This window comes from Cobetia sp. PS-4MA (assembly GCF_057670765.1).
In genome coordinates this window covers 1267536-1382370 of the sequence record NZ_CM173107.1, presented here as the reverse complement: position 1 = coordinate 1382370, position 114835 = coordinate 1267536, and the positions used below count along the sequence as shown (strand labels likewise).

Sequence of the window (114835 nt, the reverse complement as noted above, 5' to 3'; positions counted from 1 at the left end):
GTGGGTCTGCTGGCACTGGGCAACTTCGCGACGGCGATCATCACCTTCCTCTTCGCCTACCTGTTCGGCTTCCTGCTGACCGTCGGCCCGATGCTTCAGGCCGGCAGCGATGACAAGCGCAAGGTCATCCAGGATGCGTTCAGAAGCGAGACCGCCTCGATCTTCGTCATGGAGCTGGTGGCCATCTCGGTCGACCTGTGGCTGGGAGGCAGATCAGGCATGCATGACGCCCTGTTCTGGAATTCGATGGTCATCTCGCTGAGCCTTGGCCTGCTCGCCGCCTGGCCCGTCAATGTCTGGCTGGTGAAGCGTGGCATCAAGGGAGGCATGGCCGACCCACGCGAGACGGACCCGCATGCCCAGCATCACGCGCACTGCTGAGCCAGTCGCCGTGATGGTGGCTTGGTCTGCACTGCCCTCACGCTTTCCTCGTGCTGCTCTTGCGACGATCTCGCCTCGCTTTCTTGAACGTACCGCTTCCTTGAACGTACCGCCTTCTTGAAAGAGCAGACAGGAAAAGGCCCCGCCGGGGAAACCGGCGGGGCCTTGCGGGCTATCGTCTCAATGGCTCATGCCACGGGACCTGCCTTGATGCACAGCTCGATCAGACGAACTCGCCATTGTGATGGACCTGCTGCACGTCTTCGCAATCGTCCAGCATCTCGAGCATCTTGTTGAGCAGCTCGGCGTCGTCACCGCTGACCTCGGTGTGGATCTGCGGGATGAAGCTGATCTCGTCGACTTCGAAATCAAGGTCTTCCCCGAAGAGATCGGTCAGTGCGCCCTTGGCCTTGAAGTGCTCGGTGGTCGGCGTCAACACGGTGATGATGCCGTCATCCAGCTCGATGTCGCTGACATCGACGTCAGCTTCCATCAGTGCCTCGAGCACCTTCTCCTCGTCGTCTTCCGCACCCTTGAAGGACAGGATGGCGCGGTGATCGAACATGTGCGAGACCGAACCCTGGGCGCCCAGCTTGCCCTTGCCCTTGTTGAAGCAGGTACGCACTTCACCGAAGGTACGGTTGTTGTTGTCGGTCAGGCAATCGACGATGACCATGACATTGCCCGGACCGAAACCTTCATAGCGGGCCAGCGCGAAATCTTCACCGCCGGCGCCCTTGGCCTTGTCGATGGCCTTGTCGATGACGTGAGTCGGCACCTGATCCTTCTTGGCCTTCTCGATCAGACGACGCAGGCTCAGGTTACCGTTGGGGTCGACACCACCGCTCTTGGCCGAGACGTAGATCTCGCGTCCGTAGCGTGAATATACGCGCGCCTTGTTGAGTGAAGTACGCGCCATTGACTCTTTACGGTTCTGGAATGCTCTTCCCATGCAAGTCGACTCTTGTCCGCCTGAATTCAAATGCCCTTGCGATCGTGTCGCGGGACCTGATGCACCGCCGCCACCTGGCCGCGATGCATTGCTGCAGGGAATAGTAACGCAGACCGCGCTCTGCGTCGCCATCGCGCCGCCCTGCTCGGCGCGGACTTGAGGGTTGTGTGCATGTGCCCGGCGCGATTGTCGGCGCGGCAAGGCACTGCCTCACAGGCAGTTGGTCGGCTTGGGCAGTCCTGCCAGGCGCGCGCCCACCTTGGGAGGACTGTCAGGAAACAGGCGCATCAGATGCAGCGAGCGCCCCTTTTCCGGCCCGAAGCGCTGGGTCATCGCCTTGGTCAGCGGCCGCATGGCCGGGGAAAGCGAGAAACGCTGATAGAAATCCCGCAATACCTCGATGACCTCCCAGTGTTCGGGGGTCAACTCACGGCCTTCTTCCGCCGCCAGCCGCTCGGCAAGCGCAGGGCTCCAGTCCTCGAGATCCACCAGATACCCCTCGGCATCCAGACCGATCTCACGTCCGTCGAGAGAAAGCGTACGTACCGTTTCACTGCTGGCCATTGCTCATCCTGATGTTTCGTTCCACTCAAGAAATGACATGCGACATGCCTGTCCGGCTGGTGTGACACCTCGCGCCGCTCAGAACCAGGAGATCGTCTTGTCCGCGGCCTCGGTCAGCGCGACGAAGCCATCCACGTCCACCACGATCACGCTCGCGCTGCAACGGCCCGACAGGCCACGTGACTCGAGATCCTCACGCAAGGCGAACAGACGCCCCTCCAGGCCGACGAAATAGTGCTCCGCGCCAGCCAATGCGCCGTTGACACCATCCTCGATCAGCAGCAGCTGGTCCTCGGGCCCCATGGCATTGAGCGCATCATCCAGAGTGCGACTGGAAAATGGCGAGCGATTGAGAAGATGAAGATTCATGCAATTATCCAGTCAAGGGAGGCAGGAGTGCGCGGGACAGAGACGCGCCTGCGAAAGGCGTGAGCCGCACGCCCGCCAGTGCGATCTTGCGCCCGAAGCGAGAGCGCGAGGGTGATGATGGCGGAGCATACCAGCCGCACGCCCGAGCGTCAGGCAGGCCTCAGAAGCTCAAGACCCGCGAGAAGGCGCCGGTCAGCGCCACGATATCGTCGTGCTCCATCAGGGTCACCGGCAACAAGGCGATATCCTCGACGCTCAGGCCCCGTGCGCGCAGGGCGGCGGCATCCACATAACAGCGCTGGACATCGTACATGTCCAGCGCTGCCAGGAGATTGTCACTGCCCTTCTGCCCCAGCGCGCCCGGTTGCTGGCCTTCCATCAGGGCCAATACGCCATCCCCACTGAACAGCAACCCGACCTCGCGCCCGAAGGCCGCCGCGACCATCGCCGCCTCCAGCCCCTCGCGCAGCCAGCTGCTGCCATGCGGCGCGTGACGCAACAGGATCAACAGATCGCCCGGCGCGAGGTCATCGCTCACCTGCCCATGGTCGGCAGCGTGCGTCGCTGTCTGTGACATCGCATCACTCATGGTGCTCTCCTCAGGCGAAGGTGATCAGGTGGTCATTCTCGAGCGTGGCTTCCACCAGCTGCCCGAGTCCGGTCAACTCGAAGGGCGCCTCGAGGGTCGCCCCCTGCTTGCCGTGTCGCGCGGCTTCACGCTCATCGAGCATGCCACGCCTGAGCCCTGCTGCCACGCACACCTGCAGACGGGTCTCGCCCTGCTCCGCCAGCGCGATCCAGCGGTCCCGCAGATGTGGCTCATCCTGAGGAGGTGCCATCATCGTCGCCGCGTTGTAGACGCCGTCGTGATAGAAGAACACCGTGCTCAGACGATGCCCGCGGGCCAGCAACGCCTCGGCGAAGCGCAGGGCCGAATGACTGGCCTGCTGACTGTAGGGACCGCCGTAGACGGCCAGAGCGTAACGCATGTGAACCTCGAGTCGGCTGCGCATTGAGGGCGACATTCTAGCGCGAGTGGTGGCGTCTGTCAGAGCCCCGCATCGCCACCACCGCCGCCGCGACGTACCGCCGTTCCCTGCCGCCGCGCCGTGTCCATGCCCCACAACGCAACGACCCCGCCGAGGCGGGGTCGTTGCGTTGTGGGGTAGCGTCTGACGATCAATCGTCGGATGCAAAGCCCAACAGCGCCAGCAGGCTGACGAACATGTTGTAGATGGAGACGTACAGGCTGACCGTCGCCAGCAGATAGTTGGTCTGCCCGCCATGGATGATCTGGCTGGTCTCGAACAGGATCGCCGCGGAGGCGAACAGCACGAAGCCGGCCGATACTGCCAGCGCCAGACCACTGATGTTGAAGATCATCGCCGCCAGCATCGCCAGAATCAGCACGATGGCACCCGCGAACAGGAAGTTGCCAAGGAACGAGAAGTCCTTGCGCGTCACCAGTGCGACCGCGGACAGACCGGCGAAGGTGATGCCTGTCATGCCGAGTGCCGTCATCACCAGCTGAGCGCCGTTGGGCATGCTCAGGTAGGCATTGAGCACCGGGCCGAGCGTGAAGCCCATGAAGCCGGTGAAGGCGAAGGTGGCGAAGATGCCGGCGGTGGAATTCGCGGTCTTGTGGACCAGGAACATCAGACCGTAGGCACCGATCAGCAGCACGAAGATGTTCATGCGGCCCACGCCCATGCTCATCGCCACGCCAGCGGTGAGCGCAGAGAACAGCAGCGTCATCGCCAGCATCATGTAAGTGTTGCGCAGTACCCGGTGGGTACTGAGTGAGCGGCTCGCGGTATCCTGCGAGACCTGCCAGGAGCTGTTAGCCATGGTGTCTATCCTCAGGTTGCTACGATGGATGCATCGAATTGACCCCAGCATGCCCGTCGGGGTTTCCCTAATCAAGAGACAGGACGATGAAAAGCCCGTTTCATGCAACTATCCAGCGCGCAAAAGGCAACCTCATCCTCGCTCTCCCTGCACAGTGTGGCACTCGCTACCTTTCAAGCATCTGAACGGAAAGGAAATTTACCCCAAGTCCTTGACGCGGCCAGAGAAATCCGTAGTATTTCATCCCGTGAGTCGGAGGGATGGCAGAGCGGTTGAATGCACCGGTCTTGAAAACCGGCGTAGGTTAATAGCCTACCCAGGGTTCGAATCCCTGTCCCTCCACCACCTTGATTCCGAAAGCCCCGTCTACTTCAGGTAGGCGGGGCTTTTTCGTGCTCGCCCTGTCGCCTAGCAGCCGGCAGCGCTCAAGGGCGTTTGATGATCACCGCAAGTGATTGTCCGCGATGGCTTTTCCGAAGATTTTTCTTCGCCCACCTCTTGCTATTCTCATCAGTTTCGGTAGTATTTCGCTCCGTGAGTCGGAGGGATGGCAGAGCGGTTGAATGCACCGGTCTTGAAAACCGGCGTAGGTTAATAGCCTACCCAGGGTTCGAATCCCTGTCCCTCCACCACCTTGAATTCCGAAAGCCCCGTCTACTTCAGGTAGACGGGGCTTTTTCATTGCACACCTGCCTGCAGTGGCCATTCCTCATGGCATCCTCCCGGGGAGGTACAATGGATCACTCAACGCCTTGCGACACCCCGTGGTCGTACAATCCCTCCTCCCCTTGAAAAATCGAGACACCATGCCATTTTCCGCCCTTGGATTGAGCGACCCCATCGTCAAGGCCGTTACCGAGCAGGGTTATCAGACCCCGACCCCGATTCAGGCGCAGGCGATTCCCATCGTGCTGGCCGGCGACAACCTGATCGCCGCCGCGCAGACCGGCACCGGCAAGACGGCAAGCTTCGTGCTGCCCCTGCTGCAACAACTGATAGACGCCCCCGAGGTCCGCGCCAAGCGAGTGCATGCCGTCATCCTGACGCCGACGCGTGAGCTGGCCATCCAGGTGGAAGACAACATCCGCCAATATGCCGCACATCTCACGCTCAGCTCCATGGCGATGTATGGCGGCGTGGACATCGCCCCGCAGCAACAGCGCCTGATCGAAGGCGTGGACATTCTGGTCGCGACGCCAGGGCGTCTTCTCGACATGTTGACCCGACGCGCGATCCATCTCGACGAGACACGCACCCTCGTCATCGATGAAGCTGACCGCATGCTCGACATGGGCTTCATCGCCGACATCAACAAGATCGTCGAGAAACTGCCCAGCCAACGTCAGAATCTGCTGTTCTCCGCCACTCTGTCGACCCAGGTACGCATGCTGGCCAGAACGGCGGTGACGGACGCCGTGGAGATTTCCATCGCGCCGGAAAACACCAGCGCTCCCGAGATCACCCAGAGCCTGATCACGGTCGACAAGGAATTCAAATCCGCGCTGCTCAGCCACCTGATCCAGAGTGGCGAGTGGCAGCAGGCGCTGATCTTCATCGAGACCAAGCGCGGTGCGGCCAAGCTGGTCAGCCAGCTGGAGAAGCGCGGCATTGGCGCCGAATCCTTCCACAGCGGACGCAGCCAGGCGGTCCGCGAGCAGCTGCTGGCAGACTTCAAGGCAGGCAAGGTGCCATTTCTGGTGGCGACGGGCGTCGCGGCGCGCGGCATCGACATCGATGACCTGCAGCGGGTGGTCAACTATGACCTGCCGGATGAGGCAGAGAACTATGTGCACCGTATCGGACGCACCGGACGCGCCGGGGCAAGCGGTGAAGCCATCTCACTGGTATCGCGTGATGATTTCCGCAACCTGTGCGCCATCGAGCAGCATCTGGGCAGCTTCATCGAGCGTGTGGTGATCGAAGGGTTCGAGCCCGGACTCGCCGTGCCCGCCTCGACGATGGACCCGCTGCCACGCAAGCCGGCCCGCGCTCGCCGCCGACCTGCCGGCAAGCGCTGAGCCATTCGCGCACCGTACGCGACACCGCGACAGTGGAACCTCCTCCACTGTCGCTCTCACTGCTGATCACCGCCTCACGACCTGCTGCCGTGAGATTCGCTGCTGCGCGATACCGGCCCCAGCTGGTTGTCGCTGACGAAACGATTGCAGCCTTCGCGCTTGGCGCGGAACAGGTTGACGTCCGCCTTGGCGATCAGGCTTTCCAGATCCTTGTCCCCGGACTGGCGTTGGGCGACGCCGATCGAGAGACTGACATCGAGACTGTTGATGCCGTCATTGATGACGAAGGGCAATGCCGAGGCCCCCTTGCACAGACGCTCCGCCACCTGGTCGGCGCGCTCACCATGCAGCCGCGGACTCAGCAGCACGAACTCCTCCCCGCCATAGCGACAGATCAGATCCTCTCCGCGCAGGATACTGCGCATGCGCTTCACCAACTCCTTGAGCACCTGGTCGCCCGCCGCGCGCCCCCAGGTCTCGTTGATCAGCCCCAGGTGGTCGACATCCACCATCATCACGCTGATGGGCTGTGTCCCCATCAACATCTCACGCCCCTTGTCGATCAGTTCCGCGCGACTCAGCGCCCCGGTCAACTCATCGAACCGCTCGCGTGACTCGAAACGCTGGCGCAAGCGATCCGCCGACCACCCCATCTGTACCAGCACGAGGGTGAAGAACACGGTCAGAACGCAGAGATTGATCAGTCGGAACGCGAATGCCCACCCGGGCGGCAGCGGATTGGCCACCCCCTGGAACATCAGCACGACATAGGCCAGCAGCGGCATGCTCAGGCAGATGAGACACAGCAGCAGACGTCGCGTGAAGGGCATGCGAATGCAGTAGATGCACAGCAGCGCACCGAAATAGAAATAATCGAAACCGGGGGCTGGACCGAAATAGCCCAGGGACAGACTTATCTGGGCACAGGTACCCAATGCCAGCAGGTTGGCGGCCAGTACCTCTCGGCGCGCGCGATGCAGCTGCAGACAGACAAGGTCCACCACCAGCATGCCCAGATCCAGCGCCAGAATGCCCATCTCTCCCAGCCAGAGCATCAGACCGGCATACAGCAGGTGACTCGCTATCGCGAGCACATACACCACATTGAAGGTGGCGTGGAAGGTCTTCTCGTCCTCGGTGAGGCCTGGTGGGAAATCCTCGAATCGCAACAGCCAGCGCGCAAGGTGTGGATGTGGACTGCCCATGAGACTATCTCCTTGGCTGCTGACCACCATTCGTGGCCAGCCAGACCAGGCGGGTAAAGGCCTGACGAGCCAAGGGTACGTCATCCCTCAGTCGAAAGGAGATCAGCACATTACACGCAATGCATAAACCCGCCACCAAGCGCCGAGCCAGCCTGGCGTCACGACAGGCAGAACCGGGTCACGACGCAAAGAACCGCGTCAATGCAGGCGCAGCCCCACCTTGGTGATGCGATTGCCTTCGACCTCATTCACCACCCAGTGAATGCCATGCCAGTCGACATCATCCCCGACCACCGGCACCCCGCCGACTCTGCGGGTGATGAACTCGGCGATGGTCAGGTGCTGCTCGCCCTGAGAGAGCGTCAGTCCGTAGACATCGGCGATATCCTGCATGTTGGCATCCCCTTCCAGGGTGAAGGTGCCGAAGAAGGCGCGCTGTTCATGCTGCAGACTCTCGCCATTGAACATGCGATTGAGGCTTGGCACATCGCAGGAGCGCCCGACGACGCACAGCACGTCCTTCTGATGCAGACAGGTGCTGCCCTTGGGATGGATCAGCACCTTGTTGCGGAACAGTGCCCCGACCTTGGCCCCGGAGGGGAAGCGCAGCATGCGCAATGCCACGCCTTCCAGCGCCGTGTTGTCGACCCGGTAGACCAGCATCTCGTAATCGTTGACGGGCATGATGCCCAGCAGATTGCGGCGGCTGGGCTGCGCGCCCGGCGGCACCACCACCCTGAGCTTGCGCGCCATGGGAGCCAGCGACGAGCCCTGCACCAGCAGCGAGATGATCACCACGAAGAAGGCGACATTGAAGTAGACGCCGGCATTCTCGACCCCGGTGATCACCGGGAAGATCGCCAGCACGATCGGCACCGCCCCCCTCAACCCGACCCAGCTGATGAACCACAGCTCTCGCCAGCGGAAGCGGAAGAAAGGCTTGAGACACAGGATCACGGCCAGGGGGCGCACGAACAGGATCAGCGCCACGCTCAGAATGGCGGCTGGCAGCGCGAACTGCAGCATCGTGGAGGGTGAGACCAGCAGACCCAGCATCAGGAACAGCACGATCTGGGACAGGTGGGCCAGTCCATCATGCACCGGCAGGATGTGTTCGAGGTGGCGCCCCGGATGATTGCCGATCATCAGGCCACACAGATAGATGGCCAGGAAGCCACTGCCACCGAGCTCATTGGTCGTCGCGAACAGGCTCAGGCCCAGCGCCAGCGCCAGCAGGGAATAGAGGCCGGGCGCCAGATCCAGATAGCGCATCAGACGGGCGATCAACCAGCCACCGGCGATCCCCATGCCCGCGCCGACCCCGAACTGCAGCGCGAAGCTCATGAGTCCGGCGGCGACCCCCGTCAGCTGTCCGGTCAGTATCTCGGCCAGGGTGATGGTGAGGAAGATGGCCATCGGGTCGTTGGTACCGGACTCGATCTCCAGCGTCGCCCCGACCCGCTCGTTGAGGTGCACCCCCTGCCCGCCCAGCAGCGAGAACACGGCGGCGGCATCGGTGGAGCCGACGATGGCCCCGACCAGCAGGCCTTCGATCAAGGTCAGGTCAAACAGCCACATGGCCAGCAGCCCCACCAGCCCGCTGGTCATGAAGACCCCGACGGTCGCCAGCACCAATGCCGGCTTGAGACCCGCACGGAAGGTCGAGAGGCGGGTGCGCAGACCGCCATCGAGCAGAATGAGTGCCAACGCCAGATTGCCGATCAGGTACGCGGTAGAGGCATCATCGAACTGGATGCCGAGCACGCCATCCTCCCCCGCCAGCATGCCGAGTCCCAGGAACAGCAACAGCAGGGGCATGCCGAGACGAGCCGAGACCCGACTTGCCAGCACGCTCAAGGCGATGAGCATGCCCGCCAGCAAGAAGTAATAGTTCAGATTCTCTACCACGTGTGCTCCCCCGCCATTCCCGGCACCAAGTCTCGAATCACGTCTGCGACGGCCCAGAGACAGTATTCCATGTCAGCGACGAGGCTGCAGAGAAATTTCTCAAATATTCATGGACTTGCGATCAACATGTCAGGCTTCTCGGCGACACCCAGGCCGGGGCTGCCGCCAGCTCGGCGTAGCGGGTCGGACCGAAGGCTTCCATCGCCCACAACAGGGCTCGGCACAGCTCACGCTGACCGTCGATATCGACCATGCGCCCATGACGCGAATAACCGGCGAGGAAGGCCTCACGCTGACTCGGCGTCTCCAGCAACAACTCGATCAGTGCCCAGTCGAACTCGATCGGAGCCCACACCAGTGCCTCCCAGTCGCTCCATACCCAGCCGGTGGCGGCGCACAGATATTGGTCCGCGCGCAGGTCCGGCAGACTCCAGACGGCGCGAGCGGGATGCGAGAAGGTGCGTGATGGCAGGTCCCCCAGCTCGTGGGACAGGGGATGGCGCGCGAGAAAACGCGTCACGCGGGCATTCCAATGCAGCAGCGGCATGGGCTGGGCAAGGGGCTGGCCAAAGCCGGACACGGTGTCCTGATGCAGCCGCCCGACCTGATCTCCCAGCAACTCACAGAAGGTGTCACTGAGATCACTGGGCTGACCGCTGGACCACGGCAGGTGCCAGACGGGCGCGCCATCGAGACGTCCCAGATAGGTCAGCGGCAGCGGAGGGATGGGCAAACGCGCCGGCAACGCGCCCGCCAGCCGTGTCAGGGCCTCAGGTTGCGCCCAGCGATCGGCGCCGAAGACACCGCGCATCGCTCGCCAGAAGGGGTCGTGATCCGGGCCGGTCCGCGCCAGCTTGATCAGGCCGGGGGTGCCGCCACGCTGTCGCCACAACCAGTTGGCACTATCCGGCCAGGCAAGTGCCAGCGGCTCCAGCGCATGCCCCAGATAGGTGGAAAGACGGCGAGTCAGCGCATCCTCCGGCCAGCCATTGGGCACGGATGTCGCGTCTGGCATCACGGGTCGCCGCGGTGGCACGGGATAACCGCTGGAGCAGGTCGAGAGATCCGGGGTATCAGGCATGTTGATCTCCTTGAGGCTGCGATACCTCGATAGCATACCCAACACCGGGCCATGCAGCATAGCCACACGACAGCCACCCCGACGATGGCAGGGATGCAACCGGCGGGCAGGTGACGGTACACTGTCGGCCTGGATGGGGGTGCCCGAAAGTGGGCTGAGAGCCGATGCGTCACGTCGCATGGCAACCCCTGGAACCTGATCCGGTTGATACCGGCGGAGGGAATTCCGGTCACCTGCCCAAGCGTCAGGCGCCCTGCGTGCTTCCTCCCCTCGGCATGCCGCCTGACCACGGATGACACTGTGTCGCTGGGACTCTCCCTCAACAACGCCCGCATCGATTACGCCAGCCATACGCTGTTTCGTGATCTGTCGGCGCGTCTGGATGCCGGAAGCTGGACGGCCCTGCTGGGCCGCTCGGGCTGTGGCAAGAGCTCACTGCTGCGCCTGCTGGCCGGCCTCGAGATGCCCGACCATCACACGCTGGAACTCACCACCGATGACGGCAAGCCACTGGCGGGTCGCGTCGCCTGGATGGCGCAGCAGGACCTGCTGCTGCCCTGGCGCCGGGTGCTGGACAATCTGTGTCTGGGAGATGACCTCCATCGTCGCCCTCGCGATACCGAGCGGGCCCGCGAACTGCTGGCAGCGGTGGGTCTGGAGGGGCGCGAGCAGGCCTGGCCAGACGCCCTCTCCGGCGGCCAACGCCAACGCGTTGCATTGGCGCGGACGCTCTACCAGCAGGCTCCAGTGGTGATGATGGATGAGCCCTTCTCCGCAGTGGACGCCATCACGCGACTCGAACTGCATGATCTCGCCAGCCGGCTGCTGGACGGACGCACCGTGCTGATGGTCACGCATGACCCGCTCGAGGCGCTGCGCCTGGCCGACCAACTGCTGGTACTGCGTCCGGGCCGCGACAGCCAGCAGGGGGCAGTGCTCGACCGCTTGCCGGGGCTCTCGCCGCCTCGCCCGGTGCCGCTGGACCTGCCCGCCCTGCAGCAGGCCCAGTCCGAATTGATCACACGCCTGCGCGACGGCGAGGAGACGCCATGAAACGCCTGCATGCCCTGCGTCATCTCGCCATCAGCGCCGCCGTCCTGCTGGGACTCTGGCAACTGGTGATCATCACCACGGCCGTGCCGCCCTACATCCTGCCAGCGCCACTGGCAGTCGCGGAGGTGCTGGTCCGTCAGGCTCCGATGCTGGCACACCACGCCGGCATCACCTTCGCCGAGATTCTTGGCGGGCTGGTACTGGGGGTCCTTCTCGGACTGAGCACCGCGCTGGCACTGGCGTTCATCCCTCGTCTGCGGCGCACCCTGCTGCCATTGCTGCTGATCAGCCAGGTGATTCCGCTGTTCGCCATCGCCCCACTGCTGGTGCTGTGGCTGGGCTATGACATGCTCTCCAAGGTCGTGATGGCCACGCTGATCATCTATTTCCCCGTGGCCTCCACCGGCTACGACGGCTTGCGCCAGACTCCTCAGGGCTGGCTGGATCTCGCCCATACCCTGGGTGCCAGCCCGTGGCGACTGCTGCTGCATGTCCAATTGCCCGCCGCGCTGCCGGCATTGGCCTCCGGCGTGCGCATGGCAGCGACAGCCGCCCCCATCGGGGCCGTCATCGGTGAGTGGGCCGGCGCAAGCCAGGGCCTCGGCTATCTGATGCTCAATGCCAATGCCCGCATGGAAATCGACCTGATGTTCGCGGCCCTGCTGGTGCTGGTCGCCTTTTCGCTGCTGCTGTATTTCACGCTGGATGCCCTGCTGCGTCGCCTGATGCCCTGGCATCGGGATCGCCTGACCCGTTTGAACTGAGCGCTTCCGGCTGTCAGGCGATGCCCTGACGGCCTCACATTCTCGACACCACAAGGAATACCGCCATGCCATTCTCGCCATCGGCGATCCGCCGTTCCGGCAAGCTGTCCTGCCTCTTCGCGACGCTGCTGACAACCCTCAGCCTGAGCACCTTCGCCCTGTCAGCCGAGACTGGCGCCAGCGCCGAGCCCCAGGCCCCGACCGCCAGTGACAGTGCAGCGGCAGCGGTCACCAAGACCGGGCAGGACGGTGCCACCCTCGAGCCAGACGCTTCTGCCAAGCAGGCTGCCGAGACCGAGCAACAGACCCGCCCCGCCGCTGGCGATGTGCAGGACCCGCAAGCGGCCGCCACCGATGCCAAGCCCCTCACGCACCTCAAGATCATGCTCGACTGGTACACCAATCCCGGCCACGGGCCGCTGGTGCTGGCTCAGGAACTGGGCCTGTTCAAGCAACATGGTCTGGACGTCGAGCTGATCGCTCCGGCAGACCCCAGCGTCCCCCCCAAGCTTGCCGCAGCGGAGCGCGTCGACATCGCCATCAGCTATCAGCCCCAGCTGCACCTGCAGGTGGATCAAGGGCTGCCGCTGGTGCGCATCGGCACGCTGGTGGCCACCCCGCTCAACGTGGTGGTCGTGCGCGCGGACAGTGACATCCAGTCGATGGCCGACCTCAAGGGCAAGCGTGTCGGCTATTCCGTCGGTGGCGTGGAGGAAGTCCTGCTGTCCACCATGCTCCAGAACAGCGGCCTGACACTGGATGACATCACCCTGACCAACGTCAACTTCTCGCTGACGCCGTCACTGCTGACCCGCAAGGTCGACGCCGTCACTGGGGCATTCCGCAACTTCGAACTCGCCCAGATGGCACAGGAAGGCGTCAAGGGCCGCGCCTTCTACATCGAGGAAGAAGGCGTGCCGACGTATGACGAACTGATCTTCGTCGCCAACAGCGACAGCTATTCTCGCAAGCACGAGCAGTACGCCGCCTTCCTGTCCGCCGTCGGTGAAGCCACCGCCTGGATGATCAACCACCCTGACAAGGGCTGGAAGCTGTTCCGCGAGTCCGACCCGGCACTCGATACCGCGCTCAACAAGAAAGCCTGGTATGCCACCTTGCCGCGCTTCGCCCTGCGTCCGGCCGCACTGGATGCCGGCCGCTACCGTGACTTCGAGAACTTCCTCTACGAGCGCGGCATGATCAAGCAGCGCCAGTCACTCGACCACCTAGCCATCGACGTCAACGCGCCCTGAATAGGCGGCCGATGACAGACACGACGACGCCCTGCCGGTTTCCCGACAGGGCGTCGTTTGCTTTCTGCCAGATGACGCGAGGATGCCCCCGCCCCTTGCCTCCCGAGACCTTCCTGTCAGCGCCTGCCATCCACCGGGCTGCCGGCTGACGCCCGCCTGGCCAGACGCCGCGCCAGCCACGCCATCAACACAGGCTGGATCACCAGCGCGACCACCAGCACCGCCACGAGCAGTGGCATGCCCTCAAGGGCGCCACCCGGCGAGCTGACCAGCAGCGCCGCCCCGAGATAACTGCCCGCGGCAGAACTCAGATGCTGAACGGCACTCTGGGTGCTGGTGAAGGCGGCCCGCTCGTGCTCGGCAGGAATGAAGCTGTTGAGCGTGTTCTGCGCCACCCGCCGCGCCGAGGAGAACAGCATGTAGGCACCAAACCCCACCCACACCAGCGACGGCCCGGGCGAATGAAGCAGGAAGGCCCAGCCCACCAGCGCCGTCAGCAGACAGGTGATGGTGCCGGGCCAGACACTGCCGAAGCGATCACACAGCCGCCCGGTCAGCTGCATGCCCACCAGCGACAGTCCGCCTCCGATCATGTAGAGCCCGCCGAGATCCTCGCGAGGCAGATCGAGATTGAACAGCAGATAGCTGGAGAGATTGGGAATCACCAGGAAGTTGCTGAACATCGCGGTGGCGATCAGCGCCAGCCCGAGCCGGTGATTCGGCTGCGCGAGAATGGTGGCGATGGAGGTACCGGCGCGACTGCGAGGATTGTCCAGATGCCCCCGGATCGGCGGCAGCACCCAGGCCAGCAACCCGCAGACCAGCAACGCCAGCAGCGCGACGGCCCGGAATGGCGCCTGCCAGCCAAAGCCTTCGGATAACCACAGCGCGAAGGGCAGCCCCAGCACCGAGGCCACCGAGAAGGCCCCCATCACCATCCCCATGGCGCGCCCACGCCGGATTCCCGGCACGACATCGATCACGATGGCCAGTGCCGTGGCCGCCGCCGGCCCACCGAACAGCCCGCCCAGCATGCGCGCGGCCAGCAGCGTCTCGAATCCGGTGGCGAAGCTCGCGATCAGATGACACAGCGCAGCACCGAACAGAAAACCCAGCACGGCCCAGCGACGATCGAAACGATCCGCATGCCGCGTCCACAGCAAGGTACCCACCGCCGCCGCCAGCGGGTAGCTGCCGACGATGTAGCCCAGGTGGTCCAGCGGAATGCCCAGCGACTGCGCGAAATCCGGCCCCAATGCCATCACCATGGTGAAACCCATGATGACGGCGAACTGCAGCAGCGTGACCAGCGCGATCACCAGACGCTCGTGACGCGTCACCGGTATCGTGCCGTCTTCGTCAGGCACACGGGGCGCCGCCAGCGACGCAGGCGCATGACGTGAGCCGCTCAAGCGCGTGCGACGCGTTCAAGAAACGTCTCGACGGCCTGCTGGAACTCGCTTGCTCGCTCGGCATGCAGCCAGTGGCCGGCATCCAGCGAGGCATCTTCCAGGCGCGGGAAGTGCTCGCGCATTGCCTGGAGCCCGTCGGCCTGCACGTAATTGGAACGTTCGCCCCACAGCAGCAGGGCCGGCAGTTCCACCTCGCCGTGTGCCTGAGGCGCCTCGACGATCTGGGGGTAACCCGCCGCGATGTGATCGAGCCCGACTCGCCAGCCCATGCTGCCGTCCTCATCGCGCACCAGGTTGGTGGCGAGGAACTGACGGATAGCCGGCGTTTCCACATGGCGCGCCATCACGTTGTCAGCGTCCTTGCGCGAGGCAGGACGCGCCTCACGCACGGCCTCGAAGGCCGCGAATATCTCATCGTGCCCGTGTCCGTAGGCGATGGGCGCGATATCCGCCACCATGAGACTGCGCAGTCGTTCAGGTGCCTGCAGTGCGACCTGCATGGCCACCTTGCCCCCCATGGAGTGCCCCATGAGATCACAGGTGGGGATATCGAGCTGATCGAGCAGAGCGATCACGTCAGCGGCCTGTTCCGGGTAGCTCATGCCCGCCACATGCGGGCTGCGACCATGATTGCGCAGATCCACCGCGATGACGCGACGCGACTGAGACCAGAACTTGATATGCGAGCGCCAGTTGTCCGCGCTCCCGAACAGACCATGCAGAATCACCAGCGGCGTCGCATCCTGCTCACCCGCCTCATTGCCCTGTGTGGCTTCACGGGCATCACTCTCGTTATAGAAAAGCTCGACCGTCGTGCTTGTCGCAGTGCTCATCATCATCTCCATGGACGCTAGACAGACCCTCAGACGCTCCCGACCCTCACGCATCGCCCGCGATGGCACGCGCCAGTGCGAAGCGGCAACCACGTGGCCGAGTGTCAGAAAACGCTCATGTTAGCAGACTATCAAGCTACCGCGCGGCTCACCGCGGACTGGCTTCCAGATAGACCTTGACCGCTTGCCACAGGGGGCTTCGATAGCGCTCCGGATGCCAGAGCATGGAAAAATGCCGCTTGAGGTTGAGCTGGGGCGTCTCCAGCACGACCAGCTCCCCGCGCGACAGCTCCGCATCCACAGACAGGCGCGAAAGGCAGCCCAACCCGAGGCCGGCAAACACAGCCTGCTTGATGGCCTCATGCTGCCCCAGCTCCATGCGCACCTTGAGACGCTCGATTCGCCCGTGCAGTGCACGTTCGAAGACCGCCCGCGTGCCCGACCCTCCCTCGCGCAGAATCCAGTCGGCATTGGCCAGATCCTCGTCATCGAGTGCCGTTGCACGTATCGCCAGCGGGTGGGACGGCGGCGCCACCACCACCAGTTCATCCTCGCGCCAGGTCTGGCTCATCAGGCGTGGCGCGTGACAATCCCCTTCGATCAGCCCCAGCTCGGCATCGTAGTTGAGCACCGCCTCCACCACCTGATGGGTATTGCGCAGGCGCAGGTTGAGCTCGGTCCCGGGGTTTTCACGCATGAAGGCCCCTGCCAGGCCGGGCAACAGCCAGGTCCCGATGGTCGCGCTGGCGGCGATTTCCAGCTCGCCTCGCAGGAACCCCTCCTCCAGCCCGGGCTCACGGGCCTCCAGCTCCAGTGCATGGGTCTGTTCCAGCAGCTGTTCGGCACGCGCCAGCAGACGACGGCCATTGGCATTGAGGGCCAACCGGCGCCCGAGTCGCTCGAACAGCGCGACGTCAAGATGGCGTTCCAGCTCTGAGAGCGCCTGGCTCGCCGCCGATTGCGAAAGCCCTATCTCTCGGGCGGCACCACTGACCGAGCCCTGGCGAGTCACGGCGACGAAGACCTGTAATTGGCGCAGGGTGATATGGATCTGCATATCGGTTTTTCCGGTAAGTGGTAAAGGAATAATCGACTAACTACCCAATGATATTCCTGCATAAACTATTCATCAAACCAGAAGCACTAAGCATGCAACGCTCTCACAAGCACTCAAGACCTTCACACGACAAGACCTGACCTGACACGCCCACCAAGGAGAAAGCCAATGGACGCACAGACGCTGACTGCCCCCCCTGTCACGGAACGGCTGCGCCGAATGGTGCCGGGACTCGCGCTGTGCGGCGGGCTGACACTGGCGGGGCTGGGGCTGCACGCCATTCCGACCCTCGCCGCGACCGGCGTCAGTCCACTGGTCTTCGCGCTGCTGTGCGGCATCGTGGTCGGCAACCTGCCCGTCACCAGCCGCCATGCCCGGGCACTGGCACCAGGGCTGCATGTCGCGACCAAGAAGCTGCTGCGACTCGGCATCATCCTGTTCGGACTGTCGATCACCTTGCAGCAGATTCTCGGCCTGGGGTGGAGCGTGGTCGTGCTGGATGTCATCGTCATCGCCGCCGTGTTGAGCTGCGGCTATTTCCTGGGCACGCGCTGGCTGGGTCTGGATCGCGATACCGCCTTGCTGACCAGTGCCGGCTCTGCCATCTGCGGCGCCGCGGCCGTGCTGGCGACGGAATCCATGATCAAGGCACGCCCGGCAGCCACCGCCATGGCCGTGGCCACGGTGGTACTGTTCGGCTCGCTGGCCATGCTGGCCTACCCCTTGCTCTACCCGCTGACCGGCATGCATGAGGGGCTGTTCGGCATCTACATCGGCTCGACCATTCACGAGGTCGCTCAGGTCGTGGCGGCAGGTGAGGCGGTAGGTCCGGACGCCCTGGCCAATGCCCTGATCGTCAAGCTGATGCGCGTGATGATGCTGGTCCCCTTCCTGCTCCTGCTGCCCAAGCTGTGGGCCATGCGCAGCCGCAGCGAGGGGGATGACCGTGATGCCGGCGGCAGCATGACCATTCCCTGGTTCGCCCTCGGTTTCATCGCCATGGCCGGGATCAACAGCACCGGCGAGATTCCTGCCGCCCTGCACGCCAACCTGTCCGTGCTGGGGAGCGTCGCCCTGACCATGGCGATGGCGGGACTCGGGGTCGAGACACGCATGGATCGCCTGCGCTCACTGGGCATGAAGCCCTTCCTGCTGGCACTGATCCTGTTCGTGTTGCTCATGGTCGGTGGTTTCGGGGCCAACCTGCTGTTGATGGGGTGATACACGCCGGCAATGATTGAGTGTCGCAATCACCCAATTAGTGCCGCTCAATTGGCAAACCCGGTGAGGCTCAAGCACAATGGCATCCATCCATTGACTCACCGGTTCTGCCGGAAGCCCACGAACATCACGTCACGGTGGGCTTGACGAGTATCACGTACCCTCCAAGGAGAATCTCATGCTGGCAGTCATCTTCGGTCGTCCGGGTTGCCCGTTCTGCGTCCGCGCCAAGGAACTCGCGGAAGAACTTACCGCCAAGCGCGATGATTTCGATTTCCGTTACATCGACATCCACGCCGAGGGCATCACCAAGGCCGACATGGAAAAGACCATCGGCAAGCCGGTGGAAACCGTGCCGCAGATCTTCGTCGATCAGACCCACATCGGTGGCTTCACCGAGTTCAACCAATACGTCCAGGACGAGGCACTGATGCCGCAGGCCTGATCATCGCCTCGACTTCTGTCTGATCCTGAAAAGCCCTCGCCCATGGCGGGGGCTTTTTTTTGCAGCCGGCATGCCAGTTGCTCAGCTGATGCCCCTGCCACGCGCGCCGTCAATCAAGGGGCCAGCTTCCCACCTCTCGCCAGTGCCTTGACTCGTGCCTCCCTCAGGGCAGCCACTCACGGCAACGGAAAAGTGCGCAGCGGAGCGCTTGCGGCGCTTGCAAGCTGCGGCGACAATTCGCCTTTCTCCGCACGTAGCTGGACAAGGAAGCAAACATGAACATGTTGATGGAAGGCGCCGTGCTGCTGGGCTGCGCCGTGGTTGCCGTGCCGCTCTTTCAGCGCCTGGGGCTGGGGTCCATCCTGGGGTATCTGGCGATCGGGGTGCTGCTGGGGCCGTCATTGATCGGCTTCATCTCGGAACCGACCGAGGTGCTGCACTTCGCGGAGTTCGGCGTGGTCATGCTGCTGTTCATGATCGGACTGGAACTCGAACCCAAGCGCCTGTGGGACATGCGCCTCAAGCTTGCCGGGCTTGGCAGCGCACAGATGCTGCTATGCGGAGCGCTGCTGACGCCCGTCGGGTTATGGCTGGGCCTTGAACTGCCGGCCGCCGCCTTGCTGGGCCTGATTCTGGCGCTGTCCTCTACCGCCTTTGCGCTTCAGGTACTCAGCGAGAATCAACAACTGGCGACACCCCATGGCCAGTCAACCTTCGCCATCCTGCTGTTCCAGGACCTGGCCGTGATTCCGCTGCTGGCGCTGCTGCCGCTGTTCGCCGACAACTTCGACGCTTCCACCGGCTCCGGCTGGGCCGGTGTCGCCAAGGGCATCGGCATGGTGGCGGCGGTCATCATCGTTGGCCGCTTCGTCGTTCCGCGCCTGTTGAAGATGGTGGCACGCAGCGAGATCCACGAGATCTTCACTGCCGCGGCACTGTTCGTGGTGATCAGTACCGCTCTGCTGATGGAATGGGTCGGGCTTTCCATGGCACTGGGGGCCTTCCTCGCCGGGGTGCTGCTGGCGGATACCGTCTATCGCCACGAGCTCGAAGCCAACATCGACCCCTTCAAGGGCCTGCTGCTGGGGCTGTTCTTCATGGCGGTCGGGATGTCGGTGGACGTCTCGCTGGTCATGGAACGCCCGCTGACGGTGCTGGGCCTGACACTGGCGCTGATGGTCGGCAAGGTGCTGGTCATCACGCTGGTGGGCCGCGTCGCACGCCTGAAGCTTGCCGAGGCACTGCCACTGGCCGCCGTACTGGCTCAGGGCGGAGAATTCGACTTCGTGTTGCTGACCGCCGGCATGGCCGCCGGCATCTTCGATCAGACGCTTACCAGTCTGGTCATCAGTGCCGTGACGCTGTCCATGGCCGCCACGCCCTTCCTGTATCGCTATGCGCGCAAGTTCGGTGCCGCGCGCGAAGCCAAGCGCCCCTACGATGAAGACTTCGGTCAGGAAGCCCCGCCGGTACTGATTGCCGGTTTCGGACGTTTCGGTCAGATGAGCGCGCGCATTCTCAAGACCCAGGGCATCAACTTCACCGCCCTCGACCCCAACATCACCCAGGTCGAGTTCGTGCGTCAGTTCGGCTCGCGCATCTTCTACGCCGACGCCAGCCGATCGGAGCTGCTGCGAGCGGCTGGCGCCGAGCACGCACAGATCATGCTGGTGGCGGTCGATGACGCCAGGATGACCACCCAGATCGTGCGTACCGTTCGACAACAGTTCCCGCATCTCAAGCTGTTCGTGCGGGCCCGCAATCGCCACCATGCCTGGGAGCTGATGGAGCTGGGCGTGGAACACGTGATCCGCGAGACCTACGCCAGCAGCCTGGAAATGGGCAACGAACTGCTGGTTGCCATGGGCTATCCAAGCGCACGTGCCGCCGAAGTGGTCCGCGCCTTCCGCGAGATGGATGACACCATGCTCAAGAGCGATTTCGAGAACCGCCATGACCCCGAGGCGCTGGTCACCAGCGCCAAGAGCGCCATGGAAGAGCTCAAGCGCCTGTTCCAGACCAAGGGCTGATGTCCACTCTCGCCAGCTGCTGTCGCTCCAGAACCGAAAACGCCGCCCTCTCGGGGCGGCGTTTTCGGTTCTGGCATCCACTGGCGTGCCATTCAGCTGCGAGTCACGGCTCCCCCGCGCAGGCGAGCGCGCCACTGCGGCCCGAAGAGATAGGCACACAGGCCCACGACGATGAAGAGCGCCCCCGCCAGCACGCGGCTGGAGACTATCTCGCCATTCAGGGCAGCGCCGAGACTCATGGCGAATATCGGCGTGATCAGGGTGGCCAATGCCACGGTACTGGCGGACAGGCGTGCCAGCACGAAGTAATAGCACAGATACCCGATCAACGAGCCGAAGATACCCAGGTAGACGATCGCCCCCAGCGGGCGCTGTGTCGGCCATGCCTGCGGCACACCATCGACCAGCAGGGCCGCGAGAAGATAGAGCGGAAGCGAGACGAGCAGCGCGCCCTCGGTCTGCACCAGCGGATGAAGCCCTGCTCGCTCTCGCTGGACCAATACGCCGGAAGCGGCAAAGCAGTTGACCGCCAGCAACATGGTCACCACCCCCTTCCAGCTGCCCGGTGGTAGCGCCAGCGAGTCCGAGACGGCGATGGCCAGTCCGCCCAATGCCAATGCGAAACCTAACCATTGCAGCTTGTCAAGAGGCGCACTTTTCAACCACCAGCGCGCGTAAAGTCCTGATAGCAGAGGAGCTAAGCCGAAAAGTAACGACATGATACCGCTTGGTAACCAACCGGCAGCAATATAGGCGAAGTACATCCCACCCCATATCCCCAGTGCAGCCGCCACGTAGCTGCGAATTGCCACGCGACCGAAATCCATTTTCAGCCCGAGCATGCGTAACAATGGGTAACCGATACATGCGGCAATTAACATTCTCCCCATGGCAGACCAGGCCGGCAGCCATCCGGAAGCACTCCATGAAATCGCCAGCGGTGTGGTTGACCACACCATGAGAACCACGCAATACGCCACCAGCACTGGCATTTTCACACTCCGAACAGTCGGTCAGAAAAAAAGGACAATGTCGTTGAATGGCCTTATCTGGCAGGTACCTATAATCGCTCCAGCACAGGGTGCCGATATCCCGTCAAGGAGGCTTCATGCAACGCGAGGAATTTCTACAACAGCTATGGCTGGACTTCGTTCACCGCCATCCGGATATCGGAGCGCTGGACATCTGGCCGGATGGCATCAGGCCCGAATATCTGATGTTCGTGACACTGGATCAGGGGCCATTTCGCAGCGAGAAACTGCGTCCCAGCCTCTATCATCAGGGCTATCGACGCGTGAAGCAGTACGCCATGGCCGACCGTGGCCTACTGGTGGATCTGCTGCTGCCGCCGGATGGCGGCTCGGCTGTCATGCTGGCCGAACTTCAGGCCAATAGCCTGCCTCCCCTTCACCGAGACCTGCTGAAGACGCTCATCAGCCAGAGTCACCGTGACGACTGCAAGGGACAGAACCTGCTGGCGCCGTGCCGCCCATGGGACATGCCGGACTGGCCCACCTTCGAGCGTCTGCTGGAAGCCAACCCGCTGGCGGCATGGCTATCGGTGATGGGCCCGCGCCTGCATCACGTGGGCTTCAACGCCGACGAGCTGGGAGAAACGCTTGAAGCTGTCTGCGAAGGCATGCTGATGCACGGCATGTCGCCGCAGAGCGGGCGCCACCATGCCGTACTCCCCATCAACCCCAAGCTGCAATACCACTACTATCCCGCGCACGCACAACGCATGGTATTCGCCGAAGGTGATGAGCACATGGTGGTGCTGGGAGGGCTGGCCCTGCTGGCAACGGCCGACAGTGGCCAGCATCAGCGCGCCGCCGAGCAACTGCTGCCAGAGCACACGCTCTGCCAGCTGAGTGCCTGACGGACAAGATTCACGAGCCAGATTCGCAAGCAGTAGTGCCGCAACGCCCCTGACGCCTCTGGCGCCAGGGGCGTTTTCATTGGCAAGCCATGTCATGACTCACCGCCATGGGCTCCCCTCGCGAGCCACTGGCTGTCGTGCGCCATGCTCGGGTGCCCCATGAGGTCTGCTGGTGGCTCAGAGCCGTAATACGTTGGTCGCAAGCAGGTTATCAACAGAAGCTGTGGAAAAAGCTGTGAAGAATCTCTGTACATCCACTCATCGGCTTCGCGATCTGGCGACCAATGTCAGATTGATCAAAAATTCACCACTTCACCGCTGAGCGCCTGACTGTCACGAAAAAAGCCTCCGAAACCACCTCGCCTAGCGCAGCAATGAGCCCAGTGACGTGAGCGCCACTCCCAGGTCCATCGGCGTGTCGGTGACCTGCCCCCCCAGCCAGTAGGCGCCGACGTATCCGACGCTGTACGCCAGCAGCAGCGCCGGGAAGAAGCGCAGGTAGCTCATGAAGGTCACCTCGCGCACCTTGGAGAGCGCAATCACTCCAGCGGCCGACCCGATGATCAGCAGTGATCCGCCCACGCCAGCGGCGTAGGTCAGCGCCAACCACTCAGCATCATTCATGACGACATCCGCCTTGAGCACCGCAGCCGTCAACGGCACGTTGTCGACCAATGCCGACAACAGGCCGATCAGATAATTGGCCTGCATGGCAGGCATCACGTCATAGAGCTGTGCCAGCCCTTCCAGCAGGCGGGCTTCCTTGAGCGCTCCCACCATCAGCAGGATACCGAGGAAGAATAGCAGAGTGTCGAATTCAATTATCCTGATGTAATCAAGAATTCTGCGCTCTTCGCTGTCACTGCGTCGCTCGGCCACATGCCCGAGCAGGAACATGATCGACATCCCGAACAGGAAGGTCAGCAAGGGCGGGATACCGAACAGCACGTTCAGGCCCAGCGTGGAGAGGATGGTGGCGAGAAACAGCCAGGCCACGAAGCGGTCCAGACGCCGGGTGGGACGGCGTTCACGCGACAGATGGACTTCTCCCCCAAGCCCGGGCAGCAGCAGCGTCGCCAGCAGCATCACGCTGACGAAGGCCGGGATGGCCAGCAGCATCAGCTCACTGATACGCACCTTGTCGGCGAGGAAGATCATCAGTGTGGTCACATCACCGGTGATCAACGCCACCCCGCCGGAATTGACGGCAAACACCGCCAGCACCGCGAAACGCAGCGTCTTCTTCGGCGGCAATCCCAGAGACAGCACCAGCGTCAACGACACCAGCGTAGCGGTGATGTTGTCGGCCAGAGAGGAGAAGGCAAAGGCGAAGGTGCCGGTCAGATACAGCAGGCCTCGCTCACCGATGCGGCCCGGCAGCAATCGATAGATGAGATTGGCGATCAGTCCCTTGGCATTGAGAAACGCCACGAAGGTCATCGCCGCCATCAGAAACAGCCACAAGGTGGCGATTTCCAGCAGATTCTCGTTGAGCGACTCACCGACGTCATCGACTCCCAACGCACCGGGGCCGAAGATGAACAGCAGCAACCAGCTGAACGTCCCCAGCAACAAGGTCGTCTTGGCCTTGTTGAGATGAATCACGTCCTCGATGGCGATCAACACGAAGGCCCCGATCGCCAGCCCCACCAACACTCCCTGCAACCACATGTCGCTCTGCTCCCTGAAAGGGCGTCCATCTCGTGAGAGGACGTCGAGTGGCGGTGCATGCTCACGACGATGGCCGAGTGCCATGTCAGGCCTTCCCTTGCACCGGCCGACAGGAAAGTCGGCGCGCGAATGACACCACAGCTCACGAACCGCCACCATTCGACATCAGATGCGTACGGTTTGCGCAACGTCGAGTTGCTGTCCTCCACGCAAGCGGGGTGGGTTTCCTGTCACGGGTGAATTAGGATGGCGCGATCTGCTGAAGGAGTCGTTCATGTCGAGTATCAGAGGCGTCATCAGCCTGTTGTTTCTGATCACCAATACCCTGTTCTGGTCGGTACCGCTGTACCTGCTGGCATTGCTCAAGCTGCTCAGCCCGTCCCGTCGTCTGCAGCTTCATCTTCTCGAAGGGCTGAACCGTCTCGCCATGGGGTGGATCGGCACCAACAATCTGTGGATTCGCGCCTGGATACGCCCCCATTGGCAGGTCAACGTGCCGGACGCCCTGAAGGATGGCTCCGCCAGGCGACGCTGGTGGCTGGTGATCTCCAACCACCGCAGCTGGACGGATATCTTCGTGCTGCAGTATGCATTGCATCATCGCACGCCCATGCCCAAGTTCTTTCTCAAGCGCGAGTTGATCTGGGTCCCCGTCATCGGCCTGGCCTGGTGGGCGCTGGAATTCCCCTTCATGCGCCGCTACAGCCGTGAACGACTGGCCAATGACCCGCGCCTGGCGGAACGCGACCGTGCCGCGACACGCCGCATCTGTGAGCGAGCGGGCCAGTCGCCCATGTCGATCTTCAACTTCGTGGAAGGCACGCGCTTCACGTCAGGCAAGCATGATCAACAGCAAAGCCCGTACACTCATCTGCTCAGGCCGCGCGCCGGCGGCAGCGCTCAGGTGATCAGCATTCTCGGCGACCGCCTGTCAGGCATACTCGACGCCACGCTGGACTATCGTCACGCCAGCGCGAGCTTCTGGGAGTTTCTGTGTGGCAAGGGGGGAGATATCCATCTGGATATCGTGCAACGCCCGGTGGAACCCTGGATGCTGAACGGGGATTATCATGCGGACGCTGCCTACCGCGAACGGTTTCAGCAATGGCTCAATCAGGTCTGGAAGGACAAGGATGCCCGACTGTCACGTGCAGGACACGACATTGAACAACTCTGACATGCCTCACGAGCCGCTGGGCGCTGTGCGCCTGGCCGTGGGCGCCATCTCGACATTTCTCCACAGGACATCTCGCGCGCCGCTGCGGCGACTGGCGTGGCTGAGCCTGGCACTGTGGCTGACAGGCTGCGCCACCGGCAGCTACTCCGGCTCACCGGCAGGCCAATGGATCACGATCCAGAAAGGCGACACCCTGGGGCAGATCGCACGCGACGCTGACATTCCCCTGTTGCGCCTCACCCGCTTCAACCCCGGCGTCAAGATCCGTGACCTCAAGGTCGGGCAGCGCATCCTGGTGCCCACCGCGCGTGAGCGTGCCCCCTCCGGTGGCCCCTATCGCTATCAGCTGCGCCCCGGGGACACCTACTCGAAGATAGGCCGTTACTTCGGAGCCAATCCTCAGCGCATCCAGACCGCCAACCCGGGGCTTCCCCCCAATGACCTGAAAGTCGGCACCCTGATCTCGGTTCCCCTCAATGGTGGCCCCAGCCGAAGCGCTTCCAATGCGCGTGCCAGCGGCGGCAGTCTCGTGGCACGCCCGGATCCGGGTCCGCTGAAGAAACCGCGTCAATCGTGGCGCTGGCCTGCCGCCGGCGAAGTCATCAGCGAATTCGGCACCAACCGCAATGGCCAACTGGCCCCGATGCGGATTCGCACGGCCAGCAATGGGGTCGCCAGCGCGCCGGCCAGCGGGGAAGTCCGCTTTGCCGACAACATGCGGCAATTGGGCAATGTGGTCATCCTTCACCATTCAGGCAATCTGCAGAGTGTATTGGCGCAGTGCGGAGAGATTCTGGTCAAGGTCGGTCAGCAGGTCACGCCGGGCACCCCGCTGTGTCGCGTGGCACGTCGCAATGACGGTCAGCCTGAACTGCTCTTCGACGTGCGCCATGGCGGCAAGCCGATCAATCCACGCGAGCTGCTCGAGAAACGCTGAAACTGGGGCTGCCGGCCTCACTGGCGAGCCCTTCAGGGGCTCGCCTTGCCAAACGAGCGTCGGGCATGCCTCGCCCACGGCGTCCTTCATGCCGCGCCTGTCGCCCCCGCGTCAGTCTCGGCCAGCGTGATTGATCTTTGAGCTGTGAACTGTGACCTGTGACCGCTTTAATCCGCTGCCTCCTGGCAGCATTGCCTGCTGGAGATTGCCCGCGGGAGATTGCCCGCTGGAGTGACCGCGGCTGCAACGACACCTGCGTGGGGTGTCATCACTTCGTCACCTCGCTGTTATGCAGGCGTCACTCCCATGGCCAATACTTCGTTCAAAGGTCATCAGGAGCCGTCATGGAGCGTATCGCCTTTGTCAGTGAAACCTGGCACCCGGAAATCAATGGCGTGGCTCACACGCTGAGCCATCTGTGCGATCAACTCATCACGCGGGGCTGCGAGCTGCAGCTCGTGCGGCCCGCACCCCGCGACGGCAGCCATGAACCACGAGTCGCGCAGGAGCTTCAGGTACGCGGCTTCCGTCTTCCGGGCTATGACACCGTTCAGATCGGCGCCCCTGCCCTGAGACGGCTGACGGCGCTGTGGCGCCAGCATCCGCCCTCCGTCATCTACATCGCCACCGAAGGACCGCTGGGGGTCAGTGCCCTGATGGTCGCGCGTCGCCTCGGCGTGCCCGTGGTGGCAGGCTTTCATACCAATTTCGACCAGTACAGCACCCACTATCATCTCAGGGCATTACGCCCCCTGGTACGTCAGGGGCTGAAGCACTTCCACAATGCCGCCAACCTGACACTGGTCCCGACACGCACCCAGGCCGCCACTCTCGCGCAACAGGGTTTCAAGCATGTCCGGGTCGTGGGACGCGGGCTGGATTGTCAGCGCTTCTCGCCCGTTCATCGCAGTGAAGCGCTGCGTCGCCAGTGGGGCGTCGGCCCTCAGCAGCCCGTCGCGCTGCATGTCGGCCGCCTGGCGGCGGAAAAGAACATCGAGCTGTTGATTCGCAGCTACGAGGCCATGCAGGCCGTGCAGCCGGATATCGCGCTGGTACTGGTGGGCGATGGCCCGCTGCGCGAACGCCTTGAGCAACGCCTGCCGGAGGCGATCTTCGCCGGCTTCCAGACCGGCGAGGCGCTGGCTGCCCATTACGCCAGTGCCGACCTGTTCCTGTTCCCCTCGCTGTCGGAGACCTTCGGCAACGTGGTGCTGGAAGCCATGGCCAGTGGATTGGCCGTGGTGGCCTTCGACTACGCGGCCGCTGCGGAAGTGATCCGCGATGACCACCAGGGGTTGCTGGCCCCCTGCACCCAGCCGGACAGATTCATCGAACAGGCAGTGGAAGTCTGCCAGCGACCAGCGCGTATCGCACGTCTCGGAAGAGCAGCCCGTGTACGCGTCGAGCCCATGGCCTGGAGCCAGGTCGCCGAGCATTTTCTTGCCTGTCTACGCCTCGCCGAGGAGAAGCCCGATGCACGATCGCAGCCTTCCCGTCTTTGAGCGACTCGACCTGCTGGAGTGGCGGCTGTGTCGCCAGGTGGCACGTCTGGCGCTGTATCGGCCGATCCTGACCCTCTTTCGCGTGGTCTCGCGCCTCGGCGACTGGCCCGTCTGGTTGCTGCTGACACTCAGCCTGCCCTTCCATCACGTGCAAGGTGGCTGGTTGATGCTGGAATTCGGACTGGCGGCGGGGGCCGGCGCCCTTTTGTATCGCGCCCTCAAGACCCGGCTGTGCCGTGAGCGCCCCTTCATCACCTTCACGACCATCCAATGCACCATGCCACCGCTGGATCGCTACAGCTTTCCAAGTGGCCATACACTGCATGCGGTGCTGTTTGCCAGCCTGACGGCTCAGCAGCTACCGGAACTGGCCATTCTCGTCACGCCGCTTGCCATGTTGATCGCGCTTTCCCGCGTGATCCTGGGACTGCACTACGTCAGTGACGTGCTGGCGGGGGCGCTGCTGGGACTCGGGCTGGCTGAAGTGGCCATCCTGAGTCTTGAGTCCCTGACAGGACTCTGAGCCCAGTGCACGCTCTGTCGGCGGCAGGCCACCTTCGACTTGCCGACAGTCAATTCGCTCTGGCAAGCTCGCCTCATGACGATATCCTCCGAGGCCGGCGACCTGTTCGCCACGCATCCTCAACACGCCCCTTCCCGCACCCCGCCAAGCGGACAGCGACCGGCCGGCCTGCCGGACGACTGGCAGACACTGGCCCATGGCTGGTATCGCCATCCGCTGCACCCGCTCTATCTCAAGCCAACCGCTCTGACTCCCCTGCAGGCCGACCAGGCACTGGTCACGCTGGATACCACGCTCGACTGGCAGCGGCCGAGCTTGAGCGTGCATGGCAAGACGCATCCCATCCCTCGCCGTCAGGTATGGATGGGGGACGCCGGGGCTCGCTATCGCTATTCCGGCAGCCTGTTCGAGCCAGCACCCTGGCGTCCGATGGCCTGGCATCTGGGGGAGCTTGCCCGTCACGCCATCAACCGCGAGCTGAGCGCGCAGCCGGGGCAGGAACGCCATATCGACCAGCACTTCAACAGCCTGCTGGCCAATCGCTACGCCGATGGCAATGACCGCATGGGCTGGCATAGTGACAATGAACTGGAGCTTGGCGACCGCCCCATCGTGCTGGCCCTGTCACTGGGACGAGAGCGGCCCCTGCGCTTCAAGGGACACCCCCGCAGCCCCTACGCACAGGACCCTGCATTCAACCTGTGGCTGCCCCATGGCTCATTGCTGGTGATGGGGCGCGGCTGTCAGGACCGACTGCATCACGCCCTGCCGCCACGCAAGCTCGAGGGCGTGCGCATCAGCCTGACCTACCGACAGCTATTGACGGCGTCACGCTAGATCCTCATCAGGCACGGGCGGCGGCGAGACGGGATAGCGGGCCCGCAGGGTGTCCAGCATCGCCTGGACCGCGACCGACAGCTCATGACGGCCGCGGCGAATCACGCCGACCCGTTGCTCGATGACCGGCCCTTCCAGCCCCAGGCACCGACATCCCAGCGCTGACATCTGATCGGCGCTCATCGCCGGTACCGCGCTGACGCCAAGTCCCTCTGCCACCATGCGTCCGCAGGTCACCAGCTGATGGGTCTCGAAGGCGACGGTGAGCTTGAGTCCCGCCTCTGCCAGGCGCCGCTCCAGCATGTGTCGCACGCCCGAGGGACGTTGCAGGGTGATGAAATCCTCTTCCAGCAGCTGATCCCAATGGATGGTCGCGGGAGCGCCCTGCAACAGGGCGTGCCCCTCGGGAATGATCGCGATGTAGCGATCCTCGAAGAGTGATTCGAAGACAAGGTCCTCGCGGACCCCGGGATCAAAACAGATCCCCAGTTCCACGCGCCCATCGGTGACACGCTCCACGACTTCCTCGGCGATCACGTCATTGACCTCGATGGTGATCTCCGGGAACTGCCGTCGAAAATCCGCCAGTACTCCTGGCAGCAGATTCCCGGCGAAGGTCGGCATGGCAGCCAATGCCACACGCCCGCGTCCGAGACTGAATCGCTGGCGCATCTCGTCCTCAGCATGCTCCCAATCCGACAGTATCCTGCGAGCCAGCGGGAAGAAGGCCCGTCCTTCCGGCGTCAGGCTGACCTGTCGAGTGGAACGCTGGAACAGACGCCCACCCAACGACTCCTCCAGATTCTTGACGGCCAGCGACAATGCCGGCTGGGAAAGATGCACCAACGTGCCCGCTTCCACGAAAGACAGGGTTCTGGCCACTGCGACAAAGGCTTTCAACTGTTTCAAGGTCATGCGGCTTCCTTCCTGTGGGGTCCCTGGGGGACGCGCCTTGAGATGACATTCGGGGAAACAGGCTCAACCCGTCGCCGGGAGACCCGTCGGCCTTTACACCATTGGTCCAAGGTGGCCAGAGCCGCTTGCGCAGCCTTGCACCGCGAGTCGTCCAGCCCTGTCGTGCATATCCGCCGCTGACCCGCACCACAGGCGGATCTGTGCAGGAAACCAGCGGGCAAGGCGATATCGTACTGCCCAAGACTCTTCATGAAAACTTATCAATGGATAGAAAAAACAAACTTATCAAATATATACAGCCACCAGATTGTCGGCAATGATGCACTCAAGCCTTTGCCAGACGCCTGCCCCAGGCGCCGGCCACGGAAGATGAGCAGCGACTCATCACCGTCAAAACGACAACACAAGATGCTCAAGGAGAACTTCATGGCAGGATTCAACAAGGTAGTGACCCGCTACGCCGATGCCATGGCGGGCCTGGAAGACGGCATGACGGTAATCGCCGGCGGATTCGGACTCTGCGGTATTCCCGAGAACCTGATCCAGGAGATCAAGCGTCGTGGCGTGAAGGACCTGACCGTCGTCTCCAACAACTGCGGCGTGGACGGCTTCGGGTTGGGCATCTTGCTGGAAGATCGCCAGATCAAGACCATGATCGCCTCCTACGTCGGCGAGAACGCCCTGTTCGAGCGCCAGCTGCTGGACGGAGAGCTCGAGGTCATCCTGACCCCCCAGGGCACGCTGGCCGAGAAGATGCGCGCCGCCGGGGCCGGCATCCCCGCCTTCTTCACCGCGACCGGCTACGGAACGCCCATCGGAGAAGGCAAGGAAGTCCGCGAATTCGACGGTCGCCCTTATATTCTCGAGGAAGCCATCAAGGGTGACTTCGCGATCGTCAAGGCGTGGAAGGCCGACCGCTACGGCAATGTCGTCTACCGTCACACGGCACGCAACTTCAACCCGCTGGCCGCAACCGCAGGCAAGATCACCGTGGTCGAAGTCGAAGAGCTGGTGGAACCCGGCGAGCTGGACCCGGCCGAGATCCACACTCCGGGCATCTATGTCGACCGCGTCATCAAGGGCAGCTTCGAGAAGCGCATCGAGAAACGGACCGTTCGCTCGCGTTGAGCCTAGGCTCTGCCTGCATCCGTTTTCTCGCGACGACACTCCCCGACACGGCAAGGCGTCACCTCGATGGCGCTTCAGACAAGGAATACATCATGGCTTTGACACGCGAACAGATGGCCCAACGAGTGGCACAGGAAATCCAGGACGGCTCCTACGTCAATCTGGGCATCGGCATCCCGACCCTGGTCGCCAACTACATCCCGGATGGCATCGACGTGATGCTGCAGTCCGAGAACGGCCTGCTTGGCATGGGACGCTATCCCTATGACGACGAGGTCGACGCCGACATGATCAATGCCGGCAAGGAAACCGTGACCGCCATCGATGGCGCCGCCATCTTCGACTCCGCCGAATCCTTCGCGATGATTCGCGGCGGGCACGTCGATCTGACGGTACTCGGCGCCTTCGAGGTGGACGTGAACGGCAACATAGCCAGCTGGATGATCCCCGGCAAGCTGGTGAAAGGCATGGGCGGCGCCATGGATCTGGTGGCGGGTGCCGAGAACATCATCTGCACCATGACCCACGCCTCCAAGCATGGTGAGTCCAAGCTGCTCAGCCAGTGTGAGCTGCCACTGACCGGTGCCGGCTGCATTCGCCGTGTCCTGACCGACCTGGCCTTCCTCGAGATCAAGGACGGTGCCTTCCACCTGCTGGAACGCGCGCCAGGCGTCAGTGTCGAGGAGATACAGCGCCTGACCGCAGGCAAGCTCATCGTGCCCGACAATGTCCCCGAGATGCAGCTGGACACCTGAGACGGCCCAGATGCATCGCTTGACACTCCATCTCTCCGGCGATGATGGGCGCATCATCGCCGCTCTCCGAGAGTCTTGATGGTTGCAAGACCATCCACCGGCAGCGCTGCCATCGCTGCCGGTTTTTTTATCTCTTTCCCTCACCAAGCATGACGACCTGGCGGATCCTTCGCGAGGAGCTGCCCACTGCCTTGAAAGCCCGCACGCACGCCCCATCCCCACGACGATGACTCACCTTGGCAACCTCTCAAGCGGAACAATATACGGCGAGGTTTTATACCGACCAGAAACCAGGATAACGGGATAAAAGCAAGTCACTGTCAATCCTTGCGAAATCTGGAAAACTGACTGGCGCAATGCCGTCCATTCGAGAAGAATCTGCTCACGAGACACCCGACCAAAGGCGAAGTTTTTGATATTTCATTTGACCTTGGAGGCGCGGCAGCGCAGTATTGATCTCGTTGGTTAGCAAGTCGTATATCGTCAGTCGTGATCGAAACACTTCGGTACCTGGTGCATATCCTCCTTGTTTTACCCACGTATATCGGGTAACTCCCGGCAATATCATCAGTAAGGAATTACGATCATGGCAACTGGTACAGTCAAGTGGTTCAACGACACCAAAGGTTTCGGCTTCATTTCTCCGGACGACAACGGTGACGACCTGTTCGCACACTTCTCCGAAATCCAGGCTGAAGGCTTCAAGTCTCTGCAAGACGGTCAGAAGGTTTCCTTCGACGTCACCCAGGGCAAGAAAGGCCTCCAGGCCGCTAACATCAAGATCATCGACTGATCATGAGTTAGCTGAAAGAGACTAACCTCTCTTTCCACGGAAAAGCCCGCTTCGGCGGGCTTTTCTGCGTCTGGAGATTGCCTCGAAAGCCGTGACGGCCCCTCCCCTGCCAGCCAGTTCCGTCGTGCCTCAGCGCCACTTGCCTGCAACCCACGACACGATCCAGATCTCCCGGACCAGAGCCGAGCCTGCTGCCTGACGCCTGACGCCTGTCACAGGCAACGAAAAAGGGACCGCCGAAGCAGCCCCTTTCCCGTCCAGCCTTGCCTGTCTTCAGCCCATCATCAGCCGCGGTAATAGCGCTGCTCGACGAAGGGCATCTTCGTCACGGTCATCGGCAGTCGCTTGCCGCGTACATCCGCGAAGACCTGAGTGTCCAGCACGCTGTGCGCGATCGCCACATAGCCCATGGCGACCGGCTTGCCGTAGCTCGGGCCGAAGCTGCCCGAAGTCACGACACCGATGCGGTTGCCCTCGCCGTCGAAGAGCTCGGCACCTTCGCGAATCGGAGCACGCCCTTCAGCCACCAGACCGACTCGCTTGCGGGTGTGATCCTTGTTGGCAATCTGGGTCAGGATGACGTCCGCCCCCGGGAAGCCGCCTTCACGTGCACCGCCCTGACGACGCACCTTGCCCAGCGCCCAGATCAGGCTGGCTTCCACCGGCGACGTCGTGGTGTCCAGATCATGACCATACAGGCACAGGCCAGCCTCGAGACGCAGTGAATCCCGCGCCCCGAGACCGATGAACTCCACCTCTTCCGCCGCCAGCAGCAGACGCGCGAAGCGCTCCGCCTCAGCATCGGGGACGGAGATCTCGAAACCATCTTCACCGGTATACCCGCTGCGACTGACCCAACACTCGATGCCATCGATGGTGACATGGGAATGATGCATGAAGGTCAGCTCGCAGGCCTCGGGCGACAGACGCTGCATGACCGCGTGAGCCAGCGGCCCCTGCAGGGCGAGCAGTGCCCGGTCCTCCAGCACCTCAAGCTCGATCTCCATCGGCAGCCCCACACGCAGATGCGCGACGTCCTGATCCTTGCAGGCAGCATTCACCACCACATAGAGGTGATCGCCACCATTGACGATCATCAGGTCATCGAGGATACCGCCGGTATCACTGGTAAAGAGTCCGTAACGCTGCATGCCCACCGGAAGATCGACGATGTCCGTCGGTACCAGCGTCTCCAGCGCCGCCTGCACGTTCTCTCCGCGCAGGATCAGCTGCCCCATGTGCGAGACATCGAACAGCCCCGCCTTGGCACGCGTATGCTCGTGCTCCTTCTTGACGCCCAGCGGATACTGGACGGGCATGGAATAGCCTGCAAACTCGACCATCTTCGCTCCCTGCTCGACGTGCAGGTCATGAAGCGCGGTCTGCTTGAGACCGGTGACAGCGGCGGAATCGGACATCATCATTCTCCAGAGTGGCATGCAACATCTCTCCGACAGCCAGGTGAATCTGGCCCTGTGCTGCCGGAGGCTAGTGATCGAGATAGGACAATCTGAGGGGGCTCACCCCGCCGCGCCTGCCAGCGACGGGGGGCTCCTGATGCGATCAGCGGTCTTCGCCCGCCAGCACTTCCTTGCCGTCAAAGTAGTCGCGGGTCAGCTTGAAGACCACGGGCGACAGCAGCGCCAGACCAATCAGGTTCGGAATCGCCATCAAGGCATTGAAGGTATCCGCCATCAGCCAGATGAGATCCAGCTTGGCCATCGCGCCCACCGGAATCGCGATCACGAACACGATGCGATACAGCATGATGGCGCGCGTACCGAACAGGTACTGGAAGCACTTCTCGCCATAGAAGGACCAGCCAAGGATGGTGGTGAAGGCAAACACGGCCAGCGCGATCGCGACCAGATGGTTGCCGACACCCGGCAAGGCCTGATCAAAGGACATGGAGGTCAGCGCCGCCCCCGTCTCACCAGAAGACCACAGGCCGGAGGTGATGATGGCCAACGCGGTGATGGTGCAGATGACGATGGTATCGATGAAGGTGCCCAGCATGGCGACCAGCCCCTGACGTACCGGGTTCTTGGTCTGCGCGGCAGCGTGGGCGATGGGCGCACTGCCCAGGCCGGCTTCATTGGAGAAGATACCGCGCGCCACACCGAAACGGATGGCCGCCATCACCGCCGCACCGGCAAAGCCGCCAGTCGCCGCGACTGGATTGAAGGCGTAAGTGAAGATGAGGCCGAAGGCGTGACCGATCTGGTCAGCATTGATCACCAGAATGACGATGCCCGACAGGAAGTAGGCAATCGCCATGAACGGCACCAGCTTGCCCGCCACGCTGGAGATGCGCTTGATGCCACCCAGGATGACCGCACCTGCCAGCACCATCATCACGACACCGGAGGCCCAGTGCGGAATGGCAAACGAGGTTTCCAGGGCATCCGCCACGGAGTTGGACTGCACGGTATTGCCGATGCCAAAGGCCGCGAAGCAGCCGAAGAAGGCAAAGGCGCCCCCCAGCCAACCCCACTTGGCCCCCAGTCCGTTGCGGATGTAGTACATCGGACCACCGACGTGGTTGCCATTGTCATCCACTTCGCGATAACGCACCGCACAGACGGCCTCGGCGTACTTGGTCGCCATGCCGACCAGCGCCGTGATCCACATCCAGAAGATCGCCCCCGGTCCACCCAGCGCGATCGCCGTCGCCACACCCGCGATGTTGCCGGTACCGATGGTAGCGGAGAGTGATGTCATGAGGGCATTGAACGGCGACATTTCACCATCGCCATCCTTGCCGGGCGCGCGCCCGCTCCACAGCAGCTTGAAGCCGGTACCCAACTTGCGGATCGGCATGCCCTTGAGGCCCGCCTGAAGATAGAAGCCGACCCCGAGCAGCAGGATCAACATCACCGGGCCCCACACCACGCCATTGATGGCGGTAAAGAGAGAACTGATCATTTCCACGCAGATTTCCTCCGCTGAATTGTTGTTATGACTCGATGCGAGGAGAGACACATCGGAAATCCCGTCTGGCCAGCCGGTCAACCGGCCAGCACGCCAAACGGACAGCTCACATTAGCGGAAGCTTCCAGTCTTCACTACCCCAACAGGGCTTTACGCTGGAATGTGAGCAAAACGTCACGCAAAAATCATGAAAATGTGTCAATCGCCTGAGGGATTCAGCCCGTTGATGGGCGTCACTCAGTGGATATCTCTTTCCCTTGTGCCGGCAACCTGAGCCTCTCCCGGGTCTTCCCCCACACCTCTCGCGGGCAGTCCCGTGACGACAGGCACGCTCCGGCGGGCTCTCCTCGGGGATACCTGCCATCAGGACACGCCTGATGATCAGAGCGTGAAGGAGCTTCCCTCAGCGAATATGGGTGTCGCTGCCTGCGACACCATTGACAGCACGTGAATCTGGACACAACATGGGAAACAAGTTTCCAATACGAAACAGGCGACACTCTACCTCGACTCAACAGGGCTCGCAAGCGCAGGAAAGTGGCATCAGATTCTCGCTGGAAACCCACCTCCCGTCAGAGAATGAGGACCTGGAGAACTGACTTCCAGCGGAGAAAAAACGGTCTGCACCCTGCACTCATGGGCCTTGTGCGCTGATACCTTCGCGCCATGGCGCAGATAGACCGGGCGTGGCAAGGCGAGACACTGGACGCCCGGAGCACGACGGACCACGATTAAGAGGGCAACTCGCTTGCCACTCGCCAAAAGTCGTAGAGGCACGCCGCGCTCAGCTACTGCCACGTGTCGAGACCTTCGTGCATAATGGCGCAACGATTCCCTGAATCAGAAAATCTTTTCACATAGGAAAACACTCATGAGCAACATTCCTGCCACGCTTAAGTACACCGAGAGTCACGAGTGGGTTCAGGACAACGGTGACGGTACCGTGACCATCGGCATCACCGACCACGCTCAGGAAGCGCTGGGCGACGTCGTCTTCGTCGAATTGCCGGAAATCGGTCGCGAACTGGCGCTGGAAGAAGAGTTCGGTGTCATCGAGTCCGTCAAGGCGGCCTCTGATCTGTACGCGCCGCTGGCCGGCGAAGTCATCGCCGTCAACGAGAGCCTCGAAGACGCGCCGGAATCCGTCAATGAAAGCCCCTATGACGATGCCTGGATTCTGAAGATGAAGGTCGCTGACAGCGCCGAGCTGGAAAAGCTGCTCGACGCGGACGCCTACACCCAGCTGGTGGAAAGCGAAGCCTGATCACGGTTGGCCTCCAGCCGCTGTCCGAGACAGCGCTGTCACATGGCTGGAGGCCGCTTGCCCGTCTCACCCGGTAGTACGCTGGCTCGGCGCCCCCAGCCGAGGCTTCACGATTCCCGACGCCCTGCCCGCCCTCCTGCGCCGGCAAGGCGATGTTCCTCCCGCGGACTGTCACTTGCAGTTCCCGTTGCAGCACAGGATTCCTTGCATGGCTCACGAGACGCTTACCCTGGCCCAGCTGGCCGGGCACGATGATTTCATTTCCCGTCACAATGGCCCGACTGCCGCCAATGTCACGCGCATGCTGGCGACACTGGGTGAAGACAGCATCGAGACGCTGATTGACCGCACCGTGCCGGCGGCCATTCGTCTGGGACGCGAGCTGGACCTCGAAGGGCCGCGCACGGAATCCGAGGCACTGGACTATCTCAAGCGCCTGGCGCGTCAGAACAAGGTATTCAAGACCTATATCGGCCAGGGATATCACAACACCCACCTGCCGGCGGTCATCCAGCGCAACGTGCTGGAGAATCCGGGCTGGTATACCGCGTATACGCCGTACCAGCCGGAAATCGCCCAGGGCCGTCTCGAAGGGCTGCTCAACTTCCAGCAGGCGGTGATGGACCTGACCGGCATGGAACTGGCCAATGCCAGCCTGCTGGATGAGGCCACCGCCGCGGCCGAAGCCATGGCGCTGTGTCAGCGTGGCAACAAGAAGAACAAGAGCAATCGCTTCTTCATCGCCGACGATGTCCTGCCCCAGACGCTGGACGTCATGCGCACGCGTGCCGATTACTTCGGCTTCGAGCTGGTCATCGATGCTGCCGAGAAGGTCGGTGAGCACGACATCTTCGGCGCCCTGTTCCAGTATCCGGGCAATACCGGTCAGGTACGCGATCTCGCACCGCTGCTGGACGCGGCACGCGCCAATGGCGCGATGACCGTGGTGGCCGCCGACCTGCTGAGCCTGGTGCTGCTCAAGTCGCCGGGCAGCCTCGGCGCCGATATCGTCGTCGGCACCTCCCAGCGCTTCGGCGTGCCGATGGGCTTCGGCGGCCCGCACGCCGCCTTCTTCGCCACCACCGACAAGCTCAAGCGCTCGATTCCGGGCCGCATCATCGGGGTCTCCAAGGACTCGCGCGGCAACCCGGCACTGCGCATGGCGATGCAGACCCGCGAGCAGCACATCCGCCGCGAGAAGGCGACCTCCAACATCTGCACCGCCCAGGCGCTGCTGGCCAACATCGCCGGCTTCTACGCCGTCTATCACGGTGCCGAGGGCCTCAAGCGCATCGCCACCCGCGTGCACCGCCTGACCAGCATTCTCGCCGAGGGCGTCAGCCGTTGCGGCATGGCACTGGCCCACGACAGCTGGTTCGATGCCATCACCGTCACCGGCGTGGATGCCGGCAAGATCCATGGTCGCGAGCTGACCCACGAGATCAACCTGCGCCACCACGGCGACGGCCGCATCACCATCAATCTCGACGAGACCACCACCGCCGCTGACGTCGGCGTGCTGTTCGACGTGCTGCTCGGCGAGGAGCACGGCCTGTCCGTCGCCGCGCTGGACCAGGACCTGCTGGCCAAGGGCGCAAGCGCGATCCCGGCGGCCTGTCAGCGTGACAGCGACTTCCTGACCCACCCGACCTTCAGCCGCTACCACTCGGAAACCGAGATGCTGCGCTACCTGAAGCGCCTGGAGAACAAGGACCTGTCGCTGACCCACGCGATGATTCCACTGGGCAGCTGCACCATGAAGCTCAACGCCACCACCGAGATGATTCCGGTCACCTGGCCCGAATTCGCCAACGTCCACCCCTTCGCGCCCTCGGATCAGGTGGTCGGCTACAAGCAGATGATCGATGAGCTGTCGGCCTTCCTGGTCGAGATCACCGGCTACGACGCCATCTCCATGCAGCCGAACTCCGGCGCCCAGGGGGAATATGCGGGACTGGTCGCGATCCGTCGCTACCAGGCCTCCATCGGCGAGGGCGCGCGCGACATCTGCCTGATTCCCAGCTCCGCCCACGGCACCAATCCGGCCTCCGCCGCGATGGCCGCCATGAAGGTGGTGGTGGTCGAGTGTGATGCCAGCGGCAACATCGACATCAATGACCTGCGCGCCAAGGCCGAGCAGCACAGCGACAAGCTGTCCGCGATCATGATCACCTACCCGTCCACCCACGGCGTGTTCGAGGAAACCGTGCGCGAGGCCTGTCAGGTCGTTCACGATCACGGCGGTCAGGTCTACATCGACGGCGCCAACATGAACGCCCAGGTCGGCATCTGCCGTCCGGGTGACTTCGGCGGCGATGTCTCGCACCTCAACCTGCACAAGACCTTCTGCATTCCCCACGGTGGCGGCGGTCCGGGCATGGGGCCCATCGGCGTCAAGTCACACCTGGCACCCTTCGTCTCCAACCACGTGGTCACCCCGCTGGAAGGCGTGAAGCCGGAATGCACCGCCGTCTCCGCCGCCGCCTTCGGTTCCGCGGCGATCCTGCCGATCTCCTGGGCCTACATCAAGATGATGGGTGCGCAGGGGCTGCGTGAGGCCACCGAGCTTGCGATCCTCAACGCCAACTACATCGCCACGCGTCTCGATGGGCACTATCCGGTGCTCTATCGCGGCAAGAGCGGCACCGTGGCGCATGAGTGCATCATCGATATCCGCCCGCTGAAGGCCGCTTCCGGCATCAGCGAGGAAGACATCGCCAAGCGCCTGATCGACTACGGCTTCCACGCCCCGACCATGTCGTTCCCGGTGGCGGGCACGCTGATGGTCGAGCCCACCGAGTCCGAGTCGCTCTACGAGATCGACCGTTTCTGTGAGGCGATGATCGCGATTCGCGCCGAGATCGCCCGTGTCGAGCAAGGCGAATGGACCCTGGAAGACAACCCGCTGGTGCACGCGCCGCACACCCAGGCGGACCTGATGGACGCCGAATGGAACCGTGGTTATTCCCGCGAGATCGGTGCCTTCCCCAGCGAGCACGTCAAGGCGGCCAAGCAGTGGCCGGCCGTCAACCGGGTCGACAACGTGCATGGCGATCGCCAGTTGATCTGCTCCTGCCCGAGCATCGACCTCTACCGTGATTGAGAGTCTCGATTGAGAGCCAGCAATGAGGCAGTGTTGAAACGCTGTCGCTGATCGCTCTGGCAAAAAAACGCCCCTGCCGGGTAACCGGCAGGGGCGTTGTCGTTGCAGCTGTCCGTCAAGCGCTTGCTCAGTGGCGCAATGACGCGCCAGCCGAGATCACTCCTTCCAGCTCTTGAGCAGCTCGTCGTAGGCGATGGTCTCGCCCTTGGGCTTCTCGTTGTCCAGCTTGGCCTTCGGCGCACCCGGCTGGGCGAACCAGTACTCCGCATCACGTTCCTCGTTGAGCTTCGGCCCACAGTTGTCCATCACCTTGGCGCGCTCGAGACGCTCGAGAATGCGGTCCTGCGCCTTGGCCAGGCCATCAAGCGCTTCCTGCGGCGTGGCTTCACCACTGGCGGCCTGGGAGATGTACTGCCACCACAGCTGGGCCAGTTTCGGATAATCCGGCACGTTGGTGCCGGTCGGCGACCACTGCACCCGCGCCGGGCTGCGATAGAACTCGACCAGACCGCCCAGCTTCGGCGCGGCATCGGTCATCGCCTGGGACTGGATATCCGACTCGCGGATCGGCGTCAGGCCTTCCAGGGTCTTCTTGAGCGAGACGGTCTTGGCGGTCACGAACTGCGCATACAGCCAGGCGGCGTGACGATTCTTCTCCGGCGTGGAGTCGAAGAAGGTCCAGGCACCCACGTCCTGATAGCCAAGCTTCATGCCCTCTTCCCAGTACGGGCCATGCGGTGACGGCGCCATGCGCCACTTGGGCGTGCCGTCGTCGTTGACCACCGGCAGGCCATCCCGCGTCATGTCAGCCGTGAAGGCGGTGTACCAGAAGATCTGCTGGGCGATGTTGCCCTGGGACGGCACCGGGCCGGACTCGGAGAAGGTCATGCCCTGAGCTTCCGGCGGTGCGTACTTGCCCAGCCAGTCGACGTACTTGGTGGTGGCATAGACGGCCGCCGGGCCATTGGCCGCGCCGCCACGCGTCACCGAGGAACCCACCGGCTGACATTCCTCGACACGAATGCCCCACTCATCTACCGGCAGGCCGTTGGGCAGGCCCTTGTCGCCGGCACCCGCCATGGAGAACCAGGCATCGGTGAAGCGCCAGCCGAGTGACGGGTCCTTCTTGCCGTAATCCATGTGGCCATAGACCCGCTTGCCGTCGATTTCCTTGACGTCATTGGTGAAGAAATCGGCGATGTCTTCATAGGCTGACCAGTTGACCGGTACGCCCAGCTCGTAGCCGTACTTGTCCTTGAACTGCTTCTTCAAGTCTTCACGCTCGAACCAGTCGGCGCGGAACCAGTACAGGTTGGCAAACTGCTGGTCCGGCAGCTGATAGAGCTTGTCATCCGGGCCGGTGGTGAAATCCAGCCCGATGAAGTCATCCAGATCCAGGGTCGGCGAGGTGAAGGCCTTGCCGTCGCCTTCCATCATGTCGCTGATCGGCACGACCTTGCCATAGCGGAAGTGCGTGCCGATCAGGTCGGAGTCATTGACGTAGCCATCGTAGATGTTGCGCCCGGACTGCATCTGGGTCTGCAGTTTCTCGATGACGTCGCCTTCCTGGATCAAGTCGTGGGTCAGCTTGATGCCGGTGATCTCGCTGAAGGCCTTGGCCAGCACCTTGGACTCGTATTCATGGGTGGTCAGGGTTTCCGAGGCCACCTTGATTTCCATGCCGCGCAGCGGCTCGGCGGCCTTGATGAACCACTCGAGCTCGGACATCTGCTCGTCCTTGCTCAGCGTGGAGGGTGAGAATTCCTGGTCGATCCACTTCCTTGCCGCATCCTGATACTGATCGGCCATGGCCTGACTGGAAAGACCTGCGAGCCCCGCCGCCGTGGCGAAGGCGATGGCGTAACGCAGGCGTGCGGGTCGAATGATGTGCTGACTCATGGGATGTCCCTTCATTGGCGTTATTGTTGTGTCGCGTCGTCCAACAACCACTTCCGTCAATCACGTATCACGCGGCGCGAGATGCCGCGCGAGTCTCCTGCCGGTACTGCTTGTCCTCCTGTCGTTCCGGGTACGCTGTCTTGCCTTTGCTGCGTTGCTGCTCGGCTGGCCGGGCATCTGACTGTCAGTCCGTCTGCCAGATACCCGACGGATTCAAGCTTTCCGGGTCACGGGTGCGTCTCGCGAAGCAGCGCACGTTGAGCACGATAGAGCGAAGCTGGCTCAACGGCCTCGCCGGGGGATTCCACTCGCGCCTGCAGCTTGTCCAGCGCCTCAAGCTGCGGGTAGTCCGTCACGCCCTTGGCGTTCATCACCCGCTCGTAATCATGGCGACTGGCAATGCCCAGCGCGCGGCCGGTGGCGCCCACTACCGTCGGCATGATCACCTTGCCGAAGTGTGAGTCGGCGCGCATGAAGGGCCAGGCATCGTGCGGCTTGCCGGTATTGACCGGATTCCACAGCACCAGCCCGCGCAGATGATTGGGCTGATGGCCGACACTGGCGCCCCAGCGGTCACGTACATGGCCGCCTCGCTTGCGGTCGAAGAGATTGTCCCGCGGCTGCTGACCATGCAGTTCGATCCCACTGTCACCGCCATGCTCCAGTTCAAGGTAGACGTTATGGGTCGCGTAGCGGGCCACGCCGGGCGCATGCCAGGCATGACTTTGGTCGACCACCTGCCTTGCCAGCACCTGATTGCTGTCACTGATCGTCATCGCGATATGCCCCGGCTTGCCGGTCATCCTCACGTCCTCGAGCGTCACCTGGGAGCTGTGGCGCACCTTCACTCCCTGATTGAAACTGTCGAGCCGGACATCACGCACCCAGCCATCGGTGATGCCATCGAGATCCAGCAGGCCGAAGCCGCTGTCGTCCTCGGCGCTGCGATGATGCTTGAAGTACCCTCGCCAGTTGCCCTTGAGCGTGATGCCTTCGACCCCGACCTCATGCGCCGGATGGATGCGCGCGATACGCCACTGCTCACCGGGGAAGCGCTCGTGCACCACGGGCAACGACAGCGTCAGCCGATTGCCTTCTCGTGCCAGCACACGGTAGCGAGCGCGCTTGACCACCCCATCCCGCTCGATCAGCCAGCGCGACTTGCCGGTCCTGGCCTCCTTTTCCATCTGATAGGGTGCCAGAGCACGCGCTACCGCTTGCGGACGCTTGTCGATGCTCTCCAGCAATACCTCATCCCCCGCCTTGAGCGATGACGCCTGTGCCACGCCCGCCAGTGTCACCGTGTCCTGCGTATCGGCAGGCTGCACGCGAGCCGTCGCGGCGATCGGCTGCCAGGCTTCCTGACTCCCGCCCTCGGCCAGCGTCCTGCCCTCCTCCAGATTGCCAAGATGCAGCAACCAGGGCGTGCTCCAGTACCAGCTGGCGTGCAACGGCAGCATCGGTCGGGTCTGCTTGAGACGGGTCCTGTCGCTTCCGTCTCCCGCCAGTGTCCAATGACTGCCGGCCAGGCTCAGCCCCTGCATCTTGAGCAATGCCTCGCGCAGCGTCTGCTGGCGCGCCTCATCCGGGACTGCCGCCTTGAGCGCGATCATCCGTGCATAGAACCAGTCGCGCTCCGCGGGGCCGAACAATACATAGTCACCGGCAGGGAAATAGAGCACCCCGTGCCGCTGAGGGCTGTCCGCATCATGCTCCCCCTGCTGCTGCCAACGACGCATCGCGGCATGGGCGCGCAGTACCGCATCTCGGTCACTCACGTCGTCCGTGCCATCAGCGCCATAATCCGTGACATCGAAGCGCCTGACGCTGCGAGACTCTGATTCCCGCTTCCGCGCCTCTTGTGCATTGGCTCCCGTCGCCAACGTCGCCGGGAGAGCCTCTCCCTGGTGGTAGCCGGCGTGCGAGAAGTCCGGCAATGGCAGTGGCTCACGCTTGTCTGCCGGCAGCGCCTGATTGGCCTGCCACACCCGCTGATACGCCTGCCACAGGGGGGATTGAGTCTCGTCCTGCGCTTGCCCCGCTGCAGGATGCTTCCCGCCAGCCCCGCCCTGCTGATCCTCTACCAACACGGGAGTCGTGACCCACCAGCCAATGGCGACGACACAGACAAGACCCAGTCCTGTCAGCCCGGCACGAATGACACGACGGCTTTTCCTGTCGGAAGAAACAGAGTCAGTGATGGACGAATGACGCGAGGATTCGGTAGACGACATGCAACAGGGTTCCAGAGCGATGACAGATGACACTGGCTTGGCCAGTCAGAACCGCTTGGGACTCCTGTCAGCACCTCGGGTTCCCTGTTGCCACCGGGCGACGCTGCCCGTCGTCAACGCTCACACCCCATTCCCACATCTCACTTCACCTCTCGTTTCTTCACTTCTCGTTTCTTCTCATCCCCACATCCCCCTCACTTCACCCTCACCTCATCCCCACTTCATCAACACCAGCATCCAGACGACACAGACGATGCTGATCATCCACAGCACCTGATCAGTGAAGCCCAGCCACAGCAGATGCAGCCAGCCGCTGGAGAGCAGGCCGATGAACAGTCTGTCGCCCCGCGTGGTCGCGATGGGCAGAAAGCCCTGACGACTCAGCGTCGGGGTCACGAACTGCCAGGCGGTCATGCCCAGCAGCAGGGTGCCGATACCGGCAAAGAAGAGTGACGTGGGCAGTGTCCAGGCCATCCATTCCATCATCATGTCCTCTTGTAGGCCGTCAGCAGCGACTCGCTGGCGGCAATGACAGCGGCGCTCGTCTGGCCGCCGCTCACACCCGACCCAGGGCGAAGCCCTTGGCGACGTGATTGCGCACGAAGTAGATCACCAGAATGCCGGGAATCAGCGTCAGGGCGCCGGCGGCGGCCAGCACGCCCCAGTCGATGCCCGAGGCCGAGACCGTTCGCGTCATTACCGCCGCGATCGGCTTCGCCTCCGTCGAGGTCAGGGTTCGCGCCAGCAACAGCTCCACCCACGAGAACATGAAGCAGAAGAAGGCGGTCACCCCGATGCCCGGGCGAATCATCGGAATGAACAGCGTCAGGAAGAAGCGCGGAAAACTGTAGCCATCGATATAGGCCGTCTCATCGATCTCCTTGGGCACGCCGGACATGAAGCCTTCCAGAATCCAGACCGCCAGCGGCACGTTGAACAGACAGTGCGCGAGTGCCACCGCCAGCGGAGTATCGAACAGTCCCACCGAGGAGTAGAGCTGGAAGAACGGCAGCAGGAAGACCGCCGGCGGTGCCATGCGATTGGTCAAGAGCCAGAAGAACAGATGCTTGTCACCCAGGAAGCGATAGCGCGAGAAGGCATAGGCCGCCGGCAGTGCCACCGTCAGCGAGATGGCCATGTTGAGCACCACATAGCTCATCGAGTTCACATAGCCCATGTACCAGCTGGGGTCAGTGAAGATCACCCGGTAGTTGTCGAAGGTGAAGTTCTCGGGCCACAGGGTCAGGCCGCCGAGAATCTCCTGATTCGACTTGAACGACATGATCAGCAACCAGTAGATCGGCACCAGCAGGAACAGCAGGTAGATCGTCATTACCAGACGCTTGCGTGTTTTCATCACTCGTCTCCTCAGGCGTCGTCACTGTCCTGATGGGTCATGGCGGTATAGAACAGCCACGAGACCAGCAGGATGATGAGGAAGTAGATCAGCGAGAAGGCAGCGGCGCGTCCGAGATCGAACTGGCCGATCGCCATCTGGGTCAAGGTCTGGGACAGGAAGGTCGTGGTGGTACCCGGCCCGCCACCGGTGAGGACGAAGGGCTCGGTGTAGATCATGAAGCTGTCCATGAAGCGCAGCATGATGCCGATCAGCAGCACGCTCTTGAGCTTGGGCAGCTGGATGTAGCGGAACACGGCCCAGGGTGAGGCACGGTCGATGCGCGCGGCCTGATAGTAGACATCGGGAATGGCGCGCAGCCCCGAGTAGCACAGCAGTGCCACCAGCGACGTCCAGTGCCAGACATCCATCACCAGCACCGTCACCCAGGCGTCGGCCGGGTTGGAGGCGTAGTTGTAATCGATGCCCAGTTGCCCCAGCGCCCAGCCATAGAGTCCTATGTCCTCACGCCCGATGATCTGCCAGATGGTGCCGACCACGTTCCAGGGAATCAGCAGCGGCAGGGCCAGCAGGATCATGCACAGCGAGACCATGAAGCCCTTGCGCGGCATCGAGAGCGCCACGGCGATCCCCAGCGGAATCTCGATGGCGAGAACCGCGAAGGAATAGACGAACTGGCGAACCAGCGAGTCGTGCAGGCGCTCGTCGCGCAGGATCTCGCGATACCATTCGGTTCCCACGAAGAAGCGTGTGGAGGGATCGAAGATGTCCTGCACCGAGTAGTTGACCACCGTCATCATCGGGATGATGGCCGAGAACGCCACCACGATGACCACCGGCAGCACCAGCCACCAGGCGCGATTGTTGTGTGTGCGTTGCATCAGGCGTTTCCTCCCGGCTGCTCTCCACTTTCCCCTCTGGCAAAGCTGTCCGCCTCGCCGCTGTCGGGCGCGCCGGCCTGTGACAGGTCCAGCAGATGCTCATCGAGATAGAAGCGCTGCCAGCGGGCCGGTAGCCGCAGCCGCACACGCCCGGCAGGGATAGGCGCATCTTCCTCGATACGTGCCTTGAAGATGCAGCCACCGCCGATGTCGAAATCCACCACCTTGTAGGTGCCAAGATCCTGCACCAGCGTGACCTGACCACTGAGCCAATGCTCGCGGATGTCGGAAACCGCCGCAGCGGGTGAGCTGTCGCTGGCCTCGAGCTCGACGAATTCGGGGCGAATGCCCAGCTTCAGCTCGCCCTTGCGCTCCTCAAGCGTCGCCAGCAGCGCCCGTGGAAGGTGCAGCAAGGGCGCGTCCTCCCCCGTCCCGAGCCGCACGCCCTCTGATTCAAGCGTGATGCTGGCCAGATTCATGCCCGGCGAGCCGATGAAGTAGCCCACGAAGGTGTGAGCGGGGTCCTCGAACAGCTCGCGCGGGGTACCGAACTGCACGATGCGGCCTTCATACATCACCGCGATCTTGTCGGCGAAGGTCGAGGCCTCCAGCTGATCATGGGTGACGTAGACCATGGTGATGTTGAACTGCTCATGGATCTGCTTGAGCTTGCGCCGCAGCTTCCACTTGAGGTGGGGGTCGATGACCGTCAGCGGTTCATCGAACAGGATGGCGGCCACGTCATCGCGGACCAGCCCGCGGCCCATCGAGACCTTCTGCTTCTCGTCAGCCGTCAGGTTGCTGGCACGCCGCGTCAGCAGGTCTTCCAGCTCCAGCACCTGGGCGATCTCACGTACCCGAGACTGCACCTTGTGCTCCGGCTGGCGCTGATTGCGCAGCGGGAAGGCCAGATTGTCGAAGACGGTCATGGTGTCGTAGACCACCGGGAACTGGAACACCTGAGCGATGTTGCGCTCTTCCGGCGGCAGCCGATTGACCACGCGATCATCGAAGCGCACCTCGCCCTCGGAGGGGGCCAGCAGCCCGGAGATGATGTTGAGCAGCGTGCTCTTGCCACAGCCCGACGGGCCGAGCAGCGCATAGGCACCGCCCTGCTGCCAAACATGGTTCATGCGCCGGATGGCGTAGTCACTGTCAGCCGTAGGCGCCGCCAGGTAGCTGTGCGCCAGATCATTGAGGTGTATTTCCGCCATCAGGCCAGCCCTCCGCCAGTCGTGGTGGGTCGCTCGGGCGAGCGGATCAGTGCCCCGTCGCCGCCCGGGCCTGCCACTTCACCGCCAGCGCGGCCCTTGTCATCCGCGAAGACGAACAACTTGTGCGCGGGGGCATAGACCCGGATGGCATCGTCCACGGCGAAGTCGTGGATGCCGGACAGATGCAGCACCAGCGAGTGGTCAGCATTGCTGACATGCAGGAAGGTCTCGGAGCCGGAGATCTCGGCGATGTCCACCGTGACGGCGAACTCGAGATCATCGTCGGCCAGCGGCGCCAACCCCAGATGGCTGGGACGGATACCGAAGCGATAGGCCCCGCTCTCGAGCCCCACCAGTGGTGTGGGCAGCACGAACCGGCTGCCCTGCTCGCCGGCACTGGCGGCACCGGAGAACGCCAGTTCACGCCCACGCACCTCGGCCTCGAACAGATTGATCTGCGGCTCGGAGTAGAGCTTCGCCGCCTCGACACTCACCGGATGATGGTAGACGGCCTCGGTAGGCCCGGACTGCAACACCCGCCCTTCATGCATCAGGGTGGTGGTGCCACCGAGCGCCAGCGCCTCACCGGGTTCGGTGGTGGCGTAGACGGCGATGGTGTTGCGGGTCGCGAACAGGCTGCGCATCTCGTGGCGCAGCTCTTCGCGCAGCTTGTAATCAAGATTGACCAGCGGCTCATCGAACAGCACCAGGTCAGCATCCTTGACCAACGCCCGCGCCATGGCCGTACGCTGCTGCTGACCGCCGGAGAGCTCCGCCGGCTGACGCGCGAGGAACTGCTCGATATGCAGCATCTCGGCGATCTCGTGCACGCGGCGACGGATTTCCTCCGGCGCCATGCGCGCCAGCTTCAGCGGCGAGGCGATGTTGTCGTAGACGCTCAGACTCGGGTAGTTGATGAACTGCTGATAGACCATCGAGATGTTGCGCTCGCGCACCGGGCGGCCGGTCACGTCCTCGCCGTTCATCACGATTCGCCCATCACTGGGCACATCGAGGCCTGCCATCAGGCGCATCAGTGAGGTCTTGCCGGACAAGGTGCGTCCCAGCAGCACATTGAAGGAGCCGGGCTCGAAGGTCAGGTCCACCCTGTCGATATGGGTCTCGCGGCCAACCCGGCGGGTGACCGCCTCAAGGCTCAAGGACATGGCACTGTCTCGTCTGGTGAAAGTCATCGGGGCAGGGACACGGCCAACCACTGCCGAGTGTTCATACCCACCTGGTGACTCTCATCTAGCGAACCCTGTGCCAGCCGCGCGCAACCCCGTGCCCACCGACACCCTCTGCCAGCCCTCGCATACCGCCAGATCGCCCTCTTTCGTTGATCATTCAGTCACTTGCCAGATGCGACCAAGGCAGGGGCAGACCATGGTCTAGCCCGTCAACCACCCCGTCTCCCGCTACTCTGATGAACAGTGTCTGAACACTGGAGTCCTCGGAACTGAACACTCGCCACGCACAAGTGAACATTGCCGTGAACACTCCCCAAGACCGAAAACAGCATCAATAACAACAGAGGCCTGAAAGGCCCGCCGCACAAGGGATGTCTCATGACAGCACGCCATCATTCCGCCAGCCACGTCGATAACCACACCGCCGGCACCCCAGCTCACTCCACGCCCCATCCCGCCGCTGCTCCCGTGGCACTTCAGCATTCCTCACTGGTGTGTCCGCCGGAAGAGCTCGTCTGGCGTCAGCGTCAGGCCGCCAGCCTGATGGCGACGGTGGCGTCAGCGGTGGCCGGTCATACCCTTAACCTGCTCGATCACTGGCAGGCGTGTCTGGTACTGACGGATCGCGACGGTGTGGTACTGGCAAGCTACGGTCATCACCAGCTACTGGGCAATGACGCCACCCTGCTGCGCCCCGGCGCGCGCTGGCGCGAGGAATCGCTGGGGCATAACGCCATCGCCGAGACGCTGAATGCGCCGCGCGCCAATCGCCTCGCACGCATCGCGCTCGACGCGCATGACGCCGAATGCCTCAAGGGGCTGGCCAGTGCCAGTGCCGCCCTGCTGGCGCCCGCGAGCTGGAGCAGCCGCCGCGGGCTGACCCCCGGTGCCTGCGAGGGCTGCCTGGGACTGATCTGCGACCCCTATCGCGTCCGCCAGTACAGTCTCGGCATGCTCGGCGTCCTGGCGGATGACATCGAACAACGCCGTCTGGGCGAGGCGCTCGGGCATGATCATCATCTGTTGCGCCTGCATCTCAACCGTTCTCAGCTGGACTCGCCCAGCGCCGCCCTGCTGGCTGTCACGCCGCAGGGCCAAGTCGCGGCCGCCAGTCGCAGAGGGCTGCAGCTGCTGGCAGCGCACCTTGAGCTCCCGCCATCGCCAGATTGCGCGGAACACTCGGCGGACAACGACAGCTGCGCCACCCGCAATGACCTCCATCTGTTGCTGGGCCAGCCCCTTTCTCGCTGGCAGCTGGACTGGGCACCGCTGGCTCAGCTTGACGACGCGGAGTGCCTGACGCTCTCGCAACACCCGCATTTCACGGGCTACGCCTTGTGCGGTGTCCTGCCCAGGCCACGCATTCAGGCACGCGCGCCAGCCACTCACCCCACCGATGAGCGAACTGGCCCGCTGGCCACTCAGGCCGCTGCCTGCCATCCAAGCCTTGCGCGCCTGCATCATGGCGATGCCGGCTGGGCCCAAGTCTGCGAACTGCTGGCGCGGCTGGTGAACGCTCGCCTGCCACTGCTGATACAGGGCGAGACAGGTGTCGGCAAGGAAGAGGTGGTCAAGGCGCTGCATCAGGCCAGTCATCGCGCCCATCAGCCACTGGTCGCCATCAATTGCGCGGCTTTGCCCGATGAGCTGGTCGAGGCTGAGCTGTTCGGGTATCGCCGCGGCGCCTTCACCGGTGCCGACCCTGCGGGGCGCGAGGGCCGACTGATCGAGGCCAATGGCGGACGCCTGTTTCTGGATGAGATCGGCGATATGCCACTGCATGTCCAGGCGCGTCTGCTGCGCGTGCTGCAGGAGCGTGAAGTCACCCCGCTGGGCGGCGGCAAGCCGCAGAGAGTCGACTTCGAACTGGTGGCCGCCACCCATCAGCCTCTCAGCGAGCTGGTCAAGGCAGGTCACTTCCGGGCGGACCTCTACTACCGCCTGTGTGGCGCCAGCATCGCCCTGCCGCCACTGCGCGATCGCCAAGACATGGCTGGATTGAGCCATGCCCTGCTGACACGGCTGTGCCGGGAGCAGCAACGCGAGCTGCCACGCATCACCCCTGATTTCCTGAACCGTCTCATGCAGCATGATTGGCCGGGCAACGTGCGTGAGCTGGACAATGTGTTGCGTCTGGCACTGGCGCTGTGCGATGGGCCGTCTCTTGAAGCGTGCCACGTGATGCTGTCGGGCGAATTCAGCAGCGCATCGCATGCACAACATTGCGCCATGCTGCCGCCCGAGAAGCCTCCCCTGCCCCCGCTGCATGACCTCTCCAGTGCCGAGGAACTGCAGAGCGCGCTGGACGCGCTGGGCGGCAACGTCTCGCGTCTCGCTCGGGAGCTGGGCATCAGTCGCACCACGCTCTACAAGCGACTCGGCGCGGCCTGACGCAGCAGGCTTCTCCTCAAGCCCCGGCCCTGAAACGCCCGTGCCCCCGCAGACAGACTCTGCGGGGGCACGGGCGTTTCTTGCGACCCCTATTTCTCACAGCCATCAAGCGCTCAGCACTCAAGGGCAGAGGGTCGAGGAAAAAGATCAGCTCGGCGTCAGGCCGCGCAGGCGCTCATTGCGACGGCGAATCAGCTCCAGTGTCGTCAGCAGCAGGATCGAGACCAGCACCAGGAGCGTGGCCACCGCCAGAATCGTCGGACTGATCTCCTCGCGGATACCGGACCACATCTGGATCGGGATGGTGGTCTGCGCCGGCCCGGCGATGAACAGCACCACCACGACTTCATCGAACGAGGTGATGAAGGCGAACAGCGCACCGGACACCACGCCCGGCGTCACCAGCGGCAGGATGATGCGGAAGAAGGTGCGACTCGGACTTGCCCCCAGCGAGTGCGCCGCACGCGTCAGAGAGTGATCGAATCCGGACAGCGTCGCCGTCACCGTGATCACCACGAAGGGAATGCCTAGCGCGGTGTGCGCCAGAATCACGCCCAGATAGGTCTGCGTCAGCCCCAGCTTCGAGAAGAAGAAGAACATCGCCGCGGCACTGATGATCAATGGCACGATCATCGGCGAGATCAGGATCGCCATGATGGTGTTGCGAAACGGCATGAAGCGACTCGAAAGCCCAAGCGCGGCAAGCGTGCCCAGTACCGTGGCCAGCACCGTCGCACATACCGCGACGAAGATGCTGTTCTTGATCGAGCGCATCCACTCATCCGACGTGAAGAACTCCTGATACCAGCGCAGCGAGTAACCCTCCGGGTCCAGCGACAGCATCTTCTCCGAGAAGGTGAAGTAGGGTTCGGCATTGAACGAGAGCGGAATGATCACCAGGATCGGCCCGATCAGGAACAGGAAGATCAGCGCACAGAGTGCGCAGAACACCCAATGCCAGATCCGCTCACCACGTGTTGCATAGGAAGGTATGGCCATCTGTCACCCCAGTTTGACCTTGTCGACACCGATCAGGCGGTTGTAGACGAGATAGAAGAGGATCACCACGACCAGCAGGATCGAGCCAATGGCCGCTGCCAGTCCCCAGTTGAGCGAGGTCTGCATGTGATAGGCGATGAAGTTGGTGATGAAGCGGCCCGACTGCCCGCCCACCAGTGCCGGCGTGATGTAGTAGCCGATGGAGAGGATGAAGACCAGAATCGAGCCTGCTCCGATACCCGGCAGGGTCTGCGGGAAGTAGACGCGTCGGAAGGCGGTGATCGGCCCGGCACCCAGCGAGCGCGCCGCGTGCATGTAGCTGGGCGGAATGGTCTTCATGACCGAGTACAGCGGCAGGATCATGAAGGGCAGCAGGATGTGGGTCATCGCGATGATGGTGCCGGTCTTGTTGTAGATCATCTGGATGCGCGCCTCCTCGGCGAGTATCCCGACGCCCACCAGCATGTCGTTGAGCACCCCCTGCTGCTGCAGGATCGCGATCCATGTCGTGGTGCGTACCAGAAGCGAAGTCCAGAACGGCAGCAACACCAGAATCATCAGCAGATTGCCGCGCCCGGCAGGCAGGGTCGCCAGCAGCCAGGCCACCGGATAGGCCAGCAACAGACATAGCCCGGTGATCGCGGCGCTCATCCAGAAGGTGCGGATGAACAGCGAGACATGGATCTGCAGATATTCCGGCTTCTCGACGATCTCGCCAGTGGGAGAGAACTGACGATCCATCGCCGCCAGATAGTAGGAAGCCGTGTAAGGCGTGGACTCGCGCTTGATCAAGCGCCAGATGTCCGGGTCCTGCCAGGACTCATCGGCCTCGATCAATGCCGCCTTGTAAGGGGCCTCCATGCGAGCGGCCTTGCGTGCACTCTTCATGAACAGTGAGCGCATGCCCGACATTTCATAGTTGAGACGTGAAGCGACACGCCCGAGATTGCGCGCCTTGAGGCCCGCGGCAAGGTCATCTGCCAGCGCGGCGTAGGTAGCCTCATCCGGCAATCCCTCGCCGTCCCAGTCAACCAGCGCCTCACTGGTGCGCGGCAGATAGGTGGAGACTTCCGGGTTGTCGACACTGCGCGACAGCATGTCGAAGATGGGCATGACGAAGGCCAGCCCGATGAAGATCAACAGCGGTGCCACCAGCAGCAACGCCTTGAGACGGCTGCGGCGGATGGCACGATTGAGACTCTGTTTCAGGGGCACGCCGTCGGCGGTGGTCAGTGCCGCGCCGGGGGCTCCATTGGGGTCATGTTCTGCGCTTCCGGACGTGGCCGGGGCGGAGGAATCGCTCATCCTGCACTCCTTGATCGGCTATCCGAGGATGCCTGAGCCGTCAGCCGATTCCCGCACGTGAAGGCGGGGACGAGCACGAACTGCCGGGCGATCAGGCATGATCAAAAAGGCCCCGGCGCGCGGTCGTGCGCCACCGGGGCCATCGGGTCAGTGCGGAATCAGCGTGCCAGCCAGGCGTTGAAGCGCTGGCTCAGCTCATCGAGGTTGTCGGCCCAGAACTCGTCATCCTTGGGAATGGCAGTCTCGAAGTTGGGGCCATAGGTCGGCATGTGCGGCTTCATGTCGATGCCCGTATCGGCGTGGGTCGAGACCAGCGCCGCAGACGAGGTACGTGCCGGGCCGTAGGAGATGTACTTGGCCTGGTCCGCCAGACGCTGGGTGTCGGTGGCAAACATCAGGTAATCCTTGACCTTGTCGAGCTTGCCGGTCGGGACGACCCAGCCGTCCAGCTCGAACACCTGAGCATCCCAGACGATGGCGAAGGGCTGCTTCTCGTTGACCTCGGCATTGAAGATACGGCCGTTGTAGGCAGAGGCGAAGGCCACTTCCTTGTCCGCCAGCAGCTGCGGCGGCTGGGCACCCTCCTCCCACCAGATGACGCTGTCCTTGATGGTATCGAGCTTGGCGAAGGCACGCTCGATGCCTTCATCGGTCTCCAGCATGTCGTAGACCTCTTCCGGTGCCACACCATCAGCGACCAGTGCCCATTCCATGTTGTTGATCGGCTTCTTCTGCAACGCACGCTTGCCGGGGAACTCCTCGAGATTGAAGACATCATCGATGGAATCCGGCTGCTTGTCCTCGGGGAACATCTCGGTATTGAAGGCCACGATGTTGGAATAGACGATCTGCGGCACGAAGCACTCACTGAGCGAGCCTTCGATGAAATCCTCACTGGCCGGTGTTCCATCCGGCGCTGCCGCGAACAGGGTGTCCGGGTCCAGCGGCTCGATCAGCCCTTCGGAGCAGGCGATCAGCGCGTCGCTGGGCAACATGTCGACCAGATCCCAGGTGACGTTGCCTGCCTGTACCTGGGCACGCAGCCCCGAGAGCGCATTGGACGACTTGTCGATATTGACGACGGTATCGCCGCTCTTCTCTTCCCATGGCTCGTGATAGGCCTTGAGCTGGCTTTCACTGTACGCCCCGCCCCACGACACGATATTGAGTGTCTCGGCCTGAGCTGCGGTGGCGCCAAGGCTTGCCGTGGCGACCGCCACGACCAGAGCGGCACGCAGTGGCATGCTGGCCCCTGCGCAGGAACGCGACACCTGGGCGATGCGACGTGAAGAGATGAATCGATTGATCACTGACATGGGTGAATCTCCCTGAATTCTTGTTGTTGTACTGCACTCTTGTCGCGAATCGTGCTGTTGCTCTCTCGGGTAAGGCCTGCGTTCGTCTCCTGTGCTGTCGTCAGGCATCCAGTGCTCGGCAATCGCAGGCATCCCACCCGACCTGCAATGTCTGTCCGGGCCGCAAGGGTGGATAGCCTTCGGCATTGGGTGTCTTGATGATGAATTCGTCACTGCCACATACCGCCACTCGCGTGCGCAGATGATCTCCAAGATAGATCACCTCAAGCACCTCGGCGGTAAAGACATTGTCGGGAGGGGATGAAACACCTGCCTCTTCGCTGGACAGCAGACGCACCCGCTCCGGGCGGAGCGACAGCTGGGTACGCTCGCCAATCTCATTGACGGCGACCTTGAGTGCCCGCACCTGCTCGCCACTGTCGAGGGTCACGGTGCAATGCGCGTCTTGTGCTGCCAGCTGTGTGACCTGCCCGTTGAGGCGGTTGTTCTCGCCGATGAAATAGGCGACGAAGGCATTCTCCGGCGCTTCATATAGCGCCTCGGGGGTCGCCAGCTGCTGGACGATGCCATCATTGAAGACCGCGATGCGGTCCGACATGGTCAGCGCTTCCGTCTGATCATGGGTCACGTAGAGCATGGTGACGCCGAGACGCTGGTGGATGCGCTTGATCTCGAACTGCATCTCTTCACGCAGATTCTTGTCAAGCGCCCCCAGCGGCTCATCCATCAGCACCAGTTCCGGCTCGAAGACCAGCGCGCGCGCCAGGGCGACCCGCTGTTGCTGTCCGCCGGAGAGTTGCCCCGGGCGGCGATCCCCGAATTCGCCGAGCCGCACCATGTCCAGTGCATTGGCCACCTTGGTGGAAATCTCTTCCTTGCTCATGCCGCGCACTTCCAGCGGAAATGCCAGGTTCTCGGCCACGCTCATGTGCGGAAACAGGGCGTAATTCTGGAAGACCATGCCGATGCCGCGCTTGTGCGGTGGCAAGTCGTTGATGGGGGTACCGTCGAGAAGGATGTCGCCATGAGTCGGCGTTTCGAAACCCGCCATCATCATCAGGCAGGTGGTCTTGCCGGAACCGGACGGCCCCAGCAGGGTGACGAACTCGCCGCGCCGAACTTCAAGATTGAAGCCCTTGACCACCAGCGTTTCGCCGTCATAGCTCTTTTGCACATCATTGAAGATCGCGAAGCAGGAGCTGGTCTCCTGCGGCGCGTCGGGCTCTGCAGTCATGACCATGCGTGGTATCCATCATGTTGTTGTTATCGCGAAGCCCGCGATCGACCGGGCTTCACCCGCCCCGTGATCACTGCTCTCACTCCCATTTGACCCTACGGTGGCAGACCAAAGGCGACAAGCGGCACTCCCGCTGAATAGCGTTGAAAGCAGGCTATGCGAAAGTCTGAACATTGGACTATGAGCACGTTGCTTCCCGCCGCGAACCTCTCTCGCGGGACTCACGGGGCAAGGGCCGTGCCCGGCGAGCGCCCACTAGAAAGCCCCGCCTGCACGAATGTCAGACGGGGCCTCAGATCTTTCAACTTTCCAAGCCAGGTGGCGGCACCGATCATGTCAGCCGGTCGAATCAGCCGGTCAAGTTCGCAATGCCTCACGGGATGCGAACCCGCCACACGGGGCCCGGACCGTGTCGCCCAGACCGGGTCAGAACTTGGTGATGACCCACACGGCGTGGATGATCCCCGGCAGGAAGCCGAAACAGGTCAGGATGATGTTGATCCAGAAATGCTTGTTGGCGACCCCTACCTGCATCAGTACGCCCAGCGGCGGAAGGATGATGGCCAGAATGATGCGAATGATATCCATAGTTTGCTCCTTGCGGGTGGAATTGGGTGACCTGATCCTCTCGTCCAACGTCTACCTGCAGCGTGACACACGAATGACGCACTCATGGCTTCCGTGGCGGTTCGTCCTCATCTGTCGAGTCCTGCGACTTGACCCGGGAGTCACGATTGACCTTCTGTGCAAGCGACTCGGACTCCGCTGCCAGTTGCTCGTGATAGCGCTCCCAGTCCTCCCAGTCATGTGGCGTGCCACTGCGGGGGCGGTGACTGCCCGACTCACGTGCACGTGCCCAGGCGTGTTCTTCCAGACTCTGAGGCTTGTCCTCTTCCTTGTCCTTGTCGCCATCCAGGCCGTGCTTTGCCATGTACTCTTTTGCGTTCATCTGCTGCCTCGCTTGTCAGGCGCGAAACCTGACGATGCTGTGACTTACCCACTACCTGCGGCTGACACCGAGCAATATCAAGCCTGCACACCGCTTTCGAACAAAAAACTCCGCAAACGTTCAGTCGCCCAGGCTCACGTCATCAAGAAAAGCTATCGCATCGCTTGATGCAATCAAATTCACCCGCCCCCGGCATCTGCATAGACTGGCTCCAGTTTCGCAAGGCACTGATTCTTCGAGGTCCTGCTTTCCTTTTCGAAGTCTTCATCGCCTGCCAACCCATTCAACATTCTCTTGTCGAGATCGGAGCCAATTTCATGCAACTCGAGTCACACGAAGGCCAGCAAGTCCCCAACGTCAGCTTCAAGATTCGCCGCGACGGCCGTCTGGTCGAACGCACCAGCGAGGAGATCTTCTCAGGCCGCAACGTGGTGGTCTTCGCCCTGCCGGGTGCCTTCACCCCGACCTGCTCTTCCACCCACCTGCCGCGTTACAACGAACTGGCCGATCGTTTCTATGCGGTCGGGATCGACGAGATCGTCTGCCTGTCGGTCAACGACGCCTTCGTCATGGAATCCTGGGGCGAGCATCAGGAAGCCGAGAACCTGAGCCTGATCGCCGATGGCAACGGTGACTTCGCACAGGGCATGGGCATGCTGGTCGACAAGAGCGATATCGGCTTCGGCAAGCGCAGCTGGCGCTACTCCATGCTGGTGCGCAACGGCGTGGTCGAGAAGCAGTTCATCGAGCCGCAGAAACCGGGCGACCCCTTTGAAGTCTCCGACGCCGACACCATGCTGGATTATCTGGACCCGGAAGCCGGCCGTCCCAGCTTCGCCACCTTGTTCAGCAAGCCGGGCTGCCCGTACTGCGCACGTGCCAAGCAGATGCTTGATGAAGCCCGCATCAGCTACGAAGTCATCGAAGTCGGCACCCGTGGCGTGACCTCTCGCACCCTGCGCGCCATGACCGGCCAGGCCACCGTGCCTCAGGTCTGGATCGACGGTGAGCACGTCGGCGGCAGCGATGAAGTCGCCCGCTACTTCGGCAGCCTGACCAGCGCCTGAGCGCTTCACGCTGACGTAACCCCATCGCCATCTCGTTTCATCATGCGCGGGTCCCCCCGCGCCTGAGACCCCATTCAGTCAGGTGCGCCGCTGGCGCACCTTGAGGAGTACGACGTGAACGAACGCCAGGTTGAAGTCGCCATCATCGGCGCAGGCAGTGCAGGACTCGGCGCCTATCGCGCCGCCAAGGCCCACACCGATTCCGTGGTCATGATCGAGGGCGGCCCCTACGGCACCACCTGTGCCCGTGTCGGCTGCATGCCCTCCAAGCTCTTGATCAGTGCGGCGGAAGCCGCGCATCACGCCCGTGATACCGCACCGTTCGGCATCAATATCGAAGGCGAGGTCAAGGTGGATGGCCGCGCCGTGATGGACCGCGTCAAGCGGGAGCGCGACCGCTTCGTCGGTTTCGTGGTCGAGTCCGTGGAAGGCATCCCGCCGCAGGACAAGCTGCGCGGCAATGCACGCTTCGAGACCGCCAACAGCCTAATCATCGGCGACAACGAGACCCGCGTGACCTTCGAGCGTGTCGTGATCGCCACCGGCTCACGCCCCAGCTACCCGGGCTTCTTCGAGAATGCCGGTGATCGCCTGATCATCAATGACAACGTCTTCGAGTGGGACGACCTGCCGGAATCCGTCGCCGTCTTCGGCCCGGGCGTCATCGGGCTGGAGCTGGGCCAGGCGCTCACGCGTCTCGGTGTGCGCATCCGCATGTTCGGCGTCGGCGGCGCCATCGGCCCGCTGCGTGACGAGAAGCTGCGTGCCAATGCCGATCGCGTCTTCAACGAGGAGTTCTATCTGGACCCGGACGCCAAGGTCGAGAAGATCGAACGTGTCGAGGACGAGAACGGTGCCGGTGTCGAGATCACCTTCATCGAGCGTGGCAGCGAAGCTCGCCTGACCGAACGTTTCGACTATCTGCTCGCGGCCACCGGTCGTCGCCCGAATGTCGATCGTCTCAATATCGACGCCCTCGGGCTGAAGCTGGACGAGCGCGGCGTGCCGATCTTCAATCGCCACACCCTGCAGACTCGCCTGAGCGATGACACCCCGAGCCATGTCTTCATCGCCGGCGACGCCAACAACGACCTGCCGCTGCTGCACGAGGCCTCCGACGAGGGCCGTATCGCCGGTGACAACGCCGGTCGCTTCCCCGAGGTGCGTGCCGGTCACCGCAAGAGCACCATCGCCGTCGTCTTCAGCGATCCGCAGATGGCGACCATCGGCCTCTCCACCGCCGAGATCGAACAGCGCTACGGTGCCTGCGACTGCTACGCGGTCGGCGAAGTCGACTTCACCGGCCAAGGCCGCTCCCGCGTGATGCGCATGAACAAGGGCATGCTGCGCGTCTATGGCGAGCAAGGCACTGGCCTGCTGCTGGGTGCCGAGATCTTCGGTCCCCGTGCCGAGCACCTCGCCCACCTGCTGGCCTGGTCCCATCAGCAGCGCATGACCATCGAGCAGATGCTGGAAATGCCCTTCTATCACCCGGTGATCGAGGAAGGTCTGCGCACCGCGCTGCGGGATCTCAATGCCAACCTGCAGCTGGGGCCGGCCGTGGTCGAACGCTGCATGGAGTGCGGCCCGGGCGACTGATCTCGCCGCACGACGCTCGGGGAGTCTGATGGCCACTGGCGATCGGACTCCCCGAGACAAGGCGACAAGCGGCGTCGGGCAGCTCACGATGGGATGCTCTATGCTCTGAACGAGACATCGACATGCCGTCGGCTACCGCCTGGCGGGTAGCCGACATCCATCGAACGACTCCCTGCCCGGGCGTCGTCAGCGGCGAAGCAGGAGACCTGCCCATGAAAGCCACACAACTGAAGGTCCCTTCGACCCTTCGCGACATCATGTCCCGCGACTGTTATCGGGTGAAGGCACGCACCAGCATCCTGGAATTCGCCCACGGCCTGACCCATCACCGTCTGCCGGGTGCGCCTGTGGTCGATGACCTGGATCGTCTGGTCGGTTTCATCTCGGAGCAGGACATCCTCGGCAAGCTGCTCGACAGCGCCTATCACTGCGGCCAGCACGCACAAGTCGGTGACCTCATGCGTCACGAGGTCCTGAGTGTCGGCCCCAATGACAGCATCACCGACCTTGCACAGCGCATGAATGGTCATCAGCCCAAGGTCTATCCCGTGGTGGAACAGGGACGCCTGATCGGTGTGGTGACACGTCGTGATGTCCTGAGTGCCCTGCTCACCATGCAGGCGGGTTGCTGAACTGACATCCGGCGCGTGATGGCCTGACGACGCTGGCCAGACATGGCGCCGCATGAAGGAGCATGCAGAAGCATGCAGCGCCCATGAAAAAGCCCGCGCAGACATCCTGTCTGCGCGGGCTTTTTCATGTCGCTCCGACCATCCGATGTGCGAGGCCTTGCCTCACATGATTACCTGCCAGCTAACCCATTCATGTCCGGGTCATGATTTCTGGAGCGTCACGCCAGGACGGAAAAGCGCTTGCGAACGCAAGTCATGACGTTCTCTCGGGCAATGACGCCGTAGCATTGACTCGATGACCACGCACTCGTGACCAAAAAAAAACCGCCAGGCAGTGCATGGCGGTGGATAAGAACAGTTAAAGCCAGACATAACATCGCGATAACATCATGTCCTGCCAACTATGACTGCAGCTTTGGCATTTCTATCCCGAGGGTGGCCAAAAAAATCGGCCTTTTTTGTCACAGACCTTTACCAGATGTGAAAGCTGGGCTACGTGCGTTGCCTGATGAAGACGCATGAGTCGGCTCGCATCATGTGCAGGGCCGAATGTGCAGGCCCAATTGATCACGAGACATGTCGGGCAAGGACGCGCTAGCCTGAGGCCTGTTCCCCATTGCTGCGCAATCGAGCCCCACATCACAAGGACATCGCATGTCTGCCACGCCCCATGATCTGAGTGCCCTCACCCTGCATCATCCGGAAATTGCCACTCTGAGGGCTCGCCGGGAAATCAGCTGGCTGAACCCCGGACGACTCGACATCACGCAAGCGCAGGCCTCGCCGGCATTGCAGGCAAGTGGCGTGGGCGAACAGGATATCGAGGCTGCCGAGGCGCGCCTGGCACGTTTCGCGCCCTGGATTGCCGAGGCCTTTCCCGAGACGGCCGCCGCGTCAGGGCGCATTGAATCACCGCTGGTGGCAGCGCCCAGCTTGCAGCAGGCGCTGGGCGAGTCCCTTGCCACGCCTGATACCTCCCATGCCTCCGGGCAGACACTCCCCGGCCGCCTGATGATCAAATGTGACCATCAACTGCCGATCTCAGGGTCCATCAAGGCACGTGGTGGCATCCACGAGGTGCTCAAGCATGCCGAGCGTCTCGCCGTTGACGCAGGGCTTGTGCGTCTTGATGACGACTATCGCGCCTTCGAACACCCCGCGATTCAGGCACTGCTGGCCAACCAGCGGATACTGGTGGGCTCCACCGGCAACTTGGGACTCAGCATCGGGATCATGAGTGCCCGACTCGGCTTTCGCGTCACCGTCCACATGTCGGCGGATGCCAAGCAGTGGAAGAAGGATCTGCTGCGCTCGCGTGGCGCAGAGGTCGTGGAGCACAGCGGCGATTACAGCAAGGCGGTCGAGGCTGGACGCCGGGAGGCGCAGCAGCCAGACGCCCACTTCATCGATGATGAAAGCTCGCGGGATCTGTTCATGGGCTACGCCACGGCAGCCAGCCGCCTCGCGCGGCAGCTCGAGGATCAGGGGATTGCCGTGGATGCCCGCCATCCGCTGTGCGTCTACCTGCCCTGTGGCGTCGGCGGCGGCCCGGGCGGCGTGGCCTACGGCCTCAAGCAGGTCTTCGGTGACGCCGTGCACTGCTTCTTCGCCGAGCCGGTCAATTCCCCCTGCATGCTGCTGGGCATGTTGACCGGGAAGCATGACGGCATCGCGGTGGAGGATATCGGACTGGACAATCGCACCTGTGCCGATGGCCTGGCGGTGGGGCGCGCCTCGGCCTTCGTCGGACAGGTGATGGCACCGCTGCTCAGTGGCATCTACACCCTGTCGGATGACAGCATGCTCGAATGGCTGGCGCTGGCGCATGACAGCGAAGGGCTCAAGCTTGAGCCATCGGCGCTGGCCGGGGTGCCCGGCATCATCCGCGTGCTGCGCAATGACGCTCCCGAGTGGCACGCCTGGCGAGCGGCTGTCGGGCTGGATGACGGCGAAGTGCAGGCCAGCACCACCCATGTCATATGGGCCACCGGCGGCAGCATGGTGCCCGATGAGATCTGGCAGGCCGACTATCAGCGTGGCAAGGCGTTGCTGGCGACTGCCGGCAGATCAGGCGATGAACGCCTGCCATAACCACACGCCCGTCAGGGTCAGCCCGATCACGCCCAGCGGGCGTGAATAGCGTTGCCAGAGGGCCATCGCCTGATCCTCGACCAGTGCCACCAGTGCCGCCAGACCGAAATAGCGCACCCCGCGCCCGACCAGCGCCGCCAGCAGGAACAGCCCGACCGGATACCCGCTGGCACCGGCGACCAGCATGGCGCTCTGAAAGGGAATCGGCACGATGCCGATCAGCATGATGGCGAGGAAGCCCTGCTCGCTGAAGCGCTGCTGGAAGGCTTCGAAGGCCTGCTGGCCGCCGAAGAAGCTGATCAACCCATCGCCCCACGCCGCCAGTGCATAGGCCCCGAGATAGAACCCCAGCAGCGCCGCGGTGAGGTTGCCGGCCAATGCCACCGCGGCCACTCGCCAGCGGCGCTCGGGATGGCGCAGCATCCACGGGATCAGGATGACCTCGATGGGAATCGGGATCAAAAGGGTTTCCAGCATCGAGGCGATGAACAGCCACAGCATGGCGTGGCGGGATTGATTGAGGCGGTCGAGCCAATCACTCGCGGAAGAGAGTTTCCACATGAAGGCAGCACGTTGTCCTGAATGATGAGCTGACCACTTTGCCTTGAGTCCGCCCCGCTTGCCAGCCTGGCCATACGCCTGACCTCGAAGCCTGTTCTCAAGATCAGCTCTCAAGGCCAGCTCTCAAACCCTGCGCGCTACTCGAAGCCTTCCAGGCGCATGGCAGAGCGGATGAGCCGCTCATCTTCCGCTTCCAGCTCACGCAGACTGTCGCGAATGCCGTGCAGGTGGTCCAGCGCCGCGCTTTCGGCAGCGTCCGGCTGCTGGTCCATCACCGCACGATAGATGGCCGTGTGCTGAGCATTGATCTGGCCGCGGGGAATCGGCCGATGGTAGAGATTGCGCAGCGAGGCGAACACCGAGCTGAGCAGCAGGTCATTGATGCCCTTGAGCGTATGCACCAGCACCGGATTGTGGGATGCCTCACAGATGGCGTGGTGAAAGGCGTGGTCGTGACGCGCCAGCTGCTGGGCATCCGGCAGCACCTCATCACCCTGCGCTGAGGACGGAAAGTCCGGCGGATACTCGCGCACGCAGGCCGCCATTGCCTCGTAATGACGCCGGATCAGTACTCTATCCGCCGGCGTGCCGCGCTGGGCGGCCAGTCGCGCCGACTGCCCCTCCAGCAGCGCGCGCACCTCGAGCAGGTCATACAAGGTGCGCGGCTGGTCCCGAAACAGGTGCATCAACGGACTGATATCGCCGCTCGGCAACAGCTGAGCGACGCTCGAGCCCTTGCCGTGGCGCGTCTCGATGATGCCCTTGCCACGCAACAGCCTCAGCCCTTCGCGCAGCGAGGCGCGTGAGATACCCAGTCGCTCACAGAGCCTGCGTTCCGAAGGAATCATCTGCCCCGGCTTGAGCACACCATCCAGTATCAACTGCTCGAGGCGCGCCGCCGCATGCTCCGGCGCACGCTGCTCACCGCACGCCATTCTCTCTGACACCTGCATCCCTGCCCCTCCCCTGATGAACCGGCCGAGCCAGCCCGGCTGGCCTCTCCCGGGGTACTCGTCTCTCGTCTGCCGCTCGCCTGCCCACATGCGGCAAGGAGACTGCCGCCCTTCTCACTGGTCAGACCACGCTCTCTACACTAGCGAGCTCTCCTGTCGCCAGCGACACCCGATGACATGAACTAGACGAATGTCTGGTCAGACCACTGTGGCTTCGCATGGACAAGGCGCAGCCCTCACTGCCAGATTGGAGACACACCCACGCATCGTGACCTGCACACCCGACACGCCGCATGCATCACCGGCGCAATGGACACCCGACACGGCATCGCGAGTACCGGACTCTCCTGGAGGCATGGCATGAATATCCTGTATGACCCGACGCTGGATGGCCCTCTCCCCCAGCACGACAAGTCCCGGGTACTGGCGCACCTCACCACGCTGCTGCCCGACCTCACCCTGCTGCATCGCGAAGAGGATCTGCATCCCTTCGAATGTGATGGACTGGCGGCCTATCGCGTCATGCCGATGCTGGTCGCGCTGCCCGAGCATGTCGAACAGGTCGCCGCCCTGCTGCGCGAATGCCACTCGCTGGGGGTTCCGGTGGTCACGCGCGGTGCTGGCACTGGCCTTTCCGGCGGCGCCTTGCCGCTGGAACAAGGCGTGCTGCTGGTGATGTCGCGCATGGCGCGAATTCTCGAGATCGACCCCGATGCGCGTACCGCGCGCCTGCAACCCGGGGTGCGCAACCTGGCCATTTCAGAAGCTGCCGCCCCATACGGGCTCTACTATGCGCCGGACCCCTCCTCGCAGATCGCCTGCTCCATCGGCGGCAACGTGGCCGAGAATGCCGGCGGTGTGCACTGTCTCAAGTACGGCCTCACCGTGCACAACCTGCTCAAGCTCGAGGTGCTGACCATCGAGGGCGAGGCGATGACGATCGGCGCCGACAGCCTCGACTCCCCCGGACTGGACCTGCTGGCGCTGATGACAGGCTCCGAAGGCATGCTGGGCGTGGTCACGGAAGTCACGGTGCGACTGCTGCCCCGCCCCGAGACGGCCAAGGTGCTGATGGCAAGCTTCGCCGATATCGACAAGGCCGGCCGTGCGGTGGGCGACATCATCGCCTGCGGCATCATCCCCGGCGGGCTCGAGATGATGGACAATCTCGCCATCCGCGCCGCTGAAGATTTCATCCACGCGGGCTATCCGGTGGAGGCCGCGGCCATCCTGCTCTGCGAGCTGGATGGTACCGAGGCCGATGTCGTTGATGATTGCGCACGGGTTCGCGAGGTGCTGGAACGCGCCGGTGCCACCGAGATCCGGCTCGCCCGTGATGAGGCCGAGCGCGCGCGCTTCTGGGCCGGACGCAAGAATGCCTTCCCTGCCGTGGGTCGCATGTCGCCCGATTATTACTGCATGGATGGCACCATCCCGCGCCGCGAACTGCCCGCCGTGCTCAACGGTATCGCCGAACTCTCGCGCCAATCGGGGCTCGCGGTGGCCAATGTCTTCCATGCCGGTGACGGCAACATGCACCCGCTGATCCTGTTCGATGCCAACAAGCCCGGGGAGCTTGAGCTGGCCGAGGAGGTCGGCGGCAGGATTCTGGAACTGTGCGTGGCCGCCGGCGGCAGCATCACCGGTGAACATGGCGTGGGCCGCGAGAAGATCAACCAGATGTGCGCGCAGTTCAATCACGAGGAGATCAGCGTCTTCCATGCCGTGAAGGCTGCCTTCGACCCCACCGGGCTGCTCAATCCCGGTAAGAACATCCCGACGCTGGCGCGCTGTGCCGAATTCGGTGCCATGCATGTGCATGACAACCAGCTGCCACATCCGGAGCTTCCGCGTTTCTAGACAGCTCTTGAATTCGCCGCCACCAGACCTTCTGCCACCTGATTTTCGCCACTTCATCGCCACTTCATAGCCACTTCATCGCCACTTCATCGCCACTTCATAGAGATATGCCATGCCAGAGCCAGATGATTCGCTCCAGGATCAGGTGCCAAGCCATGCCGAGTGCGCCACACCTGCCGCCAGCCAGCACACGCAGGAACACGATGCCAGTGAGGCACTTTGCGAGCAGGTCCGCGCCGCCCATGAGGCGAGACGCCCGCTGCGCATCGCCGGCAGTGGCAGCAAGGCCTTTCTCGGCCGTGAAGTGGCTGCCGAGGAAATACTCGACCTGCGTGCGCACCACGGCATCACCCACTACGACCCCGTGGAGCTGATGGTTTCGGTACGTGCCGGCACCCCACTGGCGACGCTGGAAGCCGTGCTCGCCGAGCAAGGCCAGCATCTGAGCTGCGAGCCGCCTCACTTCGGCCCCGCAGCGACCGTCGGCGGCACTCTCGCCTCTGGACTCAGCGGCCCACGCCGTCCCTGGAGCGGCAGCCTGCGCGACCTGGTGCTGGGCACGCGCATCATCAGCGCCGACGGCAAGGCGCTGCGCTTCGGCGGCGAAGTGATGAAGAACGTAGCGGGCTACGACCTCTCGCGCCTGATGTGCGGTGCCCAGGGCACGCTGGGCGTGATCAGCGAAGTCTCGCTCAAGGTGATGCCGCGACCGGTGGCGAGCGAATCGCTGTGCTTGGAGCTCAGTCTCGCCGAGGCGCTGACTCGCCTGGATGCCTGGGGGCGCACGCCGCTGCCGGTCACCGCGACCAGCTGGCATGACGGTCGCCTCACCCTGCGCCTGGAAGGGGGCGAGCGTTCGGTCCAGGCCGGGCGCGAGCAATTGGGTGGCGAGGTGTTGATGCCTGATCAGGCATCGGCGCACTGGACTGAGCTGCGTGAGCATCGCCTGCCCTTCTTCACCGCGCGTGCGCCACATCAGGCCCTGTGGCGACTGTCCTTGCCGCTGGCACTGGATCACGTCGAATGGCAAGCCGCCGTCAGCGAGCTGCTGGGTCATCTTGAGGACGCCGACCTGCTGTGTGACTGGGCAGGCGCCCAGCGCTGGCTTTACAGCGACGCCCCCGCTGACAGGGTTCGTTCGCTGGCCAGCCGGCTGGGTGGCCATGCCATCTGCTACACCCCAGGAGCCGTCGCTGCCGAGGACAGTCCACTGATGCCACTGGCCGCCATCAATGCCCGCTATCACCTCCAGCTCAAGCAGCAGCTGGATCCTCACGGCATCCTCAATCCCGGTCGTCTATATGCCGAGATGTGATTCACTTCATGACGGGAGACGCACCTGAATGCAGACCCACTTCAGTGACGCCGCACTTGCCAGGCCGCACATCCAGCGAGCCGACAAGGTTCTGCGCAGCTGTGTGCATTGCGGCTTCTGCAATGCCACCTGCCCGACCTATCAGCTGCTGGGCGATGAGCGCGATGGACCGCGTGGACGCATCTATCTGATCAAGCAGCTGCTGGAAAGCGACCCCGAAAGTCCCGACGAGGCAGTTCGCGAGCAGGCAACGCAGATCACCCGCGAGACACAGCAGCATCTGGATCGCTGCCTGAGCTGTCGCAGCTGCGAGACCACCTGCCCGTCAGGCGTGCAATATCACACCTTGCTGGATATCGGCCGTCAGGAACTGGAACGGCGTGTCGGACGCCCCTGGCGTGAGCGCCTGCTGCGCACCGGGCTACGCCATGCGCTGGTCGAGCCTGCTCGCTTCAAGGCCTTGCTGGCACTCGGGGTGCGCTTCCGCCCGCTTGCGCCGGGCGCGCTGGCCGACAAGATCCCGCTGGCCCGCGAGCGCGACCGTCACGCTGAGCACCCGGCCGGCCCCGTCACCGCGACGCCTTCTGATCAGGCGCTTTCGCGCCAGGTGCTGATGCTGGAGGGCTGCGTGCAACCGGGTCTGGCTCCCAACATCAACGCCGCCACCGCCCGCGTGCTGGCGCGCTTCGGCATCGGCGTCACGCCGATCCGCGAGGCCGGCTGCTGCGGCGCCATCGACTATCATCTCAACGCCCAGCAGGCAGGGCGCGCGCGCATGCGTGCCAACATCGATGCCTGGTGGCCGGCCATCGAGGCGGGAGCGGAGGCGATCGTGCAGACCGCCAGTGGCTGCGGCGCCTTCGTCAAGGAATATGGCGAGATGCTGGCCGATGACCCGGACTATGCTGAGCGCGCCGCGCGCGTCAGTGCCCTGGCGCGTGACATCGTCGAGGTGCTCGGTGAGGAGATCGCCCGCGATGACCGACCGACACTTTCCGCCGCCTCCCCCGACCCGCAGCCGCTGGCCTTCCACTGCCCGTGCACCCTGCAACATGCCCAGGGTCTGGGCGGTGAAGTGGAGAAGATATTGCGCGCGCTGGGCTTCACCCTGACCCCGGTCGCCGAGGGGCATCTGTGCTGCGGTTCCGCCGGCACCTACTCGATCACGCAACCGGAGTTGTCACGCCAGCTGCGAGACCGCAAGCTTGAGGCGCTGGAGGCCAACGGGCCTGCGCGCATCGCCACTGCCAACATCGGCTGTCAGACGCATCTCTCGAGCGCCGGACGCACGCCGGTAAGTCACTGGATCGAACTGGTGGATGACGCCCTGCCCGAGACGCTGCCGCAGGCATGACGATTCACCGTTACTGTTACTGGTACTCTCACTCACTCGCACCACTTGCCAAGGAAGCCCGATGATCACTCGCCACGTACTGACCCTCGCTGACGTCAATCAGATGCTGGACGCCGCCCAGAAGGAAGCCGAGACCAACGGCTGGGCCGTTTCCATCGCCGTTGCCGACGATGGCGGCCACCCGCTGGGCCTGCGTCGCCTGGACGACACGCCGGCGATGACCGGCTACTTCGCCCAAGAGAAGGCCAAGAGCGCTGCCCTGGGGCGCCGCGAGACCCAGCTGTTCGAGGACTCCATCAACGGCGGACGCACCGCCTTCCTGTCAGCGCCGGAGCTGGAAGGCATGCTGGGCGGCGGCGTGCCGGTGATGGTCGAGGGCCAGATCGCCGGCAGCATCGGCGTGTCCGGCGTCAAGCCGGAGCAGGATGCCCAGATCGCCAAGGCCGGGGTCGCCGCACTGGGTCTCTGAGACCCCGCCAGCCTGGTCAAGAGGCCTCACCGGTCTGAATAAAAGGCGATTAAAAAGACCGCCGCGCCCATCAGGGCACGGCGGTCTTTTTGCATACGCCACTCTTGCGTCTGTGTCTTTCGGTCACGCACTGCGAGGTGGCATGGCGGCTTCCACCGCCGCCATGAAGGCGCGCAGCTTGCCCGACTGCGGCAGGCGCTGGGGATAGAGCATGTAGATGCTGTTGGGCTCGCCCTCCTCGTGCGCCAGCAGACGTACCAGACGCCCCTCGGCCAGCTCACGATCCACCAGGTAATGAGCGACCCGGATGATGCCGGCGTGATCCAGCGCCTGCTGCTTGAGCAGACGATGATCATTGATCGCCAGTCCACCAGCGGGGCTTATCTCACCACTGGCCAGCGGCCAGCCGGATTGCCCGGCCCAGCGGTGGCAACGGTGGTCGGCAAGTGCTGCGGCCGTGTGCGGGGTGCCCTGCGCCGCAAGGTACTCGGGCGAGGCACAGCAACAGTGGACGTAATCCAGCAGGCGCCGCGCGATCAGGTTGTCCGGTGGCGTGCGCGTGGCGCGAAACGCCACGTCAAACGGTTCGCGCGTCAGATCATGACTCTCGTAACTGACGTCCAGACGCAGCTCGACCGCCGGGTGGCGGGCCTGGAAGGCATTGCAGACCCCGATCAGATAGCGCTCGGCAAACAGCACCGGCGCCGTGATGCGCAACACGCCGCTGAACCCCTGTCGCGGGTGCTCCCTCCCATGCTCGAGGTCGTGCTCGAGGTCACGCTCCAGTGCCAGCAACTCGCTGCGCACGCCTTGCATGCGCTGGCGGATACGCTCGCCCTCCTCGGTCAGGCGCACCGCCCGCGTGGTGCGAATCAGCAAGGGCGCCCCGATATCGTGCTCAAGCCGCCGCACCTGCTCGGAGAGATGGGCGCGCGAGATGCCCAGCACCCTGGCCGCCTGCGTGAAGCTGAGCGATTCCGCCACCTGAGCGAACAACATCAGGCGCTCTACCTGCTTGTGATGCTGCATCCAGCCTGCTCCTCATGCCAGCTACTAGGGATTGGAGGGATCGAGCCTGCCACAGCTTTGTACGCTCTGGCGAACAATCTATTCGTTCGCATGTGCTTATCAGACCGACAGACGCGACCTAGACTGAAGGTGTCATCCGAGGTCATTTCCTCCTTGAGACATCCCCGCCTTCACTCGCGAAAGGACTCCGCCATGCGCTATACCCCGGCTGAAGATCGCTACGAACGCATGCAATACCAGCGCTGCGGCAAGAGCGGCCTCAAACTGCCCCGCCTGTCACTGGGGCTTTGGCACAACTTCGGCAACAACGCCCATGAAGACAATGCGCGCGCCATCTGCCACACCGCCTTCGATCTGGGCATCACCCACTTTGATCTGGCCAACAACTACGGGCCGCCCCCGGGCAGCGCCGAGGAAATGTTCGGCCGCATGCTCAAGCGCGACTTCGCCGGCTATCGCGATGAGATGGTGATCTCCACCAAGGCGGGCTATCACATGTGGCCTGGCCCCTACGGCGAATGGGGCAGCCGCAAGTACCTGCTCTCGAGTCTGGATCAGAGTCTCAAGCGCATGGATCTCGATTATGTCGACATCTTCTACTCGCACCGCTTCGACCCCGACACGCCGCTGGAGGAGACGATGGGGGCGCTGGACAGCGCCGTGCGTTCCGGCAAGGCGCTCTATGCGGGCATCTCCTCCTACAATGCCCAGCGCACCCGCGAAGCGGCCGCCATCCTGCGCGAGCTGGGCACGCCGTGCATCATCCATCAGCCCAGCTACTCGATGATCAATCGCTGGATCGAGGAAGACGGCCTGCTCGACACCCTCGATGACGAGGGCATCGGCTCCATCGTGTTCTCGCCGCTGGCCCAGGGCGTGCTGACCGACAAGTATCTGGGCGGCGTGCCACAGGACAGCCGCCTGGCACGTGGCGGGGCGATCAAGGAAGACCATCTCACCGAGGACAACCTGGAGCGGGTGCGCGCCCTCAATGCCATCGCCGAGCGGCGTGGCCAGTCGCTGGCGCAGATGGCGCTCGCCTGGGCACTGCGCGGCAACCGCGTCACCACCGCACTGATCGGCGCCAGCCGTCCGCAGCAGGTCAGTGATTGCGTCAAGGCGCTGGATCACCTCGACTTCACCCAGGCGGAGCTTGATGAGATCGACCGCTACGCCGTCGATGGCGGCGTCAATCTATGGGCGCGCTCGTCCAATGCCTAAGCTCGTGCATAAGCTCGCACCCAAGTTCTCGCTCAAGCACGCAATATAGAGCCTGATAGCGTACGAGAGCCTGATAGCGTACGTATGAGCTGAGACTGATACAGTGAAGTGCCAGACAACATCGCCCCCGCCGAGTGAGCCTCGACGGGGGCGATGTTGTCTGGCTTGAAGCGCTGATGGCAGGAATTCAGCCGCCGGTGGGAATGCCGTGCTCGCTGGCCAGCAGCGCGCGGTAATCGGCATAGCCCTTGCGGTAGGCGGCCACTCCCTCGGGCTGGGGCTGGGTGTGGGTCGTCAGGTCCAGCGCCACCAGCCGATCACACAGCGCCTTCAGCGTCTCGCTGCGTGGCCCCTCTCCCTGCGCGTCCCGCTGGCGCAGACACCAGCCGGCCTGAATGGCGGCGCCCAATGCGGCGGCCTCGGTCACCTGCGGGCAGACCACCTCGAGGTCGAGAATGTCCGCCAGCATCTGACGCCACAGCGGGCTCTTGGCACCTCCCCCCACCAGCCGAATCTGGCGCGCCGCACTGCCCAGCGGCCCCATGCACTCAAGCGCGTAGCGCAGGCCGTAGCTTGCGCCTTCCATGGTCGCGCGGCACAGGTTGGCCGGGGTGGTGTTGCGGCTGTCCAGCCCATGGAAACTGGCCTGGGCACGCGGCAGCATCGGCACGCGCTCGCCATTGAAGAACGGCAGGATCTGCACGCCCTCGGCCCCGGGAGGCGCACTTGCCACCTGCGCGGAGAAGGTATCGATGTCGAAGCCGAACATCTCGCGCACCCGTGTGGTGGCAGAGGTGACATTCATGGTGCACACCAGCGGCAACCAGCCGCCATCGCTGGCGCTGAAGGCAGCCACCTGAGGGTCACAGCCCTCGGGATACTGAGCTGACCACGCGCATACCGTGCCGGAGGTGCCCATGCTCAGCGTGACGCGCCCCGGCGCGATGTTGCCGGTACCGATGGCACTCATCATGTTGTCCCCACCACCACTGGAGACGGCGACATCCGGGCGCAGTCCGAAGCGCGCGGCGATCTCGGGCCGGATATGCCCGGCGGGCTCATGGGATTCGATGAGTCTGGGCAACACGCGCCGGGCATCAAGCTCCGGGGCGATCTGCGCGAAGACATCCTGATGCCAGCAGCGGCGCCGGGTATCGAAATAGCCGGTGCCCGAGGCGTCGCCGTATTCGGCGACATGCTCCCCGGTCAGCCAGAAATTGAGATAGTCATGCGGCAGCAGGATGCTGGCGATGCGCTGATAGCGCTCGGGATGCTGCTCACGCAGCCAGGCGAGCTTGGAGGCGGTGTAACCGGTCTGCAGCACCAGTCCCAATGCCTCCAGACAGCCCGCCTCTCCGCCCAGCGCCTCGATCAAGGCGGCGTTATGCTCGCGGGTCTCGGTATCACACCATAGCTTGGCCGGATAAAGGGGCACGCCCGCCTCATCCAGCACCACCATGCCATGCTGCTGACCGGACACGCCGATCGCCTCGATGCGCCGCGGGTCCAGCCGCGAGGTGGTCAGTGCCTCATCGAAGGCACCTTCCAGCGCGGCGACCCAGTCGAGCGGGTCCTGCTCACGGCGCCCGTTGGCCCCTTCCTGCAGCGCATGACTGCGCTGGCCCTGGGCCACGATCCGCCCGGAGTCCGGGTCGAGAATCACCACCTTGGTGCTCTGGGTTCCACAGTCAACGCCAACCCACATGCGGCTCTCCTTGCCATCCATCATTCAGCTGTCATCCGCGTCGGGGCCGATGGGGTCGTTCGCCAGACGCCAGCGCCAGTCGGCGTTGAGCGAGTCCTGCTTGATCAGATGCGCATTGAGCATGTCCTTGTGATGGGTACGCTCATGGGCACCCCGCGCATCCTGGCCCATCTCACGCCAGCGATGCAGCAGGCGCGGCACCAGGACCTCATCCTCGATGTCCAGGAAGATGCGGATATCGAACAATTCCAGCAATGCATCCCAGGGCGCGTGGCGCAGCAGCAGATAGTTGCCCTCGACCAGCACGATGCGATGACGGGGCTCGACCACGCGGCCTCCGGCACGCGCCAGATCCAGCGGGCGGTCGAACACCGGCACGGCCACCGGGCCATCATCGGCGCGCACCCTGACGAGGTCGTGATAGAGCCCGCGCGCATCGAAGGTCTCCGGAGCGCCCTTGACGTAGAGCAGCCCCAGAGGGGCCAGCACGGCGTTGTCGTAGTGATAGCCATCCATCGGCACCACCACGGCGATGCCGGGTTCCAGCGCGTTGAGGGTCTCGCACAGGGATTCCGACAGCGTCGACTTGCCCGCCGCCGGCGGGCCGGCGAGGGCCACGATGGTACGTGTGCGCTGACTGGAGGCATGTTCCGCCAGCACACGGCTGGCCATGTCGTCCAGTGAGGGCGACATGTGGGCCAGGCGAGAATCGGGTAAAGATGTCACGTGACTACCTCATTCATGGATGCACACCGCTTGCAGCAGGACGGAAGGTGTCTTTCATCCTTAGCTCATCCAGTTGCCACCGTCGACATTGAGTGTCTGGGCGACGACGAAATCGCTGTCTTCACAGGCCAGGAATACCGCGGCGCCGGCGTGGTCATCCGGCAGTCCCATGCGCCCATAGGGCACGGCCTCCCCGACCAACCGCTTCTTCTCTCCCAGCGGGCGCTGTTCGTGATGGGCAAACAGCGCATCGACCTGATCCCACATCGGCGTATCCACCACGCCCGGCGCGATGCCATTGACATTGATGCCATGGCGGATGAGATCAAGTCCGCAGGACTGGGTGAGACTGATCACGGCCGCCTTGGAGGCGCAATAGGCGCTGACCAGCGCCTCACCCCGCCGCCCTGCCTGCGAGGCCATGTTGATGATCTTGCCGCCCTGCCCGCGCTCGACCATCGTCCTGGCCACCGCCTGCAGGGTGAAGAACAGCCCTTCGACATTGACCGCCAGCTGGTGGCGCAACATGCCTTCGCTGACCTCAAGCACCGGCGCCATGGCGAAGACGGCCGCATTGTTGACCAGAATGTCGATCGGGCCCAGCTGGGCCTGCACGCACTCCAGCATGCTCTGACGCGAGACACTGGAGGTCACGTCCAGCGTCACCGCCAGCACCCGCGCCTGCGGCCCGGCCTGTGCACGCAGTCGCTTCGCGGCACGCTCGGCCGCCTCGCCATTGATGTCTGCCAATGCCACATAGGCACCTTCCGCGACATACCGGGTGGCGATGGCCAGACCGATGCCTCCCGCACCGCCCGTGACCACGGCCACCTTGCCCGTGAGCCTTGCACTGCGGGACACCGGCGACGTCACGGAGTCACTGTCAGCGCGTCCAGAAACCATGTGCATGTGTCACCCCCTGACGGTGCTCATGTGGCGCTCAGGTCGCTGGCCTGTCCAGCATGCAGCTGGCGAATCAGACCGTTGACCTCTTCCATGGTCGCACAGCTCTGCCAGGCACCCGCCTCCTGCTGACGCTGCGCATGCCCCGGCGGAATATGTCCGGCACCGGTAAAGCCGATCACGCGCAGACCGGCCGCGACCGCCGCGCTGACACCGGCCAGGCTGTCCTCGACCACCACGCATTCCTCGACATCACGCCCCAGCTGACGCAGTGCCAACTGATAGACATCCGGCGCAGGTTTCGGCCGTGCGACCTGCTCGGCCGTGAACAGCGGCACCTTTCCCAACCAGCGATCCAGACCCGTGGCGGCCAGCGAGGCACGCACTCGTCGCTCGGCGCTGTTGGAGACGATCGCCACCGCCAGACCCCGGGTCATCAGCTCGCCCAGCAGTTCCGCCATGCCCTGGATGGGCGCAAGCTCACTGGCCAGACGCGACTCGATGGCGTGATCGATGCGCTCCATCGCCTGCGGCGGCAGCGTGTGTGCGCTCATGGCCTCCAGATGCCCCAGAATGGCATCAGTGGTCATGCCCAGCGCCGCACGCAGCTCCGCCTCGGTATCCAGGTCCGGCAGCCATTCCCCCAACTGACGTGACAGCACCTCCTCCGCCAGTATCTCGCTGTCCACCAGCACGCCATCACAATCGAAGATCACCTGCTGCAAGGGTGTACTCATGTCGGCCTCCTCCTCGGGCTTCCCGTTCATGCGCGGGCTGCCTGTGCGGCACCGGCACTGGACAGTGAATTGTCCTGACGCGTCAGGCTGGTCAGCGGGTGACGGTTGAGATTCTGCAATGCCAGACCCGCGGCGGTGAACAGGTGCGCACGCTCGGTCTCGAAGCCGTAGCGGATGCGGTCTCCCACACGGCTGTCGACGTCGCCATCCGCCATCAGGATCCAGCCGCTGTCGGACTGCTCGTCAGACTTGAGGCCGCCGATCGGCGCATCGCCGGAGCCGTCCGGGGTCGCCAGATAGAGCGACGTCACCCCGCCCAGACGCTCGATGACCTGAATCTGACCCGTGAACGGGCCATTCTCGTCGAGCACCAGATGCTCCGGCCGCACGCCCAGCGTCAGAGTATCGCCGACACACACCGAGGCACCGTCTTCCGTCTGACTCACGACCGGAATCAGGTGCTCACTGCCATCCGGCAGACGCACCGTGACCCCTTCGACCGCCACGGAGGTGACGGTGAGGTCGAGGAAGTTCATCTTCGGTGAGCCGATGAAACCGGCCACGAAGCGATTGCGCGGGTGATGGTAGAGCTCCATCGGCGAGCCGACCTGCTCGACCACACCGCCCTGCAGCACGACGATCTTGTCAGCCATGGTCATGGCCTCGACCTGATCGTGGGTCACGTAGATCATGGTCGCCTTGAGCTCGGCATGCAGGCGCGCCAGTTCGATGCGCATCTGCACGCGCAGCGCGGCGTCCAGGTTGGAGAGCGGCTCATCGAACAGGAAGATGCTCGGGTTGCGCACGATGGCACGCCCGATGGCGACACGCTGACGCTGCCCACCGGACAGTGCCTTGGGCTTGCGATCCAGCAGCGGACCCAGTTGCAGCACCTCGGCGGCCGCGTTGACCTTCTCGGCACGCTCTTCCTTGGAGACGCCGGCGAGCTTGAGGCTGAAGCCCATGTTCTCGCCCACCGTCATGTGCGGGTAGAGCGCATAGCTCTGGAAGACCATCGCCAGGCCGCGCTCGGCCGGGCCGACATCGTTCATGCGATTGCCATCGATCAGGATGTCACCGGACGTCGCGTTCTCGAGACCGGCGATCATGCGCATCAGCGTGGACTTGCCGCAGCCGGACGGGCCGACGAAGACCACGAATTCCTGGTCCTTCACTTCCAGATCGACCCCCTTGATGACCTGGGTCGTCGTGGCGCTGGCGCCACTCCCGGAGGTGAATTCCTTGACGATGTTCTTGAGCGTGAGTGTGGACATGGGAAGTTTCCTTATCCGCACCTGCCCTCGGGCAGGTGATGGCAAAATTTGGGTGGCATGGCATCAAGGCGACATGCGTATGGCGCGCCGTTACTTGACGGCACCGAAGGTCAGGCCGCGAACCATCTGCTTCTGGGTCATCCAGCCGAAGATCAGGATCGGCGCGATGGCGAGCGTGGAAGCCGCGGAGAGCTTGGCCCAGAACAACCCTTCAGGACTGGAGAAGGAGGCGATGTAGGCAGTCAGCGGTGCGGCGTTGGAGGTGGTCAGATTCAGGCTCCAGAACGCCTCGTTCCAGCTCAGGATCACGCACAGCAGGCCGGTGGAAGCGATGCCTGGCAGGGTCAGCGGCAGCAGCAGGTGGAAGATCTCCTGCAGCGTGCTGGCGCCGTCCATGCGTCCGGCCTCCAGGATGTCCTTGGGAATGTCCTTGAAGAAGGTGTAGAGCATCCAAACCACGATCGGCAGGTTCATCAGCATGTAGATGATGATCAGGCCGGTGCGGCTATCCAGCAGCCCCAGATCGCGGAAGATCAGGTAGACCGGCAGCAGCACGCCCACGGACGGCAGCATCTTGGTGGAGAGCATCCACAGCAGCGTGCCCTGGGTGCGCTTGGTGGGCAGGAAGGCCATCGAGTAGGCGGACGGAATCGCGATCAGCAGCGCCAGCAGCGTGGCACCCAGCGAGATCACCACGCTGTTGAGGGCATACTTGAAGTAGTCCGCACGCGCCTGGATCTCGATATAGCCCTCGATGCTGGGCGTGAAGAACAGGCTCGGCGGCGTGGCGATCGCCTCGGCCTCGGTCTTGAAGCTGGTGAGGATCATCCAGAAGATCGGGAAGAACATCACCAGCGCGATGGTCCAGGCCACCAGGGTCAGGACAAGTTTCTTGTTGATCACGCTGCGGCGCGCACGACTGGCGCTCACTGCTGCGCTGGCGGCGGCCACGGAATTGGAAGTTGAAGTCGACATCATTGAGTCTCCCTGTGCTGAGCGCTTGTCATCAGTTCTCGAGATTCTTGGCGACGGTACGCACCAGGAAGAAGGCCACGATATTGGCCAGGATGATGGCGATCACGCCACCGGCGGAGGCACCCCCTACATCGAAGTCCAGCAGGGCGCGGATGTAGATCAGGTACGCCAGGTTGGTCGAGGCCAGCCCCGGACCACCGGAGGTGGTGACGAAGATCTCGGCGAAGATGGTCAGCAGGAAGATCATCTCGATCATCACCACCACGCTGATGGCACGCTTCAAGTGCGGCAAGGTGATGTAGAAGAAGATCGCCACCGGCCCTGCCCCGTCCATGCGTGCCGCCTCGACCTGGTCGTCATCCAGTGACTGGATGGCGGTCAGCAGGATCAACACCGCGAACGGCAGCCACTGCCAGGTGACGATGATCACGATGGAGGTCAGCGGCAGGCTGGCGAACCAGTCGATGGCCGGCAGACCGAACAGCCCGGCGACCCAGGCGAGAATGCCGTTGACCGGGTGCATCATCATGTTCTTCCACACCAGCGCACTCACGGTGGGCATGATGAAGAACGGCGCGATCACGAACAGACGCGCGACGCCACGCCCGAAGAATTCCTGCTGCAGCAATACCGCCAGCAGCGTACCGCCGACCACGGTGGCCACCAGCACCCAGCCCACCAGCAGCAGGGTATTGCCCATGGCCGTCCACAGGGACGGGTCGGTCAGCAGATAGTAATAGTTGTCGACGCCGGCAAAACCGGACACCGACGGCATCATCAGGTTATAACGCTGGAAGGAGAACCACAGGGTCATGACCAGTGGTACCAGCATCCACATCAACAACAGGCTTACGGCTGGGGCTTGCAGCGACAGGGTTCGCAATCCCCCGACGGTGCGTCCGGATGCTCTCGTGCGCATGGTGAGTCCTTCGATACGGTGAGGAAGTCCGGCAATGCGGTGGGCTTCAGGCCGAGGCTCCCCGTGCCACGCCGCAAGGGCGTTGCAGAAGTCTCGAGAGGAAGAGGTTGCCGCGGGTGCCGGATGGGCTCCCGCCGTGCTTCGAGTCAATTCGTGTCGAGGCTCAAGGCAAGGCGGGAGGCCGTTGGAACATTCAGGTCAGATCAGACCGGATCCTTTGAGATCACAGCCGTTGAGATCACAGCCGTTGAGATCAGATCAATAGCCCGACTGGCGCATGGTACGCTCGGTGGAACGCTGGGCGGAGGACAGTGCCTGCTCGACCGACATCTGGCCCGCCAGCGCCGCGGCGATCATCTGACCCACCTGGGTACCGATGGACTGGAATTCCGGGATGGTCACCATCTGCACGCCGACATACGGCACCGGCTCAAGCGTCGGATCGGTCGGGTCGGCACTGGTGATGGCGTCCATCACGAAGCCGGCGAAGGGGGCGGCATCCTTGTAGGACTGATTCTCGTAGGTGGAGACACGGGTGCCCGGCGGAATGCTGGCCCAGCCTTCACGCTCGCCGACCAGATTCACGTATTCCTGGGATGTGGCCCAGGTGATGAAGGTCTGGGCGGCATCCTTGGACTTGGAAGACTCAGGAATGGCCAGTGCCCAGGACCACAGCCAATGCGAGCCCTTCTCCGTCTTGGCGATCGGCGCCGGTGCGAAGCCCAGCTTGTCAGCCACGGAAGATTCCTTCGGGTTGTAGAGCTTGCCAGCTGCGGACGTGGCATCGACCCACATGCCGCACTTGCCGCTGGAGAACAGCGCCAGGTTCTCGTTGAAGCCGTTGGAGGTCGCCCCCGGCGGGCCGTACTTGCCCATCATGTCGACGTAGAAGTTGATGGCCTCGCTCCAGGCCGGCGAGTCCAGCTGCGGCTCCCACTCCTCATTGAACCAGCGGCCACCGAAGCTGTTGACCATCGTGCCCAGCACCGCCATGTTCTCGCCCCAGCCCGGCTTGCCACGCAGGCAGATCCCGTAGACACCTTCATCCGCGGAGTTGAGCTTGGCGGCCCAGTCGTTGACCTGTGTCCAGGTCGGCTGCTCCGGCATCTCGATACCGGCCTTCTCGAAGAGGTCCTTGCGGTAGTAGAGCATGGAGCTCTCGCCATAGAACGGCAGCGCGTAGAGGCCCTGGTTCTCGCCTTCGGTCAGGCTCAGACCATCACGCACCGGCTTGATCAGGTCATCGACCTGATAGTCGTCCGGCAGATTGTCGAGCTTGGTCAGCCAGCCGTGCTTGGCCCAGATAGGCACTTCATAGGTACCGATGGTCATGACATCGAACTGGCCACCCTGGGTCGCGACATCGGTGGTCAGGCGCTGACGCAGCACGTTCTCTTCCAGCACCACCCAGTCGAGAGTGATATCCGGATGCGCCTTCTCGAATTCGCTGGTCAGGCTCTGCATGACCACCATGTCGGCGTTGTTGACGGTCGCCACGGTGATGGTCTCGGCACTCACCTGTGCGCTGAGCGGCGCAATGGCGGCGACGCTGGCGAGCGTGAGCAGATGACGGCGGGGCTTGGTGATGTGAGGTAGGCGCATGAGGGCACTCCATCGGGCGTTATTGGCATTGTTCTTTTCGAGGGTAGCGGCACCTGAGGCACCGATACCTTCCCATCTACCGGTCTGGTGCTCGAATGTCCTGGCGAGACATCTCGGCACAAATACGTTCGATCAAAACGTCATTCAGTGAACAAATGATCGGATCAGACCTTTGAAAAAGCAAACTCTGAAGCGCTATACCTTGGGCTATACCACCTTGGGATCTGATCCTTTGGGTGTAGACCGATAGCCGGCATGACCTCTGAGCTTGCGACCCGATCAGCCTATACAGATATTAGCGTTAAACGAAACAACGCAGCCCTTGATCGAGGCGGAATTCGCCGCCATTGAGTCGAACAATCCTGCCGGAATGTCTGACAAGAGATGGCAGGTTTCGCAGCAAAAGCCGTGGGCCAGACGAAGGAAGGAGAGAAAGAAAGAGAAAGAGAAAAGAAGGTGAGAAATAAGAGGGAGAAAAAGAACAGAAATGGCGGCGTGAGGGTTGTGTGCATCCCCCAGGCATCGCGCCAGCAAGACAACGCCAGACACTGCCCCCGCCCTGCTCCCGACGACTCGCTCGGCGCCTTGTACGGCGTCTATTCACGAGAGCCTGTCATCGGGAGCCTGTCGTCGAGCGCAAGCCGTCAGCAGAACACCATCAGAATGCCCCATCACTCTGAAGCCATTCGAAGGCAGCCGTCTCCTGCTCAGTCCTTTAGTGCCGCGCAGACCCGCTGGGCGGCCACCTCATCGATGATCAGCCCCTGCAGCCAGCCACCGCGCAATGCACTCAGAATGGCCGGCACCTTGTCGTGCCCGCCCGCCAGCCCGATCAGCGGCTGCGCCTTGAGCGAGGTCAGCGGCACGCTGGTGATGCGCTGCGCCAGCGGGCAATCGATCAGCTGTCCATTCATGTCCAGCGGCCAGCCCATCAATTCGCCCACGGCACCGACTTCCATCAACTCATCGCGCTCGGCGGCGCTAATGAACTGATCCTGGAACAAGGTCGCCTGGGCATCGAGTCGCCCGATGCCGATCATCCCCACATCGGCCTCGCAGGCGACGCTGAACACCGCCTTGACCAGACTCTGACTGAGCAGTGACTCCTTCTCCTCGACACTGGCCGCCACCACCGGTGCAGGCAGCAGAAAGCGGTCCGCGCCGATCTTGTCCGCCAGCAGCATCACGCCGTCATAGCGGTTCGAGGAGCCATTCAGAGCGACATTGCCGACCAGCGACACGATACGATGCTGGGGCCGCTCACTGCGGCTCAGGGCTTCCACCGCCGCACGCACCGCGCGTCCGGTACTCAACGAGATGGTCTGTGGCTGCTGTCGGCCGAGATAGAACGACAGGCGCTCGGCACCGGCCACCGCGAGATACTCCGCAATGCTTTCCGGCGACTGGGTGTCCGAGGGCACCACATCGCAGAAGCTCAGACCGAATCGCTCCACCAGCGCATCCGACAGCGCCATGCTGCTGGCCACGGGGTGATCGATGGAGATCTTGACCAGGCGTTCCTGACGCGCCAGCGACAGCAGGCGCTGTATTCCCGGGCGAGAGACCCCAAGCTGGGTGGCAATCTCATCCTGGGTTCGCCCTCCCACATAGGACAACCATGCGGCACGCGCAGCCTGCTCCAGTCTCAGCTCAAACTTGTCCATGCGCTTTCTTCCACACTGTCTATTGAGTCCAACACTTTCCACGCCGCTGCCGCCGAGCACAAGGGCCACGGACCAACACGGTCACGAAACGGCGACGCCCCGCCGGTGAAGGCGAGGCGTCGAAGGTGTGTTTTCTCGAGCAGATGGCATCACGTCACTGACATCGGGGTCGTTGCCTCACGGGGCTACATGAACCAGCGTGCGCCGTACCCCCACAGCAGCACGGTAACCGCCAGCAGTCCTTCCAGCACCAGCACCCCGATCCCGAGCGTGGAGCCGGTGACCAGAAAGCCTTCCTTGTTGGAGATGTCCAGCAGTGGCGGGATGCCCAGATACAGCAGATAGGCGCTGTAACACAGGCCGATGGTACCGGCGAGAATGCACAGCCAGATGATGGGATACAGCGCCACCAAACCTGCCAGGAACATCGGCGTGGCCACATAGCCTGCGAAGATGATGCAGCGACGACGACTGGGATGACCCGAGAAGCGCTGCGACAGCAGGTGTATGACGGTGCCCATGAAGGCGATCGCCGTCAGGATGGCGATGTAGAAGGCGATACCGGCATAGAAGGCATCGAGGGGTTCCAGCAGGATGGCGTGGCCTTCCGTCAGGCTCCAGCCGACCTGGGTGGTACCGATGTAAGCGCAGATGACAGGCACCAGCGCCATGAGCAGCACATGATGTGCGTAGAGGTGGGTGATGGATTCGTGTTCCTTGCGGATGGTCTGCCATTCCCGTTGCGGATGTGCCATCAAGCCCCATACGTGGGTCAGCATGTGGTCTACCTCCCGTTGACAGTCGTCGACAATCCGGTCATGCGGTCCCGGCGCGGAATTCGTGTCAGGGCAGTTGCACGGCCTTGTTCTGAGCGTAGACCACATTGCGTCAACTGGCAGTTCAACGCCCGTTGCGCCGCACTGAACCCTGCGTTGGTGCAGGGGAAAGGAGAGCGGCGGCTTGCGTTGACCGAAACACCAACGGCAAGGGAGGCGCGAATGAGAGATACTGGATGTATCAGACACAACGGATGGATGACGACACATGCCAACTGGACAGCGCTCAAGCATGAAGAGAGTGCTCGGAGTGATCCTTGCCCTGGGGCTGGCGCCAATGGGCGCGGACGCCCGGGCTGACTCGGTCGAGCTGACCATGAGCCGGGAGTATGGCCCCCAGACCATGATGGGGCAGCGTGCCCAGGCATTCGTCGAGAAGGTGGCCTCGCTCAGCGAGGGAGAACTGGTGATCCATTTCGGTGAAGGCCCGCTGACTCGCCTGCGGTCAGTGAATCATCTTGAAGCCATCAACGCCGATATCATTCAACTGGCGGACTCCCACAGCGGCGCCCTCGCCACCAGCATGCCGCTGTTCAGCATCAGCTCACTGCCCACGCTGGTCGACAATCCGCGCCAAGCCCGAGAGCTCTATCGCCTGGCTCGCCCGAGTTACGAGGCACTGCTGGCGCGCCATGATCAGATTCTGCTCTACGCCCTGCCCTGGCCTCCCAGCGGACTCTGGTCGCGCAAGCCGATCGCCGAGCGCCAGGACCTCCAGGGGCTGACCGTGCGTGCCTATGACCGCAATACCCAGCGCGTGCTGCTGAACCTCGGCGCCATCGCCAGCGTGCTGAGCTGGGAGCCGATGCAACAGCAACTGGCCGAAGGCCGCATCGAGGCCGTGATGACCTCGGCATTGGGCGGTCTGACAGCCGGGCTCAACCGCACGCTGGATCACTACACCGCCCTGCAATACGCCATGCCGCTCAATATCGTGCACATGAGCCAGGCGAGATTCGAGGCCCTCGACGCCCCCCAGCGCGAGGCGCTGCTCACCGCCGCGGCAGAGATTGAAGATACCAGCTGGGACGCCATCGCCGGCATCCTGGAAGAGACGCACGCCCAGCTAGAACACGCGGGCGTGACTGTCCGCAATCCCCTCACGCCTGATCTCAAGCAGTCACTTTCCCGCGCCAGCATCAGCGTGATCGAAAGCTGGCGCAGCAAGGTAGGCCCGAAGGAAAACGAATTGCTGGATCACTATCTTGACGTGCGCTCCACGCTCTAGCGCCGCCACGCTCTCCAGTCCGCCCAGGTGTCTCGCGACACCCGGGCATGAAGCGCGAGCCATTCGGTCTGGCGGATCAGCCCCGAGCCGAGGGCCGTGGGAGCGCCCTCGAGTGTCCCGATGCCGGACACCCGGAATGACAACAACGAGAAAGGCCCCCTCCATGACGCCATCCTCTCCTCTGCGCCGATTCCGTTCGCTCATGGCGCTCACCGCGCTGTTGACGCCCCCCCTTGCCCAGGCCCAGACGACGCTCAGCATGAGCAGCGACTACGAGCCCGATACCCTGATGGGCCAACGCGCGGCAGAATTCAGCCAGGAAGTCACCAGGCAGTCCGATGGTGATCTGGCCCTGACGCTGCGCTCGGACATTCGCTCGGCCAGTCACCTGCAGGCCACTTCCGCCGGCGTCATCGACATTGCCGCGACACTGAGCGGTGCCCTCGCCGAGGAGATTCCCTTCTTCGGCATCTCGTCGTTGCCGGCCATCGCCTACAACCTCAAGGAAGCGAACCGTCTCTATCAGCTCGCCAAGCCCCGCTATCGCGAGCTGCTCGAGGACCACCACCAGATACTGCTGTTCGCGCTGCCATGGCCCCCAAGCGGCCTGTGGAGCACTCGGCCCATCGCCGATGGTGATGACCTCAAGGACATGCCGATTCGCACCTATGACCGCAACACACAGCGTATCCTGCTCAATCTGGGGGCCGACCCGCGTGTCATGAGCTGGGGGGAACTCAAGCCCCTGCTCGAAGCCGGCAGCATCCACGGCGCCCTCACCTCCGCCATGGGGGGTGTCAGCGCGGAGCTCTACCGGTATATGCCCAATTTCACGACGCTCAACTACGCCATGCCGCTCAATATCGTTCACATGAATCGTGACAGCTTCGATCGTCTCGACAAGCGCCAGCAGACGGCACTGCTCGCTGCCGCGAAGGCAACGGAAGAAAACGCCTGGGCATCTGCTGAAGCCGTGCTCGCCGAGGCCTATACCACCTTGCAAGCCAATGGTGCACGCCTGATCACCCCTGCACCGCCGGCACTCCACCGTGACCTGGAAGCCGCCAGCCAGCATGTCTTCGATAGCTGGAAGCAGAAGGTGTCACGCCAGGACGGCAACCTGCTCGAAGAGTATCTGGAATCACGCCCTGAACGCTGAGCCTTAAAGCACTGATGATTGACAGGCTCCAGACACGACAACGGCACCCTCGGGTGCCGTTGTCGTCTTCGTGCGCTTCATGTCTTGTGCAATGGCAGCCAAGGCTCGGCTCACCGATGCGACGCCGCCAGTCCCGCGCCGGCCACGACGAACAGACTGCCCGTGGTGCGATTGAACAGCCGCACGCGCCGGTGGCTATCAAACCAGCGACTGATGCTGGAACCCGCATGGGCGTAGGTGCTCATCGTCAGCAGGTCCACCACCAGCCAGGTCAGCGCCAGCACCACGAACTGGGGCAGCTGCGGCTGGGCCATGTCGATGAAGTTGGGGAACAGCGCGCCGAAGAACAGCAAGTCCTTCGGGTTGCTGATCCCGATACCGAAGCCCTTGCGGCACAGTTGCCAACGCGTGACTCTGGCGCGGGTCTGCCCGTCTTCCCCCACGGCGCCGAACACCACCGGCTGGGATGGCGCCCGCCAGGCCTGAATGCCCAGATAGATGAGATAGAGCGCCCCGACGATCTTCAGCACCAGAAACCCCGTCTCCGACGCCGCCAAGGCCGCACCGAGGCCCAGCGACGACAAGGCCATCAACACCAGTGACGCCGCCGCTCCGCCCGCCACCGTCGCGAACGAGCGGCGTCGGCCGTGGCGCAGGCCATGATCCATGCACAGCAACGCAAACGGTCCGGGAAAGGTGATCAAGGCGGTGATGACGCTGACATATGCCAACCAGACGGTGAGTTCCACTGGATTTCCTTGTCGTTCAACGAATGACGAACTGCTGAAAGGTGACCTGCCAATATCGCGGCTCTCCGCCACGTCAGCAACACATTCCGCTTCGATCGGCTCGGCAAGACAGTCACGCGGCACTTCATCGAGCAGGCTGCTGCTGCCCCCGTTTTCCATCCCCACGCATCCCATCGAATTCCATGCACACGCGTGCCGCATGGAATCCCAAACACAAAAAAGCCTCCCATTCGGGAGGCTTTTTGAAGAATCTGGAGCGGGTGAAGGGAATCGAACCCTCGTCTTAAGCTTGGGAAGCTTCTGCTCTACCATTGAGCTACACCCGCAGGGCGGTGCATTGCGCACGCCAGAACTGCATTGTACTCAACGACTTAGCACGGTCAAGCAACATCTGATGGAGCGCTTGCCGCAGGCGGCGTCATGCTAGCGATGTTGGTGGCCAAGCCGTTGATTACATTCAGTATTCAAGCCTCAGTGATAATTGCATCACGCCACGCAGCTATCGAGTTGCGCCAGCAGCACATCACGGCGGGTGTCACTCATGCCGAGGCCTTCGGCGCGCTGCGGGAAGGCGGCGTCGATGGCATTGCGGCACAGGGTAAGCCACTGCGTCTCGCTGAGCTCCAGCGCCTGCTGCACGGCGATGAAGTTGTCGAGCATGCCACCGCCGAAATAGGCCGGGTCATCCGAGTTGAGGGTGATGTTGAGCCCGGCCTCGATCAGCTTGGGCAGCGGGTGGTCGTCCATGCGCTCCACCACCTTGAGCGCGACATTGGAGAGCGGACACACCGTCAGCGGGATACGCCGCTCGGCGAGTTCCGCGACCAACGCCGGGTCTTCCAGGCAGCGCACCCCGTGGTCGATACGCTCCACCCCCAGCACCTCAAGCGCGGTGCGAATGTACGCAGCCGGACCCTCTTCGCCGGCGTGCGCGACACGGTGCCAGCCGCGCTCCCCCGCCAGCTGGAAGACCTCGGTGAATTTCTCCGGCGGGTTGCCGATCTCGGCGCTGTCCAGCCCGACCCCCACGAAGCGTGACTCGAAGGGAATCAGCGCCTCGAACAGTTCGCGTGCAGATTCCGCGGAGTGGCAACGCAGGAAGCTCGGCACCAGTGCCGAGGTGATATCGAATTCCTTCACTGCCTCACGACAGGCGCGCTCCAGCCCCGCGAACTGGGTGGCCAGGCTCACGCCACGTGACAGATGCGCCTGTGGGTCGAAGAACAGTTCCAGATGCTTGACGCCATCGGCACTCGCGCGGCGGAAATAGTCCTGCGCCAGTCGGTAGAAATGCGACTCGTCATTCAGCACACCCATGCCCTGATAGTAGAGCGCGAGGAAGGCGGGAAGATCCGCGAAGTCATAGGCCGTCTCGACTTCCTCCAGAGTGGCATAGGGCAAGGCGATGCCCTGCTCCGCCGCCAGCTCGAACATCAGCGCAGGGGTCAGCGAGCCCTCGATATGCAGGTGCAACTCCACCTTGGGCAGGCGGGCGAGAAAGTCATGCATGCGCGGGGTAAGGGTCATGGCCCGTCTCCTCAATGAAAGGCGGCGGCTGGGAGATCGCGAAACGTTCATCACAGCCTGATGGCGCAATTCTAGCAATCCCGGGACCACATTGAGGAGAGAGGCTTGGGGAAATGCCGATTCCTGCCAGGACGCCTCAGCCCTGCGCCTTTCCGCTGCGCGCCGAAATAGGCTATTTTCGTTCATTCGTACTCTCGCAATGACTCACCATGCCAGAACCCGCGAGTACGCAAGCCAGCCGCAGAAGACACGCCGCCCTGGCTGACATAACCATAACGATCGACGCTGAACACCCAAGGACACCCTGCCATGTACGCCACCTTGCCTGCCCGCCGCACCTTGCTGCGCCGCCTGCATTCTCGCCTTGTTGCACCTCATCGTGCCGGCGCCCTGCCCGCTGCCCTGCTGCTGAGTCTTGGCCTGATGACACCATTGAGCGCCTCCGCCGAGGAAAGCGCGGCCGATGACGTTGCCCCCAGGGGCAAGACCGAATGTATCGCCCCCGCCAAGCCCGGTGGCGGCTGGGACTTCACCTGTCGTAGCGTGGCACGCCTTCTCGATGAGCAGAATCTGATTCCCGCCGGCATGCAGACACTGAATGTGCCCGGTGCCAGCGGGGGTGTTGCCTTCGCGCACGTGAAGTCAAAACGCCATGACGATGAGCAGGTCATCGTGGCGGCCTCCAGCGCCACCACCACTCGCCTGGGGCAGCACGCCTATCAGGACGGCAAGGTGGACGACGTGCGCTGGCTGGTGACGCTGGGCGCGGATTACGGCGTGATCGCGGTGGCCGCGGATTCCCCCTACCAGACCCTCGGCGACCTGATGAGCGCCATGCAGGCAGACCCCAAATCAATCCGCTTTGCCGGGGGAGATGTCGCGGGCGGCTTTGACCACCTCAAGGTGCTGATGGCCGCACGCGAGGCGGGAATCGAGAATCTGCGTGCCCTGCCCTATCTGGCCTATGACTCCGGCTCCGTGGCCATCACCCAGGTCATGGGCGGCCACCTGGAGGCCTTCACCGGCGACATGACCGAGGCCCGCGGCTTCGTCGAGTCAGGCCATCTGCGCCTGCTGGCCGTGTTCAGCGAAGAGCGCCTGCCCGGCCAGTACGGCGACATTCCCACCGCACGCGAACAGGGCATCGACGTGGTAGCCCCCAACTGGCGGGGCTTCTACCTGCCGGGTGGCGTCTCCGATGCCGCCTTTGCCTGGTGGGAGCAGACCCTCAATCGCATGGCGGATACGCCCGAGTGGCAGCAGGTGATGCAGGACAACGGCCTGATGCCCTTCCACAAGTCCGGCAAGGCGCTGGAGACCTTCATCACCCGCCAGGTGAGCGATGTGGAGCAACTGTCGCGTGAGCTGGGCCTGCTGTGACGGCCTGTCGTAGCAGATAAGCGTGAGACGCGCCCCTCACTGAGCGGATCTCAAGGCGTGGACGGCGGCCACTGGGCCTTGAGCGCGTCGTGAGACGTAGATGTCTGCCACGCCGGCTCGTCTGAGCCCGCCGCGGCGGAGTCTGTCCTATCTGACTTCGCGGCGGCGGGGGTTTGTCTGCCGTCTCTCTGATCAATAGTGCTCTGCTCAATAGTGCTTTGATCAATACCGCTCTGATCAATGGCGCTCTGATCAGCAGCGCCCTGAATGTCCACTGGCGTCTCATTGGCCGCAAAGGCCTCATCGAGAGCCTCTTCCAGCGCCTCCTCGAAAGTTTCCTCCAGTTCATGTTCGAAGGCCTCTTCCTGTGCGGCCGCCTCAGCTGCCGCCAGCGCTTCCTGCTCGTCCTCGGCATGTTCATGCGCCCACTCCACCGCCACTTCCACCGCCATCGGTGACGCCGTCGGCAGGATATTCAGATAGCTGTCGGTGTCCTCCAGCGGCACCCTCGCCTTCTGGGTGACCTGATAGAGCGCATATAGCGAGATGGCCACGAAGGTGACGGCCAGCACCAGCCAGAAGGCATGGGGGTCGAGCATCTCCATCGCGCCCCCTGCCGCCAGCGGCCCGAGGATGGCGCCGAGTCCGAAGGAAAAGACCAGCCCGCCCGAGGCGCCCGGCATCTCCTCGGCAGACAGCGAGTCATTGGTGAAGGCCAGCAGCAGGGCATACAGCGGCGTGGTCACCCCACCGGCGAGGAACGCGGCGGCGATCAACGGCCACAGGGCATCTCCCGCCATCCAGCCCAGTGCACAGGACGCTGCACCGGCGGCGGCCAGAATCCCGATCAGCACTCGGCGATCCATGCGGTCCGACAACCAGCCGATGGGGGTCTGCAGAACCAGCGCGCCGGCGAACAGCGTGGCGATGAACAGCGCGATCTGAGCCCCCGAGAGGCCGATCTGAGTGCCGAATACCGCGCCCATCCCCGACTGGGTGGCGTAGACGCTACCGAGCAGAAAGATGCCGATGGCCCCCAGCGGCGAGGCCCGGAACAGCTGACCGAATGACATGGCCCGCGAGACTTCCACCACGGGCGCCACGACCGCCGACAACAGGATGGGGCCGAAGGAGACCGACACGAGAATGGAGGCGCAGATGAACAGCACGGAAGTCGCGGCATCCCCCAGCGTCAGCAGGCCCTGGGCCCCGATGATGCCCAGGGTCTGCGCCATCATGTAGGCCGAGAGCACCTTGCCACGGGTCTCGTTGCTGGCCGCCGCGTTCAGCCAGCTTTCCGCCGTCACATAGATGCCGGACATGCAGAAGCCGATCAACATGCGCAGCAGGGTCCAGGCCCAGGGCTCGGTGAGCAGTGGCAAGGCGATCAGTGCCGCCGAGATGAAGCTGCCCAGCGCGGCGAACACCCGCACATGTCCGACCCGCTGGATCAGCACCGGGGTATAACGTGCCCCGGAGAGAAACCCCACGAAGTATCCCGAGGTGACGATCGCCAGCTCCGCCGAGGAGAAGCCCTCGATGGCGCCACGCAGGCCGATCAGCGTGAAGTGCATGCCGTTGCCGAGCATGATCAGCACGATCCCCAGCAACAACGCCCACACTCCCCCCAGTACCTTGACCATGACGCCTCCTGTTCCTTGCCCCTCGCTCGTCGTCAGGCGATGGCGGGCTTCGGCTACACGCTAGCCCTCGCCAGCCGGCGCTGCAGTTGCTGCAACGCCGCATGAGGTCTCATTCACGACATGCCATGCCGTCATGACCGATAGCAGGACAACGTCGAAGCCCCTTCGATGCACCGTCCTGGTGCAGGGAGGCGTCTTTCGACCAAGGTCGGTGCGACGAATGGTGATCTTGCGAGGCAGGGCCGAGGGGACTAATTTCACCATACAGAATAAAGTTCTGCCTTACAGAACTGTAAGGTTGCTGACAGGAAACCGGGAGACGAAGCCCGCCACTGTCCTGCCAGCGCAAAGAGTGCATACCAATAACAAGCTCAACGACATCAGAGGTCGCCATGACACGCCATCTGTCTCTCAAACTCCTGACCGCCGCGGTGGTCACCGCCATGTCCGCCCAGGCCCTCGCCTTCGAGCCCAAGGGCAAGGTCGACTGCATCGCACCGGCAGACCCGGGCGGCGGCTGGGATTTCACCTGCCGCAGCGTCGGCAAGCTGCTGTCTGATCTCGAATACGTGCCAGGCAACGTCCAGACCATCAACATGGCCGGTGCCGGTGGTGGCGTCGCCTTCGCCCATACCGTCTCCAAGCGCGCCGGTGATGAGCAGCTGCTGGTGGCCGCGTCCACCGCGACCACCACGCGTCTGGCTCAGGGTCAGTTCCCGGGCATGAATCAGGATCAGGTCAACTGGATCGGCGCACTGGGCGCGGATTACGGCGCCATCGCCGTCTCCAAGGACTCGCCCTACAACACCTTGAGCGAGGTGATGGAGGCGCTGAAGAAAGACCCGAAATCCGTCAAGTTCGCCGGCGGCAGTGCGGCAGGCGGCTGGGATCACCTCAAGGTACTGATCGCCGCCCAGGCAGCCGGTGTCGAGAACCTGCCCAAGGTCTCCTACCTGTCCTACAACAACGGCGGTGAGGCGATTACCCAGGTCGTCGGCGGCCACGTGCAGGCCTTCACCGGTGACATCTCCGAGATCCAGGGCTTCATGGAGTCCGGTGATCTGAAGGTACTGGCCGTGCTCTCCGAAGAGCGCCTGCCGGGCAAGCTGGCTGACGTCCCCACCGCACGCGAGCAGGGGATCGATGCCGTCGCGCCCAACTGGCGTGGCTTCTACATGCCGGCCGACATCAGCGATGACGCCGAGCAGTACTGGACCACGACATTGGACAACGTCTACACCAGCGATGAATGGAAGGACGTGATGACCAAGAGCGGCCTGATGCCGTTCCACAAATCGGGTGCCGAGTTTGATGCCTTCGTGAAGGCACAGATCAAGGACATCCAGACGCTCTCCAAGGACATTGGGCTGATTCGCTGATGAATGACCGCATCTTTGGTCTGCTGATGCTCACCCTGGCCGTCGCGTACGGCTGGGGTGCCCAGCAGTTCCCCGAACCCTTCGGTGGGGCCGAGTCCATCGGTCCTGAAACCTTCCCTACCGTGCTGTCCATCGTGCTGGGCCTGAGCAGTCTGTACCTGATCCTGCGGCCTGACCCTGACCAGCACTGGCCGTGGAGCCGCACCGGCGCCGAGATGGTGCTGGCGATCGTGATCCTGTGCCTCTACACCGCGCTGCTGGAGCCGCTGGGCTTCATCGTCACGACCACCGCTGCGGTCGGCACCCTGTGCTGGCGCATGGGGGCCACGCCGCTCAAGGCCTATGCCACGGGGCTGGTCGGCGGCATCGTCGTCTTCGCCCTGTTCAACTTCGTGCTTGAGCTACCACTGCCGCTGGGCATTCTGGAGGTGGCGTAATGGAAAGTCTTGGCTTCTTGATGCAGGGCTTCGGCATCGCCCTGCAGCCAGAAAATCTGATGTTTGCCGTGCTGGGTGCCTTCCTCGGCACCTTGATCGGCGCCCTGCCGGGTCTGGGCCCGGCCAATGGCGTGGCCATTCTGATTCCGCTGGCCTTCACCCTGGGCCTGAGCCCGGAGACGTCGCTGATCCTGCTGACCTCGGTCTACGCCGGTGCCATGTACGGCGGGCGCATCTCCTCGATCCTGCTCAACATCCCGGGCGATGAGCCGGCGATGATGACCTGTCTCGATGGCTATCCGATGGCCCAGAAGGGCGAGGCCGCCGAAGCGATGGCCATCTCGGCGATCGCCTCCTTCATCGGCAGCCTGATCGCTACCATCGGCCTGATCGTGATGGCACCGTGGCTGGCCAGCTTCGCGCTGACCTTCGGCCCGGCGGAGTACTTCGCGCTGTTCGTGCTGGCCTTCGCCACCCTGGGTGGCATCACCGGCAAGAACCCGGTCAAGACCCTGATGGCGGCGGCCATCGGCCTGATGATCGCCACCGTCGGCATCGATGCCTCCACCGGCACCCAGCGCTACACCTACGACATTCTCGAGCTGTATGAAGGCATCGACTTCATCATCGCCATCGTCGGTCTGTTCGCCATCTCGGAACTGCTGTTCTTCATCGAGCAGCACGCCGGGGAAGGCAAGGCGATGATCGCGATGAACAAGATGACCCTGAAGCTCAAGGACATCGTGGCCATCCTGCCGACCGCCTTCCGTGGCGGGGTGCTGGGCTTCATTTCCGGCGTGCTACCGGGCGCCGGGGCCTCGCTGGGCAGCTTCATCAGCTACACCCTGGAAAAGAAGATCATCGGCAAGAAAGGTCACTTCGGTGAAGGGGACCCGCGTGGGGTCGCCGCGCCGGAAGCCGGCAACAACGGGGCGGCCTCCGGTGCCCTGGTGCCGATGCTGACACTGGGCGTGCCCGGTTCCGGTACCACTGCGGTACTGCTGGCGATGCTGATCTCGCTCAACATCACCCCGGGACCGCTGATGTTCTCCCAGCACGGTGACATCGTGTGGGGCGTGATCGCGGCACTGCTGATCGGCAACGTCATCCTGCTGCTGATGAACATTCCGATGGTCGGCATCTTCGTCAAGCTGCTGTCCGTGCCGCCCAAGTACCTGCTGCCGGTGGTGACGATGGTCGCCTTCGTCGGCATCTACTCCATCAGCCACTCCGCCTTCGACCTGTACTTCATGGTCGCCTTCGGGGTCGCCGGCTACTTCCTGCGCAAGCTGGACATCCCGCTGGTACCGGTCATCCTGGGCATGCTGCTGGGCCCGGAAATGGAGAAGAACCTGCGCCACGCCATGCAGCTGTCCGACGGCGACTGGACCATCCTGATCGGCAGCCCGCTGGCCGTGACCCTGTGGTGCATCGCCATCGCCGGCCTGCTGCTGCCGGTGATCGTCGGCCCCATCCTGCGTCGCCGCATGGGGGCCGCCAAGGCCGCCACCGACGCCTGAGGCAAGCGCTTCCTGCAAAGGGAAGACGGCCAACCACACGACGCCCCCGCCGGTTACCCGGCGGGGGCGTCGTGTCATCCAGCCCCCCTCCTCACCTGGCGCTCTGCTGCCACTCCTGCATCAGCTGCCGTGCCTGACCGGGCGTCAAGCGAGCCGATGGTCCGCTGAGCATGATGACTTCCGCCGGGGCCAAGCCCTCATCGTGATGCGGGGCGACGCTCACGGCCAGGACTGCCACCGTCAGCCCCGCAGCCTCACCGACCTCGATCTCGCCACTGTCGATGCAGTGATGCAGCAAGGCGGATAGCGCCTCCTCGATCCATTCCCCCTCCTCCAGCTGATGGCGCAGCGGCGCCTCACTGACGCGAACATAGCGACAGATCGCCTGACGGGGGCGGGTCAGTCCCTCGACGGGACGCGCCTGCGCAGCCGGGCCATGCTCGACCAGCAGCAGGCTGGCCGTCTCACCACTGGCCGCATGCAGGCGTGCCAGCCAGCCACGCTGCAGGGTCTCGCGGGCATCGAGTCCGGGTGCCAGCTCGGCGAAGCGCCCAAGCGCCGCGCCGATGGCATAGATTCCATGGCTGTCACGCGTCACGTAGCCGAAATGCTCGAGCGAGCCCATCAGACGCAGAATCGTGCTCTTGTAGAAACCGCTAGCCTGGGCCAGCTCGTTGAGCGTCAGACGAGGCGTATCGGGGGTGAAGGCTTCCAGCAGGGTCAAGGCACGCTCGACCGCTTCCACGCGTTGATTGGCCATGATTCGGCATTCCCCTTGGATGGACGGGTCACTCATGACCCTGCGGATGTCGCGAGAATCATGCCATATCGTTCTGCCAGACAGAACATCACCCGACACGCCGGACTGACGATGGCGCCGGACAGGCGTGGTAGAATGCCCCATCATTCCCTCGGCTCTGCCCGCACAAGGTTCGCTCATGACCATCTTCATCATTACCTTCGTGGTCTGCCTGATCGTCAGCGTCGGCACTGTCGCTCTGCTCATGATGTCGCGCACACCGCGATTTCGTACCGATTTCAGTGATATCGCCCGCGTGCTGGATCAGGCGGTCAGCGGCGAGATCAACGAGAACGAGTGGCATAGCGTGATCGGCTACCCGATTCGTCATGATGAATATCTGGAAAGCCTGCGCCGCCGCTGTCAGGGCATCTTCGACAAGCACGCCAGACCCTGGCAACTGGCGCAGGGCGGCGCGCTGTTCTCCCGCGAGGGCCGTGAGGAACTCAACGTCCTGCTGGGACACCTGCGCGCCCGCACGGGCGTGGCGGAGACCCGCGCCTGATGGTCAACAGCGAGATGCGCCTGATCCCGCTTTCCAACCTGCGGGAGCACCATGATCACAGCTACCACCAGCTGGTGATCGGGCTGGATGGGCTGGCCGAATTCGAGATCGAGGGCCAGGGCGGCGAGATTCGCCCCCTGACCGGCTGTATCGTGCCGGCAGACCACGTGCACTATTACGCGGGCATCGGCGAGAATCGCCAGTTGATTCTGGACCTGCCGGATGACGCGCCCTATCTGACCGGTCAGCATCGTGACCTGAAGCGTCTGTTCGAGCGCCCGCGCTTCTTCACGCTGGATACCCGGCTGCGCGGCTATCTGGAATTCATGCTCGCCGAGGTCAATGATTATCAGCAGGCCCCCGGCGACCTGCTGGCTGCCACCTTCCTCGCCTGTCTCAACTCGCGTATCGCCGAGCCGATGAGCGCCCTGAACGGCACCGGCCGCCAGCTGGATCTGGTCGCCCTGAACCGCTTCATCGATGCCAACCTGCATCGCCGACTGAGCGTGGCGGATCTGGCACGTCAGTCCCACCTGTCCGAACAGCATTTCAGTGAGCGCTTTCGCGTGTTGACGGGGCTTTCGCCCTATCAGTACCTGCTGCGCCGCCGCCTGGACGAAGCGCGCCATCTGCTGGACAGCAGCGACCTCTCCCTGTCGCAGATTGCCGAGCGCTGCGGATTCGCGAATCAGAGCGCACTCTCGCACGCCTTCCGCAAGCACCTCGGTTTCCCGCCTTCCGCACTGCGCAAGTCCTGAACGCCCCCACCCAGCGTCTCCCGATCGCAAGCTCTGACCACAAGCGCTGAGCGCCAGCGCTGATCACAAGCCCTGAACGCAAGCCCCGGCCAGGGGCGCTGTCCTTAGAGCGTGACCGGCAGGGATCTGACACAGGACACTCCGACCTTGGTCTAACAAGTTCGCGTCAATTGACGTCATGCTTTTCGACGAAGGTCGCAGATAGCGGCAGGTTTCACGCTACGCCCGTGGATTTGACACGCGCAGCCGAGAAATTGGAAAGACCCGCCCCCCTGCACCACCCTACATTCACCGGTATCCAACAAGACGTGCCGATGTCCCGCCCGGATGCGCCTCGCATCACCTTCGCGCATCGTGCCCGGCAATCCTATCTGGCGTAATGCCACCCAGCAGCAGGGGGTTTGCTCAATGACCACCGTCACTCCGGCCGTTCCGGCCACTACCCAGCCGTCCGATTCCCTCAAGGAAACGCCGCGTACCGCTTGCCCGCTGGGCGAGACGGTGCTGCGTGCCGACGAGATTCTGGCGCCGAATACCTGGCAACGCGATCCGAGCAAGCTGTTCTCACGGGTCAGCGACCACTATCTGGTCGACGAAGATGGTTTCGTGGCTGAGCTGGTCAAGCTGCTGGACGTCAACGATGCCGACATCAAGCGTGTCGGTGACAAGGCCGCGGAGCTTGTCCGCGAGATTCGCACCATGGACACCGCCGTCGATTCCATCGACGAGCTGCTGCAGCAATACAGCCTCGACACCCAGGAAGGCGTGCTGCTGATGTGCCTGGCCGAGGCGCTGCTGCGCATTCCGGACAAGGACACCGCCGATGCGCTGATCGAGGACAAGCTGGGCGTGGCCGACTGGAAATCCCACCTCGGCCAGAGCGAGTCCTGGTTCGTCAATGCCTCCACCTGGGGCCTTCTGATGACCGGCAACGTCATCAAGATGGATCTGCCCAAGAATGACGGCAAGCCGGCAACCTTCATCAATCGCATGGTCAACCGCATGGGCGAGCCGGTCATCCGTCGCGCCATGTATCAGGCCATGAAGATCATGGGCAAGCAGTTCGTGCTGGGCCGTGACATCAAGGAAGCGCTCAAGCGCTCCCAGCCGCAGTTCGAGAAGGGCTACACCTACTCCTACGACATGCTCGGCGAAGCCGCCTGCACGCGTGCCGATGCCAAGGGCTACTTCGATGACTACGCGCGCGCCATTCGCACCGTGGGCGAGACCTCTCGCAAGCTGAAGGCCGCGACGCCGTCACCGTCGGTCTCCATCAAGCTGTCCGCCCTGCACCCGCGTTATGAATTCGGCCGTCGCGAGCAGATTCTGGAAGAGCTGGTCGCCAGCGTGCGCGAACTGGTCAGCATCGCGCGCGAGCTGGAAGTCGCCATCACCATCGATGCCGAAGAGGTCGATCGACTCGAGCTGTCGCTGGAAGTCTTCCGCGCCGTCTACGAGAGCGACACCTGCCGCGGCTGGGGCAAGTTCGGTCTGGTGGTGCAGGCCTACTCCACCCGCGCTCTGCCGACGCTTCAGTATCTGAACCGCATCGCCGACCTGCAGGGTGACGAGATCCCGCTGCGCCTGGTCAAGGGCGCCTACTGGGACAGCGAGATCAAGGAATCCCAGGAGCTGGGGGTCGACGGTTATCCGGTCTTCACTCGCAAGGCCTCCACCGATGTCAGCTATCTGGCCTGCGTGCGCTTCCTGCTGTCCGAGAACACCCGTGGCCGCATCTATCCGCAGTTCGCGACCCACAACGCTCACACCATCAGCACCATTCTGGACGTGGCCAACTCAGGCGAGACGCGCCAGTTCGAATTCCAGCGTCTGCACGGCATGGGCGAGGCGCTGTACGACGCCGCCCTCAAGCGCGCTCCCGAAGGGACCTGGTGCCGTATCTATGCGCCGGTCGGTGCCCACAAGGATCTGCTCCCCTACCTGGTGCGTCGCCTGCTGGAAAACGGTGCCAACTCTTCCTTCGTCCACCAGCTGGTCGACCCGCGCGTGCCGGTCGAGAGCCTGTGCGTTCACCCGGTCACCACGCTCTCCCAGTTCAAGACCTACCACAATCCGCGTATCGCCCTGCCGCCGCATATCTATGGCGAGGGCCGTCGCAACTCACGCGGCATCAATCTGAACATCAACAGCCAGTACCAGCCGCTGATGGACGAGATGGCCAGGTTCATGGACAGCACCTATGACGTGCGTCCGCAGCTGGCCTTCGATGTCGACGCCAATGCCGAACGACGTCAAGCCGTGACCTGCCCGTTCGATCGCCGCGTCACCGTGGGCCACGTGCAGTGGACCAGCGCCGATGAAGCCTCCCGCGCCATCGACGCCGCCTGGGCCGCCTTCCCGCGCTGGGAGATGACCCCGGTCGAGGAGCGTGCCGCCATCCTCGAGCGCTTTGGCGATCTGATGGAAGCCCATACCGCGGAGCTGATGACCCTGTGCTCCCGCGAGGGCGGCAAGCTTCTGACCGATGGCATCGCCGAGATTCGCGAAGCCGTCGACTTCTGCCGCTACTACGCCAACCGTGCGCGTGCCGACTTCGGTGCCCCCACCGTCCTGCGTGGCCCGACCGGCGAGCACAACGAGATCGTGCTGGGCGGCAAGGGCGTGTTCGCCTGCATCAGCCCCTGGAACTTCCCGGTCGCGATCTTCTGCGGTCAGATGGTCGCCGCGGCCGTCACCGGCAACACCGTGGTCGCCAAACCGGCCGAGCAGACCTCGCTGGTCGCGCACCGTGTCGTCGAGCTGCTGCGTGAAGCCGGCATGCCGCGGGATGTCGTGCAGCTGCTGCCGGGCGATGGCCCGACCGTGGGCAGCGTGCTCTCCAGCGACCCGCGCATCACCGGTGTCTGCTTCACCGGCTCCACCCAGACAGCCCAGATCATCAACCGCTCTCTGGCGGCACGTGAGAATGCCCCGCTGCCGAGTCTGATCGCCGAGACCGGTGGCCTCAACGCCATGATCGTCGACTCCACCGCCCTGCCGGAGCAGGTCGTCAATGACGTGGTGCAGTCCGCCTTCCAGAGCGCCGGGCAGCGCTGTTCCGCCCTGCGTGTGCTCTACGTCCAGGAAGATGTCGCCGAGCGCGTCATCAGCCTGCTCAAGGGCGCGATGGATGAGCTGAAGATCGGCGATCCGCGCGATCTGGGCACTGATGTCGGCCCGGTCATCGATGAAGAGGCACGTGCCGGTCTGCTCAAGCACATCGAGGAATATCGTGCCCAGGGCCGCGTGGTGGCGGAAGCCAGCATGGACCCGGCGCACGCCGCCGAAGGCACCTTCGTTGCGCCGATCGCGCTGCGCATCGACGGCATCGACAGCCTGGAAAGCGAGCAGTTCGGGCCGATCCTGCACATCGCCACCTGGAAAGGCGGCGATATCGACAAGGTCATCGATACCATCAATGGCCTGGGCTATGGCCTGACCTTCGGTGTGCATTCCCGAAACGAAAGTTTTGCTAATGCAGTTGCACAGAAAATTCGTGTTGGTAATGTCTACGTCAACAGGAATATCATCGGCGCAGTGGTGGGTGTACAGCCGTTTGGTGGTCAGGGCTTCTCCGGAACCGGTCCGAAAGCCGGCGGCCCCCACTACCTGCACCGTTTCGCCACCGAGAAGACCCGTACCATCAACACCACGGCACTCGGCGGCAACGCGTCTCTTCTGGCCATGGGCGACGAATGATCGGCGCTATCGCCGGTGACGGGCTCGGCATGACGGGCCCGCACGACGAGTAGCATCGGTCCCGCCTGACAGAGGACTGCATGCCGGACGTGCATGAAGTAGTCAGGCAATGGGCATCAGGACGATGCCTGGCACACCCTCTCTGCAGCACGGGGGGTGTGCTTCGGACACCGACAGGGATGCCACTTGGCAGACAGGCCGATTGACTGGCCTGCCTGCCAGGTGCCCTGCGGTGTCCGTTGCCGTTCTCCTGCTTGATTCGACGGCGACATGCGGGGACGGAGAGGCTTCAGATGATTCGTTTATGCGCTAGTCTGAACATATACAGAATGGCACCAGCCTTTGCTGGACGGTGACATTCGGTAGGTGCTCAGGGCCATGGCGGTGATGCACCAGGCGGTGCCATCTCCTCCGGGATTATCGGAACGCTCGACGTCCGACAACAATAAATGCAAAGGATTTACTCCACGATGGTCGAAAATAGCCCCACAATTCTCATCACGTTTGCCGTCTATCTGGCGGTGATGCTTGGCATCGGCCTGCTGGCCTACAAGCGCACCTCCAACATGTCGGACTACATCCTGGGCGGCCGCTCACTGGGCCCCTGGACCTCCGCGATTTCCGCCGGCGCCTCTGACATGTCCGGCTGGCTGCTGCTGGGCCTGCCGGGTGCGGCCTACCTCAGTGGTCTGTCCGCTGCCTGGATCGGCATCGGCCTGCTGGCCGGTACCTGGCTCAACTGGCTGATCGTCGCCAAGCGCCTGCGTATCTACAGCTTCGTCGCCAGCGACTCCCTGACGCTGCCGGATTACTTCGAGAAGCGCTTCCGCGACAACTCCAAGATGCTGCGTGTCATCTCGGCCGTCTTCATCCTGCTGTTCTTCCTCTTCTACACCAGCTCCGGTCTGGTGGCGGGCGGCAAGCTGTTCGAGACCGTCTTCGGCCTCGACTACACCATCGCCGTGACCGTCGGCACCATCGCCATCGTGTCCTACACCTTCTTCGGCGGCTTCCTCGCCGTGTCGTGGACCGACCTCATCCAGGGTCTGATGATGGCCGCCGCGCTGATCGTGGTGCCCATCGTCGCGCTCACCGACATGGGTGGCGTGGCAGAAGCGAGCTCGCGCATCACCGCCGAGAACCCGCTGCTGCTGGAATGGTTCCGTGACGCCTCCACCGGTGAAGCCCTGACGCTGGTCGGCATCATCTCGTCACTGGCCTGGGGTCTGGGCTACTTCGGTCAGCCGCACATCCTGGCGCGCTTCGCGGCCATCCGCAGCGAGAAGGATGTCGGCACCGCACGCACCATCGCCGTCATCTGGTCAGCCCTGGGGCTGTTCGCCGCCATCTGCATCGGCCTGCTGGGTCTCGTCTATGTGCCGAAGGATCTGGCCGACAGCGAGAAGATCTTCATGGTCATGGTGAACTTCATCTTCCACCCGGCGGTCGCCGGCGTGCTGCTGGCCGCCATCCTGGCTGCCGTGATGTCCACAGCCGACTCCCAGCTGCTGGTGTCTTCCTCTGCACTGGCCGATGACTTCTACAAGGCGCTGTTCAAGAAGGACGCGACCCAGTCCGAGCTGGTGTGGGTCGGTCGCTTCGCCGTGATCGGCATCGCCATCATCGCGTGGGTGCTGGCACTGGACCCGAACTCCAGCGTACTGGGCCTGGTGTCCTACGCCTGGGCCGGCTTCGGCGCGGCCTTCGGTCCGGCGCTGATCATGTCGCTGTACTGGCGTCGCATGAACCGCTTCGGCGCCCTGGCCGGCATCATCGTCGGTGGCGTGACCGTGGTGGTCTGGAAGCAGTTGTCCGGTGGCATCTTCGACCTCTACGAGATCGTGCCGGGCGTCATCTTCGCCTACATCGCCATCTACGTGGTCAGCATCATGACCGCAGCGCCGAGCGATGAGATCACCGACGAATTCGAACAGGTCGAGAACCACGCCTGATCGAACTCGGCAGCATGATCTGCCGTGAGACACGACAACGCCGCCCCTCGGGGCGGCGTTGTCGTGTCTGGATAAGCGTCTGGGCAAGCGCCTGGGCAAGCGTCTGGACGCACGTCAGGGTCTCACGTCTGCTCGGCGACAGTTCTCGGCGGTGCGAAAGTCGATCACCCAGACACCCTCCCGCAAGGTCTGGGTGAAGATTCTCGGCGATCCCCCCTCATCTCCCGGGGCATCCACTGACGCGCGCTCGTCACAGACAGGCGGCTCCTTGATACTGGCCTTGCGCTCATCATCGCGCAGCAGGGTCGCCGCACTGGCACCGGCCATGCGCAATCTCACCACAGCCCAATAGTTGTCAGGCGTGAAGGCGGCAATCAGGTTCTGGCGCACGGCGGGCACCTGGCGCTCAGCGACCCGCGCCAGCGGTGCCAGCGGTGCCTTCCCCAGCACCTGCACCGCCAGCTCGTCATCGGGCCGATAGGTGTCGCGGTCACGTGGTGAGGTGATCGGCAGTCCCAGCTCACGTGCCTGGGTGACGATCTCACGCGCCAGCTGGGTCTCATGGGCCTGCTGGGCGGCCAGCGCATTGCTCCAGGCCGCGAAGATCAACCAGTGACGCAGCAACAGCAGTGCCGCCACCCCCAGCAGACAGCGCCGCAGCGTGAAGCGCTCGGAGCCTCTCGCCTGCCGGCCCGCCAGGCTCAGCATCAGGGCACCGCCCAGCAGTGCCCCCCAGCCCACCAGGGTGCGCGAGTGAAAGACCGGCTCCGCCAGCATCAGCATCGGCCCCCACAGTGCAGGAATCAGCAGCAGCGCCCACAGCAGACGACTCAGACGCTCCAGCGTCAGCTGGCGCGAGGATACCTGGCGAGCGTCATGCCGCCGGCCTGCTGTCATCAGCGCCGCCCCCAGCGCTACCACCAGCAGGCTGCCACTCAGTGCCCCGCTGACGAGATCCAGTCCGCCACGCAGGGCGGCAAGTGCCTGTGCGAGATGCTGCTCCAAGGCGGCCAGCAGTGCCGGGAGATCGCCCAGCGACAGCATCTCGCCGTGCTGCTGGCTGTAGTCGCCCGCCACCAGCAGTCGTGACAGCGGCAGGTAGAGCAGCAAGGCAGCCAGCACCAGTCCGCCGCGCTGCAGCAGCGCAAGCCAGGCGCGCCATACCGATTCACTCTGTTCGGTCTTTCTCTCTTCGAACTTCCTCTCTTCGGTATTTCTCTCTTCAGCCTCTCTCCTTTCGACCCCGCGCGGGCGCGACCCCATCAGGGCGTCCAGCAGGCTCAGTACCAGAAAGACGTTCAGCGCCGGCTGGTAGCAGCACAGGGCCAGCAGCAGCAATCCCAGCGCCATCAATGAAGGTTGCCAGCGGCGCTGCGAACGTTGCACCGGCCCGTGGACACCCGGGCGCAGGATCAGGCTGGCCAGCATCGCGCTGGCAAGCCCGAGACTCATCGGCAGGCTGTCGTAGGCATAGCTGAAGTTCTGCAGCGTGAAGGGTGTCAGCCAGATGAGCGCATTGCCCAGCACGCAGACGCCCGGCGAGAGCCCCGGCACCCGGCGCCACCAGACCAGCGCCATACCGGCCGCGATGCCCCAGGCCGCCAGCTGCGGCAAGGGCGCGACATTGACAAGCTCTCCCCCGAAGCCCAGCAGGCGCATCACGCCTTCCGCGGCCGGCCGGGCATTCAGCCCCCATCCGAAGTAGCCATCCAGGGTACGACTCATGTCATCCAGATAGAGGGCCTGCTGGCTTAACAGCGGCACGAGCCCGATGCCGAGCACGGCCAGGCTGGCAAGCAGAAGGCGCCACGCCTGGCGACGTTGGCGACGAGTCAGATCCATGATCATGTACAAGAGACGACACTCCCGGTCCTGGAGGATGAACCACTGCCACACTCGAGAGTAGCTGACTCGCGCCACAAAAAAACGCCACCCGAAGGTGGCGTTCTTTTGTGTCATATCACGGCATGTCATGGCATGTCATGGCAAGTCATGCCATCACGCGAGGACAGATGGCTTACTCGGTCGCCCTGCCCGGCTGATGGATATGCACATCACGCTGCGGATAGGGGATGCTGATGCCGCGCTCATCGAAGGTCAGCTTGATGCGCTCGGTCATGTCCCACTTCAGTGCCCAGTAGTCGGAGGCCTGGCACCACATGCGGAAGTTGAAGTTGACCGAGCTGTCGGCCAGTTCCGCCACGGCGATCAGGTAGGACGGCTCCTTCATGATGCGCTCGTCGCTGTTGACCAGCTCCTCGAGCACCGCCTTGACCTGACGGATGTCGTCGTCATAGCTGACCCCGACCACCAGATCCAGACGACGTGTCGGCAGTGCCGAATAATTGGTGATGGTCTGGGACATCACGCTGGAGTTGGGCACGGTGACCTTGCGATTGTCCGGCGTCACCAGACGAGTCTGTAGCATGGTGATCTGGTCGACGCTGCCGGACGTCCCGGCGGCCTCGATGTAATCGCCCTTCTTGAACGGACGCAGCGTCACCAGCAAAAAGCCCGAGGCCAGATTGGACAGTGAGCTCTGCAGTGCCAGACCGATGGCCAGACCCGCCGCACCCAGCGCCGCGATCATCGACGTGGTATCGACCCCCACCTGATCCAGCGCGGTCAGCAGCACCATGACCACCAGAATCGCGTAGGCGATCTGACCGACGAAGCCTGCCGCCGCCTCGTCCATGCTCTTGCGCTGCAACAGCGAGGTGACCCACCGGGTCAGACGCTTGGCCACCCACATCCCGAACACCAGCACGGCCAGTGCTGACAACAGGGTTCCGCCCCACCACAACGCCAGCTCGAACAACTGGTCGGTTTCCATGGGAATGGCATTCAGAAAATCCACACTAACTCCTTATAAGCCCCTTGCGATGACAGTCACTGACTACCGGGCGCTTTCTCTTGATAGGACGCGAGCCGTTCACCATCAGGCGAACTGCCGCTCGGTCGGACGGATCATTCACGTTGCCGCGCGCACAATTTACCTGACTATCGCCGCCGCGTCAGTGTCATCGCGCGCCGCCGGTCAGGGTCATGGAGCACTGTCGGGCGGCGTCAGCCCCAGGGTCGAGCGCAACATCACGCTATCCAGGCGCAGGCCGACGGGAAACTTGTTGCCGTCGATCCCGACATCCCGCGGGGCAATGGGCGGCGGCCCCTTGAGCGTCAGATGCAGGCTGCCGTCCGGCTGGATCAACCGCTCCGGCACCTCCACCTCGTGGCTGGCCTGACGACCGCCCACCGGCCAGCGGGCCAACAGCTCGCCTTCCCCCCACACCTCCACCGGGCGGGGTTCGGCGTCATCGGGATAGCGTGACAGCGCGAGTGCCACCACGACCGGCTGCCTGAGGCCCGGCGTGACCTTCAGACGCAGACCCACCTGCGCCTGGCGTGCACTGACCGGCCGATCCTCCTTGGGCGAATAGAACCCTTCCCACAGCACGCTGCAGTTGCCAAGCGGCTCCCCCTTGCGCACGGGATAGCGCTCGCCCAAGGCGAGAACCGGTACCTCGCCCATCGGGCGATAGCAGGTGGTGGCGTGTTCGATGAAGTAGCGTCGGTAGTGGTCATCCACCTGAGGGGTGCGTGCCAGCCACAGCATGCAGAGTTCGAAGGCCAGCACGGCGGCCGTCGCCAGCAATAGCCAGAGACGCCGCCGGCTCAAGCGGGTCGGCACGCCGTAACGCGCGTCGGCACGCCCTCCCGAAGTGGCGGAGAGGTCCGCACTCACATCAGACGAGCCAGAATGCGGCGTCATACCAGTTCTCCACCAGCCAGAGGTTGAACAGCGCGCCCAGGGCGACCAGCCCCCAGGCAAGTCGGCTCGGGAGGCGCGTGAGCAGATCCAGCAGCGCCAGCACGAACACCGGCATGCCGATCAGGTAGCGCGGGATGGCGTCCAGCCCCGTGGCCAGCGGAATGAACAGGGTGAACGCCGCCAGGCCCATCTCCAGCCAGCGCCGCTGCAGGCCCAGCCAGCCGATCAACGCGATGCCGATCAGCGCCATGCTGGCCTGCCAGGCGGGCCGGAGCGTTTCCGGCGCCGTGAACCAGTACCCCAGCCCCTGCACCAGATTGACGATGGGATTTCCCATCTCGCGGCCCCAGGAGATCTGCACGTGACTGAAGGCCAGCGCATCGCCCGTCTGGTGGTAGAGCACCGCCATGAACAGAAACAGCCCCAGCGGCCCCATCACGCCGATCAACAGCCAGTCGGGGCGGCGCCACAGCTCGGCGAAGGCCGCCAGACGCAGACGCGCCAGCAGCTCAATGCCCATGGCGATGACCCAGAACACCCCGGTGGCCCGTGTCATCGACAGCAGCAACGTCCACAGCATCACGCGTCCGGTGCGCTGACAGCGCCAGTCGATCAGGGACGCGAGACACAACAGCCAGAACAGCGATTCCGAGTACAGCGCACTGAAATAGAAGCTGTACGGCATGCTGGCGACCAGCCACACGAACAGCAGCGGCGAGGCATCAGGGCGCGTGATGGCAAGATAGCGACACCCCAGTCCCAGGGCCGCCGCCAGCAGCACATTGCTCAGCAGTACGCCCATCAGCTCCGGGTCGAGCTGGCCGCCCAGCGTCACCAGCCACAACAGGGCAGGATAGAGCGGAAAGAAGGCCCAGTTGGCGGCATCACCGTCGCTCATGCCCCGGGCTTCGACATCGTAGCCACGGGTCATGATGCCCTTGAACCAGCTGCCATCGAACTGGGCCATGGCATGCAGGTAGCTTTGATCGCCATGGGCGGCGATGGCCAGCCACACAAGCCGCGTGATCACCAGTGCCAGCAGGATATGTGCCCAGGGAATGCTGGCGGTGCGTGCGCGCACCAGCGCCTCGCTCGGCGATGGCGTCTCGGCGACCAGCGCGGCCCCCAGGGCCGCCAGCCGCCCCTTGCCCATCCGCTCGGCATTCACGGCAGTGCTGTCATTCATGAGGCTCATTCCTTGAAGGCCCAGAGTCGTGATGCCAGATAGGTCACGACGGGTACCGAGAGCGTCGCGATCGCGATGGCCACGAAGCCGCTCATGCCGAGCCCCTGGATCAGCACGGCCAGCAGCCCGTTGTTGAGCGCGAAGCCGCTGGCCGCCACCAGCGCGAACCGCCAGGCGCTGCCCTGTCGCTTGAAGGTCAGTCGACGATGCCCCACCAGCGAGACCTGGAAGGCCACACAGAAGGCCACGATATTGGCGATGAATTCATTGAGCGGTGGCCAGAGAAACAGCATCAACGCGGCGACCGCGAGGTGCACCCCCGTGGCGGCCAGCCCCACCAGACCGAAACGGGTGGCGGTGCCGGCTTCCTGTCGTGCCCGCTCTGCGGTGCTGGACGTCTGGCGTGACGTGGCATCATCCCTCACGCGAGTCTCCTCGCGTCATGTCAGGCTCGGCACTCTGACAGGATTCACGGCGGCGACTGGCCTCACGGTCACGCTGTCCGCGAAAGACCCGCGCCGTGCTGAGGCCACTGTCCAGCCCGCTGTCCGGCGAGGTAGCGCCACCGGGGCCATCCTGCAGGCTGTCGTGATCGATCAGATACAGCGGGCGCTGCTTGGTCTCCATGAACAGGCGCCCGAGATATTCGCCCAGCACGCCGATGGAAATCAGCTGCATGCCGCCGAAGAACAGCACCGCGATCATCAGGGACGCATACCCCGGGGCATCAATGCCGAACAGCACCGTCTTGCTGATGATGACGAGAATGTAGAGGAAGGACAGCCCCGCGATGCACGCGCCGAGGTAGGTCCAGACCCGCAGCGGCCAGGTCGAGAAGCTCACCACGCCGTCCAGGGCGAAGTTCCACAGCTTCCAGTAGTTGAACTTGGTCGTGCCGGCGGTCCTTGCCGGGCGCTGATAGGTGACGCCAACCGAGCGATAACCGGGCCAGGAGAACAGCCCCTTCATGAAACGGTTGCGCTCCGGCATGCGGCGCAGCGCCTCGACGACCCGACGATCCAGCAGCCGGAAATCCCCGGCGTCCCGTGGAATCTCGGTAAAGGTCAGGCGATTGAAGATGCGATAGAACCATCCTGCCGTCTTGCGCTTGGTGGCGGTGTCTTCATCACGCGCGGCGCGGACGCCATAGACCATGTCGTAGCCGGCCTGCCACTGGGTGATGAATTCGAGTATCACCTCGGGCGGGTCCTGGAGATCGACATCCATCGGCACGATGGCATCGCCTCGCGCCTGCTCGATGCCGGCGCTCATGGCCGCTTCCTTGCCGAAGTTGCGTGTCAGGCTCAGATAACGAATACGTGAATCATCGGCCGCGGCAGCTTCCAGGCGCGCCAGGGTGGCATCGCTGGAGCCATCGTCGACGAACAGGATTTCCAGGTGCGGTACCTGCGCTGCCAGGGTGGCATCGATGGCGGCAAGAAACGGCGCGATCGTCTCCTCTTCATTCATCACCGGCACCACCAGCGACAGCACCCAGTCGCCTGATTGGCGCCGTGCCATGTCGCGCGGGATATAACCAGCAGACGCCGTGGACGGCCTGCTTCCCTCGGGTCCGCGGGCCGAACCGCGGGCAGAGTCAACGGATGATCGCATGCCTTCCTCCTCGAAGAGCGGTCTGGATATCGCTCGTGAACCATTGTTGTTGATATCGGTCGCCCAGCCATACCCCCACGACAGCACGCTCGGGCGCACAGGGGGTCTCTTGTGTTAGGTGGGGCTCGCAGGAGGGATTGCAATGACGCCTGGCCCACTACGCCCGGATGCCCAAGCCAAGGGCATGGGCCAAGGGCATGAGCGAATCGCGGTGACCTCCAGGCCCCCTCTCACGCGGTTGCACTGGCGTTATAGGGCGCGGACTGGCGGGATGTAAAGCGATATCGCATGTCGCTGCCGCTCAAGAAGGGCTCGCTTGCCTCCCCGGTGACACTTCTCGCGCCAGCATCCCCCCAACGCAAGAGGGGCCACTCATGGAGTGACCCCTCTCGGGACTTTCAAGGCATCGCAGTGGCTAGCTCATGCTCAGGGCGATCAGGGTGATCAGCAGCAGACACCAGCTCAGCGGTGCGCCCAGCAGCCAGGCGCGCGTGGCATGACGCGGCACCAGACCGACCCCATGCGTGAAGCCGGCCCCCAGCCCCCACAGCGCGATCAGCAGCATCAGATAGCGCGGCCCGGTGGCCATCGAGGCGATGGCATCCGGCCCCAGCAGCATCCAGATGGCCACCATGGCAGACAGCAGCAGCGAGGCCAGATGGGCAGGGCGAGTTCGGCACCAGGCCGGTGGTCGTGAGGCGTACCAGGGTCGTGACATCGAGCTCTCCTTGATCAGAACGGTCGGCGGCGCAGAAGCATCGTTGAGGCCGCCTGCCTCAATCATCGTCAAAGGTGTGAGTCTGCTCAAGCCACAATGCATTGATGATGCCCGCGAAGCAGGCCAGCAGTACACCGAGAATCCAGGCGAAATACCACATGAAGTCGTCTCCCGGCGAGGGCGGCGCCCTCGCCCAATGATGCAGTTATGAAGCGTACGGGAAAAGCGGTTGCAGCGTCGGCTGCCTGCCTCAGTACAGACTGTGTCCGTCCTGCTCGACGTGACTCACCGTGACGCGCCGCCACATCTTCACGTAGCACCAGGTGGTGTAGAGGATGATGGTCGGCACCATCACCAGCCCCGCCACGGTGACGATGGACAGTGTCAGCTCGCTGGAGACCGAATCCCACAGCGTCAGGCTGGCCTCGCCCATGCGCGAGGACGGCACGATGAACGGGAACATGCTGATGCCTGCGGTGGCGATCACACCGCCGACCCCGACGGAACTGGCCGTGAAGGCCGCGCCGCCCTGACGTCTGGCCGAGAGCCACATCGCGGTGACGATACCCGCCACGGCGCCCAAGGGCGCGAGCAACGTCAGCGGCTCACGCGCGTAGACATCCATCCAGCTGCCGGGACCGACCTGCTTGTCCAGCAGCTTTAGCGCCGTGCCGGTATCGCCCATCTGGTCGATGCTGTAGCCCATGCCGGACAACCACACCCACAGTCCGCCCAGGCCAAACAGCCCGAGCGAAAGCAGTCCCAGCGGCTGCACCAGACGCGCACTGCGCGCCGCCACGGCGTCATCGGCACGCGCCACCAGCCAGGTACCGCCATGCAGCATCACCATCACGACGGACAGCGCCGCACACAGCAACGCGAAGGGATTGAACAGCCCGAGATAGCTGCCGTCGTAGCTGGCACGCATGTACTGATCGACTTCCAGCGGCACGCCCTGCAGCAGGTTGCCGAAGATCAGCCCGAAGAAGGCAGTGGGAATCAGGCTGCCGGCGACGATGCCGCGGTCCCACCAGCCCCGCCATTGGGGGCTCTCGAGCTTGGAGCGATAGTCAAAGCCCAGCGGACGGAAGAACAGCGAGAACAGGATGGTCAGCATCGCGAAATAGAAGCTGGAGAACGCCGCGCCATAGACCACCGGCCACACAGCGAAGACGGCACCGATGGCGGTGACCAGCCATACCTGATTGCCATCCCAGTGCGGCGCCAGCGTGTTGATCACCACGCGCCGTTCGCTGTCACTGCGACTGACCAGCGGCATCAGCATCGCCGCGCCCATGTCCATGCCATCGGTGATGACGAAGCCGATCAGCAGCAGACCCACCGCCACCCACCAGAACAGCTTGAGGATCTCGTAATCCCACATGATCCATTACTCCTTGAATGACAGCGAAGGATTGAGCGACATGCCCTCGTCGTCTCGCAGGGCGCCGCGCTCGAAGTGATAGCGGCCGGTATGCAGGGAAGAGGGTCCCTTGCGCGCGAAGTGGAACATCAGCCACATCTCGATCACGAAGAACAGGCTGTAGAAGGCCAGGAAACCGCCGATGGACCACCATAGATCCGACTCATCCAGGCTCGAGGCCGCCATGAAGGTCGGCAGAATCTCTCCGACCGCCCAGGGCTGACGCCCGAATTCGGCCACGAACCAGCCGGTCTCCACCGCGATGAACGGCAGCGGGATCGACAGCAGGCAGATCCACAGGAAGGGGCGCACATCGAAGCGATGCTTGGCACTCATCCATACCGCGACGATGAAGATCGCGAGCATCGCCATGCCACAGGCGACCATGATGCGGAACGAGAAGAACATCGGTGCCACCGGGGGGATCGAGTCGGCCGCGGCCTTGTCGATCATCTCCGGCGTGGCATCGGAGGGCGTCTCGACATAGCGCTTGAGCAGCATGCCGTAACCGAGATCCTGCTTGACGGCATCGAAGGCCTTGCGGGTCGCGATATCGTCCTGACCCTCCCGCAGCTGCTGGAGCAGATCATAGGCCTGCATGCCATTGACGATGCGTCCGCGGTGCTCCTCGGTCAGCTCCTTGATGCCCGGAATCTCGGTATCCAGCGAGCGCGTACCGATCAGCCCCATCACATAGGGAATGTGGATGCCGTAATCGGTGTGCTGGGTCTCCTCGTTGGGCAGACCGATCAGCGTGAAGGACGCCGGCGCCGGCTCGGTCTCCCACATCGCCTCGATGGCGGCCATCTTGGCCTTCTGCACGTCGCCCACCTCATAACCGGACTCATCGCCCAGCACGATGACCGAGGCCACCGAGAACAGTCCGAAGGCCGCGGCGATGGCGAAGCTGCGCTTGGCAAAGCCCAGATCCCGCCCCTTGAGAAGATAGAAGGCGCTGATACCGAGCACGAACATGGCGCCGGTCACGTAACCTGCCGACACGGTATGCACGAACTTGGCCTGGGCGACCGGATTGAAGATGACATCCGCGAAGCTGGTCAGCTCCATGCGCATGGTCTCGAAATTGAAGGCCGCCCCGACCGGATTCTGCATCCAGCCATTGGCGATCAGGATCCACAGCGCCGAGAAGTTGGAGCCGAAGGCGACAAGCCAGGTCACCATCAGGTGCTGACGCTTGCTCAGGCGGTCCCAGCCGAAGAAGAACAGCCCGACGAAGGTGGATTCGAGGAAGAAGGCCACCAGGCCCTCGATGGCCAGCGGCGCACCGAAGATGTCCCCGACGTAATGCGAGTAATAGGCCCAGTTGGTGCCGAACTGGAACTCCATCGTCAGGCCGGTGGCGACACCGAGCGCGAAGTTGATGCCGAACAGCTTGCCCCAGAACTTGGTCATGTCCTGGTAGACCTGCTTGCCGGTCATCACATACAGGGATTCCATGATGGCCAGCAGGAAGGCCATGCCGATGGTCAACGGGACGAACAGGAAGTGATAGAGCGCGGTCATGCCAAACTGGAACCGCGACAGCTCCACTACGGTATCGGAGATCATGTCTAACCCCTTTGCGATAAGACGAACGGCCAGACTGCCGTCTCTGCATGCGCTTGCCACCGACGTCGGGGGCAGTCTCCCCCCGACTCCCGCCGGCAAGCGCACAGGCAATGGCACCGTGGTACCAAGACCTTGGTCGGACATTCTCTGCCCTCTCGCGACAGGCTCCAGATGACAGGTTGTCGCAGCCGCACTCCGGCAAGCGCCGCCTGCGGGGATCGCAAGCCCATGAGCTGACAGCGAAAACGTCCATGGCCCGCATCATTGCTGGGCTGGCGCGCAGTGGACCGCCAGCGGCCTCTCAACGCTCTTCCTGCGCACCTGCACGACACCTGCGACCTTCCACCACACGCCACAGCGCACGGGCCTGCACGACAGAGGTCATGCACGGCTCGGACAATCCTGCGACGCGTGCTGAATGCGCAGACACAGGAGTTGCCGATCAGCGACTATCACTTCACCAGCAGGCTAACTATCATAGGGCGATCCATCGCTGGGTCCTGCGGCAGGGATTGCCCGTGACTCACCTCCCCTCTTTCGCTCGTGAACTTGCCATGACCTCCTTTTCCCGCCACTCCCTGTCCAGCGCCTCTCGGGGCCCACGTGCCACGGCGCCCCGTGGCCATGCCGACTACTGTGACCCCGCCCTGGGGAATCTGCTGGATTACCACGGCCTGAACCGGTTCGAGGCCCTGTGGCACGTGGCCGCCCAGGACGTTGATGCCCCTAACCGTGAGCGCGGAGGCATCTCGACGGTCTCGCTGCTCACTCTCGAGGACGAGCAGGGCCAGACACATCGCCTCTACCTCAAGCGCCAGACCAACCATCTGGGCCGCAGCCTGTCACGCCCACTGGGCGAGCCGACCTTCTCGCGCGAATGGCGTGCCATCCGCCACTATCACGCGCTGGGCATTCCTTCGGTGGATGCCGGCTGGTATGGCGAGCGCCGCACCGGCAAGGAGTGGCGCGCCATCCTGATCACCTTCGATCTCGACGGCCGCGATGATCTCGACCACTGGCATGCACGCTGGCCGGCGCTGGACGATACCCGACGCACGCAAGTCATCACTGCCAGCGCGCGTCTCGTGCGACAGATTCATCAAGCCGGCATGATGCACGGCTGCCTGTTTCCCAAGCATCTGTTCCTCAGCCGCCCACAGCCCGCCGCCGACGGTGCCAGCGCCATGCAGGAACAGATGGATGCCGTCATCATCGACCTGGAGAAGACCCGACGCTTCGTGCTGCGCCGTCACGAGTGCCAGCGCGACCTCTACGTGTTGTGGCGCCGCCTCAAGGCCTGGCAGGCAGCGGAGTGGCGAGAGTTTCTGGCCGTCTACCTCGACTGTCCCGCGCAGAGTGACGAGGTCAGTCGATGGCTCAACGAGCTTGAAGCACGTGCCCAGCGCAAGCGTCGCTGAATTCCCACACTGGTGGGCGCATCACGCATTGCGTAGCATGCGCTCACCTCATGAGCCGCCTACGACCAACGTCTCATGAATCTGTCGTGAAAATGAACGGCCCTGTCGCTGTCCTGCGCCACCTCCAGTCTCATCCTCGAGACATGCACCTTTTCTGAAATAATCGGTAACATCCGCTAACAAGACGTCAAATATGTTTTCAAACATTGTTCTAAAAAAATGCTTGCCAAAAAGAACAGTGTTTTTTATAGTTCATCTCGTCCCCTGAACAAGGCAGCCTTGCCACACTCGGTACATCCCCCGAGTTCGCCAGGCACCGCCGACAGGAAGCCCCCGAGGCCACAAGCTTCAAGGAGAACATCACATGAAAACCATCAAGATCCTGACTGCTACCGTCATCGCCGGCACCATGGCAATGGGTGCACAATCTGCACTGGCCTACGGCAAGGGCGACATCTTCCTGCGCGGCGGCGTTGCCAAGGTCGACGGCAAGAGCAACAACGGCAATGGCCTGATCGCCAAGGATGAATCCGGTTTCGCCGGCTCCGTGGGCTACATGTTCCACGACAACCTGGCAGTTGCTCTGCAGTCCACTGAAGCATTCAGCACCGACTGGAAAAACAGCGACGGTGGCTTCGATCAGATGCCGATCAACCTGATGCTGCAGTACTACCCGCTGGGCGGTACCGAAGCTCGCGTTCAGCCTTACGCTGGCGTCGGCCTGAACTACACCCACTTCTCCGGTGAGTCTGCCGGTGGCCAGAGCATGGACATCGACGACAGCTACGGCGCTGCTGCCGAGCTGGGTGTTGACCTCAACATCAACGAATCCTGGGCCGTCAATGGCTTCGCTCGTTACGCTGACGTCAAGGCCGACACCAAGATCAACGGCCAGGACGTGAACGACACCGAGCTGGACCCGGTCACCGTCGGTGCCGGTGTCACCTACCGCTTCTAAGTGCTGAAACACGCACTGACGAGCCGCGCCGAGCCATGACGCATCAGGGGTGTTCCCCTTGCCTCATTGACGACGCACAAGAACGCCGCAGGCCTCAGGGCCTGCGGCGTTCTTGCATGCGCGGACAGTCGGCGAGACAGACGGAACTTGATTTGAATCAAGTGTGACGGACCCTTGTCGGACATGACGGCAAACCCTTGTCATGGATCAATTTTTCGTCGACATGAGCTCCTAGACTGACATCTCCTTTCTCACCCCCTGTCACTTCGGGAGCGAACATGTCAGCCGCACAGTCCTTCTTGCCCTTCTCCTTCTGCCGGTCCTCTTCACGCCCGCTGCGCATGGCGGCGATCACGGCCGCACTCACGCTGACTGCCACGTCGGCTGTCGCTGCGCCGTTCTCGTCGACTGACTCAGGCCTCGAGAACCTCGATTATGGTGCCGGCCAGTTCTGGACGCGTGCGGGTGTCGCCAAGGTCTCGCCTAAGAGCGACAACGGTCGCATCGATGCCATCGGTGCCGACGTGGACGTCGATGATGACAGCGCCTTCGCCTTCACTCTGGGGTATCGCTTCACCGATACCCTGGGGATCGAGCTGCTGGCCGCGCAGAATTTCGAGCATGACATCCCGCTGAATGGCCAGAAGGCCGGCTCCGTCGATCATCTGCCACCGACCCTGACACTGCAGTACTACCCCCTCGGTGGACGCGACTCCCGCATCCAGCCGTATATCGGTGCAGGCGTCAATTACACCCACTTCTCCGATGAAACCCTCGATGACGGCACCAAGCTCGAGATGGATGACAGCTGGGGCGCGGCCGCACAGATCGGTGTCGACCTGGTCATCAATGAGCATTGGGCGGCCAACGTCGCTGCCTGGTATCTGGATATCGATTCCGATGTCACCGTGGCGGGCAGCGTCAACGACAAGGTCGAGATCGACCCGATCGTGACCATGGCCGGTATCAGCTATCGCTTCTGAGTCGCGCATCTGACTGGCCACAGACGACAACGCCCCGCCAGCCCATCACGGGCCGGCGGGGCGTTGTGCTTTCAGGGCGAATCAGCGCGAGGCGGCCTGCCCGCTGCTCGGTGCCGACGTCTCGGGCGCTGACGGCGACGTGTCGTCAGCCGGCGCCCTGGCTACCTTGCCCGGACGGGGGCGATCCAG

The 114835-nt window shown here is 63.4% G+C and carries 100 protein-coding genes, 3 tRNA genes and 1 riboswitch (2 of these 104 only partly in view); of the genes, 44 read left to right on the top strand and 59 right to left on the bottom strand.

The annotated features are described in order from the left end of the window. A protein-coding gene (locus tag AC26AR_RS05940) for a DUF4396 domain-containing protein (RefSeq protein ID WP_488107720.1) crosses the window boundary here: on the top strand, positions 1 to 381 show its 3' portion. The gene continues 306 nt to the left of window position 1, outside the view; the window shows 381 of its 687 coding nt (coding positions 307-687); its start codon lies beyond the left edge, outside the window; it ends in the stop codon at positions 379 to 381. A gap of 223 nt (positions 382 to 604) precedes the next feature. Here AC26AR_RS05940 and AC26AR_RS05935 read toward each other — a convergent pair whose 3' ends face one another. From AC26AR_RS05935 to AC26AR_RS05910, 6 genes are all read right to left on the bottom strand, one after another. Further along, positions 605 to 1333: a YebC/PmpR family DNA-binding transcriptional regulator gene (locus AC26AR_RS05935; protein ID WP_077372806.1), complete on the bottom strand. Its 729-nt coding sequence runs from the start codon at positions 1331 to 1333 to the stop codon at positions 605 to 607. 210 nt (positions 1334 to 1543) lie between these two features. Continuing rightward, the gene (locus AC26AR_RS05930) at positions 1544 to 1897 is read right to left on the bottom strand and encodes a TusE/DsrC/DsvC family sulfur relay protein (protein ID WP_077372803.1); all 354 of its coding nucleotides are present in this window, start codon (positions 1895 to 1897) and stop codon (positions 1544 to 1546) included. Between the two features lie 78 nt (positions 1898 to 1975). Beyond that, a complete protein-coding gene (gene tusB, locus AC26AR_RS05925; RefSeq protein WP_077372800.1) occupies positions 1976 to 2266 on the bottom strand; it encodes a sulfurtransferase complex subunit TusB in 291 nt (96 codons plus the stop codon). 160 nt (positions 2267 to 2426) lie between these two features. Beyond that, on the bottom strand, positions 2427 to 2855 hold the full coding sequence (gene tusC / locus AC26AR_RS05920; protein WP_284728124.1) for a sulfurtransferase complex subunit TusC: 429 nt from the start codon (positions 2853 to 2855) through the stop codon (positions 2427 to 2429). Positions 2856 to 2865: 10 nt separating this feature from the next. Continuing rightward, positions 2866 to 3255, bottom strand: coding sequence for a sulfurtransferase complex subunit TusD (gene tusD / locus AC26AR_RS05915; protein WP_077372797.1), 390 nt, complete (start codon positions 3253 to 3255; stop codon positions 2866 to 2868). 190 nt (positions 3256 to 3445) lie between these two features. After that, positions 3446 to 4114, bottom strand: a complete 669-nt coding sequence (locus tag AC26AR_RS05910) for a Bax inhibitor-1/YccA family protein (protein ID WP_065392578.1) — start codon at positions 4112 to 4114, stop codon at positions 3446 to 3448. A gap of 254 nt (positions 4115 to 4368) precedes the next feature. Between AC26AR_RS05910 and AC26AR_RS05905 the strand changes: the two genes are divergently transcribed. The 3 genes from AC26AR_RS05905 (at position 4369) to AC26AR_RS05895 (ending at position 6132) form a co-directional block, all read left to right on the top strand. Further along, positions 4369 to 4459 (top strand) — tRNA-Ser (locus AC26AR_RS05905). Between the two features lie 196 nt (positions 4460 to 4655). After that, positions 4656 to 4746 (top strand) — tRNA-Ser (locus AC26AR_RS05900). Between the two features lie 174 nt (positions 4747 to 4920). Beyond that, the gene (locus AC26AR_RS05895; RefSeq protein ID WP_488107719.1) at positions 4921 to 6132 is read left to right on the top strand and encodes a DEAD/DEAH box helicase; all 1212 of its coding nucleotides are present in this window, start codon (positions 4921 to 4923) and stop codon (positions 6130 to 6132) included. A 74-nt stretch (positions 6133 to 6206) separates the two neighbouring features. On the opposite strand, the gene AC26AR_RS05890 is transcribed toward AC26AR_RS05895, so the two are convergent. From AC26AR_RS05890 to AC26AR_RS05880, 3 genes are all read right to left on the bottom strand, one after another. Then, the gene (locus tag AC26AR_RS05890; RefSeq protein ID WP_488107718.1) at positions 6207 to 7337 is read right to left on the bottom strand and encodes a GGDEF domain-containing protein; all 1131 of its coding nucleotides are present in this window, start codon (positions 7335 to 7337) and stop codon (positions 6207 to 6209) included. A 198-nt stretch (positions 7338 to 7535) separates the two neighbouring features. Further along, on the bottom strand, positions 7536 to 9245 hold the full coding sequence (locus AC26AR_RS05885) for a potassium/proton antiporter (protein WP_271302007.1): 1710 nt from the start codon (positions 9243 to 9245) through the stop codon (positions 7536 to 7538). Between the two features lie 121 nt (positions 9246 to 9366). Then, positions 9367 to 10326, bottom strand: a complete 960-nt coding sequence (locus AC26AR_RS05880; protein ID WP_084208992.1) for a protein kinase family protein — start codon at positions 10324 to 10326, stop codon at positions 9367 to 9369. 125 nt (positions 10327 to 10451) lie between these two features. Continuing rightward, positions 10452 to 10565, top strand: a riboswitch (TPP riboswitch). Between the two features lie 61 nt (positions 10566 to 10626). Between AC26AR_RS05880 and AC26AR_RS05875 the strand changes: the two genes are divergently transcribed. From AC26AR_RS05875 to AC26AR_RS05865, 3 genes are all read left to right on the top strand, one after another. Next, positions 10627 to 11379 carry an ABC transporter ATP-binding protein gene (locus AC26AR_RS05875; protein WP_205700454.1) on the top strand — a complete coding sequence of 251 codons (753 nt, stop codon included), beginning with the start codon at positions 10627 to 10629 and terminating at the stop codon, positions 11377 to 11379. Further along, entirely contained in the window at positions 11376 to 12143 is a 768-nt protein-coding gene (locus tag AC26AR_RS05870) for an ABC transporter permease (protein WP_077372781.1), read from the top strand. The genes AC26AR_RS05875 and AC26AR_RS05870 overlap by 4 nt, the downstream gene beginning before the upstream one ends. Positions 12144 to 12208: 65 nt before the next feature. Next, the gene (locus tag AC26AR_RS05865) at positions 12209 to 13396 is read left to right on the top strand and encodes an ABC transporter substrate-binding protein (RefSeq protein WP_488107717.1); all 1188 of its coding nucleotides are present in this window, start codon (positions 12209 to 12211) and stop codon (positions 13394 to 13396) included. Between the two features lie 116 nt (positions 13397 to 13512). On the opposite strand, the gene AC26AR_RS05860 is transcribed toward AC26AR_RS05865, so the two are convergent. From AC26AR_RS05860 to AC26AR_RS05850, 3 genes are all read right to left on the bottom strand, one after another. Then, positions 13513 to 14763, bottom strand: a complete 1251-nt coding sequence (locus tag AC26AR_RS05860) for an MFS transporter (protein ID WP_157109485.1) — start codon at positions 14761 to 14763, stop codon at positions 13513 to 13515. A gap of 41 nt (positions 14764 to 14804) precedes the next feature. After that, positions 14805 to 15641 carry an alpha/beta fold hydrolase gene (locus AC26AR_RS05855; RefSeq protein ID WP_488107716.1) on the bottom strand — a complete coding sequence of 279 codons (837 nt, stop codon included), beginning with the start codon at positions 15639 to 15641 and terminating at the stop codon, positions 14805 to 14807. A 148-nt stretch (positions 15642 to 15789) separates the two neighbouring features. Further along, on the bottom strand, positions 15790 to 16698 hold the full coding sequence (locus AC26AR_RS05850) for a LysR substrate-binding domain-containing protein (RefSeq protein ID WP_077372772.1): 909 nt from the start codon (positions 16696 to 16698) through the stop codon (positions 15790 to 15792). 168 nt (positions 16699 to 16866) lie between these two features. Between AC26AR_RS05850 and AC26AR_RS05845 the strand changes: the two genes are divergently transcribed. The 3 genes from AC26AR_RS05845 to AC26AR_RS05835 all read left to right on the top strand — a co-directional run bounded on the left by AC26AR_RS05845 (position 16867) and on the right by AC26AR_RS05835 (position 20394). Beyond that, positions 16867 to 17919 carry a YeiH family protein gene (locus AC26AR_RS05845; protein ID WP_240499556.1) on the top strand — a complete coding sequence of 351 codons (1053 nt, stop codon included), beginning with the start codon at positions 16867 to 16869 and terminating at the stop codon, positions 17917 to 17919. A gap of 178 nt (positions 17920 to 18097) precedes the next feature. Then, positions 18098 to 18364 carry a GrxA family glutaredoxin gene (locus AC26AR_RS05840; protein WP_077372769.1) on the top strand — a complete coding sequence of 89 codons (267 nt, stop codon included), beginning with the start codon at positions 18098 to 18100 and terminating at the stop codon, positions 18362 to 18364. 275 nt (positions 18365 to 18639) lie between these two features. Then, a complete protein-coding gene (locus AC26AR_RS05835) occupies positions 18640 to 20394 on the top strand; it encodes a monovalent cation:proton antiporter-2 (CPA2) family protein (RefSeq protein ID WP_077372766.1) in 1755 nt (584 codons plus the stop codon). 92 nt (positions 20395 to 20486) lie between these two features. Here AC26AR_RS05835 and AC26AR_RS05830 read toward each other — a convergent pair whose 3' ends face one another. Beyond that, positions 20487 to 21386 (bottom strand): DMT family transporter, encoded by a 900-nt coding sequence (locus tag AC26AR_RS05830; protein WP_077372763.1) that lies wholly within the window; start codon positions 21384 to 21386, stop codon positions 20487 to 20489. 116 nt (positions 21387 to 21502) lie between these two features. Between AC26AR_RS05830 and AC26AR_RS05825 the strand changes: the two genes are divergently transcribed. Then, the gene (locus tag AC26AR_RS05825) at positions 21503 to 22273 is read left to right on the top strand and encodes a VOC family protein (RefSeq protein WP_077372760.1); all 771 of its coding nucleotides are present in this window, start codon (positions 21503 to 21505) and stop codon (positions 22271 to 22273) included. 363 nt (positions 22274 to 22636) lie between these two features. On the opposite strand, the gene nhaD is transcribed toward AC26AR_RS05825, so the two are convergent. Next, positions 22637 to 23944, bottom strand: coding sequence for a sodium:proton antiporter NhaD (gene nhaD / locus AC26AR_RS05820; protein WP_488107715.1), 1308 nt, complete (start codon positions 23942 to 23944; stop codon positions 22637 to 22639). Between the two features lie 274 nt (positions 23945 to 24218). Between nhaD and yihG the strand changes: the two genes are divergently transcribed. The 5 genes from yihG to AC26AR_RS05795 all read left to right on the top strand — a co-directional run bounded on the left by yihG (position 24219) and on the right by AC26AR_RS05795 (position 28920). Beyond that, the gene (gene yihG / locus AC26AR_RS05815; protein ID WP_084208996.1) at positions 24219 to 25121 is read left to right on the top strand and encodes a 1-acylglycerol-3-phosphate O-acyltransferase, YihG family; all 903 of its coding nucleotides are present in this window, start codon (positions 24219 to 24221) and stop codon (positions 25119 to 25121) included. Next, complete coding sequence (locus AC26AR_RS05810) at positions 25108 to 26058, top strand: LysM peptidoglycan-binding domain-containing protein (protein WP_289863146.1); 951 nt, start codon at positions 25108 to 25110, stop codon at positions 26056 to 26058. The genes yihG and AC26AR_RS05810 overlap by 14 nt, the downstream gene beginning before the upstream one ends. A 344-nt stretch (positions 26059 to 26402) precedes the next feature. After that, the gene (locus AC26AR_RS05805; RefSeq protein WP_084208998.1) at positions 26403 to 27560 is read left to right on the top strand and encodes a glycosyltransferase family 4 protein; all 1158 of its coding nucleotides are present in this window, start codon (positions 26403 to 26405) and stop codon (positions 27558 to 27560) included. Beyond that, positions 27532 to 28083 (top strand): phosphatase PAP2 family protein, encoded by a 552-nt coding sequence (locus AC26AR_RS05800; RefSeq protein ID WP_077372749.1) that lies wholly within the window; start codon positions 27532 to 27534, stop codon positions 28081 to 28083. Before AC26AR_RS05805 ends, AC26AR_RS05800 begins: the two co-directional genes overlap by 29 nt. 75 nt (positions 28084 to 28158) lie before the next feature. Next, positions 28159 to 28920, top strand: coding sequence for an alpha-ketoglutarate-dependent dioxygenase AlkB family protein (locus AC26AR_RS05795; protein WP_488107714.1), 762 nt, complete (start codon positions 28159 to 28161; stop codon positions 28918 to 28920). On the opposite strand, the gene AC26AR_RS05790 is transcribed toward AC26AR_RS05795, so the two are convergent. Next, a complete protein-coding gene (locus AC26AR_RS05790; RefSeq protein WP_488107713.1) occupies positions 28912 to 29835 on the bottom strand; it encodes a LysR family transcriptional regulator in 924 nt (307 codons plus the stop codon). The genes AC26AR_RS05795 and AC26AR_RS05790 overlap by 9 nt on opposite strands. 426 nt (positions 29836 to 30261) lie before the next feature. On the opposite strand from AC26AR_RS05790, the gene AC26AR_RS05785 reads away from it, so the two are divergent. The 3 genes from AC26AR_RS05785 (at position 30262) to AC26AR_RS05775 (ending at position 32511) form a co-directional block, all read left to right on the top strand. Continuing rightward, positions 30262 to 30963, top strand: coding sequence for a CoA transferase subunit A (locus tag AC26AR_RS05785; RefSeq protein WP_077373240.1), 702 nt, complete (start codon positions 30262 to 30264; stop codon positions 30961 to 30963). A gap of 92 nt (positions 30964 to 31055) precedes the next feature. After that, the gene (locus AC26AR_RS05780) at positions 31056 to 31718 is read left to right on the top strand and encodes a 3-oxoacid CoA-transferase subunit B (protein WP_488107712.1); all 663 of its coding nucleotides are present in this window, start codon (positions 31056 to 31058) and stop codon (positions 31716 to 31718) included. Between the two features lie 586 nt (positions 31719 to 32304). Next, positions 32305 to 32511, top strand: a complete 207-nt coding sequence (locus AC26AR_RS05775) for a cold-shock protein (protein WP_077372737.1) — start codon at positions 32305 to 32307, stop codon at positions 32509 to 32511. A 284-nt stretch (positions 32512 to 32795) separates the two neighbouring features. Here AC26AR_RS05775 and gcvT read toward each other — a convergent pair whose 3' ends face one another. Both gcvT and AC26AR_RS05765 read right to left on the bottom strand, forming a co-directional pair. After that, positions 32796 to 33929, bottom strand: a complete 1134-nt coding sequence (gcvT, locus tag AC26AR_RS05770) for a glycine cleavage system aminomethyltransferase GcvT (RefSeq protein WP_488107711.1) — start codon at positions 33927 to 33929, stop codon at positions 32796 to 32798. A 145-nt stretch (positions 33930 to 34074) separates the two neighbouring features. Beyond that, complete coding sequence (locus tag AC26AR_RS05765) at positions 34075 to 35436, bottom strand: alanine/glycine:cation symporter family protein (protein WP_373996116.1); 1362 nt, start codon at positions 35434 to 35436, stop codon at positions 34075 to 34077. 877 nt (positions 35437 to 36313) lie between these two features. Here AC26AR_RS05765 and gcvH point away from each other — a divergent pair. Further along, positions 36314 to 36706, top strand: a complete 393-nt coding sequence (gene gcvH, locus AC26AR_RS05760) for a glycine cleavage system protein GcvH (RefSeq protein WP_077372729.1) — start codon at positions 36314 to 36316, stop codon at positions 36704 to 36706. A 208-nt stretch (positions 36707 to 36914) separates the two neighbouring features. Continuing rightward, positions 36915 to 39809 (top strand): aminomethyl-transferring glycine dehydrogenase, encoded by a 2895-nt coding sequence (gene gcvP / locus AC26AR_RS05755; protein ID WP_488107710.1) that lies wholly within the window; start codon positions 36915 to 36917, stop codon positions 39807 to 39809. Positions 39810 to 39965: 156 nt separating this feature from the next. Here the strand turns inward: gcvP and AC26AR_RS05750 are convergent, their stop codons facing one another. The 7 genes from AC26AR_RS05750 to AC26AR_RS05720 all read right to left on the bottom strand — a co-directional run bounded on the left by AC26AR_RS05750 (position 39966) and on the right by AC26AR_RS05720 (position 48560). Further along, positions 39966 to 41618: an ABC transporter substrate-binding protein gene (locus AC26AR_RS05750; RefSeq protein ID WP_240499748.1), complete on the bottom strand. Its 1653-nt coding sequence runs from the start codon at positions 41616 to 41618 to the stop codon at positions 39966 to 39968. Positions 41619 to 41935: 317 nt separating this feature from the next. Further along, positions 41936 to 43942 carry a DUF4955 domain-containing protein gene (locus AC26AR_RS05745; RefSeq protein ID WP_488107709.1) on the bottom strand — a complete coding sequence of 669 codons (2007 nt, stop codon included), beginning with the start codon at positions 43940 to 43942 and terminating at the stop codon, positions 41936 to 41938. 210 nt (positions 43943 to 44152) lie between these two features. Beyond that, positions 44153 to 44425, bottom strand: a complete 273-nt coding sequence (locus tag AC26AR_RS05740; protein ID WP_043334560.1) for a DUF2160 domain-containing protein — start codon at positions 44423 to 44425, stop codon at positions 44153 to 44155. A 73-nt stretch (positions 44426 to 44498) separates the two neighbouring features. Next, on the bottom strand, positions 44499 to 45299 hold the full coding sequence (locus AC26AR_RS05735) for a carbohydrate ABC transporter permease (protein WP_077372718.1): 801 nt from the start codon (positions 45297 to 45299) through the stop codon (positions 44499 to 44501). A gap of 11 nt (positions 45300 to 45310) precedes the next feature. Then, positions 45311 to 46180, bottom strand: a complete 870-nt coding sequence (locus tag AC26AR_RS05730; protein WP_077372715.1) for a carbohydrate ABC transporter permease — start codon at positions 46178 to 46180, stop codon at positions 45311 to 45313. Next, complete coding sequence (locus AC26AR_RS05725; RefSeq protein ID WP_488107708.1) at positions 46180 to 47394, bottom strand: ABC transporter ATP-binding protein; 1215 nt, start codon at positions 47392 to 47394, stop codon at positions 46180 to 46182. Before AC26AR_RS05725 ends, AC26AR_RS05730 begins: the two co-directional genes overlap by 1 nt. Next, positions 47394 to 48560, bottom strand: a complete 1167-nt coding sequence (locus tag AC26AR_RS05720; RefSeq protein ID WP_136938133.1) for an ABC transporter ATP-binding protein — start codon at positions 48558 to 48560, stop codon at positions 47394 to 47396. The genes AC26AR_RS05725 and AC26AR_RS05720 overlap by 1 nt, the downstream gene beginning before the upstream one ends. A gap of 402 nt (positions 48561 to 48962) precedes the next feature. Between AC26AR_RS05720 and AC26AR_RS05715 the strand changes: the two genes are divergently transcribed. Next, entirely contained in the window at positions 48963 to 50975 is a 2013-nt protein-coding gene (locus AC26AR_RS05715) for a sigma-54-dependent Fis family transcriptional regulator (protein ID WP_488107707.1), read from the top strand. Between the two features lie 147 nt (positions 50976 to 51122). Here AC26AR_RS05715 and AC26AR_RS05710 read toward each other — a convergent pair whose 3' ends face one another. The 6 genes from AC26AR_RS05710 to AC26AR_RS05685 all read right to left on the bottom strand — a co-directional run bounded on the left by AC26AR_RS05710 (position 51123) and on the right by AC26AR_RS05685 (position 56763). Then, on the bottom strand, positions 51123 to 51974 hold the full coding sequence (locus AC26AR_RS05710; protein ID WP_077372706.1) for an ABC transporter permease: 852 nt from the start codon (positions 51972 to 51974) through the stop codon (positions 51123 to 51125). Positions 51975 to 51977: 3 nt separating this feature from the next. Further along, on the bottom strand, positions 51978 to 53279 hold the full coding sequence (locus AC26AR_RS05705) for an ABC transporter permease (RefSeq protein ID WP_488107706.1): 1302 nt from the start codon (positions 53277 to 53279) through the stop codon (positions 51978 to 51980). A 158-nt stretch (positions 53280 to 53437) separates the two neighbouring features. Continuing rightward, on the bottom strand, positions 53438 to 54595 hold the full coding sequence (locus AC26AR_RS05700) for an extracellular solute-binding protein (RefSeq protein ID WP_240499558.1): 1158 nt from the start codon (positions 54593 to 54595) through the stop codon (positions 53438 to 53440). A gap of 100 nt (positions 54596 to 54695) precedes the next feature. After that, a complete protein-coding gene (locus AC26AR_RS05695) occupies positions 54696 to 55835 on the bottom strand; it encodes an ABC transporter ATP-binding protein (RefSeq protein ID WP_307722833.1) in 1140 nt (379 codons plus the stop codon). Between the two features lie 423 nt (positions 55836 to 56258). Continuing rightward, positions 56259 to 56420 (bottom strand): YqaE/Pmp3 family membrane protein, encoded by a 162-nt coding sequence (locus AC26AR_RS05690; RefSeq protein WP_043334518.1) that lies wholly within the window; start codon positions 56418 to 56420, stop codon positions 56259 to 56261. Positions 56421 to 56502: 82 nt separating this feature from the next. Further along, positions 56503 to 56763: a hypothetical protein gene (locus AC26AR_RS05685; RefSeq protein ID WP_240499559.1), complete on the bottom strand. Its 261-nt coding sequence runs from the start codon at positions 56761 to 56763 to the stop codon at positions 56503 to 56505. A 335-nt stretch (positions 56764 to 57098) separates the two neighbouring features. On the opposite strand from AC26AR_RS05685, the gene AC26AR_RS05680 reads away from it, so the two are divergent. The 4 genes from AC26AR_RS05680 (at position 57099) to dsdA (ending at position 62170) form a co-directional block, all read left to right on the top strand. Further along, positions 57099 to 57848, top strand: a complete 750-nt coding sequence (locus AC26AR_RS05680) for a glutathione peroxidase (protein ID WP_077372697.1) — start codon at positions 57099 to 57101, stop codon at positions 57846 to 57848. Positions 57849 to 57962: 114 nt separating this feature from the next. After that, the gene (locus tag AC26AR_RS05675; protein WP_077372695.1) at positions 57963 to 59447 is read left to right on the top strand and encodes a dihydrolipoyl dehydrogenase; all 1485 of its coding nucleotides are present in this window, start codon (positions 57963 to 57965) and stop codon (positions 59445 to 59447) included. A gap of 212 nt (positions 59448 to 59659) precedes the next feature. Next, positions 59660 to 60079 (top strand): CBS domain-containing protein, encoded by a 420-nt coding sequence (locus AC26AR_RS05670; RefSeq protein ID WP_084209010.1) that lies wholly within the window; start codon positions 59660 to 59662, stop codon positions 60077 to 60079. Between the two features lie 654 nt (positions 60080 to 60733). Beyond that, complete coding sequence (gene dsdA / locus AC26AR_RS05665; RefSeq protein WP_488107705.1) at positions 60734 to 62170, top strand: D-serine ammonia-lyase; 1437 nt, start codon at positions 60734 to 60736, stop codon at positions 62168 to 62170. Here the strand turns inward: dsdA and AC26AR_RS05660 are convergent. Next, positions 62147 to 62731 (bottom strand): YqaA family protein, encoded by a 585-nt coding sequence (locus AC26AR_RS05660; RefSeq protein ID WP_084209012.1) that lies wholly within the window; start codon positions 62729 to 62731, stop codon positions 62147 to 62149. The two genes, dsdA and AC26AR_RS05660, sit on opposite strands and share 24 nt — an antisense overlap. A 137-nt stretch (positions 62732 to 62868) precedes the next feature. After that, positions 62869 to 63684 (bottom strand): transcriptional regulator GlcC, encoded by an 816-nt coding sequence (glcC, locus tag AC26AR_RS05655; protein WP_218015034.1) that lies wholly within the window; start codon positions 63682 to 63684, stop codon positions 62869 to 62871. 360 nt (positions 63685 to 64044) lie between these two features. On the opposite strand from glcC, the gene glcD reads away from it, so the two are divergent. The 4 genes from glcD to AC26AR_RS05635 all read left to right on the top strand — a co-directional run bounded on the left by glcD (position 64045) and on the right by AC26AR_RS05635 (position 68682). Beyond that, on the top strand, positions 64045 to 65544 hold the full coding sequence (gene glcD, locus AC26AR_RS05650) for a glycolate oxidase subunit GlcD (protein ID WP_488107704.1): 1500 nt from the start codon (positions 64045 to 64047) through the stop codon (positions 65542 to 65544). Positions 65545 to 65656: 112 nt separating this feature from the next. After that, a complete protein-coding gene (gene glcE / locus AC26AR_RS05645) occupies positions 65657 to 66859 on the top strand; it encodes a glycolate oxidase subunit GlcE (RefSeq protein ID WP_488107703.1) in 1203 nt (400 codons plus the stop codon). 28 nt (positions 66860 to 66887) lie between these two features. Further along, entirely contained in the window at positions 66888 to 68213 is a 1326-nt protein-coding gene (gene glcF / locus AC26AR_RS05640; protein ID WP_488107702.1) for a glycolate oxidase subunit GlcF, read from the top strand. 61 nt (positions 68214 to 68274) lie between these two features. After that, positions 68275 to 68682 carry a GlcG/HbpS family heme-binding protein gene (locus AC26AR_RS05635; protein WP_166019512.1) on the top strand — a complete coding sequence of 136 codons (408 nt, stop codon included), beginning with the start codon at positions 68275 to 68277 and terminating at the stop codon, positions 68680 to 68682. A gap of 123 nt (positions 68683 to 68805) precedes the next feature. Here AC26AR_RS05635 and AC26AR_RS05630 read toward each other — a convergent pair whose 3' ends face one another. Next, complete coding sequence (locus AC26AR_RS05630) at positions 68806 to 69711, bottom strand: LysR family transcriptional regulator (protein WP_176502685.1); 906 nt, start codon at positions 69709 to 69711, stop codon at positions 68806 to 68808. Positions 69712 to 69903: 192 nt separating this feature from the next. On the opposite strand from AC26AR_RS05630, the gene mgrA reads away from it, so the two are divergent. After that, a complete protein-coding gene (gene mgrA, locus AC26AR_RS05625) occupies positions 69904 to 70932 on the top strand; it encodes an L-glyceraldehyde 3-phosphate reductase (RefSeq protein WP_054556771.1) in 1029 nt (342 codons plus the stop codon). Between the two features lie 187 nt (positions 70933 to 71119). Here the strand turns inward: mgrA and xylB are convergent, their stop codons facing one another. The 10 genes from xylB to AC26AR_RS05575 all read right to left on the bottom strand — a co-directional run bounded on the left by xylB (position 71120) and on the right by AC26AR_RS05575 (position 82216). Continuing rightward, positions 71120 to 72637, bottom strand: coding sequence for a xylulokinase (xylB, locus tag AC26AR_RS05620; RefSeq protein WP_488107701.1), 1518 nt, complete (start codon positions 72635 to 72637; stop codon positions 71120 to 71122). Positions 72638 to 72661: 24 nt separating this feature from the next. Continuing rightward, positions 72662 to 73363, bottom strand: coding sequence for a nucleoside/nucleotide kinase family protein (locus AC26AR_RS05615; protein ID WP_307722823.1), 702 nt, complete (start codon positions 73361 to 73363; stop codon positions 72662 to 72664). A 60-nt stretch (positions 73364 to 73423) separates the two neighbouring features. Continuing rightward, positions 73424 to 74266: an L-iditol 2-dehydrogenase gene (locus AC26AR_RS05610; RefSeq protein ID WP_488107888.1), complete on the bottom strand. Its 843-nt coding sequence runs from the start codon at positions 74264 to 74266 to the stop codon at positions 73424 to 73426. Between the two features lie 26 nt (positions 74267 to 74292). Beyond that, on the bottom strand, positions 74293 to 75003 hold the full coding sequence (locus tag AC26AR_RS05605; RefSeq protein WP_240499560.1) for an HAD family hydrolase: 711 nt from the start codon (positions 75001 to 75003) through the stop codon (positions 74293 to 74295). Positions 75004 to 75029: 26 nt separating this feature from the next. Beyond that, a complete protein-coding gene (locus tag AC26AR_RS05600; RefSeq protein WP_077372662.1) occupies positions 75030 to 76277 on the bottom strand; it encodes an ABC transporter ATP-binding protein in 1248 nt (415 codons plus the stop codon). A gap of 90 nt (positions 76278 to 76367) precedes the next feature. Further along, on the bottom strand, positions 76368 to 77252 hold the full coding sequence (locus tag AC26AR_RS05595; protein WP_077373218.1) for a carbohydrate ABC transporter permease: 885 nt from the start codon (positions 77250 to 77252) through the stop codon (positions 76368 to 76370). Positions 77253 to 77283: 31 nt separating this feature from the next. Next, positions 77284 to 78171 carry a carbohydrate ABC transporter permease gene (locus AC26AR_RS05590; protein WP_043334545.1) on the bottom strand — a complete coding sequence of 296 codons (888 nt, stop codon included), beginning with the start codon at positions 78169 to 78171 and terminating at the stop codon, positions 77284 to 77286. Positions 78172 to 78429: 258 nt separating this feature from the next. Then, positions 78430 to 79773: an ABC transporter substrate-binding protein gene (locus tag AC26AR_RS05585; RefSeq protein WP_077372660.1), complete on the bottom strand. Its 1344-nt coding sequence runs from the start codon at positions 79771 to 79773 to the stop codon at positions 78430 to 78432. A gap of 707 nt (positions 79774 to 80480) precedes the next feature. Then, complete coding sequence (locus AC26AR_RS05580; protein WP_077372656.1) at positions 80481 to 81437, bottom strand: sugar-binding transcriptional regulator; 957 nt, start codon at positions 81435 to 81437, stop codon at positions 80481 to 80483. Between the two features lie 185 nt (positions 81438 to 81622). Further along, complete coding sequence (locus tag AC26AR_RS05575; RefSeq protein ID WP_077372653.1) at positions 81623 to 82216, bottom strand: Yip1 family protein; 594 nt, start codon at positions 82214 to 82216, stop codon at positions 81623 to 81625. 289 nt (positions 82217 to 82505) lie between these two features. Here AC26AR_RS05575 and dctP point away from each other — a divergent pair, with 289 nt between their 5' ends. Then, positions 82506 to 83501: a TRAP transporter substrate-binding protein DctP gene (dctP, locus tag AC26AR_RS05570; RefSeq protein WP_488107700.1), complete on the top strand. Its 996-nt coding sequence runs from the start codon at positions 82506 to 82508 to the stop codon at positions 83499 to 83501. A 163-nt stretch (positions 83502 to 83664) separates the two neighbouring features. Then, positions 83665 to 84660 carry a TRAP transporter substrate-binding protein gene (locus AC26AR_RS05565; protein WP_488107699.1) on the top strand — a complete coding sequence of 332 codons (996 nt, stop codon included), beginning with the start codon at positions 83665 to 83667 and terminating at the stop codon, positions 84658 to 84660. Positions 84661 to 84770: 110 nt separating this feature from the next. Here the strand turns inward: AC26AR_RS05565 and AC26AR_RS05560 are convergent, their stop codons facing one another. The 3 genes from AC26AR_RS05560 to AC26AR_RS05550 all read right to left on the bottom strand — a co-directional run bounded on the left by AC26AR_RS05560 (position 84771) and on the right by AC26AR_RS05550 (position 86936). Beyond that, entirely contained in the window at positions 84771 to 85409 is a 639-nt protein-coding gene (locus AC26AR_RS05560; protein ID WP_488107698.1) for a LysE family translocator, read from the bottom strand. Positions 85410 to 85661: 252 nt separating this feature from the next. Beyond that, a tRNA-Gly gene (locus AC26AR_RS05555) sits at positions 85662 to 85735 on the bottom strand. Between the two features lie 160 nt (positions 85736 to 85895). After that, on the bottom strand, positions 85896 to 86936 hold the full coding sequence (locus tag AC26AR_RS05550) for an adenosine deaminase (RefSeq protein ID WP_488107697.1): 1041 nt from the start codon (positions 86934 to 86936) through the stop codon (positions 85896 to 85898). A 309-nt stretch (positions 86937 to 87245) separates the two neighbouring features. On the opposite strand from AC26AR_RS05550, the gene AC26AR_RS05545 reads away from it, so the two are divergent. Further along, entirely contained in the window at positions 87246 to 88316 is a 1071-nt protein-coding gene (locus tag AC26AR_RS05545; RefSeq protein WP_289863119.1) for a Bug family tripartite tricarboxylate transporter substrate binding protein, read from the top strand. Positions 88317 to 88366: 50 nt separating this feature from the next. Here AC26AR_RS05545 and AC26AR_RS05540 read toward each other — a convergent pair whose 3' ends face one another. After that, the gene (locus AC26AR_RS05540) at positions 88367 to 89959 is read right to left on the bottom strand and encodes an MFS transporter (protein ID WP_488107696.1); all 1593 of its coding nucleotides are present in this window, start codon (positions 89957 to 89959) and stop codon (positions 88367 to 88369) included. 392 nt (positions 89960 to 90351) lie between these two features. Here AC26AR_RS05540 and AC26AR_RS05535 point away from each other — a divergent pair, with 392 nt between their 5' ends. From AC26AR_RS05535 to AC26AR_RS05525, 3 genes are read left to right on the top strand one after another with little or no spacing between them, the layout of a single operon-like run. After that, the gene (locus AC26AR_RS05535; RefSeq protein ID WP_084209024.1) at positions 90352 to 91338 is read left to right on the top strand and encodes a Bug family tripartite tricarboxylate transporter substrate binding protein; all 987 of its coding nucleotides are present in this window, start codon (positions 90352 to 90354) and stop codon (positions 91336 to 91338) included. Beyond that, positions 91338 to 91775, top strand: coding sequence for a tripartite tricarboxylate transporter TctB family protein (locus AC26AR_RS05530; protein ID WP_077372626.1), 438 nt, complete (start codon positions 91338 to 91340; stop codon positions 91773 to 91775). The genes AC26AR_RS05535 and AC26AR_RS05530 overlap by 1 nt, the downstream gene beginning before the upstream one ends. Next, positions 91775 to 93295: a tripartite tricarboxylate transporter permease gene (locus AC26AR_RS05525; protein WP_488107695.1), complete on the top strand. Its 1521-nt coding sequence runs from the start codon at positions 91775 to 91777 to the stop codon at positions 93293 to 93295. The genes AC26AR_RS05530 and AC26AR_RS05525 overlap by 1 nt, the downstream gene beginning before the upstream one ends. Positions 93296 to 93386: 91 nt before the next feature. Here AC26AR_RS05525 and AC26AR_RS05520 read toward each other — a convergent pair whose 3' ends face one another. Continuing rightward, the gene (locus tag AC26AR_RS05520; protein WP_488107694.1) at positions 93387 to 94055 is read right to left on the bottom strand and encodes a helix-turn-helix domain-containing protein; all 669 of its coding nucleotides are present in this window, start codon (positions 94053 to 94055) and stop codon (positions 93387 to 93389) included. Positions 94056 to 94233: 178 nt separating this feature from the next. On the opposite strand from AC26AR_RS05520, the gene AC26AR_RS05515 reads away from it, so the two are divergent. The 4 genes from AC26AR_RS05515 (at position 94234) to putP (ending at position 101008) form a co-directional block, all read left to right on the top strand. Beyond that, positions 94234 to 94599 (top strand): hypothetical protein, encoded by a 366-nt coding sequence (locus AC26AR_RS05515; RefSeq protein WP_077372617.1) that lies wholly within the window; start codon positions 94234 to 94236, stop codon positions 94597 to 94599. Further along, positions 94599 to 95357, top strand: coding sequence for an AraC family transcriptional regulator (locus AC26AR_RS05510; RefSeq protein ID WP_077372614.1), 759 nt, complete (start codon positions 94599 to 94601; stop codon positions 95355 to 95357). Before AC26AR_RS05515 ends, AC26AR_RS05510 begins: the two co-directional genes overlap by 1 nt. Before the next feature lie 408 nt (positions 95358 to 95765). Continuing rightward, a complete protein-coding gene (putA, locus tag AC26AR_RS05505) occupies positions 95766 to 99056 on the top strand; it encodes a bifunctional proline dehydrogenase/L-glutamate gamma-semialdehyde dehydrogenase PutA (protein ID WP_488107693.1) in 3291 nt (1096 codons plus the stop codon). Between the two features lie 470 nt (positions 99057 to 99526). Then, positions 99527 to 101008: a sodium/proline symporter PutP gene (gene putP / locus AC26AR_RS05500; RefSeq protein ID WP_077372611.1), complete on the top strand. Its 1482-nt coding sequence runs from the start codon at positions 99527 to 99529 to the stop codon at positions 101006 to 101008. A gap of 114 nt (positions 101009 to 101122) precedes the next feature. Here putP and AC26AR_RS05495 read toward each other — a convergent pair whose 3' ends face one another. From AC26AR_RS05495 to AC26AR_RS05450, 10 genes are all read right to left on the bottom strand, one after another. Then, positions 101123 to 102850 (bottom strand): glucosyltransferase domain-containing protein, encoded by a 1728-nt coding sequence (locus AC26AR_RS05495; RefSeq protein ID WP_488107692.1) that lies wholly within the window; start codon positions 102848 to 102850, stop codon positions 101123 to 101125. 175 nt (positions 102851 to 103025) lie between these two features. Then, a complete protein-coding gene (locus tag AC26AR_RS05490; RefSeq protein ID WP_255317653.1) occupies positions 103026 to 103865 on the bottom strand; it encodes a mechanosensitive ion channel family protein in 840 nt (279 codons plus the stop codon). Between the two features lie 186 nt (positions 103866 to 104051). Continuing rightward, a complete protein-coding gene (locus tag AC26AR_RS05485; protein WP_279854990.1) occupies positions 104052 to 104777 on the bottom strand; it encodes a hypothetical protein in 726 nt (241 codons plus the stop codon). After that, positions 104752 to 105963: a hypothetical protein gene (locus tag AC26AR_RS05480; RefSeq protein ID WP_488107691.1), complete on the bottom strand. Its 1212-nt coding sequence runs from the start codon at positions 105961 to 105963 to the stop codon at positions 104752 to 104754. The genes AC26AR_RS05485 and AC26AR_RS05480 overlap by 26 nt, the downstream gene beginning before the upstream one ends. Before the next feature lie 5 nt (positions 105964 to 105968). After that, the gene (locus AC26AR_RS05475; RefSeq protein ID WP_084209029.1) at positions 105969 to 106388 is read right to left on the bottom strand and encodes a GtrA family protein; all 420 of its coding nucleotides are present in this window, start codon (positions 106386 to 106388) and stop codon (positions 105969 to 105971) included. Next, complete coding sequence (locus tag AC26AR_RS05470) at positions 106378 to 107484, bottom strand: glycosyltransferase family 2 protein (protein WP_488107690.1); 1107 nt, start codon at positions 107482 to 107484, stop codon at positions 106378 to 106380. Before AC26AR_RS05470 ends, AC26AR_RS05475 begins: the two co-directional genes overlap by 11 nt. A gap of 508 nt (positions 107485 to 107992) precedes the next feature. Beyond that, positions 107993 to 108295, bottom strand: coding sequence for a cyd operon YbgE family protein (locus tag AC26AR_RS05465; protein ID WP_167593034.1), 303 nt, complete (start codon positions 108293 to 108295; stop codon positions 107993 to 107995). Positions 108296 to 108353: 58 nt separating this feature from the next. After that, positions 108354 to 108455 (bottom strand): cytochrome bd-I oxidase subunit CydX, encoded by a 102-nt coding sequence (cydX, locus tag AC26AR_RS05460; RefSeq protein ID WP_024951692.1) that lies wholly within the window; start codon positions 108453 to 108455, stop codon positions 108354 to 108356. Between the two features lie 90 nt (positions 108456 to 108545). Beyond that, on the bottom strand, positions 108546 to 109679 hold the full coding sequence (gene cydB, locus AC26AR_RS05455) for a cytochrome d ubiquinol oxidase subunit II (RefSeq protein WP_488107689.1): 1134 nt from the start codon (positions 109677 to 109679) through the stop codon (positions 108546 to 108548). A gap of 6 nt (positions 109680 to 109685) precedes the next feature. After that, on the bottom strand, positions 109686 to 111287 hold the full coding sequence (locus AC26AR_RS05450) for a cytochrome ubiquinol oxidase subunit I (RefSeq protein ID WP_084209032.1): 1602 nt from the start codon (positions 111285 to 111287) through the stop codon (positions 109686 to 109688). A 554-nt stretch (positions 111288 to 111841) separates the two neighbouring features. Between AC26AR_RS05450 and AC26AR_RS05445 the strand changes: the two genes are divergently transcribed. The 3 genes from AC26AR_RS05445 (at position 111842) to AC26AR_RS05435 (ending at position 114646) form a co-directional block, all read left to right on the top strand. Further along, positions 111842 to 112705 (top strand): lipopolysaccharide kinase InaA family protein, encoded by an 864-nt coding sequence (locus AC26AR_RS05445; protein ID WP_488107688.1) that lies wholly within the window; start codon positions 111842 to 111844, stop codon positions 112703 to 112705. Between the two features lie 364 nt (positions 112706 to 113069). After that, entirely contained in the window at positions 113070 to 113663 is a 594-nt protein-coding gene (locus AC26AR_RS05440) for an OmpW/AlkL family protein (protein WP_065392614.1), read from the top strand. Positions 113664 to 113941: 278 nt separating this feature from the next. Next, positions 113942 to 114646 (top strand): OmpW/AlkL family protein, encoded by a 705-nt coding sequence (locus AC26AR_RS05435; RefSeq protein WP_488107687.1) that lies wholly within the window; start codon positions 113942 to 113944, stop codon positions 114644 to 114646. Positions 114647 to 114727: 81 nt separating this feature from the next. On the opposite strand, the gene AC26AR_RS05430 is transcribed toward AC26AR_RS05435, so the two are convergent. Then, a protein-coding gene (locus AC26AR_RS05430) for a DMT family transporter (protein WP_191236746.1) crosses the window boundary here: on the bottom strand, positions 114728 to 114835 show its final stretch. Its footprint extends 855 nt past the window's final position; 108 of the gene's 963 nt are visible here — the last part of the coding sequence; the start codon falls outside the window, past its right edge; its stop codon occupies positions 114728 to 114730.

Excerpts from the sequence above, each read along its gene's own strand:
- AC26AR_RS05935 (WP_077372806.1), bottom strand. The coding sequence starts at position 1,333 with ATGGGAAGAGCATTCCAGAACCGTAAAGAGTCAATGGCGCGTACTTCA.
- AC26AR_RS05930 (WP_077372803.1), bottom strand. The coding sequence starts at position 1,897 with ATGGCCAGCAGTGAAACGGTACGTACGCTTTCTCTCGACGGACGTGAG.
- tusB (WP_077372800.1), bottom strand. The coding sequence starts at position 2,266 with ATGAATCTTCATCTTCTCAATCGCTCGCCATTTTCCAGTCGCACTCTG.
- tusC (WP_284728124.1), bottom strand. The coding sequence starts at position 2,855 with ATGAGTGATGCGATGTCACAGACAGCGACGCACGCTGCCGACCATGGG.
- tusD (WP_077372797.1), bottom strand. The coding sequence starts at position 3,255 with ATGCGTTACGCTCTGGCCGTCTACGGCGGTCCCTACAGTCAGCAGGCC.
- AC26AR_RS05910 (WP_065392578.1), bottom strand. The coding sequence starts at position 4,114 with ATGGCTAACAGCTCCTGGCAGGTCTCGCAGGATACCGCGAGCCGCTCA.
- AC26AR_RS05895 (WP_488107719.1), top strand. The coding sequence starts at position 4,921 with ATGCCATTTTCCGCCCTTGGATTGAGCGACCCCATCGTCAAGGCCGTT.
- AC26AR_RS05890 (WP_488107718.1), bottom strand. The coding sequence starts at position 7,337 with ATGGGCAGTCCACATCCACACCTTGCGCGCTGGCTGTTGCGATTCGAG.
- AC26AR_RS05880 (WP_084208992.1), bottom strand. The coding sequence starts at position 10,326 with ATGCCTGATACCCCGGATCTCTCGACCTGCTCCAGCGGTTATCCCGTG.
- AC26AR_RS05870 (WP_077372781.1), top strand. The coding sequence starts at position 11,376 with ATGAAACGCCTGCATGCCCTGCGTCATCTCGCCATCAGCGCCGCCGTC.
- AC26AR_RS05865 (WP_488107717.1), top strand. The coding sequence starts at position 12,209 with ATGCCATTCTCGCCATCGGCGATCCGCCGTTCCGGCAAGCTGTCCTGC.
- AC26AR_RS05855 (WP_488107716.1), bottom strand. The coding sequence starts at position 15,641 with ATGAGCACTGCGACAAGCACGACGGTCGAGCTTTTCTATAACGAGAGT.
- AC26AR_RS05850 (WP_077372772.1), bottom strand. The coding sequence starts at position 16,698 with ATGCAGATCCATATCACCCTGCGCCAATTACAGGTCTTCGTCGCCGTG.
- AC26AR_RS05845 (WP_240499556.1), top strand. The coding sequence starts at position 16,867 with ATGGACGCACAGACGCTGACTGCCCCCCCTGTCACGGAACGGCTGCGC.
- AC26AR_RS05840 (WP_077372769.1), top strand. The coding sequence starts at position 18,098 with ATGCTGGCAGTCATCTTCGGTCGTCCGGGTTGCCCGTTCTGCGTCCGC.
- AC26AR_RS05835 (WP_077372766.1), top strand. The coding sequence starts at position 18,640 with ATGAACATGTTGATGGAAGGCGCCGTGCTGCTGGGCTGCGCCGTGGTT.
- AC26AR_RS05830 (WP_077372763.1), bottom strand. The coding sequence starts at position 21,386 with ATGCCAGTGCTGGTGGCGTATTGCGTGGTTCTCATGGTGTGGTCAACC.
- AC26AR_RS05825 (WP_077372760.1), top strand. The coding sequence starts at position 21,503 with ATGCAACGCGAGGAATTTCTACAACAGCTATGGCTGGACTTCGTTCAC.
- nhaD (WP_488107715.1), bottom strand. The coding sequence starts at position 23,944 with ATGTGGTTGCAGGGAGTGTTGGTGGGGCTGGCGATCGGGGCCTTCGTG.
- yihG (WP_084208996.1), top strand. The coding sequence starts at position 24,219 with ATGTCGAGTATCAGAGGCGTCATCAGCCTGTTGTTTCTGATCACCAAT.
- AC26AR_RS05805 (WP_084208998.1), top strand. The coding sequence starts at position 26,403 with ATGGAGCGTATCGCCTTTGTCAGTGAAACCTGGCACCCGGAAATCAAT.
- AC26AR_RS05800 (WP_077372749.1), top strand. The coding sequence starts at position 27,532 with ATGCACGATCGCAGCCTTCCCGTCTTTGAGCGACTCGACCTGCTGGAG.
- AC26AR_RS05795 (WP_488107714.1), top strand. The coding sequence starts at position 28,159 with ATGACGATATCCTCCGAGGCCGGCGACCTGTTCGCCACGCATCCTCAA.
- AC26AR_RS05790 (WP_488107713.1), bottom strand. The coding sequence starts at position 29,835 with ATGACCTTGAAACAGTTGAAAGCCTTTGTCGCAGTGGCCAGAACCCTG.
- AC26AR_RS05785 (WP_077373240.1), top strand. The coding sequence starts at position 30,262 with ATGGCAGGATTCAACAAGGTAGTGACCCGCTACGCCGATGCCATGGCG.
- AC26AR_RS05780 (WP_488107712.1), top strand. The coding sequence starts at position 31,056 with ATGGCTTTGACACGCGAACAGATGGCCCAACGAGTGGCACAGGAAATC.
- AC26AR_RS05775 (WP_077372737.1), top strand. The coding sequence starts at position 32,305 with ATGGCAACTGGTACAGTCAAGTGGTTCAACGACACCAAAGGTTTCGGC.
- gcvT (WP_488107711.1), bottom strand. The coding sequence starts at position 33,929 with ATGTCCGATTCCGCCGCTGTCACCGGTCTCAAGCAGACCGCGCTTCAT.
- AC26AR_RS05765 (WP_373996116.1), bottom strand. The coding sequence starts at position 35,436 with ATGATCAGTTCTCTCTTTACCGCCATCAATGGCGTGGTGTGGGGCCCG.
- gcvH (WP_077372729.1), top strand. The coding sequence starts at position 36,314 with ATGAGCAACATTCCTGCCACGCTTAAGTACACCGAGAGTCACGAGTGG.
- gcvP (WP_488107710.1), top strand. The coding sequence starts at position 36,915 with ATGGCTCACGAGACGCTTACCCTGGCCCAGCTGGCCGGGCACGATGAT.
- AC26AR_RS05750 (WP_240499748.1), bottom strand. The coding sequence starts at position 41,618 with ATGGCCGATCAGTATCAGGATGCGGCAAGGAAGTGGATCGACCAGGAA.
- AC26AR_RS05745 (WP_488107709.1), bottom strand. The coding sequence starts at position 43,942 with ATGTCGTCTACCGAATCCTCGCGTCATTCGTCCATCACTGACTCTGTT.
- AC26AR_RS05740 (WP_043334560.1), bottom strand. The coding sequence starts at position 44,425 with ATGGAATGGATGGCCTGGACACTGCCCACGTCACTCTTCTTTGCCGGT.
- AC26AR_RS05735 (WP_077372718.1), bottom strand. The coding sequence starts at position 45,299 with ATGAAAACACGCAAGCGTCTGGTAATGACGATCTACCTGCTGTTCCTG.
- AC26AR_RS05730 (WP_077372715.1), bottom strand. The coding sequence starts at position 46,180 with ATGCAACGCACACACAACAATCGCGCCTGGTGGCTGGTGCTGCCGGTG.
- AC26AR_RS05725 (WP_488107708.1), bottom strand. The coding sequence starts at position 47,394 with ATGGCGGAAATACACCTCAATGATCTGGCGCACAGCTACCTGGCGGCG.
- AC26AR_RS05720 (WP_136938133.1), bottom strand. The coding sequence starts at position 48,560 with ATGTCCTTGAGCCTTGAGGCGGTCACCCGCCGGGTTGGCCGCGAGACC.
- AC26AR_RS05715 (WP_488107707.1), top strand. The coding sequence starts at position 48,963 with ATGACAGCACGCCATCATTCCGCCAGCCACGTCGATAACCACACCGCC.
- AC26AR_RS05710 (WP_077372706.1), bottom strand. The coding sequence starts at position 51,974 with ATGGCCATACCTTCCTATGCAACACGTGGTGAGCGGATCTGGCATTGG.
- AC26AR_RS05705 (WP_488107706.1), bottom strand. The coding sequence starts at position 53,279 with ATGAGCGATTCCTCCGCCCCGGCCACGTCCGGAAGCGCAGAACATGAC.
- AC26AR_RS05700 (WP_240499558.1), bottom strand. The coding sequence starts at position 54,595 with ATGTCAGTGATCAATCGATTCATCTCTTCACGTCGCATCGCCCAGGTG.
- AC26AR_RS05695 (WP_307722833.1), bottom strand. The coding sequence starts at position 55,835 with ATGGTCATGACTGCAGAGCCCGACGCGCCGCAGGAGACCAGCTCCTGC.
- AC26AR_RS05690 (WP_043334518.1), bottom strand. The coding sequence starts at position 56,420 with ATGGATATCATTCGCATCATTCTGGCCATCATCCTTCCGCCGCTGGGC.
- AC26AR_RS05685 (WP_240499559.1), bottom strand. The coding sequence starts at position 56,763 with ATGGCAAAGCACGGCCTGGATGGCGACAAGGACAAGGAAGAGGACAAG.
- AC26AR_RS05680 (WP_077372697.1), top strand. The coding sequence starts at position 57,099 with ATGCAACTCGAGTCACACGAAGGCCAGCAAGTCCCCAACGTCAGCTTC.
- AC26AR_RS05670 (WP_084209010.1), top strand. The coding sequence starts at position 59,660 with ATGAAAGCCACACAACTGAAGGTCCCTTCGACCCTTCGCGACATCATG.
- dsdA (WP_488107705.1), top strand. The coding sequence starts at position 60,734 with ATGTCTGCCACGCCCCATGATCTGAGTGCCCTCACCCTGCATCATCCG.
- AC26AR_RS05660 (WP_084209012.1), bottom strand. The coding sequence starts at position 62,731 with ATGTGGAAACTCTCTTCCGCGAGTGATTGGCTCGACCGCCTCAATCAA.
- glcC (WP_218015034.1), bottom strand. The coding sequence starts at position 63,684 with ATGCAGGTGTCAGAGAGAATGGCGTGCGGTGAGCAGCGTGCGCCGGAG.
- glcD (WP_488107704.1), top strand. The coding sequence starts at position 64,045 with ATGAATATCCTGTATGACCCGACGCTGGATGGCCCTCTCCCCCAGCAC.
- glcE (WP_488107703.1), top strand. The coding sequence starts at position 65,657 with ATGCCAGAGCCAGATGATTCGCTCCAGGATCAGGTGCCAAGCCATGCC.
- glcF (WP_488107702.1), top strand. The coding sequence starts at position 66,888 with ATGCAGACCCACTTCAGTGACGCCGCACTTGCCAGGCCGCACATCCAG.
- AC26AR_RS05635 (WP_166019512.1), top strand. The coding sequence starts at position 68,275 with ATGATCACTCGCCACGTACTGACCCTCGCTGACGTCAATCAGATGCTG.
- AC26AR_RS05630 (WP_176502685.1), bottom strand. The coding sequence starts at position 69,711 with ATGCAGCATCACAAGCAGGTAGAGCGCCTGATGTTGTTCGCTCAGGTG.
- mgrA (WP_054556771.1), top strand. The coding sequence starts at position 69,904 with ATGCGCTATACCCCGGCTGAAGATCGCTACGAACGCATGCAATACCAG.
- xylB (WP_488107701.1), bottom strand. The coding sequence starts at position 72,637 with ATGTGGGTTGGCGTTGACTGTGGAACCCAGAGCACCAAGGTGGTGATT.
- AC26AR_RS05610 (WP_488107888.1), bottom strand. The coding sequence starts at position 74,266 with ATGGTTTCTGGACGCGCTGACAGTGACTCCGTGACGTCGCCGGTGTCC.
- AC26AR_RS05605 (WP_240499560.1), bottom strand. The coding sequence starts at position 75,003 with ATGAGTACACCCTTGCAGCAGGTGATCTTCGATTGTGATGGCGTGCTG.
- AC26AR_RS05600 (WP_077372662.1), bottom strand. The coding sequence starts at position 76,277 with ATGTCCACACTCACGCTCAAGAACATCGTCAAGGAATTCACCTCCGGG.
- AC26AR_RS05595 (WP_077373218.1), bottom strand. The coding sequence starts at position 77,252 with ATGTCGACTTCAACTTCCAATTCCGTGGCCGCCGCCAGCGCAGCAGTG.
- AC26AR_RS05590 (WP_043334545.1), bottom strand. The coding sequence starts at position 78,171 with ATGCGCACGAGAGCATCCGGACGCACCGTCGGGGGATTGCGAACCCTG.
- AC26AR_RS05585 (WP_077372660.1), bottom strand. The coding sequence starts at position 79,773 with ATGCGCCTACCTCACATCACCAAGCCCCGCCGTCATCTGCTCACGCTC.
- AC26AR_RS05580 (WP_077372656.1), bottom strand. The coding sequence starts at position 81,437 with ATGGACAAGTTTGAGCTGAGACTGGAGCAGGCTGCGCGTGCCGCATGG.
- AC26AR_RS05575 (WP_077372653.1), bottom strand. The coding sequence starts at position 82,216 with ATGCTGACCCACGTATGGGGCTTGATGGCACATCCGCAACGGGAATGG.
- dctP (WP_488107700.1), top strand. The coding sequence starts at position 82,506 with ATGAAGAGAGTGCTCGGAGTGATCCTTGCCCTGGGGCTGGCGCCAATG.
- AC26AR_RS05565 (WP_488107699.1), top strand. The coding sequence starts at position 83,665 with ATGACGCCATCCTCTCCTCTGCGCCGATTCCGTTCGCTCATGGCGCTC.
- AC26AR_RS05550 (WP_488107697.1), bottom strand. The coding sequence starts at position 86,936 with ATGACCCTTACCCCGCGCATGCATGACTTTCTCGCCCGCCTGCCCAAG.
- AC26AR_RS05545 (WP_289863119.1), top strand. The coding sequence starts at position 87,246 with ATGTACGCCACCTTGCCTGCCCGCCGCACCTTGCTGCGCCGCCTGCAT.
- AC26AR_RS05540 (WP_488107696.1), bottom strand. The coding sequence starts at position 89,959 with ATGGTCAAGGTACTGGGGGGAGTGTGGGCGTTGTTGCTGGGGATCGTG.
- AC26AR_RS05535 (WP_084209024.1), top strand. The coding sequence starts at position 90,352 with ATGACACGCCATCTGTCTCTCAAACTCCTGACCGCCGCGGTGGTCACC.
- AC26AR_RS05530 (WP_077372626.1), top strand. The coding sequence starts at position 91,338 with ATGAATGACCGCATCTTTGGTCTGCTGATGCTCACCCTGGCCGTCGCG.
- AC26AR_RS05525 (WP_488107695.1), top strand. The coding sequence starts at position 91,775 with ATGGAAAGTCTTGGCTTCTTGATGCAGGGCTTCGGCATCGCCCTGCAG.
- AC26AR_RS05520 (WP_488107694.1), bottom strand. The coding sequence starts at position 94,055 with ATGGCCAATCAACGCGTGGAAGCGGTCGAGCGTGCCTTGACCCTGCTG.
- AC26AR_RS05515 (WP_077372617.1), top strand. The coding sequence starts at position 94,234 with ATGACCATCTTCATCATTACCTTCGTGGTCTGCCTGATCGTCAGCGTC.
- AC26AR_RS05510 (WP_077372614.1), top strand. The coding sequence starts at position 94,599 with ATGGTCAACAGCGAGATGCGCCTGATCCCGCTTTCCAACCTGCGGGAG.
- putA (WP_488107693.1), top strand. The coding sequence starts at position 95,766 with ATGACCACCGTCACTCCGGCCGTTCCGGCCACTACCCAGCCGTCCGAT.
- putP (WP_077372611.1), top strand. The coding sequence starts at position 99,527 with ATGGTCGAAAATAGCCCCACAATTCTCATCACGTTTGCCGTCTATCTG.
- AC26AR_RS05495 (WP_488107692.1), bottom strand. The coding sequence starts at position 102,850 with ATGGATCTGACTCGTCGCCAACGTCGCCAGGCGTGGCGCCTTCTGCTT.
- AC26AR_RS05485 (WP_279854990.1), bottom strand. The coding sequence starts at position 104,777 with ATGACGCCGCATTCTGGCTCGTCTGATGTGAGTGCGGACCTCTCCGCC.
- AC26AR_RS05480 (WP_488107691.1), bottom strand. The coding sequence starts at position 105,963 with ATGAATGACAGCACTGCCGTGAATGCCGAGCGGATGGGCAAGGGGCGG.
- AC26AR_RS05470 (WP_488107690.1), bottom strand. The coding sequence starts at position 107,484 with ATGGCACGGCGCCAATCAGGCGACTGGGTGCTGTCGCTGGTGGTGCCG.
- AC26AR_RS05465 (WP_167593034.1), bottom strand. The coding sequence starts at position 108,295 with ATGTCACGACCCTGGTACGCCTCACGACCACCGGCCTGGTGCCGAACT.
- cydX (WP_024951692.1), bottom strand. The coding sequence starts at position 108,455 with ATGTGGTATTTCGCCTGGATTCTCGGTGTACTGCTGGCCTGCTTCGCG.
- cydB (WP_488107689.1), bottom strand. The coding sequence starts at position 109,679 with ATGTGGGATTACGAGATCCTCAAGCTGTTCTGGTGGGTGGCGGTGGGT.
- AC26AR_RS05450 (WP_084209032.1), bottom strand. The coding sequence starts at position 111,287 with ATGATCTCCGATACCGTAGTGGAGCTGTCGCGGTTCCAGTTTGGCATG.
- AC26AR_RS05445 (WP_488107688.1), top strand. The coding sequence starts at position 111,842 with ATGACCTCCTTTTCCCGCCACTCCCTGTCCAGCGCCTCTCGGGGCCCA.
- AC26AR_RS05440 (WP_065392614.1), top strand. The coding sequence starts at position 113,070 with ATGAAAACCATCAAGATCCTGACTGCTACCGTCATCGCCGGCACCATG.
- AC26AR_RS05435 (WP_488107687.1), top strand. The coding sequence starts at position 113,942 with ATGTCAGCCGCACAGTCCTTCTTGCCCTTCTCCTTCTGCCGGTCCTCT.